Here is a 111,006-nt window from a genome sequence, read left to right on the forward strand (position 1 = left end):
GCCGGCGGGCTGCTCGAAGTGACGCTGCCCGATCCGGCCTCGGCCGTCGAGGTCGTCGCGGAACCCGTCGAAGGGATGAAGATCCTGCACGACGATGACGACATCGTGGTGATTTCGAAGCCGGTCGGCGTCGCCGTGCACCCGAGCCCCGGCTGGACCGGGCCGACCGTCGTCGGCGGGCTCGCCGCCGCCGGGTTGCGCGTCGCGACCTCGGGCGCCGCCGAACGTCAAGGCGTCGTGCACCGGCTGGACGCCGGCACCACCGGCGTGATGGTCGTGGCGAAGAGCGAGCACGCGTACACCGTGCTGAAGCGGGCGTTCAAGGAACGGACCGTCGACAAGGGCTACCACGCCATCGTGCAGGGCCACCCGGACCCGACGCGCGGCACCATCGACGCGCCGATCGACCGGCATCCCCGGCACGACTACAAGTTCGCCGTCGTCCAGGGCGGGCGGCCCAGTGTCACGCATTACGAGGTCGTCGAGGCCTTCCGCGCCGCGTCGCTGGCCCAGATCAAACTGGAGACCGGGCGCACACACCAGATCCGGGTGCACTTCTCGGCGCTCAAGCATCCCTGCGTCGGTGACTTGACCTACGGCGCCGACCCGGTGCTGGCGCGCAAGCTCGGGCTCTCCCGGCAGTGGCTGCACGCGAAGACGCTCGGCTTCGCCCATCCGTCCGACGGGCGCTGGGTCGAGTTCGAGGCGGAGTACCCGGACGACCTGGCCAACGCGCTGCGGATCTTGCAGGACGAGAACTAGGCGCGAGCTCGGCTGAGCGCGCTCAAGTACATGAAGGCCCCCATCCTTGCGCCTAGCTCCGTGAAGGGGGCCTTCACTACCTTGAGGGTCAAGTCGCACAACTGCTGGTCAGTGTCACTCTTGGTAATTCGAAGGTCGTGCGCGGCACTCTGATTCTGGACTGGCCGGCGGGAGCCGACCGTACTCTGAGTGTCCACAAGGGACACCACCCGGCCACAATGCCCGGTTTGTGCACTTTGCGTGGAGGTCGTGAGTGTTTTGTGTCGTTAGAACGACACAAAACACTCACGACCCCCACGCGGACCTGTGCATATCGCCACCAATCGGACACTCGGCCGCCTGGACGTGTTCCCTGTGGACACTCAGAGCCCGACCGGTACATGCCCACCTGCCGCAACCCCATACGAAGGGCGGCGAATCCCGGCTGGCGCCGCAATCGCCGCCTACATCCCGCCTGACCAGCAGTTATGTGTCTTTGCCGGTGCCCTGACCTTGAGGGTGGGGAAGGGGCCCTTCGCTACCGCGGCGCCGGTCGCGTCAGTCGTCGATCGACCAGGTCAGCGTGCGCTCGTCCGGCTCGGGCCGCGGCGACCAGCGCACGGCGACCACGCGGGTCGCGTCCGGTAGCACGTAGACGGTGTGCCCGCCCAGGGTCTCCCCGGGCCGGACGCCGATCTTGTGCGGCGGCCGCGAGGTCAGCGAGACCGGCGCCTTGGTGATCGGCTTGCCGTCCGCGGTGAGCAGTTCGAGGTAGTTGTCCGGGAGCGACACGAACGGGATGTTCCCGCGGTTGGTGATCTCGGTGTGCACCACGACCGACCGTTCCCCGGCTTCCAGTGAGTAGCCGGCGGCGCTGAACAGGTAGTCCGCCGGGTCCTGGACCTCCAGCAGCTGGACGGTGAGCTGCTCGCCCTCCAGGCCCTGGGTCTCCATCACGTCACCGGTCCGGCCCTTCTTGCCCTCCGGGGCGGCCTGCGGCGTGACCTGCTGTTCGTCGCCGCGCGCCCAGGACGCGGTCTGCGGGACGCCCCAGGTGCTCATCACCGGGTCGGCGGGCGCCATCGGGGGCGGCGCGAACTGCTGCTGCGGCGGGGCGGGCGGCCGCGGAGGCGGCGCCATCGGCTGACGCACCGGGGCCGACGGCGGGCCGGGGTAGCGGCCCGACGGCGTGCCGTGCACGTTGTACGCGCCCGACGGCGTGCCTTGGACGTTGTACGGCCCGGAGGGGGTGCCCTGGACGTTGTGCGGGCCCGAATGCCCCGGCGGACGCTGAGGCTGCGGAGGTTGCTGGGGCTGCTGGGCCCATGAAGGCGGCGCGCTCGCGATGGCGGCCCGTAGCCCGTTCGGGTCGCTCTCCACGCCCACGAGCAGCGGCAATCCGCTGCCGGAGAGGGCGACCAGACGGTACGCGACCTCGCGCGGGTCCATCCCGACCTTGGCCGCGAGTTCGTGTACGGCCGCCTTGCCCAGATCCGCGAGGGCGGCGAGCAGGCGGATGTCCACGGGATCGGTCACGGCCACGTCCGGGAACGCTACCGTCTCGCCCTCGGCGCCGCGGGGAGAGGCCGCCCGAGCGCGGCAAAACCCGGCTTCGGTAGTACGCGGTCTCCATTAGGGTCGGGTTACCGCCTCCATCGACCTCTGGGGATAGAAAACATGAGCGAAGTCTCCGCCCTCGCCGACGAGTTCGTCGAAGCCCTCTTCGACGCCGAGCCGGTCATGCCCGCTTTGCAGGGCTTCCGTCCGGAATCGACCGGGCTCAGCGATCTCAGCGAGGCCGCCGGGGACGCCTTCCGCGCGCGGCTGGCCGGGTTCGCCGAGCGGGCCGAGGCGCTCGCCACGGACGGTTTGAGCGCGGAGGAGAAGACCACTCGTGACGTCCTGATCGCGATGGCGCGGGCGCGGATCGCGCTGCTGGACTCGCGGTTCGTCGAGTTCACCGTCAGTGACCTGTTCATCTCGCCCGCCGCCGAGGTGCTCACCGTGCTGCCGATGATGTCGGTCGGGACGGGCGCGCAGGCTGAGGCGCACCTCGGGCGGATCGCCGCGATCCCGGAGTACCTGCGGCAGGCCGCGCAGCGGCACCGTGACGGCGTCGCTCGCGGCCTGGTCCCGGTCGCGTACCTCGTCGACGCCGCCGTCGCCTACCTCGACCGGCACCTCGCCGAGCCGTCGGCCGATCCGCTGCTGCGCCAGCCCGCGCCCGACGAGGACTTCGAGACCCGCCGCGCCGACCTGCTGCGTGACGTCGTCCGGCCCGCGATCGCGGAGTACCGCGAGGTGCTCGCGAAGGAGATCGCGCCGCACGGCCGTCCCGAGGACAAGCCCGGCGTCTGCTGGCTGCCCGACGGCGAGCGCATCTACGCCCTGCTCGCCGAGATGCACACGACGACCGACCGCACCCCGCGTGAGCTGCACCAGACCGGGCTCGACGTGATCGCGGGCCTCGCCGCCGGGTACCGCGAGTACGGCTCGCGGGTCTTCGGCACCAGCGACCTCCAGGAGATCTTCACCAAGCTCCGCTCCGACCCGGCCCTGCGCTGGTCCGGTGCCGACGAGATGCTCGACTCCGCCCGCGCGGCCATCACCAGGGCCGAGGCCGAGGCGCCGAAGTGGTTCGGCCGGATCCCGCCGCAGCCGTGGACGGTCGAGCCGGTTCCCGCCGAATCCGCGCCCGGCGCGCCCGCCGCGTACTACATGTGGCCCGCGGTCGACGGCTCCCGGCCCGGGATCTACTTCGCCAACACCCACAAGGCGGAGGAGCGGTTCCGGCACGCGGCCGAGGCGACGGCGTTCCACGAGGCCATCCCCGGCCACCACTTCCAGCTGAGCCTCGCGCAGGGGCTCACCGAACTCCCGCTGCTGCGCCGCATCGGCGACTTCACCGCGTACGCCGAGGGCTGGGGCCTGTACACCGAGCGCCTCGCCGACGAGATGGGCCTGTACTCCGACGACGTCGCGAAGCTCGGCATGCTGACCATGGATTCGATGCGTGCCGGACGGCTGGTGGTCGACACCGGGTTACACGCGCTGGGCTGGAGCCGCCGCCAGGCGATCGACTTCCTCGCCGAGAACACGCCGATGGCGCCGGTGGAGATCGAGTCCGAAGTGGACCGGTACATCGCGTTCCCCGGCCAGGCGCTGTCGTACATGGTGGGACGGCTGGAGATCCAGCGCATCCGCGCCGAGGCCGAACTGAAGCTGGGCAGCCGGTTCGACATCAAGGCCTTCCACGACGTCGTGCTCGGTGGCGGGTCGCTGCCGCTTTCGGTGCTGGACGGCGTGGTCCGCGACTGGGTCGCCGGCCATGGCGACACGCCGAACGGTCTCGCCGACGAGCTGATGGAGCTCAAGTTCGAAGAGTTCCCGTTGTGGCGCTCGCTGCTCGGGCTCCCCGGCGACGAAGGCGCGCTGCCCGATCCGAGCGCGGAGGCCGCGGCCGCGCAGCGCGCGACGGCGATCGCCATCGCCGAGCGCGCCGAAGCCCTCGACACCGAAGGGCTTTCCTCAGCCGAGGTGGTCACCCGCGAGGTCGTGATCCAGCAGGCGAAGGCGATGGTCGACGTCGTCGATTCGCGCGCCGCCGAGTTCTCGGTCAGCGACGGGCTGGCGTCGCCCGCGCTGTTCATGCTGAACGAACTCTCGGTGCTGTCGCTGAACGACGAGGAAAAGGTCCGCGGCTATCTGAAGCGGCTGGAAGGGATGGGCGCCTATCTGGACGCCCTGATCGTGCGCCAGCGCGCGGCGGCGGCCGACGGGCTGGTCCCGCCCGGCTTCCTCGTCGAAGGCGGGATCGCTTACGTGGAGCGCTATCTCGGGGACGAGGCGGGGGATCCGCTGGCGCTCACCGCGTCCGTTTCCGTGGAGGGCTACGAAACCGAACGCGACCGGCTGCTGGCCGAAGTCGTCCGGCCCGCCTACCGGCGGTACCGCGACTTCCTCGCCGACGAGCTGCGTCCCGTGGCGAAGCCCGAAACCGAGCCGGGTCTCTGCGCGCTCCCTGGCGGGCAGGAGAAGTACGCCGCGCTGATCCGGGCGCACACGTCCACGGAGCGCACCGCCCAGGACCTGCACGACACCGGCCTCGACATGATCGCGAAACTGGCCGACCAGTACCGCGAGCTGGGTGAGAAGATCTTCGGCACCAAGGATCTCGAGAAGATCTTCGAGCGGCTGCGCACCGACCCCGCCCTGCGCTGGCGGGACGGCGACGAACTGCTCGACGCCGCACGTGACGCCATCACCCGCGCCGAAGCCGTCGCCCCGCAGTGGTTCTCGACCGTGCCCGAGGAGCGGTGCCAGGTCGAGCCGGTCCCGCCCGCGGAGGCGCCCGGCGGCACGCTGGCGTACTACATCGAGGCGTCGCTCGACGGCTCGCGGCCGGGCACCTACTACGCGAACACCCACGAGGCCGAGCAGCGCCCGAAGCACACGAGCGAGGCGATCGCGTTCCACGAAGCCGTTCCGGGGCACCACTTCCAGATCTGCATCGCGCACAAGCTCAAGGGCCTGCCGCTGTTGCGCGGGCACGCCGACGTCAACGCCTACGTCGAAGGCTGGGGTCTCTACTCGGAGCGCCTCGCCGACGAGATGGGCCTGTATTCCAGCGATCTGACCAGGTTCGGCATGCTCACCCAGGATTCGATGCGCGCCGGGCGGCTCGTCGTCGACACCGGGATGCACGCGCTCGGCTGGAGCCGTCAGCAGGCAGTCGACTACCTGGCCGAGAACACCCCGATGGCCAGGGTCGAGATCGAGGCCGAGATCGACCGCTACGCCGCCGTTCCGGGGCAGGCGCTGTCGTACATGGTGGGACGGCTGGAGATCGAGCGGATCCGCGCGGAGGCCGAGGCCGCGCTCGGCGACCGGTTCGACATCAAGGGCTTCCACGAGGTCGTCCTGAGCAACGGGATCCTGCCGCTGCGCGTGCTGGACGACGTGGTGAAGGCGTGGGTGGCCGCGCAGTGAGCCGGAACACAGGCGAACCGCGCGGTCCCGGCGCATACTGTCGCTAAGCGAGCGCTCAGTAACTTCACGAGGAGATGCCGATGAGGATCGGGACCGCGATCAGCTACGCCGGTGGTTTCGCCGACAGCGTGGCGGACATCGTCGAGCTGGAGAAGGCCGGACTGGACATCGTCTTCGTCCCCGAGGCCTATTCGTTCGACGCGGTCAGCCAGCTCGGCTACGTCGCGGCGAAGACCGAACGGGTCCAGATCGCCTCGGGCATCTTCCAGATCTACACGCGGACGCCGACGCTGACCGCGATGACCGCCGCCGGGCTGGACTTCGTCTCCGACGGCCGGTTCACGCTCGGCATCGGCGCGTCGGGTCCGCAGGTCATCGAGGGTTTCCATGGCGTGAAGTACGACGCGCCGCTCGGCAGGACCCGCGAGATCATCGACATCTGCCGTCAGGTGTGGCGGCGGGAGAAGGTGGTGCACTCCGGCACGCACTACTCGATCCCGCTGCCCCCTGAGCAGGGCACGGGCCTCGGCAAACCGTTGAAGCTGATCAACCACCCGGTGCGCGAGCGGATCCCGATCCTGCTGGCCTCGATCGGCCCGAAGAACGTCGCGCTCACGGCCGAACTGGCGGAGGGCTGGGAGCCGATCTTCTTCCACCCCGAGAAGGCGGCCGAGGTCTGGGGCGCGTCGCTGGCCGAGGGCAAGGCGAAGCGCGACCCGTCGCTGGGCGAGCTGGACACCTTCGTCGGCACCGCGCTGGCGATCGGTGACGACGTCGAAGGGCTGCTGGACCACCTGCGCGGCATGCTGGCGCTCTACATCGGGGGTATGGGCGCACGCGGCAAGAACTTCTACAACAGTCTCGCTCAGCGGTACGGCTACGAGGCCGAAGCGAAGCTCATCCAGGACCTTTACCTGGACGGCAAGAAGGAAGAGGCCGCCGCGGCGGTGCCGAAGGAGCTGATCAGGGCGATCTCGCTGATCGGGTCCGAGGGCTACGTCAAGGAGCGTCTCGCCGCCTTCCGTGAGGCCGGGGCGACCACGCTGGTGGTCAACCCGCTGCTGCCCGGTCGTGAGGCCCGTGTCGCGCAGGTTTCGAAGCTTCGCGAACTCATCGACTAGCGCGGACCAGCCACGCGGCGGGGAGGCGAACCTCTCACCTGTATCGATCCGGTATACTTGACCTGCGCCGGTGTACCCCCTTCGTGGTCAAAAAACGACCTCCCGGTGGAAAGAGAACGTAAACCACGCCTGAACGGCCGGAAAATCCGCCATTATCAGGAGTGAAAGCGAGACCTCGGGGGAATACGTTCGCGACGAAGGTGAGGTGCCTCGCGTGCGCAAGCAGATCGGCGAGCCATCCGCCGCGGTCCTTGACGTCGGGTCGTTCAGCGCGCGGCTGGTGGTTCTGGCCAAGGGCGGTTCGCCGCTCGACCCCGCGCTGAGCCACCAGACGCGGCTGCGGCTGGACCGGGAACTCGACGATGACGGGAACTTGACCCGGCGTGGTATCGACGCGGTCTCTTCCGCGGTCGAAGCGGGGATGACGATGGCCGCCAAGCACGGCGTCGAAAACGTGTACCCGCTCGCCACGTCGTCGATCCGCGACGCGAGCAACGTCAAGCAGGTCGTCCGCGACGTCCAGAAGGCCACCGGGGTCAAACTGCGGTTCCTCACCGGACGCCGCGAGGCCGAACTGGCCTACGTCGGCGCGCGCCGGTGGTACGGCGCTTCCGCCGGCGGGCTGCTGGTGCTCGACATCGGCGGCGGGACCGTCGAGCTCGCCGCGGGGGACGCCGAGGAGGCCGGGTTCGCGCACTCCCTGCCGCTCGGCGCACGATCACTGACCCGGGACTGGTTCGCCACCGAATGCCCGTCGCCCAAGGTCGTGCGGGCGATGCGGGAACACGTGCTCGACGAGGTCCGTGACGCGATGCAGGACGTTCTGCCGCATATTCGCGACCATCGCGCCGTCGGCTGCTCCAAGGTGCTGCGGCAGCTCGCCCGGCTCGCCGGGGACCGGCCGTCCCGCGCCAGGGAACTGCACCTCGACGACCTCCGCGCGTGGATCCCGCGGCTGGCGAAGCTGCCCGCGAAACGCCGCGCCGAGCTGCCGGGTATCTCGCGGCAACGCTCCCACCAGGCGCTCGCGGGCGCGATCGTCGCCGAGGCGCTGCTGACGCTGGCCGGCGGCCAGGTCGCCATCTGCCCGTGGTCCACCAGGGACGGGCTGCTGCTCAGCATGCTCGACGGGCTGGTCACCCCGGAGGGCGAACCGGCGAAAGCCGCCTGAAGACTGGCGCATCCGGCCGCGAGCGGGTACCCCGGACACATGAGGGAAAGCAAGAAGAACTTCGGGCAGGACGACGAAGAAGATCTCGACGACCTTCGCGGGATCCAGCCGAAGACCGACGTGCCCAGCGCGCCCAACCGTGACGTCGGCCCGCACGGCACCAAGGAGGTCGACGACGTGCCGGGTGGCGGCGAAGCACCCATCGAACCTCCGGACTGAGCGATCAGCCGTCCTTCGGCTGCCTCCGTGCCGGAGCGCGGCCCGCGGGCTGCACCGGCGCGGGGCCGGGGTCGAGCGCGGGGATCGGCAGCCGTACCGGCTCGGCGCTCACCGTGAACGTCTCGCCGTGATGCATCAGTTCCAGCGGCTCCCCGGTGATCACGTGGTACGTCGCGCCCTCGCCGTCGATCTCGACCTGGAACCGGGTACCGCGGAAGGTCAGCCGGAACGCGATCCGCTGGAGTTGCGGCGGCAGCCTCGGCGCGAAGGTCAGCCGGCCGCCGTAGTCGCGCAGCCCGCCGAAACCGGCGACGGTGCCCTGCCACGCGCCCGCCAGCGAGGCCAGATGCAGACCGTTGCGGACGTTGTTGTGCACGTCGTGCAGGTCGGTGAGCGCCGCCTCGGCGAGGTAGTCGTAGGCCAGTTCGAGATGCCCGACCTCGGCCGCCACCACCGCCTGCGTCCCCGCCGACAGCGAGGAATCCCGCACGGTCCGCGCCTCGTAGTAGGCGAAGTCGCGCGCCTTTTCCTCGGGGGTGAAGGAATCCCCGCACAGATGCAGCGCGAGCACGAGGTCGGCCTGCTTGACCACCTGTTTGCGGTACAGGTCGAAGTACGGATAGTTCAGCAGCAGCGGGTAGAAATCCGGGTCCGTCGCCTCGAAATCCCACTCGTCGTGCTCCAGGAACCCTTCGGACTGCGGGTGCACGCCGAGATCCTCGTCGTAGGGCACCAGCATCGCCTCGGCGGCCTTGCGCCACGACGCGACCTCGTCCGCGCCGACCTCGAACCGCCGGGCCACGTCGTCGTGCTGGCCGACGATTTCGGCGGCGTAGAACAGGTTCCGGCGGGCCATCAGGTTCGTGTAGACGTTGTTGTCCGCCACCGCGGAGTACTCGTCCGGTCCGGTGACGCCGTCGATCCGGAAGCGGCCCCGCCGGTCGAAATGCCCGAGTGACAACCACAATCGCGCGGTTTCGAGGAGCAGTTCCGCGCCGCAGTTCCGCATGAACTCGTCGTCGCCGGTGGCGTTGAGATAGCGCACGACGGCGTCGGAGATGTCCGCGCTGACGTGGAACGCCGCCGTGCCCGCCGGCCAGTAGGCGGAACACTCCGCGCCGTTGATGGACCGCCAAGGGAACGCGGCGCCGCGTAACCCCAGCTGGGTCGCCCTTTCCCGCGCTTTGTCCAAAGTGGAGTGACGCCAGCGCAGTGCGTCGCGGGCGGCGTCCGGGATGCTGTAGGTGAGCACGGGCAGGACGAAGGTCTCGGTGTCCCAGAACGCGTGCCCGTCGTAGCCCGGGCCGGTCAATCCCTTGCCCGCCAGCGCCCTCGTCTCGCCGCGGGCCCCGGCCTGCAAGAGGTGGAAGAGCGCGAACCGCACGGCCTGCTGCAGTTCCGGGTCGCCCTCGATCTCGATGTCCGAGGTCTCCCAGAAGTCGTCGAGGAACGCCTTCTGCTCGGCGAGCAGCCCCTTCCAGCCGGTCTGGCGTGCCCCGGCCAGCGCGGCCTCGACCTGTGCGCGCACGGCGGGCACCGATCGCTGCGCGGACCAGCCGTAGGCGAGGAACTTGGTGATCCGCAGCCGCCCGCCCTTGGGCACGTCGACGGCGATGGTGAGCCGCGCGAGATCGTCCTCGGCCTCGATATGCGTGCGCACGCCGTCGGAGACGTCGATCTTGTGGTCCATCGCGGCGGCCATCCGCAACCCGGATCGGCGGGTCTGGTGCACCAGCACCGCGTGGTAGGCCTCCGCGTGGTGGTATTCCCCGACCAACGGCGACTCCAGTGCCGCCGCGACCCGCGGGTCACGCGTGTCGGACTCGATCGGTTCGTTCGCCAGGAGATCCGACTGCGCCACCAGCTGGAGTTCGTCGTCGAGCGGTTCGACCTCGTACCTGATCGCCGCGACGGCCCGCTGGGTGAAGGAGACCAGGCGTTCGGTCTTCACCCGGACCCGGCGGCCGGTCGGTGACGACCAGACGGTGTCGCGCGCGAGGGTGCCCTTCCGGAAGTCGAGCACGCGGTCGTGTTCGGTCGCCTGGCCGTAGCGCATGTCGAGCGGTTCGTCCTCGACCAGCAGCCGGATGATCTTGCCGTCGGTCACGTTGACGACCGTCTGCCCCTCTTCGGGATAGCCGTAACCCGTTTCCGCGTAAGGAAGATCGTGCTGCTCGTAGAAACCGTTCAGGTAGGTGCCGGGAAGACCGCGCGGCTCGGCCTCCTCCAGCGTGCCGCGCAGGCCGATGTGCCCGTTGGAGACCGCGAACGCCGATTCGGTGCGCTGCAACGCGTCGACGTCCATTCCGTGCCAGCGCAGCTCCCAGGGCGCGACCTCGTAGCCGCGGAGAAGCGATTCGGTCACTTGCGATCCTCCAGGAGTTCGGCGAGGTCGTCCACCACGACGTCGGCGCCGTGCGCGAGCAGTTCGCCCGCCTGATGCGCGCGGTTCACCCCGACCACGTAACCGAAACCGCCGTCCTTGCCCGCCTGCACGCCCGCGAGGGCGTCCTCGAAGACGGCCGCGTTCGCCGGTGCGACACCGAACGCCTCGGCGCCGGCGAGGAACGAATCGGGGGCGGGTTTGCCGCGCAGATTCCTCTCGGTGATCACGATCCCGTCGATCCGCGTTTCGACGAACTTGGTCAGGTCGGCGGCGTCGAGCACCTTCGCGCCGTTGGCCGACGAGGTGACGACGCCGATGCGCAGCCCCGCCGCCTTCGCCGCCTCCAGATACCGGACGGAACCCGGGTACGGAGTCACGCCCTCGTCCTCGATGATCTTCAGCACCAGTTGGTTCTTCCGGTTGCCGATCCCGTTGACGGTGGCGGCGTCGATCCCGTCGTCCGGGCTTCCCTCGGGCAGTTCGATCCCGCGCGAGGTGAGGAACGTGCGGACGCCGTCGGCCCTCGGCCTTCCGTCGACGTAAGCCGCGTAATCGTTGTCGGTGAACGGCGAGAACGCGTCACCGTCGCGGGCGCGCAGGAACTCGTCGAAGGTGCGCTTCCACGCCGCGCGATGCTGGGCCGCGGTTCCGGTCAGCACGCCGTCGAGGTCGAAGAGGCAGGCCGTGATGGTGTCGGGCAGACCGATCATGTCTGGCCACGCTACCCGCGCTCGCCCATGCTCGCTCGGCTTCGTCAGGAGGCGCGGATCACGAGCGCGACATGCCGCGCGGCCCGGTCCAGCGCGTCGGGCGACCGGTGGACCCGGCTGACCAGCAGGGCTCCTTCGAGGTTGTTCATGATGGCCGTGGCGACGTCTTCAGGGTCCTTGACATCACTGAGCAGTTCGACGAGCAGTGCGTGCCAGGCGGCGAACGCGTCCTGGCACGCCTTGGTGATCGCGGGCGAGGCGTGCGCCATCTCCAGCGTGATCGTGGCGAGGGGACAGCCGCCGCGGTAGTCGTCGGCCGCCAGCGCCTCGCCCGCCTTGCGATACCACCAGGAAACGGCGTCTTCGACGGTCTCGGTGCGCTCGAAGGCGCGACGGACCGTCTTCGCCACGACCGCGGTGCCGAGTTCGATGGCGGCGACCGCGAGTTGCTCCTTGCCGCCGGGGAAGTGGTGGTACGCCGATCCCCACGGCGTCCCGGCCTCTTCGACCAGCCGCCGCCACGAGGTCGCCTGGTAGCCCTCGCGGCGGAAGAGCGTCATCGCAGTCGAGATCATCCGCTCGCGAGTGGTGGTATCGGACACTCCTTCAGCATAGCCCTTGACTAAGACGATCGTCCTAGGAAAGCCTAGGACGATCGTCTTAGGAGGCGGCCATGACCACCGATGTCACCGGGCAGACCAGGCAGAAGACCGTGACTTGGCAGGATCCGCTGCCCACCGCCCGGCTCGGCCGGGAAATGTCCGGCCTCGAGTACCTGACCGGTATCGCCGAGGGCCGGATCCCGCCGGCGCCGATCTCGGCGCATTTCGGCATGCGCTGGGTGAGCGTGGCCGAAGGCGACGTCGTGATCGCCGCGACGCCGGACGAGTCGCTGTACAACCCCATCGGGACCGTGCACGGCGGCGTCGCGGCGACCCTGCTGGATTCGGCGGTGGCGTGCGCGGTGCACTCGACCCTGCCCGCCGGTGTCGGGTACACCTCGGTGGAACTGAAGGTGAACTACCTGCGCGCCATTTCCGGCTCGGTGGGGGAGATCCGCGCGCACGGCTGGGTCGTGAAGGCCGGTTCGCGCGTCGCGTTCGCCGAGGGCGACATCCGCGACGGGCAGGGCAAGGTGCTCGCGACGGCGTCGAGCACCTGCCTGATCATCAAGCCCTAGAACATTTCCGCGCCGGGCGGCACCGGCTGCTTGACGTCCCAGTGCTCCACGATGAGCCCGTCCGCCACGCGCACGATGTCGACGACGGCCGCGCCGGATTCCTCACCCGGCCGGACGACGTGCAGGTGCACGACGACGTGCTCGTCGTCGGCGATCACGCGTTTCACCGAGACGTCCGCGCCCACCATCGGTGAATTCCGCATCGCCTCCACGAAAGCGTCACGGCCGGAGGGGAATCCCGGGCTGTGGGTGACGAAATCCGGGTGCACGTTCGTGCCCGCGGCGGCGAAGTCCTTGTGCACGAACATGTTCTCGAAGCAGTCGAGGACGATCTTCTTGGCTGTGGTCATGGGAATATCGTCCCCCCGCTGTCGATTACCGCGGAGGTAATGCCTTACCGCGGCGGGCGGACCCGGCGGCCGCGGATCGCCTCCGGTTCGCCGTAACGGCCGAGGATCCCGGCCAGCAACGCTTTCGCGTCCGAGACCCGCTCTTCGCCGTATTCGGCGGTGAGTTCCTTTTCCAACGCGGCCCGGTGCTTCCGCCATGCTTCGACGGCGCTCTCGGCCTTTTCGGTGAGGTGCAGCAGCCTGGTTCGCGCGTCGGCCGGATCGGGTTCGCGGCGCAGCAGGCCCCGGCGTTCCAGATCGGCGGCGGCCTTCGACGCGGCCTGCTGGGTCACGCCCATCCGTTCGGCGAGCGCGGAGATCGACAGCGGTCCCGCGAGCACGTGCTGGAACACGACGCCGTCGTTGAACCGCAGTTCGCCGAGGCCGTCGGCGGTCAGCCGCCGCTGGATCTCACCGCTCATCGCCCAGCCCGCGAACAGCGAGACGAGTGACAGGTCGAGGTTCAACGGCGTAGGATCCACAACCATGGTTGTGGAATCTAGCACGCCGCCACCCGAACTGACGGCGGAGTTCGTCCGCGTCGCCCATCGCGTGGTCTGGTGCACGCTCGCGACCGTCGACCGGCGGGGCAGGCCGAGGTCCCGTGTCGTGCACCCGCTCTGGGAGGAGCGGGAGGAAGGGCTCGTCGGGCATCTGTTCACGCGTCCGACGCCATTGAAGAAGGCGCACCTGGCGCGCACGCCGTTCGTCTCGTGCTCGTACTGGGATCCGGCGCACGAGGTCGCCGTCGCCGAATGCGGCGCCGTTTACGCCGACGACGAGGCGACCCGGCGGCACCTGTGGCGCCTGGCGTCGGAAACGCCGGAGCCGCTGGGTTTCGACCCGAAGATCATGGGCGGTGACGACCCGCTGGATCCGGGCATCACCGTGCTGAGGCTGACGCCGTGGCGGATCAGCGCCGGCGGAAAGGCCTGGCGGGCCGCCTAGGCCGCGCCCACCTTGCGTTCGAAGACCAGGCCCTCGGCGGCGCGCAACCCGACGCTGATCGCGCCGGTCAGCACCCCGTCGTCGCCCAGTTCGCCCTGGACGACCGACGGCACCAGGGGAGTGAACGAGCGCAGGGCGCGGTCGATCGGGTCGAGCAGCAGATCGGCCGCGGTGCCGATCCCGCCGCCGAGCACGATCAGTTCGGGGTCGATCACCGCCGCCACCGACGCCACGGTGTACGCGAGCCTGTCGGCCTCCGCCTCGACGGCGCGCAGGGCGAGTTCGTCGCCGTCCCGGGCGAGCCGGAAGACCTCACGGGCTGATTTCGCCGTGCCGAGGCCGAGTTCGCGCGCGCCGCGGACGACGGACTGCGCCGCCGTCGCCTCTTCGAGGTGGCCGCGGACGGGCGGCGAGTCCTCGCCCTCGCCCGCCGCGTCCGACTGCCCGTACGGCAGGTAGCCGATCTCGCCCGCGGCGCCCGTGGCACCGCGGAAGACCTGGCCGTCGACCATCACGCCCATGCCGACGCCGGTGCCGATGGTGATGCAGCCGAACACCGACGCGCCGCGCGCGGCGCCGCGTTCCCATTCGCCGACGGCGGTGAGGTTCGCGTCGTTCTCGACCATGAGGTCCGGGCCGAGGACGGCTTCGAGTTCGTCGAGCAGGCCCGCCTTGCCCCAGCCGGGCAGGTTCGGCGCGTGCCGGAAGCAGCGTTTATCCGGGTCGGCGACGCCGGGGGAGCCGAGGACCCGCACGACGATGTCCGCCTGGGACAGTCCCGCTTCGCGCACGGTCGCCGCGGCGAGGGCGCCCACCGCATTGACGAGCGCCGTGCCCGAACGCGAGGTGTTCCGCTCGTCCCGGCGGGCGACCACGGTGTGGCCGAGGTCCGAGACGGCGACGCGGAGGTGCTCGCGTCCGATGTCGACACCGAGGACGTAACCCGCCGTGGGATCCGCTTCGTAGAGGACGGCGGACCGGCCGGTGCCGGTCGAGGTGTGCCCGGTCGCCCTGGCGAGCCCGGCCGCTTCGAGTGCCAGTAACGCTTGGCTCACCGTGGGTTTCGAAAGTCCGGTGTCCTTCGCGACCTGGGGCCGCGTCGCCGGGCCGCTGCGGCGCAGGAGGTCCAGCACGGCGCGCTGATTGATCTTCCGCATCCCGGCGGGGGTGCCGACGGGTGGGTTTTCTGCGCCAACCACGAGCTTCGCCTCCTGTCGAACCAAGGTGTTCCACCAAAGTTATCCGGGTCCGGCCCGAAATGGGCAAGAAGGTTTACATTCGGTGGTCCCAGGCGAACGATAAACGTGCCCGTGCCGCGAATCGCGCACGCCGCGCGCGAAAACCTGTGATTCACCCGGTATCCGTGCGCGTGCTCCCAGTGACCGGTAATGGTCTAGACCAGGTGGGTCAAGCCACGTGACGGCTCGCCGGACGCCGGAAACCCCGGTGCTGACGGGGGCGTTCGGGGGCTTCGCCGGTCTCGTGGTCGGTTTCGGCGCTGCGGGAATCCGGGTAGCCGGCCGTCGTCGCCGGGCTGGGGCGGTTGCGCAGCCGATGCTGCCGGTTCACCACGTACAGCAAGAGCAGTCCGGCGACGACCAACCCGTGGGTGAGCACGCGTCCCGCGGTGACCTGTCCGGTGGCGAGGTCGCCCGCCGACAGCGCCAGGAGGAGCGCGACGAAACCGGTCAGCGCGGGCAGCTGCCCGGACGCCGCCTTCGTGCGGACGGCCGCCCAGCCGAGTCCGACACCGACCGCGAGGTTCCACGCGCTGCTTTCGTGGGCAAGGTGCCCGATCAGGGATTCCGTACCGTGCCCGGCCGTGTGGTCTTCGACGCCCAGCAGCTGGGCGAAGGCGAGACCGAGCTGCGCGATCGCGACCAGCGCGAGCGCGATCCTGGCAGGCCAGCCCTCGCTCGGCGGGGCGGGGGTGCGGTCGAGGATGACGGCGGTGAGGTCCGGGACTCTGGGAGCGGGCCGCAGCAGCATCGCCCGGTGCATCCGCTCGGCACGCGAGAGCCACGATCGGCACGCGGGGCAGCCCGCCACGTGCCGGTCGACCACCTCGGGCGGGGCGGGTTCGGTTTCGCCGTCGAGCCGGGCCGACAGGGCCTCGCGGCAGGTCTCGCACTTCACGTCTCACTTGTCGGGCGCGGGCCTGCCCCGGTTCCCGGGACGCTGCTACGTTTCTCGTATGGCCGGGCCGCGCAACCACGACGACGAGCGGGTGACCGAGCTCGCGCTCGCCGCCGCCCGCGGCGACCGGCGGGCGCTCGAAGACTGGGTGCGGGCCACCCAGGCCGACGTCTGGCGTTTCGTCGCGCACCTCGCCGACGTCGGCGCCGCGGACGATCTCACCCAGGAGACGTACCTGCGCGCGTTCGGCAGCCTGCGGCGGTTCGCCGGCCGGTCCTCTTCGCGGACCTGGCTCCTGTCGATCGCGCGCCGCGTCGTCGTCGACCGCATCCGGGCGGCTTCGGCGCGCCCGAAACTCGCCGATGTCGACTGGGAGGCCACCGCCGAGCGGCGTGGCGCCCGTCAGGCGGAGGGTGTCGCCGGCTTCGAGGACCTGGTCGAGCTGCGGATGCTGCTCGACGGGCTCGACCCGGAGCGGCGCGAGGTCCTCGTCCTCACCCAGGTGCTCGGGCTTTCGTACGCCGAGGCCGCCGAGATCTGCGGCTGCCCGGTCGGCACCGTGCGCTCGCGCGTCGCGCGTGCCCGCGAGGACCTGCTCGAAGCAGGCCGGGAGCGCGACTCCATCTGACCGGCTGTGGCGCGCCACACATTCGGGGCCGTTCGCTGTCACCTCGTCACACAGATGGGCCGACCCGACTACTGCGCGTTGACTAGGCCGAATGCCGATGCCTAGCGTGTCGCCATCCGACCCCAGGCCGCGCGAGGGTTCCGCCTTCTCCGCGCGCTCTCGAAGGGATCTTCCCGATGGCCAGTCCCACCACTGGAACCCCAGGCGAGGCTCCGGACTCCGGCGGCCTCGGCCGTCGCCGGTTCCTGAGCTTCCTCGTCGCCGCGCCCACGCTCACGATCGCCACGAAGATCGGTATCGACACCGTCTCGCCCGAAGAGGCCGAAGCCGTCATCCCGACTCCGCCCGGGCCGGCCGAGATCCTCGACCTCGGCGACGTGCTGATCTTGTCGAACGCCCCCACCGCCGGTCTCCTCGTGCTCGAAGTCCGCGAAGACGGCCGCGTGCGGCTGGAGCTGCCGCGGACCGAGGTCGGCCAGGGCATCACCACGGCGAACGCGATGCTGGTGGCCGAGGAAATGGACCTGCCGCTCGACCGGGTCGACGTCGTTCTTTCCGACGCCCGCTCCGAACTGCTGTTCAACCAGCTGACCGGCGGTTCCAACACGATGCGCTCGCTCTACACCCCGGTGCGGACCGCGGCCGCCGCCGCGCGCGCCCGCCTGGTCGCGGCCGCGGCGCGGCAGTGGGGCGCCGATGCCGCCCGACTGTCCACAAGGGACGGTGCGGTGATCGCGCCCGACGGCCGCCGAGCGGGCTACGGCGCGCTGGCCAGGCCCGCCGCCCGCGCCGACCTCGGCAAGGTGACCGCGACCCCGAAGGCGGAGTCCGCGCACAGGCTGGTCGGCACGCCGCAATCGCGCAAGGACGCCCGCGCGATGGTCACCGGACAGCTGCAGTACACGCTGGACCTGGATATCCCCGGCGCGATGCCGGTCATGGTCCGCCGCCCGCCGACGATCAACGGCACGGTCAAGCAGGTCAACAACGAGGCCGCCGTCCGCGCGATGCCCGGCATCATCGACATCGCCGTGATCAAGACCGGGGTCGCGGTGATGGCCGAGACGTTCGGCCAGGCGCTGGACGGCAAGAACGCCCTCGACGTCACCTGGAACGGCGGCACCGTCGACGGCGAGAACAACGCGACGATCAAGAAGAAGCTGCGGGCCGCGGCTCTGCCGTTCGTCGTGCCGCCGTTGCTGACCCAGTACGTCGACGGCGAGTTCGACTTCGCCTTCGCCAGCCACGCCCCGCTGGAGACCAACTCGGCCGTCGCCGACGTCCGGGAGGACAGCGCGACCATCTGGTCCGGGATGAAGGTCCCGATCCTCGCGAAGCAGAACATCGCGCAGGAACTCGGGCTGCCGGAGAACAAGGTCACCGTGCACGTCCAGCAGGCGGGCGGTTCCTTCGGCCGTCGGCTGTTCTCCGACGGCGCCATCGAGGCTGCGCGTGCCTCGAAGGCGTTCAAACGGCCGGTGCGGCTGATGTGGAGCCGTATCGACGACATGCGCCACGGCCGCGCGCGGGCCGCGAGTCACCACAAGATCCGCGCCACCTTCCCGCTCGGCCAGGTGCTCACCTTCGAGCACCGCGTCGCCAGCGTGGAGACCGACTGGAGCCACGGGCTCGGCGAGGTCTTGACCGCTTTCGCCGCGGAACTGCCGGTCGGCGGCAACCTGAGCTTCGCGCAGACGGTGTTCCTGCTGACGGTGAAGTCGCCGTACAACTTCGGGGTCACCACGCAGCTGCTCAACGAGGTCCCGGTGGACTTCCACACCGGTGCCTGGCGGTCGGTGTACTCCGCGAGCACACGCGGCGCGGAAGAGATCATGGTCGACGAGATCGCCGCGAAACTCGGCAAGGACCCGGTCGAGTTCCGGCGCGAGTTCATCAAGGACGACCGGCAGCGCGCGGTGCTGGACAAGGTCGCCGAACTCGGCGAGTGGGGCAAGAAGATGCCCAAAGGCTTCGCCCAGGGTGTCGCCGTGCACGGCGAGTACAAGTCGTACACCGCCTGCCTCGTCGAAATGGACGCCCGTGACCCGAAGAAACCGCGTGTCACCAAGGCGACCATCGCGGTCGACGTCGGCAAGCCGATCAACCCGCGCGGGATCGAGGCGCAGATGCTCGGCGGCCTGACCGACGGCATCGCCACGACGCTGACCGCGGGTCTGCACATCGACAAGGGCTTGCCGCTGGAGGGCAGCTACTCGCAGTTCCACTACGCGCGGCAGAAGAACTCGCCGACGGACGTCAAGGTGTTCGTGATGCCGGAGACGGGCGAGATCGGCGGCGCCGGGGAACTCGGCGTACCCGCGCCGGTCGGCGCGATCGGGAACGCCTACGCGCGGGCCACCGGGATCAAACCGCGCAGCTTCCCGATCAACTTCCCGGTCGACTTCGAACCCTTCCCCCGCTGACCTCCAGGAGTTTTCGATGCCCAACTACACCTTCACGGTGAACGGGAAGACCGTCACCGTCGACGCCCCCGCGGATCTGCCCATGCTGTGGGCGCTGCGGGACAAGCTCGGCGTCCGCGGCCCGAAGTACGGCTGCGGGATCAACGTCTGCAAGGCCTGCACCAGTCACCTCGACGGCGAGGCGTTCAACCCGTGCGTGACGCCGGTGTCCGAGTGCTCGGGCAAGGAGGTCACCACGATCGAAGGCCTCGCCGACGGCGACGACCTGCACCCGGTGCAGGAAGCCTGGCTGGAGCAGGACGTCGCGCAGTGCGGCTACTGTCAGCCGGGACAGATCATGGCCGCGGTGGCGCTGCTGAAGAAGACGAAGAACCCGACCGACGCCGAGATCGACGCGATCCAGAACGTCTGCCGGTGCGGCACCTACTTCCGGATCCGCGAAGCCATCAAGAGCGCGGCCGCGAAGCTGTGAAATCCCGCCGGTGCGGTGGAAATCCCGATTTTCCGCCGTACCGGCGGAGCCCGCCCGCTTCGACAGGCCACCCGCGGGCAACTCGTGTTAGATGACGTCCCCAGGGGCTCGACGAGGAGTCCCTGCCCCGGAGGACGTCCATGCATTACCGAACTGTGCTCCGCGAAGGTTCGGCCGCGGTGGTCGCCGAACTGGCCGTGGAGGTCGAAAAGCACTTGCCGGCGCTCATCGACAGCACGGTCGGGCAGATCCGTGCCGAGATGCCGGTGTACCGCGACGCGCAGTTCGTCAGCCCCGCCGAACTGCGGACGTCGGTGCGGAACAACCTCGAATTCGTCATGCGGACCCTCCGCGGCACGGAGGAACCCGACCTCACCCAGGCGAGGGCCACCGGGCGTGCCCGCGCGTTGCAGGGCGCCCCGCTGCCGGAACTCCTGCGGGCCTATCGGATCGGCCTCACCGAGGTGTGGAACCGGTTCGTCGACCTGACCGCTTCGGGTGAGCACCAGGACCTCCGCGGCCTCGTCGCCGCGACGTCGACGATCTGGGCGCTGATCGACGACTACGCCGAGGCGCTGACGACGACGTACCGGGACACCACCGCCGAAGTCATGCTGGCGCACCAAAGCAGACGCTCCGCGTTGGTCGAGGCGTTGTTCGCCGGTGGCGCGGCCACCGAGGGCACGCTGTGGGACATCGCGCGCGTGCTGGAACTCTCGCTCGACGGGACGTATGTGGTCGTCGCCGCCGAGACCCCGCGCGTCGGACACGAACCGTTGCCCCAGATCGAAAACCGGCTCCGCGAACGGCATCACGCGTCCGCCTGGCGGCTCACTCCGGACCTGCAGGTCGGCGTGGTCTCGATGCGGGATCCGGCGGCGTCTCAGGTGATCATCGAGCTGTTACGGGAGAACCAGACCGGCCGGATCGGCGTCAGCCCGGTGTTCACCGGCCTCGGGAACACTTCCCGCGCGCTGCACCTCGCTCGTGTCGCGCTCTCCAGCCTGATGCCGGGGTCGACGGGAATGGTGCAGTTCAACGAATCCCCGCTGGCCGGGCTCGTCGCCAGCGCGCCGGAAGCGTCGGTCCAGCTCGCGCACCACGTGCTGCGGCCGATCCTGGACCTGCCCGGCGACGACCGGAACGTGCTCCTGCTGACGTTGCGGGCGTGGTTCGAATGCCAGGGCTCCACGAAACTGACGTCCGAGCGGATGTTCTGTCACCCCAACACGATCCGGCACCGGCTGAAGCGGATTTCCGAGGAACTGGGGCGTTCGCTGACCGACCCGGCCGACATCGCCGAACTCGGCGCGGCCCTGCGCGCGCTCCACATGTTCCCGGACACCTCGCATTTGCCCTCGCCGAGGGATCCGCTGCGCTAGGTTTCTCCCATGGAACAGTTCGCCATCGGCGGAGACCTGCCCGTACGCCGGATCGGTTTCGGTGCCATGCGCCTGCCGACCGAAGCCGGTCCCGCGCGTGAGGCGTCCATCGCCTTGGCGCGAAGGGCCGTTGAGCTCGGCATCACCCTGATCGACACCGCGCACCTGTACGGCGGCGGCGCCAACGAGGAACTGCTCGCCGAAGCGCTGTATCCGTACCCGGACGACCTGGTGGTCACCACCAAGGTCGGCGTCGTGCGGACCGGCGACGACTGGAAGTACGACGCACGCCCGGAATCGCTGCGGGTGCAGGTCGACGAGGGCCTGCGGCGGTTGCGCGTCGAGCGGATCGAGCTGCTGCAGTTGCACCGCCTCGACCCCGAAACCCCGCTGGCCGACCAGCTCGGCGCACTGCGGGACCTGCGCGACGAAGGCAAGATCGGCCGGATCGGGCTGTCCGAAGTCACTGTGGACGAACTCGCGCGGGCACGGGAGATCGTGGACATCGCGAGCGTGCAGAACCGCTACAGCCTCCTGGACCGCTCGTACGAAGCGGTGCTGGACGCGTGCGAGGCGGCCGGGATCGCTTTCCTGCCTTGGCGTCCGGTGCTCGGCGCCGCGTCCGAGGCCGGATCCGAGCTCGTCGCCGTCGCCGCCGAACTGGGAGTGACCACGGCGCAGGTCGGGCTCGCGTGGCTGCTCGTGCGGTCGCCGGTGATCCTGCCGATCCCCGGGACGGCGAACATCGCGCACCTTGAGGAGAACTTCGCCGCGGGGGACGTGAAGCTGACCGCCGAGCACCTGGAGCGTTTGTCCTCGTGAGGGGCTGAGGGGGAGGCAAACGTGGCGTTCGGGGCGCCGCGCTCACCGGTCCGTGAAGGCCTCCTTGCCTACCCTGAAGGTAGGGAAGGGCCCTTCACTACCAGCCGATGTGGGCCGTCCCTGTCGCGAAAGTGGCTTTCGCGACACGCCCGATTTGCCTTACCCCTCAAGAGAACCGGCTTAACGGCCCACGAGGTTGGACCGGCACGGTGCCTGAGGTACATGAAGGCCCCCTTCCTTGCGCCAGGCGCAAGGAAGGGGGCCTTCATGTACCTGGCGAGGTGTGACTGCGGACCAACCGGACTAGAGCTTGACGGCCTCCACGAGCACCCGCCGCGAGTGCGCGACGAACTTCCCGTCGGTCTCGATGATCCGATGCAGCTCCGCGAGCCTGTCACGGTAAGTCTCGACCTCGAACCCCGGCACGATCCAGATCACCTTCCGGAGGAAGTGGACGACGGCGGCGAGGTCGAAGAACTCCATCCGCAGCTTCGCCGGTTCGAGGCGCTCGACGCGCAGCCCGACGGCCTCCGCCTCGACGCGGAGGACGTCGGGCGTCCAGCCGCCGTAGTCCTGCGGGCCGAGGAAGAATTCCTTCAGCTCCCGCACGGTTCCGGCGCCGATCTGTTGCGACAGAAAGGTTCCGCCCGGGCGCAGCACGCGGGCGATCTCCCGCCACGGGTTCGCGATCGGATGGCGGCTGGTCACCAGATCGAAGGACTCGTCAGGGAACGGCAGAGGCGCGTCGTGCTCGGCCTCGACCACCTCACCGCCCAGCGGTGCGAGGTTCCTCCGGGCGACCTCGACGTTCGGCGGCCAGCCTTCGGTGGCGGCGAGGACCGGCGGCGGTTCCGGGACGCCCGCGAGCACCTCGCCGCCGCCGGTCTGCAGGTCCAGCCCGGCGGCGGCCTTCGCCATCCGCTCGCCGAGGAGCCGCGAGTAACCCCACGGCGGCCGCTCCTCGGTGGCCCGGCCCTCGAACCACGAGAAGTCCCAGCCTGCGACCGGGACGGCCTCTCCTTCGGCGAGCAGTTCTTCGAACGTCATATCCGCAGTCTCGGCGCCCCAGCCCGGCGGAGCAACGCGATTTCGGGTGTCATCCGGCGTCGGTCGAGCGCTTCCAGAGGTTGATGTCGGCCTCGGTGGCGTAGCGGTCGATCTCGGCCAGCTCTTCGTGGGTGAAGTGCAGGTTCTTCAGCGCGCCGACGTTGTCCTCCAGTTGGGCGACGCTGCTCGCGCCGATCAGCACCGACGTCATCCGCGGGTCGCGCAGTCCCCACGCGAGCGCGAGCTGCGCCAGCGTCTGCCCGCGCCGCTGGGCGATCTCGTTCAGCGCCCGGATCTTGCCGAGGGTGTTTTCGGTGATCGTGTCCGGGTTGAGCGACTTCCCTTGCGCCGCACGGGAATTCTCGGGAACCCCGTCGAGGTAGCGGCTGGTCAGCAGTCCCTGTGCCAGCGGCGAGAACGCGATGCAGCCCGCGCCTTCGGCTTCGAGCGTGTCGAGCAGTTTGTCGCCTTCGAGCCAGCGGTTGAACATCGAGTACGACGGCTGGTGGATGAGCAGCGGGGTGCCCAGTTCGCGCAGGAGCCGCGCGGCCTCCGCGGTCTTCTCCGACGAGTACGACGAGATGCCGACGTACAGCGCGCGTCCGGAGCGGACGGCGGTGTCGAGCGCGCCGACCGTCTCTTCGAGCGGAGTCTCGGGGTCGAAACGGTGCGAGTAGAAGATGTCGACGTAGTCCAGGCCCATCCTGCCGAGCGACTGGTCCAAAGAGGACAGCAGGTACTTGCGCGAGCCCCATTCGCCGTACGGGCCGGGCCACATGTCGTAGCCCGCCTTGGTCGAGATGACCAGTTCGTCACGGTAGGGCTTGAAATCCGAAGCCAGCAGCCTGCCGAAGTTCTCCTCGGCCGAACCGTAGGGCGGGCCGTAGTTGTTGGCGAGGTCGAAATGGGTGATGCCCAGGTCGAACGCGCGCCGCGCGATGTCCCGCTGGGTGCCCAGCGGCTTGTCGTTCCCGAAGTTGTGCCACAGGCCCAGCGAGATCGCGGGCAGCTTCAGGCCACTGCGCCCGGTGCGGCGGTAGGGGATGCTCTCGTATCGGCCCTCGGCCGCGACATAGGTGCTCACGGCCCGATGCTAGCCGCCGTGAAGAGTGCGGCGACGGACGCGAGGTGATCTTTGAACGCCGAAGGGCTCTCGACCTCGAAGGGCACGCCGATGGCGGCGAGGATCAGGACGGGCCAGTCGAAGGTGTCGACGTTCATCGTCAGACGGCAGGAAGTCTCGTCGATCGCTTCGAGCGCGCCACCGAGGTACCGCACCGCCGACTCGACCCGGTCTTTCGGCGCCTCGACCCGGACGACCAGCGTATGCGTGGTCGGCCTCGCCTTGATCTGGGCTTCGACGAATTTGACCGCGTCGCCGCCGGGGATCTCGCGCGGCCGATAGCGGGCGCCGGTGGTGCGAGGCTCGCTGAGCCTGTCGACGCGGAACGTGCGCCAATCCACCCGGTCGAGGTCCCACGCCACCAGGTACCAGCGCCGTCCCAGCGAGACGAGCCGGTGCGGCTCGACCAGCCGCGCGGACTCCTCGCCGCCGCGTGCCGCGTAATCGAACTTCAGCCGCTCGTCGTCCCGGCACGCCTGCGCGATCACCGTCAGGCTGGCCGCGTTGACCCGTGGACCCGTGACGGCCGCCGGCGTCGTGTACGCCTGGAGCGCGTCGACACGTCTGCGTAGCCGGGGCGGCATCACCTGGACGACCTTCGTCAGCGCCCGGACGGAGGTCTCCTCGATGCCCTCCACCGAACCGCTCGCCGCCGTCCGCAGGCCCACCGCGATCGCCACGGCCTCTTCGTCGTCCAGCAGCAGGGGAGGCATGACCGTACCCGATCGCAGCTGGTACCCGCCCGCCACGCCGCGGCTCGCGTTGACCGGATAACCCAGCTCGCGCAGCCGTTCGACGTCGCGCCGCAGCGTCCGCTCGCTCACCTCCAGCTTGTCGCTCAGTTCGATCCCCGACCAGAAGCGGTGTGTCTGCAGCAAGGACAGCAGCCGCAGCATCCGCGCACTCGTGTTCGCCATGAATCCAGGTTCGCTCGCATTCCGGTCAGAAAGTGGCCGGAATTGACTTTACCGTTGTTCCCATGACGATGACACTGGACACCCCGAGCGGTGTGACCACGGAAAACGTGGAGAAGTCCTACCGCTGGCGCTGGCCAGCGCTGTTCGTGATCCTGACCGGCTCGGTGATGGAACTGCTCGACATGACGGTCACGAGCATCGCCGGACCGGTCATGCGGTCCTCGCTCGGTGGCGGCACCGCGATGATCCAGTGGCTCGGCGTCGCCTACACCCTCGCGATGGTGTCCGGCCTGCTCACCGGCGGGCGGCTCGGCGACATCTTCGGCCGCAAGCGCATGTTCCTGATCGGCGCGATCGGCTTCGTCGGCGGCTCGCTGTTCTGCGCGGTCGCGGTGAACCCGGAAATGATCATCACCGCGCGGGTGGTGCAGGGCCTCTTCGGCGCCGCGATGGTCCCGCAGGGCCTCGGCATGATGAAGGAGATGTTCTCCGGCAAGGAACTTCAGTCCGCGTTCGGCATGTTCGGCCCGGTGATGGGGCTCGCCGCGGTCGGCGGTCCGATCCTCGCGGGCTGGCTGGTCGACGCCGACCTCTTCGGCACCGGCTGGCGGATGATCTTCCTGATCAACCTGCCGATCGGCGCGCTGGCGGTACTCGCCGCGATCAAGTTCCTTCCCGAGTCCCGGCCCGGCGGTTCGCTCACCCTCGACATCCCCGGCGCGCTGCTCGCCACGACCGGTGCGCTGCTGATCGTCTTCCCGCTGGTGCAGGGCCGCGAGTACGGCTGGCCGCTGTGGACGTTCGCGATGATGGCCGCCGCGGTCGTGGTGTTCGGCGTGTTCGCGTGGTTCGAGAAGCGCAAGAGCCGCCGCGGCGGTGACCCGCTGGTCGAGCCCAGCCTGTTCCGCAAGCGCAGCTTCCTCGCCGGGATGGCGACCGGGACGATCTACTTCGCCGCGTTCTCCGGCTTCGGTCTGGTCTTCACGCTGTACCTGCAGTTCGGGCTCGGTTTCTCGCCGCTCAAGGCCGGGCTGACCGGCGTGCCGATGTCGCTGGGGATGATCGTCGGGATGGGCCTGGTGCAGGCGGTGCGCAAACACGGCCGCAAGGTGCTGCACACCGGCGCGCTGATCATGACCGCCGGCGTGGTCGCGTTGCTGCTGCTCCTCGGCCCGGAGACCGGACCGTGGCAGATCGCGCCCGCGTTGCTGGTGATCGGGATCGGCTCGGGCCTGATCATGGGGCCGTACTTCGAGATCGCGCTGTCCGGAGTGGAACCGTCGGAGGCCGGATCGGCGTCGGGGGCGCTGACGTCGCTCCAGCAGGTCGGCGGCGCGCTGGGGCTGGCGCTGCTGGGCACGGTGTTCTTCGACGCCGGGCCCGCGGATCCGACCGGCGCGGCCCAGCGGACGTTCTGGGTGGTCGCGGTGATGGTGATGCTCACCTTCGCGGTCGGGTTCCTGCTGCCGAAGCGGATCCGCGACGTAGAGTCGGCCGGGTAGGCGATCGAGCTGGGAGGCCGCGTGGCTGGGACCGGGTACTTCACATCCGTCGAAGACGTGACGGCGAAGCTCGCCGACACCGGCTACCTGGCCTCCGCGGCCGTCGCCACCACGGTGTTCCTCGCGGACGCCCTCGGCAAGCCGCTGCTCATCGAGGGCCCCGCGGGGGTCGGCAAGACCGAGCTGGCGAAGGCGGTCGCGCAGGCCAGCGGCTCCCGGCTCGTGCGGCTGCAGTGCTACGAAGGCGTCGACGAGTCCCGCGCGCTGTACGAGTGGAACCACGCGAAGCAGCTTCTCCGGATCACCGCCGGCAAGGACGAGACCTGGGACGAAGCCCGCAACGACATCTTCGGTGAAGAGTTCCTGCTGGCCAGGCCGCTGCTGACGGCGATCAAGGGCGACGAGCCGACGGTCCTGCTCATCGACGAGACCGACAAGGCCGACGTCGAGATCGAGGGTCTGCTGCTGGAGGTGCTCGGCGACTTCCAGATCACCGTCCCGGAACTCGGCACGATCACCGCCGGGCGCAAACCGTTCGTGGTGCTGACCTCCAACGCGACCCGTGAGCTTTCCGAGGCGCTGCGACGGCGTTGCCTGTTCCTGCACATCGACTTCCCCGACGCCGCACTGGAACAGCGCATCGTGCGGCTCAAGGTGCCCGGCGTCGACGACGCGCTCGCCGCGTCCGTGGTCAAGGTGATCACCGCGCTGCGGGCGATGGAACTGCGGAAGGCGCCCTCGGTCGCCGAAACCCTCGACTGGGCCAGGACCCTGCTGGCGCTCGGCGCGGACAGCCTCGGTGAGGATGTCGTCCGCGCGAGCCTCGGCGTCATCCTCAAACACCAGGACGACGTCGTGAAGGCGGACGCGCGGCTGGAACTCGGCAAGGTCCTCGACTCGTGAGCGGCGTGCCGGGCAGGCTCGTCGAATTCGTGGAAGCGTTGCGGGAGCACGGGATCCCGGCAGGTCCCAGTGAGACGGTCGACGCCGCCGCGGCACTTGAAGTACTGGGCCTGGCCTCCCGCGAGCAGATGCGCGAAGGGCTCGCGGCGGCGCTGGTCCGGCGCGGCGGCCAGCGCGCGGTGTTCGACGCGACATTCGACATCTACTTCCCGCTCGGCGTCGGCGCGCCGTCCCTAGACCCTGTCGAAGACCTGGCGGCCTTGCGGGATCGGCTCGCGGCCGCGCTCGCCGCCGACGACCAGACGGAACTGACGCAACTCGCCGGGCTCGCCGTCGACATGCTGGGGGAGTACGGCGGCACGTCGGGAAGCGGTGGCTGGTCGGCGCACCAGACGCTGGAACGGCTTCAGCCGCAGACACTCGTGGTCCGCGTCCTCGAAGCGATTCGCGCGGGCGGCCAAGAGGATTTCACCGACCGGCTGGACCGCGACGACGTCCGGCGGCGGGTCGAAGGCTTCCGTGGGCTGGTGCGGACCGAAGCCCGCCGCAGGGTGGCGGAAGTCCGTGGCCGGGACCGGGTTTCGCGGCACGCCGTGCCGCCCGCGGCCGACCGCGTCGACTTCCTGCTCGCCAGCCGCGCGCAACTCGCCGAACTCCGCCGCGTCGTGCAGCCGTTGTCGCGCAAACTCGCCACCCGGCTGGCCGCCCGGCGACGGCGGCACGCGCGCGGGCAGATCGACCTGCGCCGGACGCTGCGGCGCTCGCTGTCCACCGGTGGCGTCCCGATGCGGCCGTCGTACCGCCGTCACCGGCCCGGAAGACCGGAAATCGTGCTGCTGTGCGACATGTCGGGCTCGGTGGCCGGGTTCGCGAACTTCACCATGCTGCTGGTGCAGGCCTTGCGCGACCAGTTCAGCAAGGTGCGGGTGTTCGCGTTCATCGACGCGTGCGACGAGATCACCCATCTCGTCGACACCGGCGCCGCCGATCCGGAGGACCTCGGCGCGCGCATCCTCGCCGACGCGGAACTGACCCGCTGGGACGGGCACAGCGACTACGGGCACGCGCTCGGCGAGTTCGCCGAGCGGTACTCGGACGCCGTGGGGCCCAAGACGTCCCTGCTCATCCTCGGGGACGCCAGGACCAACGGCGGCGACCCGAATCTGGAGGCGGTGCGCGGGATCGCCGCCGCGGCGAGGCACACGTACTGGCTCAATCCCGAGCGCACCGCGCTGTGGTCCACTGGGGACTCCGAGGCGCACGCCTACGCGGAGGTCGTCGAGATGCACGAATGCCGGAACGTGCACCAGCTGACGCGGCTGGTCACCCGGCTTCTGCCCGCCTAGGGCTTCAGTGCGACCTTGCCGTACGCGTCGGCGTTGCTGAACACTTCCTGCCCGTACGCGGTGGAGTTGTTGTAGGTCAGCACCGCGGTCCACCAGCCGGCGGGGTCTCCGAGGTCGCCGCCCCGGGCGCACATGTACCGCGCGGTCGTCATCGCCGCGTCGTCGATGTTCTGCGGGTCGGGCGCGGCACCGTCGCCGCTCGCGCGGACGCCGTACCGCTTCCAGGTGGCGGGCAGGAACTGCATCGGCCCGACCGCGCGATCCCACTTCGCGTCGCCGTCGAGGGCGCCCTTGTCGGTGTCGACGACAGCCAGCACACCGGGGGAGCCGTCGAGCGGGATGCCGATGATCGGCGGCGTCACCACGCCGTCCTCACCGGCGCGGGAGCCGTCGTGCCGGGCGTGCTGGGACTCGGTCCGGCCGATCCCGGCGATGGTCGCCCAGGTGATTTCGCAGCGCGGAGCCGTCTTCGCGGTCTTCTCGGCGGCGTTGACGTAGGCCCGCAGCGCGCGTGGGGGGATGTCCGTGTTCTCCGACACCTTCGCGATCCAGGCGGCCTTCGCGGGCTCCGCGGGCAGCGGTCCGGCGTCGCCGGGGATCGCCGAACGGGGGGCCGGCTTGAGCGAGGGGACCTCGAACGCCGGCTTGACCGGCACCGGCTCGCGGTCGTTGAGGCTGATCACGACCCAGACGGCACCGGCGACCAAGGCGCCCACGACCAGCAACGCGAGCATCACGCAGCCACGCGGGCCACGTTTCCTGGGCGGCTGTTCCCACTGGTCCATGAGGTCCAGTGTCGAAGGGGACGAAGCGGTCACCGGTTCCACGGTACGTGACGGATGTGGAGAAGTTGTGTGGCCCGCCGTGCGGGTGACCCTGGCCACGACCCGCGATTCGTCACCTACTGGCGGTCCTTAGCTTGCGTAACTACCGCGAGTAGGTGACGAATCGCGGGGTGCGATCGCCCCTTTTGCCCGGTTGACAGTACTTCGGCCGGGTGGTGAGACTAGTCCGCGTTAGGAAGGTTTCTTAACGAGGGCTCGCCGCGCCCCTGCTTCACGAACGCAACGACGCTTCTGAAGGAGGCACAAAGTGGTACGCCCAAGATGGCGGGCGGCGCTGGTCACGGTGCTCGCGGCCGCCTCGGTCCCGATCTCCGCCCAGGCCGCTTCCGCGGCTCCCATCCGCTACGAATCCGAGAACGCGACGATCTCGCGCGGCGTGGTCGAATCCAATCACACGGGCTTCACCGGATCCGGCTTCGTCAACTACGACAACGTCACCGGCAGCTACGTCGAGTACACCGTCAACGCGGCGCAGGCCGGACAGCACACGCTGACCTTCCGCTACGCCAACGGCACTACCGCCAACCGCCCGCTCGACATCACCGTCAACGGCTCCATCGCCGTCGACGACCTCGGGTTCGCCGGCACCGGCGCGTGGACGACCTGGCGCACCGTCACCACCACGGTGAACCTCGCCGCGGGCAGCAACAAGATCCGCACCACCGCCGTCACCTCGAACGGCGGCCCCAACGCGGACTCGCTGTCGGTCGAGGCCAGTGGCGGCTCCAACGACACCGAAGCGCCGTCGGCGCCGGGCTCGCCCACCACGTCCAACGTGTCCTGCGGCAGCGTGACCCTGACCTGGCAGGCGTCGTCCGACAACGTCGGCGTCACCGGGTACCGCGTCCTGCGGAACGGGCAAACCGTTGCCACGACGGTGAATCCGCCCGCGACGGTGACCGGTCTCGCCGCGTCGACGGCCTATTCGTTCACAGTGGTCGCCTACGACGCGGCGGGGAACACGTCCGCGCCGAGTGCCGTCGTCTCCGCCACCACACCGGCGTGCGGCACGGGGACACCGGTGTCCATCAACGGAAAGCTCCACGTCTGCGGCGTCAAACTGTGCAACCAGTACGGCAAGCCCATCCAGCTGCGGGGGATGAGCACGCACGGGATCCAGTGGTACAGCCAATGCGTGAAGACCGCTTCGCTCGACGCGCTGGCCAACGACTGGAAGGCCGACATCCTGCGCGTCGCGATGTACATCCAGGACGACGGCTACGAGAGCAACCCGCGCAAGTTCACCGACATGATGCACAACTACATCGAAGAAGCGACCAAGCGCGGGATGTACGTCCTCGTCGACTGGCACCAGCTCAAGCCCGGCGACCCGAACGCGAACACCCACCTCGCCAAGACGTTCTTCACCGAGATCGCCCAGCGGCACAAGGACAAGGTCAACATCATCTACGACGTCGCGAACGAACCGAACGGCGTCAGCTGGGCGGACGTGAAACGCTACGCCGAAGAGGTCATCCCGGTGATCCGCGCCCAGGACCCGGACAGCGTCGTCTTCCTCGGGACGCACGGCTGGTCGACCTTCGGCATTTCCGACGGCCGCGACGAGAACGACATCCTGAACAACCCGGTGCGGGCCACCAACATCATGTACACATTCCACTTCTACGCGGCGTCGCACCAGGACGAGCACTACGACGCCTTGGCGCGGACGGCCGACAAGCTCCCGGTGTTCGTCACGGAATTCGGCACCCAGACCTACACGGGTGACGGCGGGAACGACTTCACCTACTCGCAGAAGTACCTGGATCTGCTGGCCGCCAAGAAGATCGGCTGGGCGAACTGGAACTTCTCCGACGACTTCCGCTCCGGTGCCGTGTTCAAGACCGGAACCTGCGCCGGGAACTCCTTCACCGGCACTTCGATGCTGAAGCCCGCCGGTGTCTGGGTGCGGGACCGCATTCGCACGCCGGACGACTTCCCGACCGGCTGACCTCTCGCATTTCGTCCTCTGGATGCGGTACTTGCACGCGCAAGGACCGCATCCAGAGGACTAATCGCGGTCAGACAGCCAGGCGTCGATCTCTTGGTGGATCGAACGCTTGAGCTCGGCGGGCGCGAAGGACGCGTCGACGGACGCCCGGGCGAGGCCGGCGAGCGCGAGGTCGTCGTAGGCGAACGCCTCACGAGTGCGCAGGAACTCGTCGGTCAGCGTCGTCCCGGTCACCGAAGGAACGTCGGTGCTGAGCGTGACCACGAGCCCGGCGTCGATCAGCCGGGAGAGCGGGTGTTCCTCGAACGAGGGAACGAGCCCGAGCGTCACGTTCGACGACGGGCAGACCTCCAGCGCGATACCGCGTTCCCGCACCTCGGCGACCAGCGCGACGTCCTCCAGGATCCGGATGCCGTGGCCGATCCGTTCGCTGTGGCCGACCTCCAGCGCCTCGCGGATGCTGGCCGGGCCGGCGTCCTCGCCCGCGTGGTGGATCAGGTGGAGCCCCGCCTCCTCTGCCTCGTCACAGATCCCGGCGAACGGCGCGAGCGGGTACTTCTCCTCCCCGGCGAGCCCGATGGCGAACACCCCGTCCGGCGCGTACCGGCGGGCGAGGTCGAGGGTGAGCCGGGCACGTTCGACCGGACGGCGGCGCGAGTGATCCAGCAGAACCCGCCAGTGGAGCCCGGATTCGGCCGCTCCCGTCGAGAGTCCTTTGAGGACCGACGCCAGCGGCATGTCCGGTTCGCCCAGTCGTTCGCCGTGCGAAGCCGCCGTGAAGGTGACCTCGGCGTAGCGGACGCCGTCCGCGACCTGGTCTTCACAGAACTCCCGCGCCACCCGTTCGAAGTCCTCCGGCCTCCGCAGGCAGGACCGCAGCAGCCCGTTGTAGTCACCGAACGCGCGGAAGCCGTCGAACACGGGTTGTTCCGCTGGTACGGCGATGCCGTTCGCCTCGCCGATGTCACGGAGCGTGTCCGGCCGGATGGTGCTTTCGAGGTGGACGTGCAGATGGGCCTTGGGCAGCAGAGAAAGATCCCGCATGAGGTCGAATTTAGTGGTCCCGGCCCTCGTCGCGCGCCCCGTTTTCGGCGGCCGGGTATCCGAAATGAGTGATTCGGCTCGCCGCGGGGAACCCTGGGGACACCACCGGTCGTTAGCAGGACACCAGACGACCCCGAGGAAAGGGACCACAGTGCCTCTACTGCGGAAGTTGACCGCCCTGGCCGGCACCGCCGGGGCCGTGCGCGCCTACGTGCGGAAGAACCCCGAGAAGGTCTCCAAGGTCGTGAACAAGGCCGCGACCTTCGTCGACCACAAGACCAAGGGCAAGTACCACAGCCAGATCGACGGCGCGGTACGCAAGGTCGACGGGATGACCGGGCGGCCGCCGCGCCGGCCTTACGAGCACTAGGCGTCGGCTAGCGTCTCGAGGATCTGCTCGCCGTATTTCGCGAGCTTGTTCTCGCCGACGCCGCTGACGGTACCCAGCTCCTGCAGCGTGGTGGGCCGTTTGGTGGCGATCTGGCGCAGGGTCGCGTCGTGGAAGATCACGTACGCGGGCACACCCTGTTCCTTCGCCGCCGCGGCCCGCCACGAGCGCAGCAGTTCGAACACCGGCGCCGCCTCGGCGGGCATGTCGGCGGCCGCGGCCTTCTTCGCGCTGGAGCGGGCCGCGGCCTTCGCCGCCCGCTCCGGCTCGCGCCGCAGCTGGACCTTCCGCTCCCCGTTCAACACCTCGGCGCTGCCCTCGGTCAGCACCAGCGAGCCGTAGTCGCCCTCGACCGCGGCGAGCCCCTGCGCCAGCAGCTGCCGCACCACGGCCCGCCACTCTGGCTCCTTCAGCTCCGTGCCGATCCCGAAGACCTTCAGCGAATCGTGCCGGTGCTGGGTCACCTTCGGCGTCGACTTGCCGAGCAGGATGTCGATGATCTGCCCCGCGCCGAACTTCTGGCGCCGCTCGTTCTGCAGCCGGACGATGGTCGAGAGGATCTTCTGCGCCGGGATCGTGCCGTCCCAGGTCTCCGGCGGCGCCAGGCAGGTGTCGCAGTTGCCGCAAGGCTCGCTCCGCTGCCCGAAGTAGTTCAGCACCTGGACACGACGGCATTCGACCGTCTCGCACAGCGCCAGCATCGCGTTGAGGTGGGCGCTCAGCTGCCGCTTGTGCGCCTCGGACCCCTCCGACATGTCGATCATCTTGCGTTGCTGGACGACATCCTGAAGCCCGTACGCCAGCCACGCCGTCGACGGCAGCCCGTCACGGCCCGCGCGACCGGTCTCCTGGTAGTAGCCCTCGACGGACTTCGGCAGGTCCAGATGCGCGACGAACCGTACGTCGGGTTTGTCGATGCCCATGCCGAACGCGATCGTCGCGACGACAATCAGCCCGTCCTCGCGCAGGAACCGCGACTGGTGTTTCGAGCGGGTCCGCGCGTCCAGCCCGGCGTGATACGGCACCGCCGGGATCCCGTTCTCCACCAGGAAATCCGCGGTCTTCTCGACCGAATTCCGCGACAGGCAGTAGACGATGCCCGCGTCGCCCTTGTGCTCGGTGCGCAGCAGCTCCAGCAACTGCCGCTGCGGCGAGTTCTTGCCGACGATCCGGTACTGGATGTTCGGCCGGTCGAAGCTGGCGACGAAATGCCGCGCGTCCTCCAGGTTGAGCCGGGACGCGATCTCGGCGTGCGTCGCCTTGGTGGCGGTCGCGGTGAGCGCGATCCGCGGCACGTCCGGCCAGCGCTCGTGCACCGCGGACAGCATCAGGTAGTCGGGCCGGAAGTCGTGACCCCACTGGGAGACGCAGTGCGCCTCGTCGATCGCGAACAGCGAGATCTTGCCGCGGTCGAGCAGCCGCACCGTGGATTCGACCGAGAGCCGCTCGGGGGCCAGGTACAGCAGGTCCAGCTCGCCGGCGACGAACGCGGCCTCGACCCTGTTCCGCTCGGCGTAGTCCTGCGTCGAGTTCAGGAAACCCGCGCGGACGCCGAGGTTGCGCAGCGCGTCGACCTGGTCCTGCATCAACGCGATCAGCGGGGAGATCACCACGCCGACGCCCGGCCGCACCAGCGCCGGGATCTGGTAACACAGCGACTTGCCGCCGCCGGTGGGCATGAGGACGAGCGCGTCACCGCCTGCGATGACGTGTTCGACGATGGCGTGCTGGTCGCCGCGGAAGTCGTCGTAGCCGAAGACGCGGTTCAGCGTTTCAAGGGCTTCCGAGGTACCGATGTCGGGGGCTGCCACCCGGACGATTCTAGGGGCGGGGTCCGACAGTCGACGCGCCCGCGCACCTCAGCGCGGGAACTCCCAGTCCAGCGCCCGGTTTCCGGTGACGACCGGCCGGTAACCGCCGTCGACGGGCCCGCCGGTCTCGAGGGCGGTGGCGGTCTGCTCCAGCAGTTCGGTCAGGGTCGCGGGCCGGTGATCGAAGCTCACCGAACCCTCGTGGTTCCAGTCGCCGAGCCGCCCGGTCCCGGTGCGCTGGTCGAGGAACAGCCCGTCGCCACCGCCGTCGACGGCGACGGGCAGGAACCGCCCGTGCCACCAGTAGCCGACGTTGTCGTCCAGCCCGCTCGACGTCAGCACGTCGCACATGACCTTCGCTTGGCTCGCGATGGTTTCCGTGGAGGCGAGGTGGTGGAACGGGGGCAGGGCGAAGCTGTCGCCGAGGCCCGAAACACCGTCGTGCCTCAGCAGGAAGGCGACGAGTTCGGCGGGCAGGGGGACGCCGGTCTCCCGTTGCGCCTGGGCGATCCGCGCGAGCGTCGCGGGTGGGCGGAGGCTCGCCGCCGTCTTCGGCGCGTTGGCCTTGAGCCACCGCTCGACGCGGTCCCAGGCGGCGTTCACCCGGCGGGTGGTCGCCTCGGGTACCGGATCGAGCGTGGCAGGCCCCTGACCCAGGCGGCAGCCGCTGTCGACGGTGAGCGTCGGCCGGGTCGTGGGCGCGGGCGCGGCGGTCGAGTAGGACGGCGTGCGCGGTGTCGTCGGCGGGGCCGCGTACCACTGCGCTCCCTTGTCCCGCCCGCCACGCACCGTGACCGCGAAAACGAGCCCCAGCACGATGACGACACTCGCGACGGCGACCACCACTGCGCGTCCCCAGCCTTTGCGCATGGGGAGAGACTAGTCTTCGGCGGCCTTCCGGCGTTCGCGACGGCCGCGCGCGATCTCGGTGGCGAGCGCGTCGAGCGGACCGGTCCAGAACCGCCGGTACTGGTCCAGCCAGCCGTCGATCTCCTTGAGCGGGCCCGGATCGACCGAGTACAGCCGCCGCGCGCCCTCGGCACGGACGGTGGTGAAGCCGTTTTCGCGCAGGACGCGCAGATGCTGGGAGACCGCGGGCTGCGAGATCCCGAACTCGGCGCGGACCACCGCGGTCACGTCGCCGGAACTCTGTTCCCCGCCCGCCAGCAGTTCCAGGATCCGGCGGCGCACCGGATCCCCGAGGACGTCGAACGCGTGCATCCGGCCACTATCACGGCCTGGGCTTATATAAGTCAAGGTTGTAAGGCAGGGGTCACCTTGCGGTGGCATCGTGGGCGGTGAGGCAGGAAGGGGATTCGATGAAACTGGCCGAAGTGGGGGCCGACGGGTTCGGCCGCGTCCAAGAAGTCGTGCACGAAGCCGTCGAGGGGCTGAGCGCCGATCAGCTGACCGCGAGCCCGGCGCCGGGCGCGAACACGATCGCCTGGCTGGTCTGGCATCTGACCCGGGTGCAGGACGATCATGTCGCCGGCCTGATGGGCACCGAGCAGATCTGGACCGCGCAGGACTGGATGGGCCGCTTCTCGCTGCCCTTCCCGGCGTCGGACATCGGATACGGACATCGCCCCGAGGACGTCGAGGCGGTCCGTGTCGGCTCCACCGACCTGCTGACCGGCTACTACGACGCGGTGCACGAAGCGACGACGGGTTGGGTCGCCGGACTGGCCGAAGCCGACCTCGACCGTATCGTCGACGAGGCGTGGGATCCGCCCGTCACCCTCGGGGTTCGCCTGGTCAGCGTGCTCTCCGACGACCTCCAGCACGCCGGGCAGGCGGCGTACGTCCGGGGGCTCGTACTCCGCGCTACGTAGGCGAGGTGCCGCTCCACGACGGACGACGGGAACGCCGACCGCGGAAACACTGGTCGCATGAGTACTTCCACAGTGCGGCGACCGCCGATGACGCTCACCCCGCGGTGGCGGAAACTCGTCCTCGTCGTCCATGTCGTTTCCTCACTCGGCTGGCTCGGGATCACCATGGTGAACGCGGTCCTGACCTTCACCTCCGTGTTCACCGAAGACGCCCGCCGCCAGCACGCGGCCATCCTGATGATGGACCAGATCGGCGGCTATCTCCTGCTGCCGGTCAGCATGACCGCACTGGTCAGCGGGATCGTGCTCAGTCTCGGCACGAAATGGGGCCTGATCCGGTACAGGTGGGTGGCGATCAAACTGGTGCTGACCCTGATCGCCGCCGGGCTGACGCTGTTCTCCCTGCTGCCGGGCATCCGGGAACTGGCGGCCGCGGCCGAGTCCACTATGGACGGTGCGTTCGTGGAGGCTGGCCGGCGCGTGGACGGGTTCTACCCGATCATCGTGTCCACCACGATGTACGTGGCCATGACCGTGCTGTCGGTGTACAAGCCGGGCGGCAAGACCGCCTACGGACGCCGGGTGACCGCCACCCGGGCCCGTGACCGGCAGCCGGCTTAGAACTGTTCGAGCGCTTCGTCGATCCGCTGGGCTTCGGCGCGCAGATCGTCCAAGACGGTCTGCGCGGCCGCGGTCTCACCGTTCGCCGTTTCTTCCTCGAGTTCGGCGTCGGCGAGCCGGCGCCGAAGCTCGTTCGCCTTCTCCGTGGCCTTCTCCGCCCGGCGCTCGGCGCGGGACACGTCGATCTCGGCCTGTTTGCAGGCCTTCGCGAGCTCGGCGGCCTCGCGCCGGAGCCGGTTGAACTCCGCCACCCGCTTCTGCTCGCGTTCGGCCTCTTCGCGGGACTTGGCGATCCGCTCCTCTTCGGCCTTCTCGGCGGCTTTCTGCTTCGCCTTCCGCCGGTCGTCCAAATGCGACACAGTGGCGGGTTTTTCGCGCTCTGGTGCGGGTTTCCGCTTCGGTTGCGGGACGAAGCCGCTGGTCAGCCACTGGTCGCCGGTGCTGTCCGCCCGGCTGCTCAACCGCCCGGCCAGTGCGAGCGCCGCGACCTCGGGGTCGGCCACGACGGCTTCGAGGGTGGCTTCGACTTCGCGGGCGACCGGCTCGCTCATCGAAGGTTCGTCGCGCAGGATCCGGTTCACCAGTTCCTGCCGCCGGCGGGCGAGATTGCGCAGGTCGGCGCCGGCCAGCGCCGAATGCGCCTTGCGCAGATCGTCGCCGAGGTCTGCCAGCTCCGCCAGCTCGGGGGAGCCCGCCCGGCGGTTGAGGATCGAGGCCGCCAGCGTGGGCTTCCGCAGGGCGCGGATACGCTCGGCCAAGGCGGGATCCCCCGCGGCTTTGGCCTCTTTCGCCCGCTGGTTGCGCACCGAGACGAACTCGGCCGGATCGCCGCCGTAGAGCTCGTCCGCGACCTCGTCGAAGTCCATCGCCCTCCGCAGGGTCAGTGGCCGGTCAAGGCCGGATCGGGTGGCCATGCTGCCGTTGCCGTACGCGTCAGCCGATGATCCCACGAGATTCCGGAGCTTTCACCTTTTCGGGGTTATCCGGCCACCTAGCGGATCGGGTCCTCCGGCGACACCCGCCGGACCGGTGAATCCGGACTGCCCGGAGCCGGTCGGACCAACGACAGATGGGCACTTTGGAGGTGGCTTCCTCCCGGTGGCGGAACAACGATGGTGATCAGGGGGAAGCCATCAGCCGCTGGAGGCACCGAATGTCCGTGACCGAACGCGTACCCGTTTCACCGCAGGCGAGCTTTCTCGGTTCCGGACCGTATCCGGAACACCGATGGCGGGTGGTCCTCTGGTCCGTCCTCGCGGGATTCGCGCTGACCGTGCTCTGGTCGGCGCCCTTTGTGGACAGTGTGATCGGGGACAGCGTCGCCAACACGCTGCTGGGACACGACGCCAAGGCGACCCCGATCGGCGGAGTGCTGGCCGGAACGTTCTTCGCGTTCGTCTCGGGGCTGGCCGGAACGTTCACCGCCTGCAACATCGCCGCTTTCGGTGCCGTGGCCCCGCTTGTCGGCGGACGAGCCACCGGGCGGCCGAAGTTCACGGACACGCTGAAGCCACTGGGCTGGATCGCGGCGGGAATGCTGACGGTTTCCGTGGTGTACGGCGTCATCGTCGCTCTCGTCGGCACCCGGATGCCACAGTTCTCGACGGCCTCGTCGTCCGGAGGGCTCAGCCCGCGGAACATCCAGTCGATGATCGTCTACGGCGTGATCGGGATCGTGTTCATCGTGCTGGGCCTGGCTTCCGTCGGCATCGTCCGCAACCCGATCGCCGGCCTCACCCGCCGGTTCCCGCCCGCGCCGCTCGTGCTGATGGGCGCGCTCATCGGCGGTTTCCTGATCGGCAGGCCGTTCCCGCTGTTCCGGATGATGTTCCGCAGCGCGGCCGAGAGCCACAACGTGTTCTACGGCGCCGCCGCGTTCGCCCTGCAGTCGGTCGGCAACATCCTGGTGATGGCGCTGTTGTTCCTTCTGCTCACGCACGGCACGGGCGGACGGCTGCAGCGATGGATGCTCGCGAAACCCACCAGGATCGCCGTGGTGACCGGTGCCGCGTTACTGGTCGCCGGCACGTTCACGCTGCTGTACTGGGATCTGCGTGTGCTGGGCCGGACGGGCGTCATCTGGTACCCGACGATCAAGTGGTGAAGAGCCGGGCCAGTACCTGCTCCACCGCATCCTGAAGGCACCTCGCCGCGTCCTCCCGGCCGGCGAGGTGTTTCAGCAGGCCTTGCTGGAATAGGCCGTCGAAGAGCGCATACGTCGTCGACGGGGAGAACTCCGCCGGTTTGCCCAGGAGTTCCGCGTACCGGGAGACGACCCGCCAGATCATCAGTTCGAGTGTCTCGTCGATGGCGAGAACGTCGGTCTGGAACAGCTTCTCGAACAGGCTCTGGTTGCGCAGGTCGTACCAGAGCCGGTGCAGCCGCGCGTTTTCACACAGCGTGGCCGCCGTCGCTGCTCCGAAAGCCGTTCTCAGTTCTTCGGCCGTTTCCGCCGTTTCGACTATCCGGTCGTAGCGGGTGACGCATTCGGCCTTGTACTGCTTGACGCAGTAGGTGATCAGCTCGGCCTTGTCCCGGAAGTAGTAGTGCAGGACCCCGTGGGAGAACTCGGAGTTCTGCGCTATCTCCCGCAGGCTCGTGCGCGCGTAGCCCAGCTCGGACAACGTGACCAGCGCCGACCTCGCCAGCTGCGCGCGCCGTTGGCCGAATCTGTCCACCTGGCGGGTTTCGTCACCGCTGCGGTCCGCCACGTCGGTCACAGTTCCCGGTCCCCGTCGCCTCGGGTGCCCGCCGTTCACGGGCACGTCGCCGGATTCTAGCCCGGGAAAGGGTTTTCTTGCGCCCGACAGAATTACTCGAGCCATTCGGTGATGAAATGGTCGCTTTCGTGGATGTGGACGGCTTCGTAGACTTCCGGCCCGATCACGGCGAACTTGTGCGGGGTCTGCGCGGGCACGACGAGGACGTCGCCCGCGCCTCCTTCGCGTTCGGCGTCCCCGATGGTGAACCTGGCCCGGCCGCGGACGATGACGAACGTCTCGCGATACGGATGCTGGTGCAGCCTCGGTCCGGAACCGTCGACGTCGGTCCGCTCGCGGATGATCGAGACTCCGGAGCCGATGTCGCGCCCCTCGACGTTTCCCAGGGTTTCGGTGGTCATTCCGCCACTCTAGCCCTGGTCACGGACGCCGTGGGGCTACTCGCCGCGGTCGACCACGAACGCCGAAAGGCCGACGAGCAGCGCCCTGGCGGGCCGGTCCGGAAGGCTCAGCGCGAGGTCTCTCGCCTTGGCGGCGTATCCGTGGGCTTCCGCGAGTGCGCGCACGACACCGGCGGATTCCCGCAGGAGCCCGAGCGCCTCTTGGCGGATCATCGGATCGGAAACCGGTCCGTGGCCGATGATCTCGCGCAGGCGACCGGCGCCGGGCCCCTCGTCGTCGAGCGCGTGGAGCATCGGCAAGGTGACGATGCCTTCACGGAGATCCGTGCCCGCGGACTTGCCCAGGTCGGTGGTGGACGCGGAGATGTCGAGGACGTCGTCGGAGATCTGGAACGCCACTCCGATCAGTTCGCCGTACCGGCCCAACGTTTCGATGGTCCGCTCATCCGCACCCGACACCTGTGCGCCGAGCCTGCCCGCCAGCGCGATCAGCGACGCGGATTTGTCGGCCATCACCTGGATGTGGTGCTCGTACGGCGCGTGACGGCCGCAATCCTCGAACGGCCCGGTCGTCTCGAGGAACTGGCCGCGCACGAGCCTGCCGAACGTCTGAGCCTGAGACCGCAACGCGTAGTCGCCGAGCCCGGCACCGACGCGTGCCGCGCAGGCGAGCACGTAATCTCCGATCAGGACCGCTTTCCTGTTGCCCCACAAGGAGTTCGCACTGGTGACCCCGTGCCGCATCGGTGCCTCGTCCATGACGTCGTCGTGATAGAGCGTCGCGACGTGGATCAACTCGACGAGCGCGGCCGCCGAGATCGGATCGCCTCGTCCGTCGCCGAAAGCCGCTCCCGCCAGCGCCATCACCGGGCGGAGCCTCTTCCCGCCCGCGCGGACGAGATGGGTGGCGGCTTCGGTGAGTTCCGGATGACCGGGGCTGCGCAACACCTCCTGAAGTTTCTCTTCGACCCGGGCGAGCCCGGTGCGGAGTTCGGCGGCGAACTCCGCGTGCCGATCGACGGCCGGGTCCAGGCCGAGTTCCGTGACGATCGTGGTCGTGTTCACGACCTCCAGCATCCGAGCCGGAGGTTCGCGACCGCATGGCGCCCGGGAGGGAGATCGCTCCCTCTCGAGAGGGAAACCGCCCGGTCAGAAGGGCGGCTCCGGGTTTCCGGCGGACACCGGCGTTCGCTCCCAGGCCCCGTCCGACGGCGCGCCGCCCGAACTCCGGCCCGCTTTGTTCACCTTCGCCGTGGCATACCGCAGCGACGGGCCGATCTCGTCGACGTCGAGCTCCACCACCGTGCGTTTCTCGCCTTCCTTGGTTTCGAACGATCGCTGTTTCAGCCTGCCCTGCACGATGACCCTCGTCCCTCTGGTGAGGGATTCGGCCAGGTTCTCCGCGGCCTGCTTCCACAGCGCGCAGCGCAGGAACAGCGGGTCTCCGTCGCGCCATTCCCCGCTCGCGCGGTCCAGGACGCGTGGTGTCGACGCGACCGTGAAGTTCGCGACCGCCGCTCCGGACGGGGTGAACTTCAGCTCCGGATCGGTCGTCAGATTGCCGATCACCGTGAGCACCGTTTCTCCGGCCATGGGGCTTTCCTCCTCTGGTCCGCGCGCGGACCCGGCCGGGCCCGCTGTCGCCTGTGAAGAGGAGACCACCGGGGTACGACAGTTTCCGGCGTCCCGAGGCGGCCGGATGTCACGAAAGGGGTGTTCTGGCCGAGAAGTGTCCTGAACGGTCCTTTCATGACCGCCGAGCGGCCGAGAAACATTCCCCGAGCCGCGCGAGCCCTTCGTCGACGCGGTCGGAACCGACCAATCCGTAGCCGATCACCAGCCCGCCGCGCGTGCCCCCATAGGTGGACAGGCTTTCGACGGCCACGCCCGCACTGGCTGCTTCCGCGACGACACCGTCCACAGTGTCCGTCGCGTGTGGACCGGCCAAGGCGCACAGGTGCAGCCCGGCGCTCGACGGGACGACTTCCAGCAGATCGCGCAGTTCGTCGCGGGCGAACGCCAGGATCCGCTCCCGCCGCACCGAATACTCCCGCGTCGCCTTGCGCACGTGACGGGCGAGAAGACCCTCGTCGATGAAGCTCGCCAACGCCGATTGCGTGACGAGATCGCCGTGCCAGTCCATGAGCTGCTTCGCTTGCCGCAACGCCGGGCGCAGCGAAGCGGGCGCCACCAGGAAACCGAGACGCAGCAAAGGAAGCAGAGTCTTCGAGAACGATCCGACGTACAGCACCCTGCCGTCACGGTCCAGGCTTTGGAGCGGTTCGAGCGGCCGGTCCGAGAACCGGAATTCACTGTCGTAGTCGTCCTCGACGATCACCGCGTCGTTCCGCTCCGCCCACGCCAGCAGCGCCGTCCTCCTGGCGAGTGACATCGGCGTGCCGAGCGGGAATTGGTGCGACGGCGTCGTATAGACCAGTCTGGTGCCCTTGGCGAGCGCGGCGACGTCGAGACCTTCGGCGTCCACCGGCACCTTCGTGACCCGGGCACCGTGGGCGGCGAAGAGCCGTTCGGCCGGGGGATAGCCGGGGTCTTCGACGGCGACCCGCGTGCCGGGTTCGATCAGGACCCGGCCGATGAGGTCGAGTGCCTGTTGCGCTCCCTGAGTGACCACCAGATCCTCGCCACCGGCCCGCACCGATCGGGCGGCGCCGATGTGCCGGGCGATCGCCACCCGCAGTGCTTCGAGCCCGGCCGGGTCGGCATACCCCGACGGCGTCAGCAGAGAGGGGCGCAAGGCCTGGCTGACCAGCCGTCGCCAGGTCCGCAGCGGGAACAGGGCCGGATCCGGGACGCCGACGCGGAAGTCGAACGCGGGGACCGGCCGGTCCCCGCCCAGCGGCGCCGGAAGGGAACGCCAGCGGGCGGCAGGCCGTACTCCACCCGCGGGCGCGGCACGCTGCGTTCGCGCCACGGGATCCGTGCTCACGAACGTCCCGCGTCCGACGTGGCCGCTGAGGAACCCTTCCGCGGTGAGCCGTTCGTAGGCGACCGCGACGGTGTTGCGTGAGACGTCGAGTTCACGGGCCAGTTCCCTGGTCGGCGGCAGGCGCTCCCCGGCGCGCAGGCGCCCGTCGAGGATGCCGTCGCGAAGCTGTCGGTAGATCCGCGCGGCCAGGTCGGTATGCCCGTCGAGGCTGATGTGGAACGGCACGGTCCGAGCCTATATTGGCCCAACAAGGATGACGGATATTGGAACTGGGAAGTGGCCAATCCGGCCCTTAGCTTGAGTCCATGAAGCGACTGATCTCGGCCCAGCTGATCAGCTCCGTCGGCGACGGCGCCTACTACGTGAGCTCGGCCCTTTACTTCACGCTCGTCGTCGGGCTTTCACCCGCGCAGGTGGGCCTCGGCCTCACCGCGGGCTGGGCGGTCGGCTCAGTGGCCGGGGTCGCGCTGGGGAAGGTGGCGGACCGTCGCGGGCCCAAGGGCACGGCCGTCCTCCTGGCGCTGGGCACGGCCGCGTCGGTGACGGCGTTCCTCTTCGTCGGCTCCGTGTTCACGTTCGTGATCGCGGCCTGCGTCTACGCCTGCTTTCAATGCGGTCTCGGCGCGGCGAGGCAGGCGTTGCTCGCCGGCTTGATCGACCCCGCCGAGCGCACGACGTTCCGCGCCCGGTTGCAGGCGCTTTCCAACGCGGGGATCGCGATCGGCGCGGCGCTCGGAGGCATCGCCCTGGCGCTGGGGACGCGAGAGGCCTTCCTGACCGTTTTCGTCCTCGACGCACTGGCTTTCGTCACCGCGGCGCTTGTGCTGCGCAAGGTGCCTGCGGTGGCTCCGCTACCGGCGCGGGAAGGAGAACCGTCCGTGGCCGTTCTCCGTGATCGCCCCTACGCGTTGCTGGCGCTGCTCAACATGGTCATGGTGCTCTACATGCCGCTGTTCAGCCTGGTCCTGCCGCTGTGGATCTCGACCAGGACCGCGGCCCCGAGCTGGCTGGTCTCGGTGATGCTCGTGCTCAACACAGCGAGCGTGGTGGTCTTCCAGGTCCGCGTGGCGCGCGGCGTGACCGGTCTGCGCAGCGCCTCCCGCTACGCCCGGTACGCGGGACTGCTGCTCTTCTTCTCTTGCCTGGTGTTCTCGTTCTCCGCCATGGGCGAATCCGCGTGGGCGGCGGCGCTGGTCCTGCTTCTGGGGGCCGCGCTGCAGGTGGTGGGGGAGATGGCGCAGGCGGCGGGCTCGTGGGAAATCGCCTTCGGGCTCGCTCCCGAAGGCAAACAGGGTCAGTACCAAGGGCTTTTCGGTGCCGGGACGGCCATCGCCCGCATGCTCGGCCCGGTGCTGCTGACCGGGCTGATCCTCGTCGGCGGCACGGCGGGCTGGGTGGTACTGGGTGGGTTGTTCCTGGTGGCGGGCATGCTCACCGGTCCGGCCGTCCGCTGGGCGGAGCGGAAGTCGCGGCCCGGTGTCGAAGTCAGTCCTCCAGTGCTCGCCGGAAGTGCTCGGCGAGGTTGAGTTCCACGGCTTCTTCCCTGGTGTGCCAGGTGAAAGCGTCGTGCTCCTCGGGATCGAGCACGACTTCGCCCGTGGTCTCTTCGGAGAGCGCGTACACCGCGGCGTGAATCCGCATGGGCCTGCCCGCGACGTCGTCCCAGCTGTGGGTGCCGCGTTCACCGGTCACGCGGACGGTCAGCCCGGTCTCCTCGGCGAACTCGCGGACCACGGTCTCGGCGGGCCGCTCGCCCGGCTCGACGGTCCCGCCCGGCAACTCCCAGCGGCCGCCGAGGAAGGATCCCGGCCGCCGCCGGATGAACAGGATCTTCCCGTCGCGGATGAGCCTGCCGTAGGCCAAGTACTTGTCCGTCACGAGCGCATCTTCCCGTATCCGAAAGGCCCGCTTGATCGAGGACCGAACCTGTCCGCAATACCTCGTAACGTGGGCTTCATGGAAAACACCGAGATCCGCCCCTTCCGCCTCGACATCCCGCAGGAGCAGCTGGACGAACTGCACGCGAAGCTCGACAGCACACGCTGGCCCGCCCCGCTCCCCGGGGACGGCTGGGACACCGGAGTGCCGGTGGCCTGGCTGCGCGGACTCGCCGAATACTGGCGCGACGGCTACGACTGGCGCGCCGCCGAACGCGAGATCAACCGCCACCCGCAGTTCACCACGGTCATCGACGGCCAGCGGATCCACTTCCTGCACGTCCGCTCGCCCGAAGCCGGCGCGACGCCCCTGATCCTCACGCACGGCTGGCCGGGATCGGTGGTGGAGTTCCTCGACGTCATCGGCCCGCTCACGGATCCGAAGGCGTACGGCGGCGACCCGGCGGACGCGTTCCACCTCGTGATCCCTTCGCTGCCCGGCTTCGGTTTTTCGGGCCCTGTCTCGGATTCCGGCTGGACCATGCCGCGGGTCGGCCGGGCATGGGCGGAACTGATGCGCCGCCTCGGCTACGAGCGCTACGGCGTGCAGGGCGGCGACCTCGGCGCTTCCGTGTCGCCGGAGGTGGCCAGGTCCGCGCCGGACAAGGTGATCGGCGTGCACGTCAACGGCGGACTGACCCCGATGCCGCCGATGTCGTTGTCGGAGGAGGAACTCGCTTCGCTCACCGACGTCGAACGCGATCGCGTGAAGCGGATCGGGGCGTTCATGCAGGAGGAGTTCGGCTACATCGCGATCCAGTCGACGCGGCCGCAGACCGTCGGTTACGGACTCGTGGACTCCCCGGTCGCGCAGCTGGCCTGGATCATGGACAAGTTCCGTGAGTGGACGCATCCCCGCCCGACCTTGCCGGAAGAGATCATCGACAAGGACCGGCTGCTGACCAACGTGATGTTCACCTGGCTCACCGGCACGGCGGCTTCGTCCGCGTACGTCGGCTACGCGCAGGCGGAAACCTGGGGAGCCGTCGAGAAGAACTCCGGCGTGCCGACGGCGGCGCTGGTCTTCGCGCACGACGTCGGGATCCGGCGGTACTCGGAAGACGCCCACACGATCGTGCGGTGGACCGATGTCGATCGCGGGGGGCATTTCGCGGCGCTGGAAGAACCCGAGATCCTGGTCACGGACGTGCGGGAGTTCTTCCGCTCCCTCAACTGACGAGGACGGCCGTTTCCCCGAGAAAGCGGCCGTAATCGTCCACTTCGGACTCCAGTCCGGCGATGGCGGACCGCGGAAGCGTGGCGAAGGGCTCCACGACGACCTTCGTCAGCTTCGCGGTCCGCTTGGTGTGCCACGTTCCGGCGATCCGGCCGTCGATCAGCACGGTCGGCGCGATCATCCCGCCGCCGGAGTTGACGCGTTTCGCCTCGGCCGGGTCGAGGAGCAGCCCGCGGTCACGGTAGCCCAGCAGGTACGTGTCGAAGGCGCCGAGCAGGCGCGGGGGACACGGCGGAGCGGAGAGATCGGTCTCCGAGAGGGCGAAGCCATCGCCGACGGGAACGGGGTCCAATGCCGCGAAAGCCTTGCGGCAGAGGCTGATCGGAAGCCCGGACCAGGCGCTGAAGTCCTCGGAGGTCGCGACGCCATAGGCGGTCAGGTACCGGTGCGCGAGCTCCGTATGCGGTTCGTCCGGCGTGCGGCTCCCGGTGACCCATTCGTCGAGGAGCACGTACGTCGGCTCCGTCCCGGTGTCCTGGCCTCGGCACACCAGTCCGCGGTTGGCCGCGTACGCCAGGAGATGGGCGGGTGCCTGAGACTTCGCGTCGAGCGTGATGCCTTCGGCGGCCAGGCCGTCCAGGATCTCCTGCCGAGTGAGTGCCTTGCCCGGCAAGAGGTCCTGGATCTTCCCGAGCGCGAGTTCGCAGAGTTCGTCGGTGAGGCCCAGCTGTCTGCGTCGTCCTTGCCCCGCGTGGGCGTTACGCGGGCCGAACAGCCGGTTCAGCCAGCGGAGATCCGCCGTCGGCACGAGATGGAGCGTTTTGCGCATCAGCCAGGTGCGTGTGACGGCGTGGGACGCGTCGACGTCCGAAGCGGTCAGCCCCCGGCCACGGGCCCGGATCGCGAGGCGGGCGGCGGGCGTCGACTGAGCCTGGACCGCGGCGACGGAACCGACCACGGCGAGCACGTCCGTGGCAGGCACGGTCAGCAGCTGTGCGTGGGCGCGGACGGCGCGGAGGTCGTTGTCGGACAGTGTCACCCACTGACGATCTCATGGGCGTGCGCCGGTTCGGTGTGCGCGACCCCGGCCGCCGTGGGGAAACCCCACCGTCCGGCGCCGCGCTGAATCCGGCTACGGTGGAGCCGTGACCCAGTCCTCGTACCCGGCCGCACTGCGGTGGCTGTTGTTGTGCGTGGTGGCGCTGGGTCTGGTGGGTATGCACCACGTCGTCGCCGAATCCGGCCACGACGCGGGGCACTCCGCCGTCGCGATGGCGGATCCGTGTTGCGCGGACGCGCCTTCGCACGACGACGGTGGACACAATGGACTGCATCTGTGTCTCGCGGTGCTCGCCGCGGCCGTGCTGCTGATCGTCTCCTGGCTGCTCGTCCGGACCGGACGGACGGTGGCGACCTGGAAGTCGAGGCGCGTCGGCGGTTCGGCGTCGGGCCGTGATCCGCCGCGCTGGAGACCGATGCCCGAACGATTGTCGCTCCTTTGCGTGTTGCGGGTGTGACAGGCGGGTTCGTCCCGCCCTGCCCGAAACCGATTCGAGGAAGAACCATGAACAACAAGAAACTGGCCGGGGCCGCGCTCGCCGCCCTGGCCTCCTTCGCCGTGCTCACCGGTTGTGCCAGCTCCGACACCGCTTCCACCGGACCCGCCACGTCCACGGTGAAGGCGCCGGATCCCCAGCAGGCCGGCCACAACCAGGCCGACGTCACGTTCGCGCAAGGGATGATCCCGCACCACGAACAAGCGCTCGCGATGGCGAAACTCGTCGACGGCCGCACTCGCAACGCGAAGGTCGTCGACCTGGCCACGAGGATCCAGAAGGCGCAGGATCCGGAGATCCAGCAGCTGAACGGATTGCTGAAAGGCTGGGGAGTGGCGCCGTCAGGTGAGCACTCCGGACACGGCTCCGCGTCCGGCATGATGACCGAGGGCGATCTGGAGAAACTCGGCAAAGCCAAGGACGCCGCGTTCGACAAGCAGTGGCTCGAGATGATGGTCGAACATCACGAAGGCGCGCTCGAGATGGCGAAGACCGCCTTGCAGCAGGGCAGGAACGCCGAGGTGAAGGCGTTGGCACAGAAGGTGATCGACGGTCAGCAGGCCGAGATCACCGAGATGCGCGCCCTGCTCGGCTGAGCCGGGACGGTGGCGCGGGCCGAGGTCATCCGGCGCGCGCCACCGCCTCCCGGAAATGCGCGCACCGGGTCAAGTCGTCGTGCTCGCACCCGAGCGCGCAGTCGACGATCGTGAGCGAGGACTGTGCGGCCGCGATACGTTGCTCGAGTTCTTTCTTGTAGCACGCGGAACATCTCACGGATGCCTTCGAGGCTCAGGCCCGCTTCCTTCGAGCGCAGGATGATCGCGATGCGGTAGAGGTCGTTGTCGTCGTATCGGCGCCGGTCGCCCGCCCGCGCCGGCTTGAGGAGGCCGACGGATTCCCAATGGCGCAAGACGTGCGTCGCCAGGCCGAAGCGCGCCGCGACCTCGCTGACGCTCAAGGTGCTCGACTTCATGTCGTCATCAAGTCGGACGATCCCCGGTATGTCCATGGTGCAGCGGCTCGACGCCGCTGATGCCCTGCCGGGAGCCGTCGAACTGCGAGCCCGGACCTACGAACTGCTCCGGCTCGAACCCGGCTGCGCCGTAATCGACGTCGGCTGTGGTGCCGGGCTCGCCGTAGCCGAGTTGTCGTCGCTGGGTTTCCCCGCCGTCGGTGTCGACCTTTCGGCCGAGATGGTGGAAGAGGCCCGGCGGCGCTCACCCGATCGGGATTTCCTGATCGGGAGCGCCTACGCGTTGCCGGTCGACGGTGGATTCGCGGGTCATCGGGCGGGCAAGGTGTTCCATGAACTCGCGGACCCCGAGGCCGCCCTCGCCGAGGCGCGGCGGGTCCTGGTCCCCGGCGGACGGATCGTGGTGTCCGGGCCCGGCTGGGAGGCACTGGTGATCGATTCCTCCTACCCGGCGCTGACCCGGGAGATCGCGCGCGGTTTCCGGCGGCTGCTCACCGGAAACGGTTTCGTGAGGTGTCGGTCGAGGGCGTGATCGGGTTCCTCGGTGGGGAGTCGTTCCTGCACGGGCTGGTGGACGTGGCTGTCCGGGTCGGCGCGGTTTCCGTGGCGGAAGGGGAAATCCGGCTGGCGGATCGGATCGGTGAGGTGGCGGTGCCGCAGTTCCTGGTCTCCGGGGGTGGTGTGAGGTGATCGGCGACTGGGTCACTGTTGCTTCGCTTCGGTCTGCGGAAGTCGGGCGGTGGCTGAAGATTCTGTTGCCATATAACGGAAACTGTCGCCGGTCCGGAATTGTCGGTGGTCGGTTGTAGCTTCTGTGTGTGGACACACGCAACGCCACTGTGGCGCTACTCAAGGAAATCACTGCTTCTGATGTGTTGCAGGAGGTCAATGCTTCGCTGGATTCGTTGGAGGACAACGATGCTGTCGACGCTGCCGTGGCCGCGTCGGAAGGGATCGCGCGGTTGGAGGCGGTCCGGTTCCGCGCTTTGGCGCAGCTGAACCGCCACCGTGACGGCGCTTCTAGTGTGGTGCAGGAGATCGCGTTCGCCTTGTCCGTTGTGGACGGTCACGCGGCGGGTCTGGTGTCGACGGCAGTGGCGCTGACCACCCGCCTGCCCCGCACACTGGGGTTGCTGGACCGCGGGGAGGTGGGTGGCTATGGGGCGATGAAGGTCGCCACCGCGACCGCGTGGCTGTCGGACGAGGACGCCCGCGCGGTGGACGAGGTGTTGGAGGATCGTCTGCCGGGCCGGAATTCGGAGCAGATCCGGAAGGCGGCCAATCACGCGGCGGTGATGGCCGACCGTGAGGGTGCCGCCCGGCGCGCGGAGCGGCATCGTGCCGGGCGCCGGTTGTCGATCCGCCACGGCGAGACCGGAGTCGCCTCGATCGAGGTCGAAGACGGCCCCGTGGAAAAGGTCGCCGCCGCCTACACGCGGATCGACCGTGAGGCACGCGCCCTCAAAACCGGGAACGAGACCCGCACCCTGGATCAGCTGCGCGCCGACATCGCCCTCGACCTGATGTTGGGCGGACAAGGCGGCAAAAGTGAACGGTCCGAAGTGTTCCTCTACATGGATTTGAACACCTACCTGGGCGTGAACGAGGATCCGGCAGAATTGGTCGGGCATGGGCATATTCCGGCGTCGCTGGCTCGGCGGATCGCGTCCGGGCCGGAGACGGTGTTGCGGCGGATCGTCACCGACCCTTTGTCGGGGCAGGTTCTGGATTTGGGTCGGAATCGGTATCGGCCGACGGCGGGGTTGGGCGAGTTCGTGCGGGTACGGGACCGGGAATGCCGAAGACCCGGCTGCCACCGCATCGCCCAAGCCTGCGACCTCGACCATTCGGTGCCGTGGCAGCACGGCGGCCATACCGCCGATACCGAACTCGTCGACCTGTGCCGCCGCGACCACCGCTTGAAAGACGAACCCGGCTGGATCTACCACCTCGCCGAGGACGGCACCCTCACCATCACCACACCCACCGGACACAGCTACAACAGCACACCACCACCACTGCACGAACCCCGCACCCAAGAGCCACCATCCTGAACCGGCCGCCGAAAAACGGCCACGCCGCCTCGGCGCGATGGGGTGATCGACGCATTGGGTCTCAGCTTCGTTGCCGGAATACGGCTATGGCAGGAACGGGTTCCGAGGTTTCGGCTCACCACGCGGCCGCGCTGCCAGGTGTGGTCGCCGAAATACGGTCATGGCTAGTGCCTCATCAAGGAATGTTGACGCGGTGACCCGTTGGAGCCCGACGAAGCGCGGCGGCTGGTCAAGATCACGAGAACGGCCTGGGATCGGGTGCGGCTGCGGCGGTCGGGATCGTGCCGGCCTCGTCGCAAGGGCCGGTCCGCGGGCGAGATCGCGGTGATTTCCGCTGCGACCGAGGGGTAGGTAACGAGGTCGAGGCAACCGCCCTCGCCACAGCCCGGCACCAGCACGGCCATGGTCCGGACGCCGTTCGTTCCCACCCGGTGAACGACGAATCATTCGGACGCTGCTGCTCGTGCCCGGCATCCTTCGTCCTGGCCTGTCGACGTCACCCGAGGTCAACGCTGCCCGGCCGCAGGATCGGACCACAACAACGCGGGAGCAGGCCGTGGTCCGTGACGCAGGCAGGCGCACGGCCGCGAACCGGCGGCCTGCTGACTGCGCGAAGGCAGCGCGGGCAGTGGGTTCAAAGCCACGTTGCCTTGGCTTTCATGCCATGAAAGCGGAATGAAAGCGCTCCCAGGATCGTAGGTGCCTCGCCCGAGGTGGGCGGGGAAGCAGATGACGCGAGTCCGTATCAGCCCCGATAGGTGCCTGGTCCGGGCGCTGTCGGCAGATCACGAGGGGATTGTCATGAGAGTTCGTTCGAGGGTCGTCGCATGTCTTGTGTCGGTGTTCATGATGCTCGCGCTGGCGTTCGCCGGCGCGGGATCCGCGGCGGCGGACCAGTCGAAATCCATCTCCGGGGCGTCGCCGGACGGCGGCGCGAGCGTCAGCGGGACGCTGACGTGGACCGGCCGGGGCAGTTTCAAGGCCGACATCACGTTGAAGGACGCAAAGTGCGACGGGAACCCCGTCTACTTCTACTTCATCATCAACAAGGGGTGGACGAGCGAGTGGCAGGGCAAGCGGCGCGACAACAACGAGGGCTGCGGCAAGACCATTACCTGGAAGGGCATCGGGGGATCTGACAGCAACGGCATCTACGGTCCCACGCTGCGGGTGTGCACGGACATCCGGCCGGGGGCGGACTCTTGCAAGGAGTACGGCTACGACAACCCGTACTACCCGTAACCGGCCTCACCCGCCGATCGGCTCGGGTTCCCGGGCCGATCGGCTCGGCGCGGGCGCATCACGTGGTGAGCTCGGCTTTGCCGTGAGGTCTGTAGTTGTCGCAGATCGAATACAGCTTCCCGGCCGGGGGGCCGCTGCTGCAGCCAGGCACCATCGCCGAAAAACGGCAAAGCCCTTCAGGTACTCACAAACGAGTGCCCACCACCGACATGCCCAGCACCAGTTCGCTGGCCGGGTCGCAGCCGAGAAGATCTTCGACCAGTTCGTCGCGAAGCGCCGCGGTGAACGTGACGTTCAGTCCCAGCGCGGCGGCCATCAGGTACACGGTCTGGCTGAGGTGGCCGACGTCCATCAGCAGTACCCGATAGGTGCGGCTCATCGGGTACTTCCATTGGTTCCGCTCGATGACGCTGGTGTAGATCAGCAGCGCGCCGGCGTTCCGGGTCCACTGCTGGTCGCCGGCGAGGGCGATCAGTTCGTCGTCGTCGATCTTGCCGTCCAGCGGCGTGAGGCGGTGCCGGAAACCGTCGTAGTGATAGGCACCCTGATCCAGGCCCTCGACGTTCCGCGCGTAGACGTACACCTCCGTCGGATGCCTGGCACCGCCCGACGGGCTCGTCTTGAAGACATTCCCGGTGGCGGGGATGTCGGAATGCGTTTCGGGTCTCGTCGGCCGGGCCGATGTGAGGAGTGCGCTCAAATCGCGTAGCCGCAAGGGTTCTTCGCCGAACTCGCGGACGCTTCTGCGTTGGTTCAGCGCGTCGCCCAAGGCGATCGCGTTCAGAGGTTCCGGCGACGGTTCGGGCAGCGCTATCGCGTCGTGCTCACCGGACGGCCTCACCGGAGAAGGCGGAGGGCTGGCCTTCGCCTTCTCCAGTAAGGTTTTCGCCGTCATTTCGCTGGTCGTGAACTCGGTTTCCCGCAAGGAGCGGGTGCCGAAGTGAAACGCCCGCGCGGACGCTCCCCAAGGGCCCCAATCCCTAAGGATCTCCTCTTCCCGTTGTTGCCGGGAAGAACCTTTGACCACCAGCACGTCATACCGGATCATCGCTCGCGCGATACGGACGAGCCTTTCCCCGATCTCGGGATTCTCGTCCGCGGCGCGGACCGATTCCGGTTCTCGCCAAGAACTGAACCAACGCAGGACGCGTTCGGTTCCTTCGGCGAGTTTCAGCTGGCGATGGCCGAGGTGATCGTCCCAGACGACGTCACCATCGGACCAATAAAGCGTTCCACACGAGGAAACCCTGACCAGCATCGAATGTCTTGTGCCCCAGTCCCCAGTAATACTTTCCGAATACGTCTGGTCATTCAGCGTTGCGAGCGGAAAGGAGGCCCGCCGTGCGGAGGCGGTTCGAATCCGCCCCAGGTGCTCTGTGCCTTGTACTCGGCTTCGAGCTCGTACAAGAACTCGTCGTCGTCTTCGTCGTGCATGCCGCCGATCCTCTCCGTGAGCGGTTACTCCGGTCAAGCGAATATACCTACGCCAACAGAGTACCGGAGCAGAACCGACAATTACGCCGAGTAATCGTTCAGGCGCTGTTTGAGTTCGCGAACCTCGGGCGACTCGGAAATGCCGAGATCGGTGTAGAGGCGCAATGCGAACCGGCGATGACGGTCCGCATTCAGTCGCTCACCGAGAATGTCGAACGCGAACGCCATCTCCTTGTGGGCGATGGGCAGCATGCTGCGATTCCCGGTCGATTCGAGTACTTCCACCGCGGTCGTCAACTGACTGACCGCGAGCGCGCCGTCACCGAGTCCGCGCGAATTGATACCGAGGGCGAGAAAACATTCCGCCTCGAGATCGGGTGATTCGTTCTCCTGGGCCAGCCTCAGCGCCTGGTCGAGTTCCTCGGCGGCTTCGGGATGACGCCTGTTCTCGGTGTGGATCAGCCCGATCCGGTGCCTGGCGCGAGCTTCGATGAGCACGCTGCCATGGGCATGGGCGGTCTCACGGACCCAGCCGAGGTGTTCGATCGCCTGGTCCGACTCGCCCTTGAGCCAATGGGTGACCCCGGAGTTGCCTCTTGCCCGGCACTGCATCCGGATGTCGCCGGTGGTCGCGGCCAGTTCGAACACCTCGTTGAACAGCCGGTTCGCTTCGGTGAACTCGTTGAGCCGCCACAGGGTCAGCGCGTACATGTGCAGGGCCTGGTACTCGAGGACTACGTTCCCGGTGACCCGCGCCGCGGACAGGGCGAGGGTCTCCAGCTCCCTGGCCTGCCGGTAGTAGCCGCGGTTGTCGAAGTAACGCCACACCGCCGAACAGAAGGGCACGAGGTCGGAGTACTGCTGGTGGTTGTTCATCGCGACGGCCACCGGCAGCACGTTCTGCCATTGCTTGTCCATCCACCGCGCGGCCTGGTCGTAGTCGGCGAAGGACTGTCCGAACTCGCTCTTCGGGACCTCGAGGCCGCCCGGCTCGTCTTCGGAGTCCGGGTCGATGAACTCCATCGCGGCCGCGACGGTGCTGCGGTAGTAGTCGAACAGCCGCCGCATCATCGCCTCGCGCTGGTGCTCGGGCTCTTCGGCGAGGAGGAGCTCACGGCCGTAGCTGCGGAGCAGGTCGTGCATCTCGTACCGGTCCATCGACGGCTGGCGCAGGAGGTTCACGTCGACGAGGCGTTCGGCGAGGCGGCGGGCCTCGCCGAGGTTCACTTCCGCCAGGGCCGCCGTCGAGTGGAGATCGAAAGCGGCGCCGGGATGGTGGCTCAGCCGGCGGAACACCCGGCGTTCGGTCTCGGTCAAGTTCAGATAGGACACCCGGAACGCGCCCGCGACGTCGCGTTCGCCGGCGGTGAGCTCGCCGAACCGGTTCCGTTCGTCGCGCAGCTGCCTGGCGACGAAGTCGAGCGTCCACGACGACCGCGCGCGCAGCCTGCTCGCCGTGACGGCCAGCGCGAGCGGGAGATCACCGCACAGGCTCGCCACCTGGTCGGCCGCGTCCGGGGATTCCCGCCGCAACCGCGAGGGCCCGACGATCCGGCCGAGCAGTTCCACCGCGTCGGCCCGGCTGAACGGTTCCAGCGAGAGCAGCTCTGCGCCGTCGAGGTCCACGAGCCGGGTGCGGCTGGTGATCAGCACGCAGCAACTCGCCGAACCGGGCAGCAGCGGGTTCACCTGCGCCGCCCCGATGGCGTTGTCCAGCACCAAAAGCACGCGTTTGCCGGCGAGACAGCTTCGGAAGAGCGCCGCGCGCTGGTCGGTCCCGGCCGGGATGTCCGAACCCTGGATGCCGAGCGACCGCAGCAGTGCCTCGAGCGTGACTCCCGGATCGATCGGGTCGCCCGCGGGCGAGAACCCTTCGAGGTTCACGAAGAGCTGCCCATCGGGGAACAGCGGCGCGAGCCGGTGCGCGGCGTGGACGGCCAGCGCGGTCTTGCCGACACCGGGCATCCCGTCGATCGCGATCAGCCTCGGCCCCGCCGAGGAGCCTGCCTGGCCGATCTCGAGGACGGTCCGCAGTTCCGCGGCACGGCCGCCGAACGCGGGGAGGTCCGCGGGAAGCTGTGCGGGGCGGGGGAAAAGCGCCTTCTGCGCGTCCGCGTCCTCACGCCGTCCACTGGTGTCCATTCCGGCCCGGAGCCCGCCGACGCCGTACCGGACGAGGGCGCTGTCCGTCATCAGCTCGGCGTCGGTGCGCAGGATCTGCTGGTGGAGCGCGCTCAGTTCGGTGCTCGGGTCGACGCCGAGCTCCTCGGCGAGCGCGACCCTGGTCCGGTCGAACGTCCGGAGCGCGTCGGCGCCGCGGCCCGCCCGGTAGAGCGCCAGCATGGTGAGGCACTGCAGGGTCTCGCGCGTGGGATGCCAGGCGGCGAGGTCGAAGGCCTCGCGAGCCGCCGCTTCGGTTTCACCGAGCCGGAGCCTGGCGCCGATCAGGAGCTCGGAGGCGGCCAGGCGTTCTTCGTCGAGCCGTCGCGCCGTCTGCTCGATGGCGTCGCCTTCGAGACCGTCGAACGCCGGGCCGCGCCAGAGCGAGAGCGCGTCCGCCAGCTTGGCGGCGGCCTGGGAGATCAGCCCGGCCGACAGGAGTTCGGCGCCCTGGTTGTAGTCCGCTTCGAAACGGGCCGAGTCGAGTGAGGCGCTGCTGATGACGACGCGGTACGCCGAGCCGGTGGTGACCACGGCGGACCTGGCCACACCGAGATCGTGCCGCAGCCGCGCGATCGCGTTGCTGACCTGGCGGACCGCGGTCTTCGGCGGATTCTCCGGCCACATCGTGCCGATCAGGTACGACACCGGGACCAGCCTGCCCGCGTTGATCAGCAGGGCGGCGAGGAGGCGCTGTTCACGGCGTCCGCCCAACCGGACGGGGACGCCGTCTACCTCGGCTTCGAGCGGGCCGAGAACGGAGAAGCCGAGCTGGGATTGGGATGTGCTGCCGGTGGGCGATCCCGCCGAATCGGGTAAACGATCAGCGGTCATATGCGACTATGTCGTCCGAGACCGTGAGCGTGCTCACGCACTACCTCCAGTCCGTTCGGCGGCTGACCGGCACCCTAGCCCACCGCATCGGCCTCCAGCCAGATCGGCGCGGGGCGCGCCTTACTGCATTCGGCCTAACAGGCGGGCTCGGGGCTGCCCTGAAACAGGTCCGATTCTACGCCGGGCCACTCCTGAACTGCGCGGATGCCCTGCGGTGGAGAGCCGATGTAATTCCGATGCAGGGCCTTGGAAAGCTGAAGACATCAGCTGGCGGGTCGGCGCGACGGGGCAGCGCGCCGAACCGTGTGTAGGGGCTCCGCGGCGGTTGGCCTTCGTACTGGGGGTGGCCAACCGCCCTGGTAGCCCTTTCCTTCTGTCACAGGCTGCTCCCAGCAAAGCGCGGCACACTGGACCAAAGAGGAGTGTGCCGTCATGAGTGCTCTAGGTGATCTGCTGGGCTACCTGCTCACCCTGTTCCTGATCGTGCTCATCGCCCGGATGGTGCTCGACTGGGTCGTCACTCTCTCCACCCGGCCGCCCGGCTGGGCCTTTCGGGTCCGCGGGATCGCCCATCGGCTGACCGAGCCCGTGCTGGCGCCGGTCCGCCGCGTGGTGCGCCCGGTGCGGGCGGGCGGGGTCGCGTTCGACCTCGCCTTCACCCTCGTGTTCCTCGCGGTCGTCCTCCTGCAGTCCCTCGCGTTCAGCCTCTGACCAGGTGTGATCCGCCGCGATTCCGGGTACCAGCCCGCTGGAGGAGAGGAGTGCCCATGCGTCCGGTCTGGAGCGGTTCGCTTTCGCTCGGTCTGGTGACGGTGCCGGTCCGGCTGTACAGCGCGGTCGAAGACCATACGGTGCACTTCCGCCAGTTCCAGCGGGGAACCGAGGACCGCATCCGGTACCGGCGGGTGAACGAGCGCACCGGCAAGGAAGTCGGCTACGAGGACATCGTCAAGGGGTACGAGCTCGGCAACGGTGAATACGTGGTCGTCGAACCCGAGGAACTCGACGAGATCGCGCCCGGCCGGTCGAAGTCGCTCGACATCGAGAGCTTCGTCGAGCTGGACGCCATCGACCCGATGTTCTTCGACAAGACGTATTGGCTCGCGCCCGCGAAAGACGAGTTCGAACGTCCGTACGCGTTGCTGCTCGAGGCGATGGACTCGTCGGGCAAGGCCGGGATCGCCAAGTTCGTCATGCGCGGACGCGAGTACCTGGCGCTCGTCCGCTCGGGGGACGGCGTGATGGTGCTCAATACCCTGCATTTCGCCGCCGACCTGCGGGATCCCGCCGAGCAGCTGCCGGACCTGCCGGGCAAGGCGAAGGCGCGCGGCAAGGAACTCGACATGGCCGTCAACCTGATCGACGCGATGAGCGACGACTGGCGGCCTGAGGACTACCGCGACACCTACACCGACCGCGTGCGGGACCTGATCAAGGCCAAGAAGAAGGGCGACACCATCACGCCCGCGACCGAACCCGGTGAGCCGACGAAGGTCGTCGACCTGTTCGAGGCGCTTTCGAAGAGCGTGGAGAGCGGGAAGGCCAAGAAGAAGTCCGGGGCGAAGAAGCCGCCAGCGAAGAAGGCCGCAGCGAAGAAGGACCTGTCCTCGCTGTCGAAGGCGGATCTGGACAAGCTGGCACGGGAGCGCAACATCAAGGGGCGGTCGAAGATGACCCGCGCCGGCCTGGAAAAGGCGCTCAAGGCATCGTGACGACTCCCGCCGTCGCCAGTTCGCTCGCGATGGCCTCGGTCAGCAGCCGGACGTCCTCGGCCGCCGTCGCGTGCAGCCCCTCGGAAACGATCAGCACGTCGGACGTCGTGGCGGAGACCGCGGAATGCCCGCTCTGCCGGTTCGTCCATCGGCGCGCGTGGGCTTGACCGTCCTCGTCGGCGAAGATCACCTCGCCGGGATTCGGCTGCTCGACCGTGCCGGCGAAGGTCACGTACTTCTCGTCGCCCCGCGCCTGGCGGACTTCCAGCGAGCCGCTGATCTTCGCGACGTCGAGAACCGCGACCGGGATGGCGTAGGCGACCGAAACCGCGTTGCAGAGATCGATCACCGGATGGATCCGCGGGAGCGTGCCTTCTTTCCGCAGCCTGCGCAGCAACGACTCCGACGCGCAGCGATACTGCGTCGGCTTCAGGCCCATCTTGGCGAACGCCCGCCGCCAGGCCTGGATCTCGGGGAGTTCCGATTCGGGCCCGTCCGCGAGCCGTCGCGTCGCCCGCGCGAGGAACTTCTCGAGGTCGACCGGCATGTCCGGGGTGATACCGGTGGCCCGCAGCGTGCCGACGGCGAGGCCGGGGTGGGCGGCGCGGATCTCGGGGTGGTGCTGGAGTCGCATGCTGAACCTGTCTACTGGGTGGTGAACGCGAGTTTGACGCCGAGCGCGGCGAAGGAACCGGCGAAGATCCGCCGGAGCCAGTCGAGCACGCGCGGCCGGGAAAGGACGTGGTGCCGCACGCCGGCCGCGAGGACGCCGTACACGCTGAACACCACGAAGGTCGCCAGCATGAACACCCCGCTCAGCAGCAGCATCCGTGGGATCGAACCGGGCTCGCCCGCCGGGACGAACTGCGGCAGGAACGCGAAGAAGAACAAGGTCAGCTTCGGATTCAAGACGTTGATCAGCACGCCTGAGGTGATCGTCCGCAGGGTCGACGCGGGTTCGGGATCGCCGTCCACGACGATCGCTTCGCGGTCCTTCAGCGTCGCCCACGCCATATAGAGCAGGTAGGCGACGCCGAGATACTTGATGATCTCGAACGCCACCGCGCTCGCGTGCAGGAGCGCCGCGAGGCCGGTGATCGCGGCGACCATGTGCGGGACGATACCGAGGGTGCACGCCAGCGCGGCGATGACGCTCGCGCGTCTGCCCCGGGCCAGTCCGGCGGAAAGGGTGTAGACCACGCCGGTACCGGGCGTGGCGACCACGACCAGCGTGGTGATCAGGAAGGCGATGCTCACGAGATCACTGTGCGCGCTTTTTGGTCCGGCGAACAGAGCCAAAGACGAGTGACTCCACAGGGCCAAAGGCTTGCGTGAGGCGGCGTGAAGGGTTCACCGGATGGAGTGGCATGATGCACGCTCGCACGTCGACGAGGAAGGCCTTGGTTTGAGCGCGCGCACTTCCCAGGTGGACGACCTCCGGCTGGTGGCACAACCGAATGCCGTGTTGTGCTCCGAGCTCTTCGTCCGTCTCATCTTGTCGGATTGGTCCTTGCGGCCGTTGCTCGATCAGGCGAAGACCGCCGCCGCCGGATTGGTGGGCACGCTGGTCGACGCGGCCGATCCGAAGGAGCCGCCCTTCCTGACACTGCGCTTGCGCCTGCGGTCGGACGTGCTGGTCATCGAGGTCGACCACGAGCTGGACGGGCTTCCCGTGCCGACACCCGCACCGGGTGAGCGGACCGGGGTGGCGCCGAGCGAGACCGGTGGCGTGACCTTCTGGTGCGAGCTGCCGCTGCCCGGTGGCCTGTCGGCCGGACAGGTCCAGCTGCCGAGGCGGGGCGACCGTCGCACCCTGGTGGACGAACCCGTCTCCGGCGAGCCCGTCGGCGCCGATCCCGAAGTCCTGGAACGGCTTTTGAGCCGGTTGAGCGGCTGGTCCGGCTGATGGCGGCGAGCCGGGTCACCACGCCGGTCCTGGAGATCGAGTACGAACACGCCGGTGAAGCGGGCGGGCCGCCGGTGGTCCTGCTCCACGGCTTTCCGTACGACGTGCGGGCCTACGACGAGGTCGCCGCGCTCCTCGCGGCGGGCGGAGCCTCCGTGTACGTCCCCTATCTCCGCGGGTTCGGTGGCACGCATTTCCTCGACAAGGCGACACTTCGCTCCGGACAGCAGGCCGCCCTCGCGCAGGACCTGCTCGAGTTCATGGACGCGCTGGGGCTGGAGAAGGCCGTCGTCGCGGGATACGACTGGGGCGGCCGCGCGGCCTGCATCACGGCCGCGCTCCGGCCCGAGCGCGTGCGCGGGCTGGTCTCGGTGGACGGCTACAACGTCCAGAACCTCGCCTACGCCGGCGAACCCGCGCCGCCGGAGTGGGAACGCACTTACTGGTATCAGTTCTATTTCCACTCCGAGCGGGGCAGGCGCGGGCTGGCGGAGAACCGCGACGAGCTGTGCGCCTTGTTGTGGCGCACCTGGTCGCCGACCTGGACCGGCGCCGACGCGGCGTTCCCGGCCAGCGCTCCCAGCCTCCACAACCCGGACTTCGTCGACGTCGTCATCCACTCCTACCGGCACCGCTTCGGCTTGGCGGAAGGCGATCCGCGGTATCAGGCGCTCGAAGACCTGATCGCGGAGGAGCCGGTCATCACGGTGCCGACGGTGGTGCTGGAGAGCGGGGACGACGGCATCGGCGGCCCGAGCGCGGAGGGCGACCGCGAGTACTTCACCGGCCCGTACGAGCATCGGGTTCTGCCAGGGGTGGGCCACAACGTTCCCCAGGAGGCTCCTGAAGCGTTCGCGGCCGCTGTGGCGTCTCTGCTCGAGTGAGCGCCCTCCGACGAAAGGCACGCCCGTGACCGACTCCCAGCCAGCGCCTCCGGTTCCGCCGGGGAAGTTCCTGCTCGAACTCGTCCCGGTGCCGGTCAGCGACATCGACCGGGCGAAGGATTTCTACACGGAGAAGCTCGGTTTCCATGTCGACGTCGACGTGCGGCCCGCCGACGGGGTCCGGATCGTCCAGCTCACTCCGCCGGGTTCGGCCTGCTCGATCACCTTGGCCACCGGGATCCCGTCGCTGGACATGCCTGCCGGGTCCCTGCGCGGGCTCCATCTCGTGGTCGCCGACATCGAGGAGGCCCGCGCCGCCCTCGTCGCCAAGGGTGCCGACGTCGGTCCGGTCGAAGACATCGGCGGCGTCTTCTACGCGGCGTTCAGCGACCCGGACGGCAACACCTGGACGCTCCAGTACATGCCCTGGCGCGTCGGGTGAGGACGATCACCCGTCCGTGCGCGTGACGAATCCTGATCTTCGTTCGTCCTTCGGACGTAAGGCGCACGATCCGGGCGCCGCGGACGGAGGAGGACCCGATGTCGTTGGGCGACAAGATCAGCAACAAGGCCGAGGAGTTCGGCGGTAAGGCCAAGGAGGCCGCCGGCGACGCCACCGGCAACGACGAATTGCGCGCGGAAGGTCAGGCGGACCAGGCGAAGGCCGGTCTCAAGGGCGCGGTCGAGAATGTGAAGGACGCCGTCGGTGACGCGGCGGACAAGCTCCGCGACACCTTCAAGAAGTAGTGTTTTCCGGGCCGGGGCGGCGGATTTCCGCGCCCCGGCCCGCTTTTATTCGTGCAGGACCACCGGCAGGCTCGTGAGCCGCGTTCCCTGGATGCCGCCGAGGAACGTCTGCCGGAGTTCGGAGTAGGGCACGGCGAGCCGGGCTTCGGGGAAGTCCGTGCGTAGAACCGACGCCACCGCCCGCAGTTCGAGCTGCGCGAGCTGGGCGCCGACGCAGAAATGCGGGCCCGCGCCGAAGGTCAGGTCCGGGCCCGGTTCCCTGGCCGGGTCGGTGTTGATGCCCTGGATGTCGACGAGCACCGGAGCCCCGGCGGGGAGCCGCATTCCGGCGAGGACGACCTCCGTGGTCGTGAACCGCCAGAGCGTGAACGGTGCGGGCGGGTGGACCCGAAGCGTTTCCCGGACCAGGTGGCCTTCGGGGGTGGTGTCCCCGTTCAAGAGCCGCGAGACGAGGAAGCCGATCGAGGCGTCGGTGGTCAGCTGCCCGGCGAAGATCAACGCGAACAGGTGATACCGCAGGTCCTCTTCGGACGTCTCCGGCGGAAGGTTGTCGCGTAGTTCCGTCGCGAGCCCCGTCCGGTTCGGGGTCAGCCCCGCGGCGGCGAGGTCCGCGATCGCGGCGATGGCCTTGCCTTGGGCGCCCGGTTCGGGGTCGGACATGCGACGGCACGCGTCGACGGCGACGTCGAGCAGGTGAAGCGGGATACCGAGCAGGTCGAGCAGCACGGTGAGCGGGAAACGGGTGGAGAACCCGTCCATGAGGTCGACCGTACCGTCGCCGAGGTCCGTCAGCAGTGTCCGGGCGATCCGGTGGATCCGGTCGGATTGCGCCTGGATTCGTTTGGCGCTCAGCAAAGGGGCGTGCGCACGCCGCAAGAGCGCGTGGTCGGGGCCGTCCAGTGTGGTGAGGGACGGCTGTTCGGCGGCGGTTTGTTCGAACCTGGTCCAGCCCTCGGGGGCGAACGCGGGATCCTTCGCGAAGCGAGGGTCCGCCAGGACCTCGCGGGCCAACTTCTCCTCGGTGACTATCCACGCGCTTCCGCCGTCGGGGGCGGCCACTTCGACGAGCGGGCCCGCGGCCCGCAGCGCGGGGCGGACAGGGTCGGGTTCGGTGATGCCGCGGGTCGTCGCGGCGAACGGATCGGGGAGCACAAATACTCCTTCATGGGAAAGTAGCTTCATCATGAAGGTATCTTCGGAGCCGGTAGGTTGTCAAAGCGCACGGATCCGAGGAGGGCTGATGGAGGACGACGTCGCGGCGCGGAGTGCGTCGCTGCTGGACGGCCTCCGGAGCTTCGGGGCGAACTACACCGAGTTCACCCGCCGTTTCGCGGACTGGCTCGGCCTGCACGCCACCGACGCCGCCGCGCTGGTGGAGATCCTCTACGCCGAAGACACCGGGTCGCCGTTGTCCCCGGCCCGGCTCGGCGACCGCATCGCGCTGACCTCCGGCGCGACCACGAACTTGCTGAACCGGCTGGAAAGCCTCGGTTACGTGGTGCGGACCAGGGAGAACAGCGACCGGCGAAGGGTGACCCTGCGCAGCGGCCCGGACATCCAGGGGCCCGCACGCGAGTTCTTCGGTCCGTTCAGCGCCGGGCTCGCGGCGCTGGTGGCGGAGTACCCCGCGGAGGAGATCGAACGGTTCGAGGCCTTCCTGCGGCATCTGAAGTCCACTATGGACAGCGTGCTCGAAGAACAGGGTTAGACCCGGACCAGTCCGATCCGCTCTCGGCACCGAATCCCTCCCGGACGCCACGGAACCGCGTAGCCGGGCGTCGGGTGAGGTGGAGGCGGCTTGATGGTCGAGGGAGTGCGGACGAGTCCGCGCGGAAGCGGCGGCACCGGAGCGGAGCCGGCCGAGGCGAGTTTGATGCAACGGGTCGCGGCAGGTGACGAACAGGCGTTCGCCGACCTGTACGACGTCGTGGCGGGACCGGTGTGGGGCGTGGTGAACAGGGTCGTCCGCAACGGCACGCTCGCCGAGGAGGTCACCCAAGAGGTCCTGGTGGAGGTGTGGCGGACGGCCGCCCGGTTCAAACCGGGCAAGGGGAGCACGCTGGCCTGGGTGCTCACGATCGCGCACCGGCGGGCGGTGGACCGGGTGCGTTCGCATCAGGCCGCGCTCGACCGGGACGATCGCGCGGGAAGACTCGACTTCCGCCGCCCGTTCGACGAGGTCGCCGAGTCGACGATCAGCAATCTGGAACAGCAACGGGTGCGCCAGTGCCTGTCCGCGTTGACCGACTTGCAACGGGAATCGGTGGTGCTGGCCTACTACAACGGCTACACGTACCCGGAAGTCGCGGAAGTGCTCAAGACCGCGCCCGGAACGGTGAAGACCCGCATCCGCGACGGCCTGATCCGGCTGCGCGACTGCTTGGGGGTCGGGCAATGACGGCGGAACTGCACACACTGACCGGGGCCTACGCCGTGGACGCCGTCCCGGAGGAAGAAGCCGCGGCCTTCAAGCGGCATCTGCGGGGTTGCCCCGCGTGCGGCCAAGAGGTGCGGGAGCTCCGGGAGGCCGCCGCGCGGCTGGGGGCGGCGCTCGCCACCCCGCCACCGCCGAGGCTGCGGGAAGCGACGCTCACGGAGGTCGCCCACACCCGTCAATGGCCTCCGCTGGTCGCCGTCGCGCGTCGGGATGGGCCGGTGAAGACGCGGATCGCCCTCTGGGGTGCCGCGGCGGCCGCCGTCGGAGCGCTGGTGTTCGGCTTGGTCACCACGACCACCGATCCGGGAACCGACCCTGCTCAGCGCCAGCTGGCCTCGGTGAACGCGGTGCTCACCGCGCCCGACGCCTCGACGGCCAAAAGCGCCGAACGCGGGAACACCACGGTCGTGACCTCACACGGCAAGGGCAAGATCGTCGTGCTGGCCGGTGACCTTCCACCGTTGGCGCCCGGCAAGGCGTATCAGGTCTGGCTCATCGGAAAGAGCGGGGTGCATTCGGCGGGCCTGCTGGCGCCGGACGGTCCACATCGGACCCGGCCGGTGCTCGCGGATCTGCCGGGCGGGATCGACCGGGTCGGCATCACCGCGGAACCCGCCGGGGGCTCGCCTGCCCCGACCGTTCCGGCGGTGGTCATGGTGGATCTGGTCTAAGAGCCGGTGAGCCGCTCGCAGGCTTGCCAGAGTTCCTGGCGCTGCGCGGCGGTTTCCCGGGTCTTGCCGAGGTAGTGCGTCGGCCGCTGGACACGGTCGTGCCAGAACATCCCGTTGTACCGGGCCGGTTCCTCGGCGGCGGCGAGCCAGACGAAGGTGTCGGCGCCCTGCTCGGGAGTCCGCAGGATGCGTCGCGTCAGCTTCTGGAACGTCGGCAGGGAGGTCGCGACTCCTGGCGTGTCGGCCCAGCCGGGATGAGCGCAGTGCACGGTGATCCCGGAGCCGTCCAGGCGGTCCGCCCAGAGTTCGGCGAGCACCACCTGCATCCGTTTCGTGCGTGCGTATCCGGCCGCCGGCTTGTACTCGTCGCGGCGGTACTGGAGGTCGTCGGCGCGCAGCGGCCGGCCGTACATGCCACCGGAGCTGACCCAGATCACCCTCGCGCCGTCGGCGAGCTTCGGCCGGAGCGACGCGGTGAGCAGATGCGGGCCGAGCACGTGCGTGGCCAGCATGAGTTCGTTGCCCTCGGCCGTCTCCGTGCGTTCCGCCGGCATCACTCCGGCGTTGTGCACGAGAACGTCGACCTCACCGTCGAGGTCTTTGGCGTAGTCGCGCACGGACGAGATCAGGCTGACATCGCACTGGTCGACGACGATCCGCGAGCCGGGCGCGGCCCGCTCGATCTCGGCGCGGGCGGCGTCGCCGTCGCCGCGGATCGCGATACGGACGGTCGCGCCCAGCTTCGCCAGCCCGATGGCCGTCGCCTTCCCCAAACCCGCTTTGGCGCCGGTCACCACGGCGACCTTGCCCGCGAGCGCGTCCGGCGCGGGATCCCCGGGCCACCAGTGCCGGCGCAGGGAGTACCCGATGTTGCCGTACCCGAGCAAGGTCCGGTCGAGCACGGTGTCGGCGGCTCGGGTGACGACGGACATGCGGGTACTCCTCAGCGGTCGGAAGGTGGTTGCGCGGCGTACCCGTGTTCCCGGTCCGCCCTGCTCGGAAACCACTCACTGAACCCGGGATCCGGCCTTCGCCCAGAAGCGGAACTCGATGGTCATCGGAAGCTCGCCGAGATCCAACGCCTGGCGCAGCCTCGGCAGGCCCTCTGCGGTGATCCGCTCGCGGATGGTGGCCAGATCGCCGTCCTGTTCGGCGCTCAGCACCACGGCCAGCACCGGCGCGTCCTGGGACCCGCCTAGCGTGGCGTGCGCGGCGTGGACGCCGGGGTAGGTCGCGACCTCCGCGGCGAACGGTTCCACCGCGGTGCTCGCGGCCAGCGTGGTCTCGCCGGTCTCCTGGCCGAAGTGCCAGGTGTGGGACTTCGGTTTGCGGACGGGCTGCGCGATCAGCCAGCGCAGCGCCAGCAGACCGGCCACCACCGCGACCCCGGCGACGACGTACCAGACCCATCCGGGTGGCATGGCGGTGCCGGGGACGAGCGGGGTGCCCGGATCGAGCAGCGGGATCCGGCCGAAATGGGTGCCGACGGCGAATCCGCCGGCGGCGAGCAACACGATTCCGGTCAGCACCAGCAGGGTGCGGTTCAGCCGGGCGGGGCGGTTGAGGTCGGTCATGACGCGCTCCTGGTGGCCTTGACCCGGACCCGCACGGCCGGGACGGTGGCGGGGCCGATCTGCGAGAGGCGGTGCTCGATGGCCGCGCGGACGGCGTCGGCGAGTCCGGCGGTGTTCGTCCGCCCGGTGGTGACCACCGAGACGATCTTGCTCCGCTTGACCTTCAGTTTCGCCGCCGAGACACCATCCACAGTGGACGCCGCGGTACGCAGCGTCGACCGGTAACTGCGCCGGGAGGCCCCGGAGTCCGTGCCGCCTTCGAGCGGCAGCACGGTGGGCCGCCCTGGGACGATCGCGGCCACGAGGAGCAGCAGACCGAGCAGCGCGACCACGCCGCCCGCGATCGGCGGAAGCGGATCGCTCCATCGGGTGTCGTGCAGGGCGGACGCGACGGCGTCGTAGCTGAGCCACGGTTTTTCGCCGATGATCGTCTGGACCGCGACGATGGCGGCCAGCACGCATCCGGCGAGCACCACGAGGGCGACCAGCACGGCCGGGACACTGCGGCGCGGGCGCCGTTTCATCGGACCCTCCTCGTTTCGGTCTCCGTGGAATGCAGGGCCGTGACGGTGATGTCGACCCGCGTGATGGCCAGGCCCGAGAGTTCGCCCACGCGGCGGATCAGATGCTCTCGCGCGCTTTCGGTGGTGGCGCGCACGGAGAGCGGGTACTTCACCGAGAGCCGGACGTCCAAAGTGGCCGTCGAGCCGGTGACGTGCGCGCTCACCTTGGCGCCCTGGTCGAGGTCTTCACCGCCGACCGCGATCCCGAGCACGCGGGAGGCCGCGCCGCCGACGCCGTCGAGCTCGGTGATCGCCCGGGCGGCGATCCGCTCGACGGCGCCGTCGGCCACGGTCAGGGCGCCGCGCCCGTCCGTTCCGGGCGCGGCGGCGGTCATGGTCGTCATGGCGATCAGCCCCTGTCGCGGCCCGCCAGGGCCGAAAGGTCGAGCTTGCCGTCGAGGAACCGGCCGACCAGCAGGCCGAGGACGGCGAGCACGAGCACGACGAGGAAGGCGCCGAAGCCGCCGAACGCGCCGGCCACGCCGAGCACGAGACCGGTCAGCAGGCCGAGGTGGGTGGCGTTCATGAACGTTCTCCTTGCTGTCGGGCGCGAACCGGCGCCGATGGTCACTGGACGCGGGTGGATTCGGTGCTTTCGTCGTTGTCGTCGTCGCCCGGGATGTACACGTCGGACACGTTGATGTTGACCTCGACGACCTCGAGCCCGGTCATCTGCTCGACCGCGCCGATCACGTTGCGGCGCACCGATTTGGCGAGATCCGCGATCGCGACGCCGTACTCGACGACGATCTGCAGGTCGACCGCGGCCTGGCGCTCGCCGACCTCGACGGAGACGCCCTGCCCGGCGGACGCGGTGGCGCCGGGGATGCGCTCACGCAGCGCGTTGAACGCCCGCACGGCGCCGCCGCCCAGCGCGTGGACGCCGGTGATCTCGCGGGTCGCGAGGCCCGCGACCTTCTGCACGACGGTGTCGGCGATCGTGGTCACGCCCTGCGTGGTGACGAGCGCGCTGTTCTCGGCCGGGGCGGCGGAGTTCGAGTTCGGCTTGGCGGTGGTGGCGGTGTTCGTCATCGCGATCTCCTCGGTTCGGATTCCGTTGCCTGCGGTGGAAGTTCTTTGCTTCCACACTCCATAGACCCAGCCGCACCGCGATCGTCACGACCCGATCGTGTGGTCTGGATCTCACCGATCGTGGGTATGTCTTTTGGCCTGGTTCCGCGGCGGACTACGGTGCCGTCCTTTCCGCCTGTCGAAGGTCGGGGCCGGGGTGACCAAAGTGGACGAACCGGACCAGGAGGACGCTGAAGTCGTTCCATCGGCAGCCGCCCCTGGACGGCGCGGTGAAGATCCACGCCCACGACCCGGCCTCCTGTGTGGCTGAGCGCCTCTGGCCTTCGCGCGGCTTCTCTGTTAGGAAAGGTTCCTAACTAAAGGAGGCGATGTGCGCGGACGTGGTCTGGCGGCGGCGACGGTTCTGGTGGTCCTGTGCGGTGGTTCGGCCGCCGTCGCGGACACCACGACGGCGCGCTCGGCACGCAACATCATCTACATCCAGGGGGACGGCCTCGGCCTCGGCCAGCGTGACCTGCTTCGGCTGGCGCTCAAGGGCAAGAACGGCAGACTGGCGATGGACGGGCTCGCGGTCACCGGCCTCGTACGGACGTCCTCGGCCGACCCCGAAGATATCGTCACCGACTCGGCCGCCGCGGCCACCGCATTCGCGACCGGGCACAAGACGCGCAACGGCGCCGTCGGCGTGGATTCCAGCGGGCGCCCGCTGGAGACGATCCTCGAACGGGCGAAGCGGGCGGGGAAGTCGACCGGCCTGGTGACGACCGCGCAGGTGACCGGCGCGTCGCCCGCGGCCTTCGCGGCGCACGTCCCCAGCCGGGACTCGCAGAGCGACATCGCGAAGCAGTACATCGAGAACAGCCGCCCGGACGTCCTGCTCGGCGGCGGTGAGGACTGGTGGTATCCGAAGGGGAACCCCGGGCTGTGGCCGGACAAACCGGGGGAGGAGAGCCGCAGCCCGTACGGCAACCTGGTCGAACGCGCGCAGCGAACGGGCTACACCTACGTGCGTGACGGCGACGAACTGCGGACCACGCGGGCCAACCGGATCCTCGGCCTGTTCGCGAACGAGGACATGGTCGACTACGGCCCGGACGGCGTCGGGAAGTACGCGCCGCGGGTGCCGCTCCAGCAGATGGCGCGCAAGGCACTGGACACCCTCTCCAAGAACCCGCGCGGCTTCTTTCTCTTCCTGGAGGAAGAAGGAACCGACGGGATGTCACACGAGAACAACGCGCACGGCGTGATCGACGCGGGCCGCGCGCTCGACGACACCGTCGCCGAGGTCATGCGGTTCGCCCGCGCGCATCCCGACACACTGGTGATCATCGGCGGCGACCACGAGACCGGAGGGCTGGCCATCGAGAACTACGACGCCTCCGACACCGACCCTGACCAGGACGGGCCGTTCGACGTCCCGGGTTCGAAGCTCCGCTTCACCGTGGACTGGACGACCCACGACCACACCGGGTCCGACACCCCGGTCACCGCCGAAGGCCCCGGCTCCACCCGTTTGGGTGGCACGATCGAGAACACCGACGTCCACTGGGTGATGCGGGCGGCAAGCGGACTCTGAACCGGAAAAGGCCACCTCCGGCGACGGAGGTGGCCTTCACGGGCGTTGGGGTCAGCCGATGCTTTCGACGACTGCCTCGGCGACCGCCTTCATCGTGGTCCGGCGGTCCATCGCGGTGCGCTGTATCCAGCGGAACGCGTCCGGCTCGGTGAGCCCCTGACGGCTCATCAGCAGCCCCTTGGCGCGGTCGATCACCTTGCGCGTTTCGAGCCGGTCCGTGAGGCCCGCGACCTCGGACTCGAGCGCCTGAAGCTCGGCGAACCGGCTCACGGCCAGCTCGATGGCCGGCACCAGGTCACGCTTGGCGAACGGCTTGACCAGGTACGCCATCGTGCCCGCGTCCCTGGCCCGCTCGACGAGGTCGCGCTGGCTGAACGCGGTCAGGATGACGACCGGCGCGATCCGGTCGCCGGTGATCTTGGAGGCGGCCTCGATACCGTCGAGCTTGGGCATCTTGACGTCGAGGATCACCAGGTCGGGCTTCAACTCGGTGGCCAGGTTGATGGCCTGCTCGCCATCCCCGGCCTCACCGACCACCTCATAACCCTCTTCACGGAGCATCTCGACGAGATCCAGCCGGATGAGGGCCTCGTCTTCGGCCACGAGCACCCGCCGCTGGGGTGCGGCGACAGCACCATTGGCCTCGGCAGCCTGCTCGGTCACCGGGGTCCTCCTGAAGGTCGTCGGGCAGTTCGGCTCGCGGTCTGTCCGCGAACCTGAAGCCTACCGGGAACGATCCAGACGGCTAGATGGCGTTCACCACGTCAGACGGTCGTCACACTCCGGGCCCGGCGAAAGGCGCGCTCCCGTGATCCCGTAAAGTTCACCAGGCATCGCCCCCGTAGCCCAACTGGCAGAGGCAACGGATTCAAAACCCGTCCAGTGTGAGTTCGAATCTCACCGGGGGCACTCGCAGGATGCACATTCGCTTCCACCTGCGCAGTTTTGCCGTGAAGCGGTGTCGCCGATGGACGTGATCGAGGCTGGATCGGCGGGCAGGGTGGCTGTGATCGTCGCTCGGTCGTTCTTGTAGTCGACCTTGATCGTGAGCTGGGTCAGATCGAGCAGGCGGTGCAGTAGGTCTGCCGGGGCGTGGCGCAGGTTGGCCTTCAGAAACGGCAAGGCGTCGAGGAGTGTTTTGCGCTCGTTGAAGACCTCGTTGTAGTGCTGCCTGAGGCCTTGGGTGAAGGGATCGTCGGGGGCCGCGTTCTCTGCTTGGCGTAGCAGGTTGTCTTGCTTGCGGGCAGCGTCCGCGATCTTCTTTTGCAGTGCTTGCCGCCGACGTTCGGTGTCGCGCCGCTTATTGGCGTAGCCGTCGTCTTGATCAGCGAGTAGCAGCGTGTGGCGTTGCGGTCCGAACAGGCGCTCGTTGAAGAACGCCTCGACCTGGTCGAGGATGAGGTCTTCGCGGATGTAGACGGTAGGCGGGTGGCCCTCGTGTTTGTCCGGACGCCCGCGGTTGTTGCCTGCCGGATGGCAGCGGTAGTAGACGCCGGATTTGCGCACCATGCCCATCATGCGGCGGCCGCAATCACACGTGACGCGGCTGCGCAGCAGGTAGGTTCGCTGCGCACGGGGATCCTGCTTCAGATCAGCGCCGTCACGTGACCCTTGCCGTTGGGTTCTGGTGGCGGTCATCTCGTCGAACATCCACTTCGGGATGAGCGGTTCGTGCGCGGGTTCGGGGGACCATACCCACATCTCCGGAGGGTTCTGCCGGTTTCGTGCGCCGCGGCTGCGGCGTGCTCGCCGGTTGTAGACCTGGTACCCGGTGTACTTCGGGTTCTTCAGGATATCGGCGACGCTGGACTTCGACCACGCGCCGCGTGCCCGGATTCCGCCGGGCGGTCGTGGGGGCGGGTGCTCGTCGGTGTTCTTGTTCAGTCGTTCGGCGATGGTGTCGAATCCAATGCTTCGTGGTATCGCCACTTGGCGATTAAGGCCACGGTTTCCGCTTGTTCTCCGTCTGGTTCCAAACGTGTCTTCGTGAGCCCTTTCTCGGCCTTGGCGGGATTGGGATGGCGCAGGGTCTTCGCTCGATACCCGTAGGGTGGTTTGCCGATGTTGGGGCCTTCCCGGACGTGGGTACAGGTGCCACCCCGCGACAGCTCCAGCATGTTCAGGACCTCGTACTCGGCAACCGACTGGTTGATCCGGCGTTGCAGGATTTGCTGCGCTCGGCCGCCGGAGAGCAGGATCGGCTCGTTGGATGCGAAGACGGGAACCTCGGCGCGTTCGAGTTCTCGCTCGACGGACAGCGTCTCATACATCTTCCGCGCGATCCGGGACACGGACTCGCAGATCACCACATCGAACCGGCGGTCCGGTTGTTTCGCCTCAGACAGCAGATCCGCTATACCACCGTCGCGGGCGATAGGGATGTCGAAACGTTCATAGCCCGTACGCTGGCCGCGCCGCTCGAGCTCCATGCGCCCGGACTCCACGTCGTGGAAGTGCCATACCACGACCCAAGACTCGGGCAGAGCGGACTTCGAGCGGTCGAGTTGTCGCAAGAGCGATTGGCGGGGATCCTGGTGCTCTTCGGTGGATGATGTGGTTAAAGTGATTGCCGGGACTGTTGGTTCGGAGCTAAGAAGGGAAACACCAAGTCATAGGGGAACGGGCGCGGATCACCTTGGCGTCCCTGAACACGGGGGTGCTGGACTGGCAAAGGCTATGACGCTTTGCGTCGCAGAATCGCTCGAGTATCTCCACGCCGACATGGTGACCCGGCCCGAACCGGTCACCGACACGGTGCAACAGCTCATCGGGACTCCGGCGCGCACCTTCGGCGAATGGGCGGCCGACCACGCTGCCGACTTCACGCCGTGATGGAGCACCCATGTCCGGCGAGCGGCATGGACCCCGGTCTGCGGTGATGGCGCGGGTCGGGCTTGGTGACGTAGCCGCTGACGGTGCGGGTCTTCCGGGTGTCGGGCCACAGGGCCAGGTTCGTTCGATGTGGTCTATGCCGTTGGAGCGTCGCCCGGTCTCGGGTCGAGGACGATTCGGGTGTTTGTCGCGAGGACCGTGCTCGCAGTCAGTCCGAACATGTCGTGGAAGGCGTCGCTGAAGTGGCTGGGGGAGGCGAATCCGGCTTCCGCCGACGCCCTGGTGAGGTCCGCGCCTTCCACCGCGGCAGCCGCGACGCGCAGCATCCGCGCCCACAGCCGGTAGCGGCGGAAGCTCGTGCCGGTCTGCGCCGAGAACAGGTGCAGGAACCGCGACGTCGACAGGCTGATCTCGGCGGCGACCTGCGGCGCGCTCAGGCACGGGTGTGCGCGGAGCAGGCCCAGCGCGGTTCGGATCCGCTCGTCGGCGAGGTCCGGCTCCAGGTAGAGGTACAGCATCCGGCCATGGGAGACGACTTGGTGCCGCGTCCTGGCCGGGATCATCGCGCTGCGGACTTTCTGCTCGTTGTCACCGATGCGCAGCAAGAACGGGGCGTCGACGCCGACCGCGAAGCAGTGCACGGAGCCGAAGTGGGGGTGGAGGTCGAGCGATGGGCCGAGGTAGGCGGCGTGGCCGGGCCAGATCCAGATCGTGGCCCGGTCCTGCGGGCAGCACGTTTCTGGAAGCGCGGCGTAGTCCATGCACCCGATCATTCCACGCATGCAGAGCAGACGAAAAAGACTGGGGCAGGCGTTGCTCGTGGCGGTGGGGCTGATCAACGTCGTGCCTGGGGCGGGAGCGGTGTCGCCGGGGGCGATGCGATCGGCCTACGGCGTCGAGGTCGGGAGTGCGGACCTGGAGGTGCTGCTGCGGCACCGGGCGGTTCTGCTCGCCCTGGCAGGAGCGTTCGTGATCGTGTCGGCGTTCCGCCCGGCACTGCGCCGTGCCGCGATCGCCGGCGGCGCCGTCAGCATGGGTTCGTTCCTGCTCTTGGCGCTGACCACGACGCCGGTGAACGAGCAGGTGCTCCGGGTGGCGCAGGTTGACGCCGCGGCGCTGCTGCTCCTGGCCGTGGGAGCGGCGCTGGTGCGGACGTCCGGGGAGGGCGCATGACGACAGCCATTATCGTCCTCACCGCGGTGTTCTTCCTCGGCATGGGCCTCTGCGCGCTCGCCGTGCCAGCAGCGATCGGCAAGCCGTTCCGCATCGTCGTCGAGGCGCCGGAGAGCCGTTCGGAGATCCGGGCCGTCTACGGTGGTTTCGGGCTGGCGATGGCCGCCGTGCTCATCACAGCGCTGTTCCTCGACGGCCTGCGTACCGGCGTGGTCGTCACGGTCGCGGCCGCCCTTGCCGGGATGGCCCTGGGCCGGGTCATATCCCGGCTCGTCGACGCCCCCACGCGGTTCTACCCGGTCTGGTTCTACTTCGGAGTGGAGGCGGTCGCGGCCGCATTGCTTTTCGCCGTGGCGTGAGGTGCAACCGCTCGGTCGCAGGAGCTATGTGCGTGCCGCCCTCGTGGTCGAGTGCGTTCAGCGTTCGAGTTCGCCGGAATCATCCTGCCGGGCGCCCTCTGAGAGGTATTTGGCGCTGAGCCTGCACCGGCGCCGGATGCCGGACGAGGGCTGCGCAGAGATGCCCGGTGACGATCAGGCACCGTGGCGAGTTCGCTCGGGTAGCACCGAGTCGAGGTGCGCGGCCAGCTCCGCGGGAGACGGGACATCGACGACGCCATCGACCACGGAACCTTCAAGCCCGAGCAGGGGCCCGCGACATGCGTCCTTTACCCACGCGGCCCGCGTGCCGTCCGATGAATCAGGGGGCGGGGCTGCCGGTGCCTCTGTCGCGGTGCCGCCGGTGTTGCCGCGGCCTTGAGGGCGACGATGGACTCGGCGGAGATCTCGTCATCGATGACGACGGCACCGGATTCGTCGACCGTGTCCGGCACCTCAGCTGTCATGACCCGCTCGTACCTCGCTGTTCCCTGCGCCCTGATGTCCTCCACTGTCACCGGCTCTCGGCCCCGGTCGCCACGACATCGCGCACCTGGTTTCGCCGGAAGCGGTGCACAGTGCATCTGCTTCGACAAAGCGATGTTCGTAACAGTCGGCGGGTTGATCTGGGAGTTTCGGAACGAGGCGTGCGCTCGTCTCGCAAACACTCTTGCGTGAACTCACAGACTCAGGTTCGGCGCAGGAGCCTTTCGAGTGCTCCGGCTGTCGCTTCGATGTCGGAGGTGGTGTGGGCTGTGCTGAGGAAGACTTTGCCGGAAGGCATGAACAGGAAGCCGTGGTGCAGCATTCCTTCGAGGATGGTGGTCCAGAGTCCGCCGGTGCCGTGGAGTCCGGTGTTCGCGCCCGGTGGGACGTACTGGAGGAGTGAGCCGACGCGGTTGAAGCTGCCGCCGTCGGGGACCGAACCGAGGATGCCGCCGACGACGGTGTCGAACTCGGAGGAGATTTCTTCGAGTGTCTGGTAGACCACTGGGTCGGCGAGGGCGCGCATTGTCGCTTCGACGGCTGCGAGCGCGACGGGGTTGGCGTTGAAGGTGCCGGCGTGGACGACGCCGGCTGTCACCTGATCGATCAGTTCCGCTCGTCCGACGACGGCGCTCTGGGTGAATCCTCCGGTCATGGCTTTGCCGAAGACGGACAGGTCGGGGAGGACGCCGTACTTTTCGGCCGCGCCGCCGCGCGCGATGCGGAATCCGGCGATCACCTCGTCGAAGATGAGGACGACGCCGTGCCGGTCGCACAGGGTTCTCAGTGTGGAGAGGAATTCCGGGGAGGGTGTTTCGACGCCGGCGTTGCTCATCACCGGATCGATGAGCACAGCGGCGATGTCGCGTTCGACGGCTTCGATCAGGATCTGCCGGGCCAATCGTACGTCGTTGAAGCGTGCGATGACCAGATCGTCCAGCACGCTGGACGATTGTCCTCTGCCGCCTGGTGCCGCGGGCTGATCGCCGTCGGTTTCGGCCATTCCGGCGTGGACGGTGTCGTGCCAGCCGTGGTAGCTCTTGGCGAATTTGAGGACGCGCCGCCGCCCTGTCGCGGCTCGGGCGAGGCGTAGCGCCACTTGTACCGCTTCGGTTCCGGTGTTGCTCCACAGCAGCCGTTCGCCGTGGGGCACGGCTTCGAGGACCGCCTCGGCCGCGAGGTATTCGAGGGCGTGACCGGTGCCGACCACCTGCATCTTGGTCGCGGTCGCGGAGACCGCCGACAGAACGCGCGGGTCGCTGTGGCCGAGGACAAGCGGTCCCCAGGCCATCACGTAGTCGACGTACCGGTCGCCGTCGAGGTCCCACACATGTGCGCCTCGTGCCTCTCGGACGAAGAGCGGGTGGGGGCGCATCGCGGCGCGCAGGCCCGACCCGACGCCGCCTCCGACGCTACGTCGGGTTCGTTCGAACGCGACACGCGACGATTTCAGAGCCATGCGACGTTCAGCGCCTTTCAGTACTTGATCACCGAGCGGATGCCGATGCCGCGTTTCATGTCGTCGAACGCTTCGTTGATGTCGGTCAGGTCGATCACGCGTGTTACGAGCGAGTCGAGATCGATGCGGTCGTGCATGTAGTGATCGACCAGCAGCGGGAAGTCGACGTCGGGCTTGCTCGATCCGTAGTTGGAACCGATGAGGGACAGTTCCTGATCGGACATGACGAACGGGTCGATCGATATCCGCACGCCGTCGGCGACCTGCCCGGCGACGACGGCCGTTCCGCCCCGTGCCAGCACCTCGTAGGCGGACTCGATGGTGCGAGGCAGCCCGATGGCTTCGACGGCGACCTCCACCCCGCGTCCGCCGGTGAGCTGGTGCACCCGGTCCGCGAGGTTCTCCCGTCCGCTGTTGACCAGGTCCGTCGCACCGAAAACGCGAGCCTGGTCGAGTTTCTGGTCGGAGATGTCCGCGGCGATGATCTGTCGCGCGCCGACCAGACGAGCGCCCTGGATCGCGTTCAGCCCGACGCCGCCGCAACCCAGAACGAGAACCGTGTCGCTCGGCCGCACCTTCGCGGTGTTGACCACCGCCCCGACCCCGGTGGTGACGGCGCAACCGATCAGGGCCGACTGTTCGAACGGGGCGTCGTCGCGGATCGCGATGGCGGCCGATTCGGGCACCAGTGTGTACTGGCCGAACGTTCCGAGGCCCGCGAAGCTGTAGACGTCCTGTTCGCCCGCTGAGGTGACGCGAGTCCGGCCGTCGAAGGCCAGGTGGTTGGCCGAGTGTCGGCTCACCATGTCACACAGGACGGGCCTGCCGCCGACGCAGTAGCGGCACCGGCGGCAGGACGGTGTCCACGACAGGACGACGTGATCGCCCTCGACCAGAGTCGTGACACCGTCGCCCACGCTCTCGACGATTCCAGCGCCTTCGTGGCCGAGAATCATCGGTGCCGGCACCTCCCATTCACCGATGAGCGCGTGAAAGTCGCTGTGGCACACGCCGCTTGCTTTGAGCCGTACCAGTACCTCACCGGGCGGCGGCGTATCGGGCAACGAAACTCGTTCGATGGTCAGCGGTGCTTCCGGTGTCGTGAAGACGGCTGCGTCGAATTCGACAGGCATGGCAGATTCCCTCTGGCTAAGGTGATTCAGGTCCGGCCGTGCGGATGAGCTTCTTGTTGGCGAACTCGTCGATTCCCGCCCTGCCGAGTTCACGGCCGAAGCCGGACCGCTTGATTCCGCCGAACGGCAGTTCCGGTCCTTCGAGGCCGACGCCGTTGATGAAGACCATGCCTGCCTCGATCCGGTCGGCGACCCGCATCGCTTGTTCGGGGTCCGTGGTGAAGATGTAGGAGCCCAGTCCGTACGGGGTGCTGTTGGCCAGTTCGACGGCCTCGGCTTCGGATCCCGCTCGGTAGACGGTCGCGACGGGGCCGAACAGTTCTTCGGCGGCCGACGGCGAAGCCGGTGACAGTCCACTCAGGACGGCAGGCGGGAAGAACGCGCCGTCGCGTCGCCCTTCGCAGATCAGGGTCGCGCCGTCGTCGACGGCCCGCTGGACCTGCTTTTCGAGGCGCTCGGCGGCCGCCACCGAGGACAGCGGAGCCAGACCGCCGGCCGTGGCGAGCACTTTCTTCGTGAACGTGTCGAGGAATTCGTCGTGGAGGTCCGCCGCGACGATGATCCGTTTGCCCGCGTTGCATGCCTGCCCGGTGTTCTCGAATCGTGTGTCCACCGCGGCTTGGGCCGTGGCGTCCAGGTCGTCGGATGACAGCACGATGAACGGGTCCGAGCCGCCCAGTTCGAGCACCACCTTCTTGAGGTGGCGTCCTGCCTGTTCCGCGACTTGCGCGCCGGCGCGCTCGGACCCGGTGAAGGACACGCCTTGTAGGCGGGGGTCGGCGATGGCGTCGGCGGCCTGGTCGTTGGTCGCGTAGACGTTGACGTAGCAGCCCTCGGGAAAGCCCGCTTCGGTGAATATCCGTTGCAAGGCCGCGGACGACTCCGGGCATTGTGATGCGGGCTTGAGCATGATGGTGTTGCCCAGGACGAGGTTGGGCGCGGCGAATCGAGCGACCTGGTAGTACGGGTAGTTCCAGGGCATGATGCCCAGCAGGACGCCGACCGGCTGGCGGCGGACGAACGCCGTGCCCGCCCCCTCGATCAGCTCGATGGGCTCGTCGGCGAGGAACGTGTGCGCGTTCGCCGCGTAGAACGAATAGATCGACGCGCTGAATTCGACCTCGGCGACGGCTTCGTCCAGCGGCTTACCCATCTCCCGCTGGGCGATACGGGCGAGTTCGCCGCTGCGCGCGGTGTGGAGGGCGGCGACGGTGTCCAGCAGACCGGCGCGCTGAGCCACGGTGGTCTGTTTCGACCATTCCCGGTAGGCATGCGCGGCCGCGTCGAGCGCCTGGTTCATGGCCGCGTCGGTCGCGGACGGGTACTCCCGTACCAGCTCGCCGGTGGCGGGATCGACCACGGCGTACCGCTGCGTGTTGGCCTTCATGAAGACGCACCCGCTTCCTGTGTCGTCTTCGCGCCCGAGGCCAGGTTGTGGTTGTGCAGTGCCCGGTAGGCGAAGAAGTAGACGAATCCCTGGGTTCCCCAGGTCGCCAGCGCGGCGGTGTAGAAGATCGTGCGGTTCGCGTCGTCGAACGGGAAGGGGAAGAAGTCGTAGGTGATCGCGATGGTGGTGGCGGCCGCGGTCACCAGCCCGGTCCAGAACGCCGGCCATTTCGCGCCGATGTCCCAGAGCCGCTTGGCGAAGTACGCCAGGAAGACCGCCGTGACGAGGTTGACCACGACGTAGAACGTGGCGACGGCGAACGCGAGGTGGTCGACGCGCGGGTCTTCACCGTGGAACTGGCGGAGGAACAGCCCGGCCGCGGTGGCGAAGGCGAACACGACGATGTCGACGGTGCGAGACGGCTTGTAGCGATGGGTGACCTTCATCAGGCCCAGGACGAGGATGAGCGTGATGCCGACCGACCGGGAGAAGGCGTCGAAAAAGTACGCCACGTCGTACAGGACACTGTCCGGGCTGCCTCCGAGCAACGACCAGAGCAGGAAGTTGCTGCCCGAGGTCGCGACGACCATCCATTCGAGGCCCAGCAGGAAATTGCCGTAGCGGCGGATGAATTTCCAGCCGAAGAAGTAGCAGACGAAGATCATCCACACATCGGCGAGGAGGAAGAGCACGTCCTTCATCACACAGCCACCTCTCGGGACTCGCGCGCCACCGCGGCCGCGACGCGCTCGGCGGCGCGCTGGCCGGTCAAGACGGCGCCGTTCATGGTGCCCGCCCACTCGCCCGCGGTTTCGGTGCCCGCCCAGTGGACGCGCCCGTGCGGCTCGGTGAGAGCGGGGCCGTAGCTCGTGGTCGCGTAAGGGGCGACGGCCGGATTCGGCCCTCCCGGGGCGAAAGGTTCCTCGCCCCAGCAATGGTCCAGGTAGTCGATGGGCACGCTCGCTCGTGTGCCGTAGAGCTGGACGAGCTGCTGGATGACCCTGCTGCGTCGATGCTCGAGGTCGAAGCCGTCGAACACGCGAGGGTCGCAGAACGCCATCAGGACGCCCGGCCCGGTGGCATCAGGTGACACGTCGAAGGTGATGAACACGGCCCCGGTGTCGGTCAGCGCCTCACCCGAGAGTCCGTCTGCTCGCCAGAAGGGCTTGTCGTAGGCGACGAACGCCTTGCTCAGCACGCCCATGCGCCAGGTTTTCGCGAGCCCTTCGGCCTGTTCGGGCAGGGCCGGGTCGAAGTCGATTTCGGCGCGGTGCGCCGTCGCGACTGTGACGATCGCGTATTTCGCCTTGATTTCCGCCGAATCGGTGCGGATCGTGACACCGGTGCCGTTTTGGGAGATCCGGCGGACCGGCGTCCCGAGGACGACGCGGTCGCCGAGTCGCTCGGCGACCCGTTTCGCGATCTCTTGGGTGGTTTCGGCGTACCGTTCCTGTTGCTGGCCGCCCTCCACGTCGAGCATGTGGTCGACTCCGCCCGCCGCGCGGATGTAGCGCAACGCGTGCAGTAGCGAGACGTCGCCCGGGCTGCATCCCCACTGCACCTTGCTGACGATGGTCATCAAGGTGCGGGTGGCAGGCAGCGCGTTCTTCCGGTCGAGCCATTCGCCGAACGAGATCGCGTCGAACCGACCGGCCTCGGGGGAGTTCCAGGCCGCGTCGACGTCGATGCTCGCGACCAGTTTGTTCAGCGCCAGCTGCACGCGGGCCATGTCGACCAGCGCCGCCGGCGAGACCGTGGGAATCGTGCCCCGGTAGGTGCGGCGCCGCCCGGCCGCCCACAGGACGTTGCGTCCTTGGCTGAACTGGCCGATCGTGGTGCACCCCGCTCGGTTCGCGAGGTCGCGGATCGCCGTGTGCCGCCGGGAAACCCAGGTCGCGCCGAGATCGACGCGTACCCCGGCGACCTCGCCGGAGAGCGATCGGCCGCCGACCCGGTCGCGGCCTTCCAGGACGAGGACGGACCGGCCCATGCTCACGAGCCGCTCCGCGGCGCTCAGGCCGGCGAACCCGGCGCCGACGATCACGACATCGACCGAGCCCGTTTTGGAGCGGGGAGCTCGCGGATTCGACATGCTTTTCCTCCTTTGCCCACGCGGGCCGCGCGGGTGGTTAGCGGGCGGAACACGCCGCCTCGGTTCAGCGCGGCCGGGCGGCGGCGCGAAGGGCGCGGCGCCGGCTTCCGTTGATCAGATCGGTGAAGCGGTCGAGTGCCCACACCATGCGCAGGCCGCGCGGGCCGACCATCGTGAAGGGAGGGAATTTCGGCTTCTCCGCCCAAATGCCGTCGAGGTCTTCGTGGCGCGACCCGTCCACGATCAGGTCGGCGATGAGCGACCCGACGTACGGCGCCTGGGCCAGTCCGTGCCCGTTGCACGCGATCGAGTAGTGGATGTCGTCCTCGATCCGGCCGGCGATCGACAGCCACGACGAGGTGATCGCGATCCAGCCGCCCCACGCGCGTTCCACGGCGACGTCGGCGAGGGCTGGGAAGCGGGTCGCGAACGCTCCGGCGAGCTCTTCGACCAGCTTCCGGTCCGGCGCCTTCGCCGGCAGGGGGTAGGTCTTGCCGCGCTCGACGCGCCGGACGCCGAACACGATGGTGCCCCGCGCGGTGAGGCGGTAGTGCTCCATGACCTGGTGCTGGGTGATCACTCCCGACCGGCTGCTCCAGTCCAATGCGGCGAGGCGCTCGGGAGCGATCGGCTCGGTCTCCATCTCGATGAGCCACATCGGCACCGAGAGACGTTTGGGGGTGATGTCCCACTCTCCCGAGTAGGCGTTCGTCGCGAGCACCACCTTGTTCGCGCGAACGGTGCCGCCAGGGGTCGAGAGCACGACCTTGCCGCCGTGCCTCCGCACGTCGGTGACCTTTGTCCGTTCGAAGACCTGGGCCGGCGACGAGATCAGGGCGCGGCGTACTCCGCGGCTCAGCTTGCCCGGGTTCAACATTCCGCCCACGGCTTCGCGCATGCCGCCGACGAAGGTGCGGGGAATGCCGAGTTCCTCGCTCGTGCCGACGTGACCGCGTCCGCCGTCGCGCCGGAGAATCGCCGCCAAGGTCCGCGTTCGCAGCATCTGCCCGTGTCCCACGGCGGCGAACGCCAGGCCGTTGGGCTCGTAGTCGCAGTCGATGTCGCGGGTCTTGATGAGGTCTTCCACGAAGCCGGCGGAATTCTCGGCCAGCCGGACCATGCCGGGCACTTTCCTGGGGTAGAAGAGGCTCAGCAGACGGAGGTCCCCGCCCGGGACGCTCGCGATCTGGCCGCCGTTGCGCGAACTGGAACCGTAGCCGCAGAACTCGGCCTCCAGTAGCACCACGTCCTGGCCGCGTTCGGCGAGCCGCAGCGCGGTCGCCATGCCGCCCATGCCTCCGCCGATGACCGCGACCTCGCACGTGAGGTCGCCGTCGAGGCTGGGGAGGACGTCCGCGGGCGGGTCGATCCAGCCGCTGAAGGTGCTGTACTCGACGTTGTCGATCTTCATGAGGCTGCGCTCGCTTTCCGCTCAGGGGATCCGGACATGGTTTCCCCCTTCGGTCACACGCTTGGCGTGTTCGGAGATGTATTGGGTGATGGGCTTGACCAGGGCCTCGGGAATGTGGTGCCCCATGCCGGGGATGACGACGTGCTGTGCGGAGCGGATCGCCTTCACCGTCGCGGCGCCGCCGCTGGGAGCGACCAGCAAATCCCGGTCGCCGTTGAGCACCAGGGTGGGGGCGGTGATCCGGCTCAGCTGGGCGGTCCGGTCCCCGGATGCCTGGATCGCCTGGATCTGCCGGGCCGTGCCGGCGGCGAGGTCACCGGCGGCGCGGTCCCAGCCGCCTGCCGCGAAGGCGGCTTCGGCCGCGTCGTCGATGGGGTAGCCCGTTCCGGCGATGTGGCCGGTGATCCGCAGGTGGGCGCGTACCGCCGCGGTTCTGGTCCGCGACGGCGGCCCGGCGAGAATCCGCAGCGTCGACCACGCCGGTCGGCCGACCTTCTTCGCGCCCGTGGTCGAGAAGATGGAGGTCAGGGACAGGACGCGGGCGGGTTCGGCCGCGGCGACCGTCTGCGCGATCATCCCGCCCATGGACCGGCCGGTGAGGTGAACCCGCTCGATCCCGAGGTGGTCGAGGACGCCGACGGCGTCGGAGGCCATGTCCGCCAGCGAGTAGGCGTCACTCCGGGGGCGTGCGAGCAGCTGGCGCCACAGCGCGGGCGGCGGGGTGGCCGCGAACGTGGACTGGCCGACGTCGCGGTTGTCCATCGTGACGACCCGGAAACCCCGGTCCACCAGCGCACCGACGAACGAGCCGGGCCAGAAGGTGAGGTCCTCGCCCAGCCCCGCGACGAGCAGGATCGCGGGGTCGGCCTGGTCACCGTGGTCGCGGAAGCAGATCGTCGTGCCGGACGGGAGCGCGGCGTACTGGTCGGCGTTCGCTTCAGACATGAGCCGACTGCCTCTCCCCAGGCGACACCGCCGAACGGGCGGTGCCGAACTCGAGGTGCTCGTCGGCGACCGGGCCGCGCAGCGCCTTGGCGTCCTCGGGGAAGGACATCGCCATCCGCCACGGGGCGGCCTGCCCCTGTTTGGGCAGTCGCTTCTCGGCGCGTTTGGCGTAGCCGGCCTGCAGGTCCATGACCGGCCTGCGCGGCATCCCGGGCGACGCGACCGCGACCACCCGGTCGTAGCCGTGCGCGTCCATGTGCCGGACCAGGTCGATGAAATAGCGGCACATCAGGCTGACCTTGAGCGTCCAGGACGAGGTCGTGTAGCCGATCGCCATCGCCCAGTTGGGAATCCCGCTCAGCAGCATCCCGCGGTAGGCCACCGAGTCCGCGATGTCGGCCTCGCGCCCGTCGACCACGATCGGCATTCCGTCGAAGAGCCGCATGTTCAGCCCGGTCGCGGTGACGATGATGTCGGCTTCCAGCTCCTCGCCCGATTCCAGGACGATGCCGCGTTCGCTGAACCTGGTGATGGCGTCGGTGACGACGGAGGCGGTGCCCGCCGAGATCGCGTCGAAGAAGTCGCCGTCCGGGGCCAGGCACAGTCGTTGGTCCCACGGGTCGTACGGCGGGTTGAAATGCTTGTCGACGTCGAATCCCTTGGGCAGCCGCTTGACGTTCTCCCGCCGGATCAGCGCTCGCCCGATCTTCGGGAACGCCCGCAGGCCCTTGACGATCCCGTGTTCGATCCAGATGTTCTTGAACCTCGTCGCGGCGTACCCACGCTTCTCTCCCAGCAGCTTCGTCAGGGTCGTGGCGACCCGGTCGACACGGGGCAGCCCCATGATGTAGCTGGGGGTGCGCTGCAGCATCGTGACGTGCTCAGCGGCGTCCGGCCCGGTGGACATGGCGGGCACCAGCGTGATCGCGGTCGCGCCGCTGCCGATGACCACGACCTTCTTGCCGCGGTAGTCGAGGTCCTCGGGCCAGTGCTGCGGATGGACGATCGTCCCCCCGAAGTCGTCGCGCCCGGGGAACTCCGGCGTGAAACCCTTGTCGTACCGGTAGTAGCCGGTGGCGGCGAACACCCACCCCGCCCGGATCGTCTTCGACGTGACCGAGCCTGTGGCGGGATCCGACGCCTCGACGCGCAGCGTCCATCGCGAGTCCGTTGTGGACCATTCCGCCCGGACGACCCGGTGGCGCAGCCTGATCAGCCGCCCCAGATCGTTCTCCTCCACTGTTTCCTGGAGGTACTCCCGGATGAGCGGAGCGTCCGCGATCGCGGCCTCGTGGCGCCACGGCTTGAACTCGTATCCGAAGGTGTGCAGGTCCGAGTCCGACCGGATGCCCGGGTAGCGGAACAGATCCCAGGTGCCGCCGATGTCGTCGCGGCCCTCCAGCACGACGAGCGACTTGCCGGGCAGCTCCCGGCTGAAATACGTCGCCGCGCCGATTCCGGAGATTCCCGCGCCGACGACGACGACGTCGAACTCCTCGACCGAGCCTGACCTCTCAGCTGTCATGTCTGCGTCTCCTCGCTGAGTCGGCTGCTGATGTGGCGTCCACTGTCGCCAGCTGCGACCCCGGTCACAACGACACCGTGCACAGGCTTCGCCCGGAGCCGGTGCACGATGCACTCCTCCCGGCATGTGGTGCCGACTTCTCGTCGGGAAGGCACACTTCGGGGATGGAAGAGCTGTGGCCCCCGCCGGCCCCCGAAGCCGCCGAGGCGATCCGGGCTGTGTGCCAGCGACTCCTGCCGGACGCGGAAGCGCTGGCCGACGCCCTCTCTGCGTCCGCCCGCCGGGTGCAGTACGACCCGGCCGTGCTCTCGGACGCGTCCCTGGGCGAGGAGGACCGCGACCTCAACCACTCGGATCTCGTCCAATGGCTGACCTCGAACATCCAGCACCCCGGGCGGCGGGTGGAGCCCTACATCGGCCCGCGGATCACCGCCTACATCGGCGATCTCGTGGCCCGCGGCATCGCACCCGACTTCGCCGAGGGATGGCGGGCCGCGCTGGGGATCGGCTGGCGCCGATGGCTGGAGGAATGCTCGGCGCACTGCGCGGACCGGGACCTTCTCGTGGACGTCCTGGACGTGTCGGCGAAGGCGCTGATGCAGTACGCCCTCGACTCGGTCGCGACCCTGCGCGAGGTCAGCCTCGTCGCCGCGATGGGCAACGCGGACGCCGAGGCGATCGCCCTGATCCAGATGATCGCCAGCGGGGCGCCGATGGCGGAGGACTTCGCCGAGGAACGCCTGCGCTACCGCATGGCGCGATGGCACGTCGGTCTTGTGCTCTGGGTCGATGATCCCGACCGGCAGGGCGCGCTGGACGAAGCGATCGTGGCCCTGCGCTCGACTGAGGCGGGCCGAAGCACGCTGGTCGCCCGTGCCAGTACCACATCGCGCTGGGTCTGGCTGTCGGGAGCCGACACCCCGGACCTCCACCCGGCTGAGAAGATCGTGACGACGGCGGACGAGGTCCGCGTAGCGGTGGGCAGGCCTGGACGCGGACTCGACGGGTTCAGGTCCAGCCACCAAGACGCCCTCTCGGCCCAGGCCCTGATCGTCCGCCTCGGATCCGACCGGAGATTCACGGCCTACGCCGACGTCGAGCTGATCGACGCCCTCACGAAAGACCGTGCCAGCGCACGCAGGTTCGTCCTCAAGACCCTCGGCCCGCTCGCCGAAGCCGACTCGGCGCTACGGCAGGCACTCCTCACCTACGTGCAATGCGGCTTCAACACCACCCGCGCAGCCGCCAACCTCTACGCCCACCGCAACACCATCGAGCGGCGAGTCTCGCGCGCCAACGAACTCTCGGTCGTCAAAGTCGAGAACAACCCCACCCATGTCGCCGCCGCACTGCTGGTACTGGAGCTCGCCCCCGAAATCATGACCATCTGCCCCAGCTGAGCCACAATACTCCAGATCGCGGAACGTGCTGGGTCTGTGTTCAGATGGAAGCTCGACCTGCACGATCGAGTTTCCACGCTGCACTCTGTGTACCTCCCTCGACTCTCACAGCGGCTGGTCGGCGAGCTTGTGATCTGCGCAAACGCTGTCTAAGTGCTCTTCTGTGACAGGTGCAAATTCGCTTATTGTCGACCTGTCCGACGTCCTGCACGTGCGAATGGTGCGGGGTCAGGGTCTGTCAAACGAGCTCGTTTGACAGACCCGAGCGGAGCTCGTGATCAGCGCCGAGTCCGCGAACGCCGTGAAATCAAGAAAGGCCGCTGGACGCTCTTGTGCGGGAACTCGCGCACGATTCGGCTCGGGGGTATTCGTTGCTGTCGCGTTCCCTGGCGGGGCGGCACGGACGGCGAGTCAGTCAGCGCCCGTCGTCGTGCTGGAGATGTGCCGGCCACGGGCGTTCTCGTACTGGGTGTACGCACGGGCGAACATTCCCCCTCCGGTCTCGCGGAGTTGGGCAGGGGTGCCTTGTTCGACCACTTTGCCCGCGTCGAGGGTGACCACCGCGTCGGCCGTGGCGAGGGTGGCAGGGCGGTGGGCGATGACCGCTGCCGAACAACCGTGCTCCTGCGTGCTCGCGCCAGGGATCGTGACGTGTCGACAGGGACGCGACGCCGTCGACGGCCTGGTTTCCTAGCTGAGGTACGTCGGTTTTCATCGACGTGCTTTGGCGGTGCTGTCTGTTTCCTTGCTGACGAAGTCCTTCCATAGCCACGCATAGATCCGGTACGCGTCATCAGGATCGGTCAGTTCGCTGAGTCGGAGGGTCTGACCCGAAGCGCGATCCCGGAGCGGGGTGACGACCACCAGGTGGATTTCGCCCGGGGATCTGCCCCAGAGCCGGAGAGGGGATACCCAGCGCCATCGAGCGACCGTCGGCCAGGTCTCGCGGACCACGGCCGGTATCGGCGCGATACGCCAGGAGGGTCGGTGATCCTTCATCCGACCTGTCGTGCTTTGGTGTTGCGTTCGACTGCGGACCAGGAGTCCTTGTCGCGGCAGAGGCCGCAGGATGATCGTGGCCCGAAGAACAGGGTGCCCGCGCGCTGGTCGTCGGCGAGCCAGTAACGGAACCATGCGGCGAGTACGCCTTTGAGGTGCTTTCCGCCTCCGTTGGAGAAATAGTGGTCGGAGTTGCGCAGTTCGGCGAAGACGGCCGCGACCTGATCGGCGTTGTGATAGCGGGCCCGGACGTAGAGGGGCGGGACGGTGGTGTCCTTCTCCCCGGCAACGAAGAGGCTCGGCCCGCGCAGCGCCCGGACGTCGCCTCCTGGTCCGGGCTGGACCGGAGCGGTGACGGTCACGACCGGGTCGGCACCTGCCCTGATCGTGCCGCCGCCACCTTGTGAATGACCGCTGGCCCCGACCTTGGCCGGGTCGATGGCGTCGTGGAACCGGCTGGCCGGGCGCGTGTTCTCCTCGATGAGGAATTGTCCGCCCGCAAGCATTTCCGAGCCTGAGCCGGATTGCGTGGTGTTCGCGGCGGCGACCACGATGCCCCAGGAGGCGAGGTGCCGCAGTAGGGTGTCGTAAGAGTCCGGAGTCGCGCCGGTTCCGTTGCCCCAGAGTAAGATCGGATAGCGGGTACCGGCCGCGAGGTCGGCAGGGTAGTAGAAAGTATGATCGGGCCCGCCGCGCAGTTTCACTGTGGTGTGAGGCCCCGGCACCGAGTAGAAGTCGGTGTCGACACTCGCGGCCGCGGCCGACGCGGGAGCGGCCGACGCGATCAGGGCGAACGCGGTGACGAGGACCGACAGGGATCGCTTGCGCATGCGGGATGCCTTCTCGTGTCGATGAACCAGGACTGGGGCATGGGCCAGCGCGTGGCGGATGTCGTACCTCGCTGTGGGCTTACCTGTGGCCCGGGATCCTGCGCCGATGCTCATCGCCGAAGGATGCCCGCCGGGAAGATGGGCCACATCGTCGAAACTACGTATGCTGCTGCGCACCTGCCTGAATGTGATGCTGACTACCAGTCCCTCGGCGCGGCGCCTGGCAGGGGAGCATGTTCGGCCGCTCGCAACGCTGACGGTGCCGCCGAGAGATCAAGACGTCCGCGGACGCACCGACCTTCGACGCGGTGAGAATTTTCGCCGAGCGTGCCGCCAGTGTCGTTCCAGTGTTCCGGAAAGGCCGGAGATTTTGTCGATCGGGGATGTCGATTACCCGACGTAGCACCGGTATAGGGACACCAGAAAGTAGTGTTCTTGAAACCGGGCCGGCTGGAAGGAACTCATAAGCCGCATCTATCGCAGGGTTCGGCAGCGGCACACTCTCACGAGCGTGACAAAACGATCCATTGGCAGGTCGTTTTCCGCTTACCGGATTGACAAGGCGGCCAGGACGCAGAATCCTCCGGTTCTGTGTCGAGTTTTCCCGAAGCGAAGGGACGATGATGCATTTTTCTGTTCGCCGCAGGGTGGCATCCGCACTGGCCGTCGTGATGCTGGCGGCCGGCGCGGCTGTCACGTCGAGTAGCGCCGTTCTCGCCAGTCCGACGGGAGATCGTCCGTATCCCGGATCCGAATGGGAACGCGGCGACCCCGTTGCGGCCGGGTTCGATCCGACGAAACTCGCTCAGCTCGCTGAGGAGTTGAAAGCCGACAAGTCGAACTGTCTTGTGGTCATACGGCACGGGCGGCTGGTCGCCGAATGGAACTGGAACGGCGCGAACTCTCAGTCGAGCCAGGAAGTCTGGTCGGTGACCAAATCGGTGTCGAGCACGCTCGTCGGGATCGCCGATGCCGAGCACAAGCTCGACATCGACGACAAAGTGTCGAAATACGTTCCTGCCTGGGCGGGCACGCCGTCCGACGGGGTTACGATCAAGGACCTGCTGAGCAACGACTCCGGCAGGCATTGGGTGAGCGCACTCGACGACGCTGGGAGGGTCTTCGGTGCACAAGACCGCACCGCTTTCGCGATCTCTCAAACCCAGGACGTACGTCCAGGCCAGGTCTGGGCCTACAACAACACCGCTATCCAGGTGCTCGACGCAGTACTACGTAAGGCCACCGGGGAAAAGCCGATCGATTACGCTCGGACAAAGCTTCTCGAACCACTGGGCATGAAGTACTCGAAGATGACTGTGGACCAGGCTGGCAACACCAACACGTTCATGGGCCTGCAGTCCACCTGCCAGGACCTGGCCAGGTTCGGCTACCTTTTCCTGCGCAACGGGCGCTGGAAAGACAGCCGGCCCGTGCCTGGACCGTGGGTGGCTGCCGCCACGAAGAGGCCGTCACAAGACATCAGCGCCGCGTACGGGTACCTCTGGTGGCTTAACCGGCACGGTCCTGTCGCCACTCCGTCGCAGGCCATGACCCGCGAGGAAAGCGAGCAGGCTCCCCGCACCCAACTCGTCCCATCAGCCCCGGAGAAGATGTACTGGGCGCTCGGCCTCGGCGGCCAGATCGTCCAGGTCGACCCCGGCTCCGACACCGTAGTCGTGCGGCTCGGTCCCGCAAGCCTGACCAGTCCGTCCGTCAGCCCGGCGAAAACCGCCAAGATCGTCACTGAAGCACTCGTCCGGCCATGAGCATTTTCGTCCGCAGTGTGCGTGCGGTTTCGAGTTTCTGGTTGGCCACAGTGGCGTCGGCTGTGCTGTCTTGACCGCGTTGCGTAGCTGGGCAAGGTCTTCTCCTTGGCGTAGAAGATCACGATGACCTTGCAGTGGCGAGGTGCTGAGTAGGACGCGCGGGATTCAGCGGACGTGGGCCCCGACTAGAACTACCCGGTCGGGTGACACAGCTGGAGCAGGCAGTGCGACCCCATTTGACGGAGTGAGACGTCGTGCTCCAGATTTGCTCCAGTCACTGAACAGTATTGAATTCGCTATGCCAATTCTCAAAGTGCGGTATAGCGAAAAAACCGCCCTACCTCGGCGAACCTGCCAGGGGGGGGCGGTTTTTCATCACTGTGGAGCTAAGGGGAATAGAACCCCTGACCCCTCACTGTCAGGGTTCGCTCGAGGCGCTGACCTGCGGTTAACGAGAACCCGCTGGTCGGCTGGCGCAGTTGCGCTGTGTTTGATGCGGTTCGGTGTCGTTGGGCGCTGTTGTAACCGACGGCGTGCTCCAGGACTGCTCCAGGAAAATTGGTGTGAGAGTCGGACTGCCAGTGACAGTCGTGGGTCGGTGCGGCCGTGGTCTCGGCGGGGCGATGCCGCCGTCAGAAAGGGCAGCTCTTCCGGTGTTGATTCGGTCCGGCCGGCGTTGGCAACAACCACGGCGAAGTCATGGTGCGGAAGATTCGGCCGCGTCAGGCGGTCTTTTTCCGGCTGCCTTGAGCGGTTGCTCGTTCGAAGGCGGCCCGTCGTCACTCCTTCTCGGGTGGGCACCGTACTCGAACAAGAACGGGCCGAACTTGACCTTGAAGTATCCGTCCGTGGGACCAGTGGCCAGATGGAGGCTGAGCGCGGTCAGGCAGAACAGGGAAAGGACCGCCACTAAAGTAATCACAGCTGTAGAAATGCTTGACGCTCCTGTCCTGCCTGGTTGCCGAGTTGAAACGCCCCCTGTACTCGTTGATTTGGGGACGCCGACGCCAGGTTGGCCAATCGCGGCGCCGCAGCAGCCTGCGTTGCTGTGGGTTCACTGCCTGACGGTGGAATTCCATGCTAGGCAGTCGCTCGTACCGGTGGTATCGCTTGCGGACGCCTGACCATGGGCCGACAACTAACAGTCGACCAGCGGTACGAGCGGGCTGACGAGCGGTCGCTGCACGGGGTCGGTTTCTGGCGGGGCCGACAGAAGATCAGTACTCGGGGTCTTCCTTGTTCGCCGCTCGGAACAGACGTTCACGTACCGCTCGAGCATGTCGCCTGCTGATCGGCACGTCGCCGAGCTCTGTGTGTGCCACCAGGCTTCCAGTGGGGTCGCTGCGCAGTTCGGTGATTGAGCCGAGGGCGGCGAGGAAGCTGCGGTGGGTGCGTACGAAGCCGGTGTCCTCCCAGGCCTCGGCTAGCTGAGAGATGGACATCCGCGCCGGGTGGATGCCGGAGAAGGTGTGGAGCTTGACGGTGTCCCGGCAGGCTTCGACGAAGACGATCTCGCGGCGCTTGATGTATCTGGTGCGGCCTCGTGTCTCCACCGGTATCGCGGTCAAGGAGTCCGGGACGGGTGAACGTGCCGGTTCGGTGGATGGCAGCGTCCTGATCACTCGTCGCAGTGCGGCGGCGACCCGGTCGGGGCTGGCTGGTTTGCGGAGATAGTCGACTGCCCCGAGGTCGTAGGCGTCGGCGGCGTGTTCGTCCACTATCCGGTGCGGGACGGGACCGGCTGAGGCAGGACGGTACGCTCCGGGACGCGTTCGGCCGGCCGTTTGCGGCCAGGTCCGGCTATCGGTGGAACGCCATTCGCGGTCGGCGGTTCGTTGAGCGTCAAAGGGGGGCCAATGTTTTGGCCGGATGTCACGGTGGTCGATGCGTGCGTGCGGCGCGACGGCCGGGGTGGCAGCCCCACGTCCGTCACCGACGACGACCCGGCGGCGACGGACGGGGACCGGCGTGCGGTCGCTGCTGTGGCCGGCACCTCGCACGCGGCGTTCCTCGGCCCGTGGCGGGCGCCGGACGGTGGCTGGCCGGTCCGGTTCTTCACCGCCACCGCCGAACTGGCCGGCTGCGGCCACGGCACCGTTGCCGCGCAGGCCGTCCGGTTGTCCCGCACCGCGCTGAGTGAGCTGAACGACCGCCAACGCACCGGCGGGCGCACGTTCGACACCGTCGCGATCCGCCGCCCCGCCGGCATCGAGGTGTGGTTCGACCAGGGTCTTGTCACGCTGCGTCACCCGGCACCGGAGGAGCGCGCCGCGGTCGTCGCCGCGCTCGGGCTCACCGCGGACGACCGGCATCCGACCGACGCGCCACGGATCGCCGCGCCCGGCGCACCACGCATGCTGGTACCGGTCCGCGACCGGTCGGCGCTGCTCCGAGTCCACCCACACCTAGGCAGGCTGACAGCGGCGTGCCAGCGGTACGGGCTCCTCGGCTGTTTCGTGTACGCACCGCCGGTGGGCGATCGACCGGGTGCGGCGCGGATGTTCGCGCCGGCGATCGGTGTCGACGAGGACGTCGCCAACGCCAACAGCACCGGCTGTCTGGCCGCCCACCTGCTCGACACGACAGGGGCACAGACGGTCGCGATCGAGGTGGAGCAGGGTGACAGCCTCGGTCGACCGGCCAGCGTGCTCGCTTCGGCCCGACGCGGGCCGGCGGGCATCACGACCCGGGTCGGCGGGTTAGCGGTGGTCCGCGACGGACACCGAGGCGACAACTAGGCCGTCCTCTTCTGCGATCCGCGCATGGGGTGGGGCTGTTCACTGCGGTCAAAGTGTTGGCACCCGGAGGCGGCCGTCAGCGGAACGCGATGTCGAGGGCGAGGCTGAGTGTCCACCGGGAGACGCGCGGCTTGGCGGCGACGGCGGTTCGGGTTTGCCCAGGCGCGAGGACGGCCGCCGACGCGGCCCTCGGGGCGGGCGGGCGGGCGTCGGCGGCCTTCGCGGCGCGTGAGACCTGAGTGACTCGGCCTCAGTCCGTCTTGAAGGCGTCCTCCCGCGGGTGTGCGGTGAGGAATTCAGCGATCGTGGGGTCCGGCAACCCGCCGTCGCTGCGGAAGTCTTCCTCGCCGAGGTGACAGTAAGGAGCGGCAGGTCGAGATCGGTATGGGTGCGAGCTGGGCCAGGTGACGTCGGCTGTGAGCGCGACGGCGGCGCGCAGCGCGGATTCGGCCCACCGCAACGAGTCTGGGGCCGACGGGGGCCTGCCCGCCAGCGGCCACGGGTGCCGCGTTCAACTTCTCCGGCATCGCGAGTCCGGCCCCCTACGCCCCCTGATGACTCACATCGGTTGCTGGAACCTCGTCGAACGCTCCTCCGCCGGCATCGAGGCCGATGTCCGTGCGGCCGGGAACCGTCGCCGGACTGGACATCACCACCAATGCCACTGGTCTGGCACTGTTCGCGACGGTTCGGCGCGCCGACGAGCGGGGGACCGGCGGTCAGCTTGGTGTTCGTCGCGGACGCATTCCCGGTCGTCAGCCGAGGCCTTCGATGATGCGAAAGTCGCGCTTGAAGCCGTTGGGGAGTGTGGCCAGCGCCTCCTTGTAGGCCGTACTCTCGTATGCGGCGACCGCCTGTTCGAAGCTGTCGAATTCGATCAGGACGACGCGCTCGGCGATTCCGGCTTCGTGTGCGACGACCCTGCTGCCGACGGAGGCGAGCACCCGCCCGCCCGCGGCCTTGACGGCCGTACCGGCTAGTTCGTTGTAGACATCAAGCCTCTCAGGGGTCGCGATGGTGGGGTAGACGCTGACCCAGTAGCCCTTGGCCACGATTCCTCCTGTGTTCGGAATTGATGATCAGAACATACTCAGGTCCGTGGACGGCACACTGTGAGGCAGCCGACGGAGACGGCGTCGAATTCGGACGGCTTCGATCGACCGGCTGGGGGTGTGATCGGATTGGTCTCGGGTGAGCGTCGAAGGGCGAGGCTGGTCGTGATCGCCATCGCGGCGACGCCGCCCAGCACCGCGGTGGTGTAGGCGCTGTCGTCCGGGGAGAGGCGGCCGGTGCCGGTGCCGGCGGCTAGGGCCAAGCCGCTGATCGCGCTGCCCAGGGAGTACCCGACGCTGCGGACCACTTAGTTGAAGCTCACGGCGCTCGACGTCTCGTTCTCGGCGGTGACGGTCAGGATGACGCCGGGCATGGCGCCGAGAAGCTGCCGACGCCGAAGCCCAGCACGCCCATGGCCGCGAGCAGGTCGGCCAGCTTGGTCCCGGGCGTGGCAACCGTAGGACCTCCTTGTCGGCTTGCTCGGTGCCGCCTCGAGAACCCGGTTTCGCGCGTCATGGCGTGCCTGGCGTGCAGGTGCCCACTTGCTGTGCACGCAAGGAGTAGCACATGTCACGGCACCGCTTTCCCCGCTCTGCCAACGGGAACCCAGTCCGCACCGCGTCCACCGCCCCACTACGGGTGCGGCGGAGCCGTACCACCACAAAGGCGAGCAGCCCGAGGGCGGCAAGCGCGAAGACGGTATTGCCGATGAGGTCCAGAGTCGCCGGCGCTGGGAAACTCGGCGGCTGAGGGAAGCTGTGCCAGGCGTAGGTGCGTGATGCTGCAACGCCTTACTGATCGCCAGGGCAAGCGCGGCGAGCACCGCGGCCGGAAGCCCTGGCCACAGGAAGGGATTTGTCACGGCAGCGACTCTCTCCGCCTGCGGTGGGCAGGCCACAGATCGTTCGGCGGCGCCCTCCACACCACCGTGTGTGGCCGCTGCTACGGGAAGCTCGACGAAGCGAGCGGGATTGCGGTCGATCGAACCACACCGCACTGCCGCGTTGAGCGCCGATCGACCTCGGCCAGCTCGACCTCGCCGACCCCAAGGTCTACGACATGCTGTGCGCGGCGGACGCGATCGGCGTGTTCCAAGTGGAGTCCCGTGCGCAGCTGGCGACGCTGCCGCGGTTACGGCCGCGGAAGTTCTATGACCTCGTCGTCGAGGTCGCGTTGATCCGGCCCGGCCCGATCCAGGGCGGCTCCGTTCACCCCTACATCGCGCGCCGCCGCGGCGAAGAAACCTGGAAACACGAACATCCCCTGCTGGCCCGGAGTCTCGATAGGACACTCGGGGTGCCGTTGTTTCAGGACCAGGTCATTGACCGGACTTACGATCAGGAGCGCTTAAGACCGCTGGGGCGGGTGGCATTGCCTCCGTTGTTCTCGGACCACCAGGGGTGGTAACCGCAGAATAGAGAAATACCACCGTCGCTGGTCCCGTCATGTGTCCGAACTTGGTTATCCCCACGGCCGCTTGACCGACGCCTTTCTTCCTCAGGGCAGCAGCAGCGCCGTGAGGCAGGCCGATGAAGTCGTGGTCAGGGTCCGGACGCGCGTTGCCATCGTGAATGACCAGCCGAACCGTCATGGAATCTCCTGCGAAGATCTTGAGGCCACCACTCACATGGACGCGTGGACTGAGACGGTGACGTGGGCTCCGGTCGCGTCCCGGACGTCGGCGGCGGTGACCCCCGGTGCGGTTTCGACCAGCCGGAGGCCGTCGGGGGTGATGTCGAGGACGGCGAGATCGGTGATGACGCGGTCGACACACCGGCGGCCGGTGAGCGGCAGGGTGCAGTCGCCGACGATCTTGGGGCTTCCGTCGCGGGCGGTGTGTTCGGTGAGGGCGAGGACGCGGCGAGCGCCGTGGACGAGGTCCATCGCCCCGCCCATGCCTTTGATCATCTTGCCGGGGATCGTCCAGTTGGCGATGTCGCCGCGGGCGGAAACCTGCATGGCGCCGAGGATCGCGATGTCGATGTGGCCGCCGCGGATCATGCCGAACGACTGGGCGGAGTCGAAGAAACTCGCCCCGGCGAGGATGGTGACCGTTTCCTTGCCGGCGTTGATCAAGTCTGGATCCACCTGGTCTTCGGTGGGGTAGGGGCCCGTGCCGAGGATGCCGTTCTCGGAGTGCAACACGACGTGGACGCCGTCGGGGAGGTGGTTGGGCACGAGGGTCGGCAGGCCGATGCCGAGGTTGACGTAGCTGCCGTCGGTGAGTTCGGCGGCGGCGCGGGCGGCCATCTGGTCGCGGGTCCACGGCATCAGCGCGTCGTCCTTTCGAGGATGGTGCGGCGTTCGATGGGTTTGTCGGCGGCTTGGTCGGCGGTGAGTTCGACGACGCGCTGGACGTAGACACCCGGCACGTGGATCCGGTCGGGATCCAGTTCACCGGGTTCGACGAGCTGTTCGACCTCGGCGACGGTGACGCGTCCGGCGGTCGCGGCCAGTGCGTTGAAGTTGGCGGCGGAGCGGCGGAGGACAAGGTTTCCGTGCCGGTCGCCGAATGCGGCGTGTACCAGGGCGAAGTCGCAGGTGATGGCCTGTTCCAGGACGTAGTCACGGCCTTGGAACTCGCGGGTCTCGCGGGCCGGTGACGCCACGGCGACGGATCCGTCGGCGCGGTAGCGCCACGGCAGGCCGCCGTCGGCGATCTGGGTGCCTACACCGGCGGGGGTGTAGAAGGCGGGGATGCCCGCTCCGCCGGCGCGCAGCCGTTCGGCGAGAGTGCCCTGCGGGATGAGCTCGACTTCGAGTTCACCGGCGAGGTACTGGCGGGCGAACTCCTTGTTCTCCCCCACGTAGGAGGCGACGACGCGCGCGACGCGGCCCGCTTCGAGCAGGATTCCCAGGCCGCGGCCGTCGGTGCCGCAGTTGTTCGACACGAGCCTCAGCCCGGACACACCGGTGTCGTGGACGGCGCGGATCAAGGTCTGGGGAACGCCGCAGAGCCCGAAGCCGCCGACGGCGATCGAGGCTCCGTCGGGAAGGTCGGCTACGGCCTGGGCGGCGGTGGCGACGAGCTTGTTCATGGAGAAACCGCTCCTGATGAGGTCATGGTGCTTCCCGGCCGGGGCGGGCGGACACTGTCGGGCCCCGGCCGGGACGGGTGGTCGGTGAGGTGGCTACGGGCAGGTGCGGTCGATGACGTAGTGGTTCGTGCCGGTTTGCCGCAGTTTCGTCGAGACGTAAAGGGAGTTGAGGCCGAGATTCTGGTTGGAGCCGTTGGCCAGTGCGTAGCCGTAGCTGTTGTGCGCCCGGCCGGCGACCACGTGGCCGTGATTCGAGGACGAGAAGCACTGACCGGACGGCGTGCTGGTGGGCGGCGCCGTGGTGCTGGTCGGTGTCCCGGTGGTGGGGGTGGGCGTGCCGGTCGGCGGGTTCTCGTGCGCGAGGATGAACGCGCGCATCGCGGCGAGCGCGGTGGCGTCCTTGATGATGGTGAAATGCGTCGGTGCCATGGGCCCGGAGAGCAGGTAGTTGTCGTCGGCGCCCGCGAGTTTGGCCGTGTCGTAAGGAGCCGCGTTGATGTCGTTGACCGACCGGACGGTCATGTAGGCGACCTGAGGGTGGCCGGGCACTTCGGTGCCGGAATTGAGTTCACGCAGGAACGGGGAATTCGCGGAGCCGAACTGCTGACAGGACACATAGAACTGGCAGCCGTTGTTCGTGGTGCCGTGCTGCGGACCGGCGTAACCGATGTACTGCGACACCTTGTCCGCGCCGCCGAGGTTCTTGATGTAGTAGCGGGCCGCCAAGGTCGAGGCCGACCAGGTCGCGAGCACGACCTTCGACGCCCCGGTCTGCGCGCGCACCTGATCGACCTTCGTGCCCAGTTCCTGGGCGGCCTTGGCAAGGTCCTGGGTCATGTTGCTGCTGTCGGTCCAGGTGAACAGCCGGTTCGCCGCCCACCCGTTGGACTGCAGATTCGCTTTCATCGGGTCCATATTGGACGGTGTGCCGGTCATGCCGGGCACCATGATCACCGGGTCGTGCGCGGCCGCGGTCGTGGCGGCCGTGGCCGCCCCCGAGGTCAGGGCCACTGCGGCGGCGGCCACCGCGGCCACCGCCGCGGAAGCGGCCGCCAGCAGCCGAGTCCGCCGACCGTGCCGGGGGCCTGAGGTGGGGGACGGCTGGGAATTCGCAGGCATCGTTGCCTCCATGGGTTACCACACTTCGCGAAACCGAATAAGACTCGCGCCCTCGGTGCGCGAGGGTGATGTATTCCGAGGTGGCAACACCGTAGGTACGCGGCTTCCGGAAGCGGTATGTGCACGCGTCACACTCTTACGCGGCCACGGATGTGTTACCCGGCGCCTCGCCTAGCCGGGGCTGACGACCAGCCGTACTGGAAGGAGTCTTGGCAGTCGCGTGCTTAGGCTGGACGGCTCGATGTGGCTCGAGTGGGCGTGGTCTCTCCGCGAGGGACCGAAGCAACGGGACCTCCTTGAGAACTAGCAGCCCACCGAGGAGTGACAAAAGCACACTGTCAGCGGCTCAGAAGTGTGCTGTTTGCCCATTTGGGTGGTGGGTTGGACCAAATACCGTGTAGCGAACCGCAGGGTTCACTCATGGTCGAGGCATTGCGGCCAAGTTCCGGGCCACGCAGGGTGACCTCTTTGTTTCGTGACGCTCCTTTGCCAGGGCTACCCGCACCTTGTAGCCAGTCAGCTATGCCCCATTCTGAAAGAAGTTGTTCGGTGACCTGTTTCGGCATTATCGGCGGCGGTCTCATGGGCCACGGCATCGCCGTCGCACTGGCTCAGGCCGGCCACCAGGTCGGTGTCTTCGACATTGACCCTGCCGTCCTGACGAGTCTCAGTGACCGCGTAGGCCAAGCGCTGACGCGTATCGGGGTTCCTCCTGAGCATGCCTGCGAGGTGCGTGATCTCATCGTTCCGATCGGTTCGCTGCCGGACCTCGCGCGGCGGTCGGAGATCGTCGTGGAGGCGGTGTCGGAGCGCTTGGCGGTGAAGCACGACGTGCTGGCCGCCCTCGAGTCCGACATCGCACCGGATACGCCGATCTGGACGAACACGTCGGTGCTCTCGATCAGCAAGGTCGCCCACGCCATGGCGCACCCGCAGCGCCTGGTGGGAGTGCACTGGTGGAACCCGCCCTACCTGATTCCCCTGGTGGAGATCGCGCCAGGCGCGGCCTCCGACGCGAATGTCGTCAAGCACGCCTACGACCTCATCACGTCGCTGGGCAAGACCACGGTCCTGCTTCACCGTGACGTACCGGGGTTCATCGGGAACCGCCTGCAGTTCGCACTGGTGAGAGAGGCCCTCTACCTGCTCGACGAGGGTGTCTGCGAGCCGGAGACGATCGACACGGTGGTTCGCGCCAGTCTCGGGCTGCGCTGGGCGACCGTGGGCCCGATGGAGAACGCCGACTACATCGGACTGGACCTCACCCGCGCGATCCTGTCCAACCTGGCGCACGACCTGTCCACCCAGACGAATTCGTTCCCCACCCTCGACCAGCTCCTGGAGCAGGCCCGCACCGGCCGGCCCACGGGGAGCGGGTTGCTCGCGTGGCCGGATGGACGCGGCGACGAGGTGGCCGCGCGGCTGGAAGCCGGGATCCGCCGAGGCCTGTCCGCGAACTGACTCGCCACCTCGAACACCAAAGGTCACACTGTTTACAAGGCGTGCCGTTGCTCATCAGGAGGGTCGATGCGGGCGGAAGGTGAATCCCTGCTCCAGCTGTTGCAGCAGGACGCGGACATCAGTGCCTTCGACACCGCCGTGACGCGGGCGCGGGCGGCGAACATGCCTCCCGGCGAACTCGCCGAGGTCGAGCGGGAACGCGCGATCGCGTTGCAGCTGCGCGAGACCCTCATCCGGCACCGCCGCAACGAAGCCGAACTGCAATTGCTCAACGACACGGCCAACGATCTCGCGTCGATCCGCGATCTCGATTCGATCCTGCAGGCCATCGCCGACCGGGCCCGAAGGCTGCTGGAATGCGATCTGGCCTACATCAGCCTCAGTGACAGCGATCGCGGCGACTGTTTCATCAAGGCCGCGTCCGGGAACGTCTCCGGGTTGCTGGTCGGGTTGCGCCTGGCGCCCGGCTGCGGACTCGGCGGCATGGTCGCCCGCACGGGCGAGCCCTACAGTGTGGCGTCCTACCGGCAGGACAGCGCGCTCACGCATACCGAGCCCGTCGACCGGACGGTCGCCGCCGAGGGAATCGAATCACTTCTCGGTGTCCCGGTGAAGCTCAAGCAAGAAGTGATCGGTGTCCTGCTGGCGGCGCACCGTGCGGTACGGACGTTCAGCAGCCGCGACATCAACGCGCTCAGCATGCTCGCCAACCACGCCGCCGTCGCGATCCAGAACTCCCGGCTGCTGACCGCCGCCCAATCCGCGGTCGAGGATCTGCGTGTCGCCAATTCGACCATCGGTTCCCACGTCGACGACCTGGAACGCACCGCCGAGGTGCACGAGCGCCTCACCAAACTGGTCATCCAGGGCAAGGGTGTCGACGAGGTCGTCCAAGCGACGGCCGCCGCGGTTCCCGGTGAGGTCGTGGTCGTGGACGAACACGGTGTCGCGATCGCCACCTCGGGCGAAGGCGGTGACGCGCCGCTGATGGAGCTGGCCGAAATCGGCGTCGAGGCCCGCAGGTCTGGTCATACCCTCGTGCGGGACCACCTGTGCATCGTGCCGATGATCACCGAGTCCGAGCCCTTGGGCACCATCGTCCACATCGGACCGTCGACGATCAGCGACACCGACCGGCGCATCCTGGAGCGGGCCGCGCTGGTCGCCGCCCTGGTCCTGGTCACCCGGCGGCGGATGACCGAAGCCGAGGCGCGGGTGCGCGGCGAACTGCTCGGGGAGCTACTCACCCAGCAGACCCAGGACTACGATCTGCTGCGGCGCCGTGCGGCGATCCTCGGTGTCGATCTCGACACCTGTCACGTCATCGTCGTCGCTCACCTGGAGGGCGCCGCGCGCGAGCGGATCTATCCCGCCATCGCCGCGCTGGCCCGCCGCTTCCGGGGCTTGGCCACCCACCATCAGGACGCGGTCGTGCTGCTGGCGCCTGGCGATGAACCGCATGCGGTCGCCGGCGCCGCTTCCCGCGAGCTGGCGCGCGCCTCCCGCCACCGGGTCACCGCGGGCGTGGCCCGTGTGCCGCACCCCACCTCGATCATCGCCGCCCATGACGAAGCCACCCGATGTATGCGTGCCCTGCTGACCCTCGGCCGCCACGGTGACACAGCCGCTGCCGCCGACCTCGGTTTCGTCGGCACCCTGTTCAACGGCCGCCCCGACTTGGATGGCTTCATCAACGCCACGATAGGTCCGATCCTGGACTACGACCGGGCCAACCGGACCGAACTCCTGCACACCCTCGAAGTCTTCTGCGCCACCAACCACAACGCCCGCACCACCGCGCAGACACTCCATCTGCACCACAACACGGTGTCCCAGCGCCTCAGCCGGATCAGCCACCTTCTCGGCGAGACCTGGCGCCACGCCGATCAACTCCTTGAGATCCAAGTCGCCTTGCGCCTGCTCAAAGTCACCGACGCCGCGAACACCACGACCACCCCACCAACACGCACCGGATCGGTGGACGAGGCATGATGTAGAACCCCTTTCGCGAACTCCCACGTCGCGAAAGGGGCTTCATTTCACCTGCAGTTCCCGGTTTGACTTCCCCTGTCGCTCCGCACTCACGATGGCGGCAATGGGCACTCAGGTGTGGCAGTCGGTCAGTAACACACCACGGGTGTCACACCCGAACAGGCGATGACCGGATCCAGTGTGCCGTCCGCACATCGCGGTGAGCAGAGGTTGCTGCCTAACCTGATGCCCGCGCCGAGGTACGAATGATGGAGGTCATCATGAAGGTCTTTCGAACAGCCGCGGTGGTGACCCCGTTGCTCGCCACACTCGCCATGCCACTCACCGCGGACGCTCATCAGTCAGCGTCCGGGTACTGCTCCGGCCTCAACGGCACGAGCATCCCCGCGGCCGCTATCAGCCTGCCCACTTCCGGCGCTGAAGTCACCGCAACCCGGCTGATCGCCGCCACCACCACGTTGGGGGAATACTGCTTGGTGGATGCCGCGATTGCGCCCGTGGACCCGGCCGCCCCCCAGATCAAGACGCGGCTGGCCTTGCCGACCTTGTGGAACCGTAACGTGTTGATGTTCGGGGGCGGTGGCTACAACGGCACCATCCCCAACGTCGCCGGCAACGTTCCGTTCGGCCCCGCCGATCAACCCGTGCCTCTCGCCCGTGGTTACGCCGTCTTCGCCAGTGACTCCGGACATCAGGCAACACCCGGCTTCCCGCCGAGCACGACTCTCGACGGGTCATTCGGCCTCAATGACGAAGCGGTGCGGAACTTCGCCGGGGACGCGTTGAAGAAGACCAGAGACACAGCCGTCCATCTCATCGGCAAGCGCTACGCGGGCACGCCGCCGGAACACAGCTATTTCGCCGGAGGCTCCACCGGCGGCCGCGAGGCCCTGGCTATGGCGCAGCGCTGGCCCACCGCGTTCGACGGGGTCATCGCTGTCTATCCCGCGTGGAACGCCGCCAGCCTCGACCTGTTCTTCGGCTATGAGACACAGATCTTGTCCCAGCCAGGTGCCTTTCTCAACCCGGCCGAACAAGCCCTGCTCCACCGCGACGTCCTCGCCGCCTGCGACCACCGTGACGGGCTCACCGACGGCGTCGTGTCCAATCCGGACGGCTGCCACTACATCCCCTGGGCCTTGCGCTGTCCCGGCGGGAAGGACACCGCGGACACCTGCCTGTCCGATACCCAGATCAACGCCGTCGTGCGAATCTCCTCGCCGCTGCGCTGGAACTACCCCCTCGGCAGCGGGGAACGCGGCTACCCGGGATTCCCGTTCCTGTCCGGAGCCAAGATGAGCACGCCACTGCTCGGCATGGGAACTCAGGCACCGGCCCACCCGATGCCGACAACAGCCGGATACGGATCGCAGTTCTGGGACCAGTGGGCACGGTACTTCGTCACCCGCGACCCCTCCTTCAACTCCCTCGCCCTCGACCCGCGGGTACCCGGCAAGTGGAAACAGCGGATCAGCGACCTGTCGAAACTGCAGGACGTCAACAACCCCGATCTCCGTCCCTTCGCGCGCGCAGGTGGCAAGCTGCTGATGCTGCACGGCGCCGCCGACGAACTGGTCAGCTCGCGGTCCACCGCCGAATACTTCGAACGCGTACAGCAGACCGTCGGACGTGCGGCCACCGACCGGTTCGCCAGGTTCTACGTCGTGCCCGGCGCCAATCACGTCAACGTCGGCGCGGCCTTCGCCGCCGGCTGGGACTCGCTCACCGCCCTGGAAACCTGGACAGGACAAGCGAAAGCACCCGTCCATCCGGTCGTCACCGACGTCAACCCCACGGCAGGACAACGCACCCGCCCCCTCTGCCAATACCCGGCCTGGCCCCGCTACACCGGCGGCGACCCGGACAACGCCCGCAGTTTCGCCTGCCAGAAATAGCGGTTCTTTCTCCTGCCAGCAGTAAACACAATCTTTCCGACCCCCTCAGGTCTCAGTGCCATGAGGGCGACCCGTGGAGCCTCAATGACGAGAACCAACGAATCCACCACGCCTCGGACCAGCATGGGCCGGGTCGTGGCCGCCAGCCTGATCGGTACCGCCGTCGAGTGGTACGACTTCTTCCTCTACGGCTCCGCCGCGGCGCTGGTGTTCAACAAGTTGTTCTTCCCCAACAGCGATCCGCTCGTCGGCGTGATGCTGGCGTTCCTGACCTACGCGCTCGGCTTCGTGGCCCGCCCCATCGGAGGCCTGGTGTTCGGGCACTTCGGTGACCGCATCGGCCGCAAGAAGCTCCTCATGGTGAGTCTCATCCTCATGGGCGCGTCCACCGCCGCCATCGGCCTGCTTCCCACCTACGGATCGATCGGCATCTGGGCCGCCGTGCTGCTGACCACCTTGCGGCTGGTGCAAGGCTTCGCCGTCGGCGGCGAATGGGGCGGCGCCGTGCTGCTGGTCAGCGAACACGGCTCCGACGCGCGCAGAGGATTCTGGGCGAGCTGGCCACAGGCCGGCGTCCCGATCGGCAACCTGCTGGCCACCGCCGTCCTGGCGATCCTCGCCGGAACGATGGACGAAGCGGCCTTCCTCAGCTGGGGCTGGCGAATCCCCTTCCTGCTCTCCGCCGCACTCGTCGTCCTCGGCTTCTGGATCCGCACGGCGGTCGAAGACGCCCCGTCGTTCATCAAAGCGAAAGCGCTGGCGGATGCCGGCAACACCCCACGCCGGGCACCCGCCATGGAAGCACTGCGCCGCCACCCCAAGGAAATCGCGATCTGCATGGCCGCCCGGGTCGGGGAAAACGTCTCCTACTACATCATCACCGCGTTCGTGCTCACCTACGTCACGACCCACCTCGAACTCTCCAGCGGCGTCGTCCTCACCGCCCTGCTGGTCGCCAACGCCGTCCACCTGGTGGCGATCCCGCTGTTCGGCGCGCTGTCCGATCGGGTCGGCAGGCGGCCGGTGTACCTGGCCGGCGCCATCGGGACAGCCGTCTGGGCGCCGGTGTTCTTCCACCTGCTCGACACTCGCCGGCCCGCACTCATCATCCTGGCGGTGACCGGTGGCCTTTTCATGCACGCCGCCATGTACGGCCCGCAGGCGGCGTTCTTCGCCGAGCAATTCGACATCGAGGTCCGCTACAGCGCCACCTCCATCGGCTACCAGGTCACCTCGATCGTCGCTGGATCCCTCGCGCCGATCATCGCCGTGGCGCTGCTGCGGAACTACGGCAGCGGCACCCCCATCGCCATCTACATCGCCATCGCCGCCGCCATCTCGGTCCTCGGAATCCTGGCAGCCAAAGAAACCCGGCGTCGTGACATTTCGAAACTCGCGGCCCGTTGATTCGCGGCCCACTTTCTACGCCCCGAACCGAGTACACGCCCGTGCGATTCGTGCCGTTATCTCGCCGGCCATGAGCCTCTGCGGCAGCGCACGGTCAAGTTTCGATCGCGCGCAGGCACCGTTCTGCCTGCTGCCGGAGTGCGCCTTCGAGTTCCGGTGGTCCGCTGACCAGGGTGAAATCGGTCTGTACTGAGGTGATCATCCACACCAGGTCGGACGTCGATGGGGCGCCGAGGTGCAGGAGGCAGCGGTACTCGTCGAGGGCCTCGACGGCGCCCATTCCCGGCCACACCCGGTCGGCCACCGCGTCGGCCGATTCGTGCAGCTCGACGGTCGCCTGGCACGGCCAGGCGCGCGCGGAGAGCTGCTGCGCCAGATAGGCCGCGACGTCGTCGAACGGCGGCTCGCGGGGCGTGAACCGGGCGCCGGCGGGCGGTCGCGGGGTGAGGCGATCGACGCGGAAGGTGCGCCAGTCGTCGCGGTCGACGTCGAAGGCGACGAGGTACCAGTGCCTGCCGAAGTGGACCAGGCGGTAGGGCTCGGCGTGCCGCCGGGAGGCACCGCCGCGCGGGCTGACGTAGTCGAAGCGCAGGCGTTCGTGGTGGCGGCACGCGTTCGCGATGGTCATCAGCGTGTCCGCCGAGATCTTCGGGCCGGGCGCCACCCCAGCGCGCACGGTCGCGGTCTGGAGTGTGTTCACCCGATGCCGGAGCCGCGACGGCAGGACCTGCTCCAGCTTGGTGAGCGCGCGTAACGCCGTCTCCTCGATACCGGTGACCGAACTGCTCGTGGCGGTGCGCAGTCCGACGGCCACCGCGACGGCTTCGTCGTCGTCGAGCAGCAGCGGTGGCAGGGACGCGCCCGCGCCGAGCCGATAGCCGGGTGTGCCTTGGAGCGCGTGCACCGGGTAACCGAGTTCCCGCAGGCGCTCGACGTCCCGTCGCACGGTCCGTGTGGTGACGCCGAGGCGTTCGGCCAGGTCGGTACCCGGCCAGTCGCGGTGGGTCTGCAGCAGCGACAGGAGCTTCAGCAGTCGTGCGGAGGTTTCCAGCATGATTTCATTCTGCCGTCCGGTTAGGACCGAAGTTGTCCTAACCGGGTTCTAGCGTGGTCCTCATGACACAGGACATCCACCCTTTCTCGATCGACATCCCGCAGGCGGACCTCGACGATCTCGCCACGCGCCTGGCCGCCACCCGCTGGCCGAGCGAGCTGCCGGACGTCGGCTGGAGCCGGGGTGTGCCCGCCGGTTACCTCGCCGGACTCGCCGAATACTGGCGCACCGGTTTCGACTGGCGGGCGCAGGAGGCCGCGCTCAACGCCCACCCGCAGTTCGTCACCACCATCGACGGCCAGCGCCTGCACTTCCTCCACGTGCGCTCGCCGGAACAGGACGCCACACCGCTGGTCCTGCTGCACGGGTGGCCGGGCGGGGTGACCGACTTCCTCGACGTGATCGGGCCGCTTTCGGACCCGCGGGCGCACGGGGGAGATCCGGCTGACGCCTTCCACCTGGTGATCCCGTCCTTGCCTGGGTTCGGGTTCTCCACGCCGCTGGCCGGCCCGGGGATGAGCGCCGCGAAGATGGCAGGCCTGTTCGCCCGGCTGATGGCCGCGCTCGGCTACGAGCGGTACGGCGTGCACGGCTACGACACGGGTTCTTGGGTCGCGCCGGAGATCGGCAAGCAGGATCCGGCGCACGTGCTCGGCGTGCACCTCACCGCGATGATCACGTTCCCGATCGGCGCCGAGGGCGAACTGGACGACCTCCCCGAGGCCGACCAGCGCCGCTGGGAGTCGATGCAGAACTTCAACGACGGCTACCTGCAATGCAACTCCAAGCGTCCGCAGACGGTGGCCTACGGCCTGCACGACTCGCCCGCCGGTCAGCTCGCGTGGATCGTGGAGAAGTTCAAGGAACTGACCATGCCCGAAGAAGCGCTGCCCGAGGAATGCGTGGATCGCGACCGTATGATCGCCACGATCTCGCTGTACTGGTTCACCGGCACAGCCGGTTCGGCCGCCCAGATCTACTACGAGGAGATTTCGGCGAACGACTGGAGCGGCGGCGAATCCGGGGACTGGGGCACCGCGGTCGCGCCGACCGTGCCCACCGGTGTGCTTGTGTCCGCGCACGACGTGACCGTCCGCCGGTGGGCCGAGCGCGACCACCACGTCGTGCACTGGACCGAACTCGGCCACGGCGGGCACTTCCTCGCCATGGAGGCGCCCGCCGCGCTGGTCGACGACATCCGCGTGTTCTTCCGGAAGGTGCGCTGAGATGGGCGCCCGCGGGACCGCGGTGCTGAGCCCGCGGGCGCTCAACCGCGCCCTTCTCGACAGGCAACTTCTCCTCGGCCGCGTCGACCTCGGGGTGGCCGAGGCGACCGAGCACCTCTTCGGACTCAATGCGCAGGACCCGGATCTCGCGTATTTCGCCCTCTGGAACCGGCTCGAACGATTCGCCGTCCAGGACCTCACCGTCGCCATCGAGCGTGGTGTCCTTGTGCGGTCCACGATGATGCGGGCCACCCAGCACCTGATGTCGGCGGACGACTTCCGGCTGGTCCGGCCGGTGCTGGCGCCACTGTTGCGGCGGGTGCAGCGCAACGCCTTCGGCGGCCGCACCGCCGGTGTCGACCTCGGAGAGCTGGTCGCCGACGCGGCCAGGCTTCTCGACGGCAGCGGCGTCCTCACCCGACCGGAGCTGGGACGGGCGCTCGCGCGGACCCGCCCGGGTGCCGACGCGCAGGCGCTCGGCTGGACCGTGCAGTACCTGCTCGCGCTGGTGCACCCCGCCCCGAGCGGAACGTGGGGCAAACGCGGCGCGACCCCGTTCGCCGTCTTCCCCGGTGTACCGGAAGCCGCCACCGCCGACGACGTGCGCGAGCTGATCCGGCGTTACCTCGCCGCGTTCGGGCCGGCCACCGTGGCCGACGCCCGGACCTGGTCCGGGGTGAGCGGACTGCGTGAGGTCTTCGAGCAACTGCGGCCGGAACTGCGGACATACACCGACGAAGCGGGGCGCGAGCTGTTCGACCTGCCGGACCACGAGATCCCTTCGCCGGATCTGCCCGCGCCCGTCCGGCTCCTCGCGGAGTTCGACGCGACCCTGCTCGCCCACGCCGACCGCACGCGCGTGATGACCGAGCCGATCCGGCGTCAGGTCTGCCAGGGCGCGGCGGTCGCGGCCACCGTGCTCGTCGACGGCGCGGTGGCCGCGACTTGGACGAAGGACCGCACGGGTGTGCTCACCGTCGTGCCGCTGCGCTCGATCTCCGCGGCCGACCGGGAGGCCATCGAAGCCGAAGCGCTGCGGTTACTGGAGTTCGCTGCTCCCGGTGCCGTTCACGACGTCCGGTTCAGCGAATAGCCCACAGATGGGGAAATGCCGAGGCTCCGTTCGGGCACCGTCTCCAGAGTTCGGTCAGGAAGAAAGCTTGGCGTAGTAGGAGGTCGGCGAAGGGATTATGCAGGAGAGGAGTATCGAGCTTCACCGCTTTCGCGCGTCATTTGCAGAATTCTAGGATGGGCGAACCGCTACACCACTGGCGACGGCTTACTTTCTTTGCCGCACAAGCGGTTTAGCAGCAGATCGGGATCAACCCCGCCTGCGCGGGGACAACAACGCCCCGTACACCGTCACCCTCGGCGGCGAGGAGTTGCCGTCGCCGTTCGCCGCCAGCAACGACCGCAGCCGTCGCCGCTGATCCTCGGTCACCGGCCGCCCCTCTCGCGATCACTTCCTGAAGCGCCTCGACCACTTGATGACCCGAGCTTGTAAACACTACCCCCACCATGCACGACCGGCTTTGACAATATGAGAAGTCGAGACGTTCGGGCAGGTCTGGACACCGTGACTATTCGCCCTGAGGCGGCGTGTCGGCGGAGTGGTCGGTCGCCGCCAGAGGCGGGGTGGTGAGACGTCGCCCTCCTGAGCTGAAACGGCGACGAGTGGCACGGCGGGCAGGCGCCGACGATGCCGGCGGTCACCAGTCCGGTCGCGAGGGCGAGGACGACGGCCAGTGGGTGCAGGCGGACGGCCCGGCCGAGCAACAGGGGTTGCAGGACGTGGCTTTCGACCTGCATGACACCGGCCACCACCGCGAGCACGATGATGGCCGCCAGCGTGCCTTTGGTGACCAGCGTGACGAGGACGACGGCCGCGCCGGCGATCACCGAACCGATGACCGGTACGAGCGCGCCGAGGAGGACGAGTGTGCTCAACGGGGCAGCCAAGGGGACGCCGGTGATGAGCAGCACCAGGCCGATGCCCGCGGCGTCGACGAAGGCCCAGCGTGGTCGGCATCGTTCCGGTGAAGTCATCGGTTTCCGTGGAACTCCAGCATGTCCGTGTCGGTTATCTAATCCCCTCGCTGAGGTTCTATCTCGCCCTGGAATGCGAAGCCCGCCAGTCGGGGGACGGCTGGGTGCGACTGCGCAACGCCGGCACCGTGTTCGTTCTCGAACAGGGTGTTCCCGGCAGCCGCCCTGGCGCTGTCGTCCCGGAACTGAGCGTCGGTGATCTCCTGCGGCTGTGCTGCCGGCTGTGGTCGGCTGGGATCCACACGAGCCCCATCAGCTAACCGGACGGCGTGCCCGGTGGGCGCATCAGCACCCATGATCCCGACCTGCATCCAGTAACCGTAAGCCAAGCCAGTCGTCGTCCACGGGCGGAGGCTCTCGTCGTCAGGCGGACCGGGATACCGCGTGGTGACCACGCCGGGACGTGATCCGCCACAACGATTCCCGGCGGTGGATTGATGGTGGTACAGCACCGAAAGCCGCGGTGAGCGTTACCGAGGACATGTCGGTCACCGTGCGACAGAGACCCCAGCGGGGTCGCCCGCTGGGGCCTCTGTCGCACAACGGCCGTCGGGTCAGCCGGTGCAGTTGGGGACCGCCGGGGCGCTCCCGGCGCAGTTGCCGGGCGTGTTGGCGGTGATGGGCGCGTTGTTGGTGGTCATGGTGCCGTTGCTCCGGTAGACGCCGCCCGCGGTGAGCAGCGCGTGGTTCACGGTCACGGCGGTCTGGGTGATGGTCGTCGCGGTCGAATCGACCGCTGCGATACCACCGCCTTGGGCACCGCTGTTGCCGCTGACGAGCATCGGCGTGCCGGAGACCCCCGTGGTGGTCAACGTGCCGCGGAGGCCGTTGTAGATGCCGCCGCCCTGGAACAGCGCGGTGTTCCCGAGAACGCTGCTTTTGGTGAACGACGCGGCGGGTGCCGTGCCGGACGGGGTGTCGGCGTTGGCGAGGCCGCCGCCGGCGAGGGTGGCGTGGTTGCCGCTCAGGCTGCTGGTGGTGAGAGTCACGGCGCCGTGGTTGAGGATGGCGCCCCCGTTGCCGACGACGCTGCCGTTGGTGAAGGAGACCGAGGTGGTCAGGGTGAGGTTGCCGGTCGGACCGACCTCGGCGATCCGGAAGGGCAGCAGCGCGGTGCGCGTGATGGTCGCCGGGCCGAGCAGTTCGATCGGTGTGGTGATGACCGGCAACCCATTGGCGGGCCCGCCGTGCGGGGAGGTCAGTGTGTAGGTGCAGCCGCCTGCCAGTGCCAGAGTGTCACTGTCCACTGTGGAGTTGGCGAGGTTGATGGCGGCGACGAGGGCGTTCTCGCCGCACGCCACGGGAATGGTGGTCGCCTGTGCCATGGGGGCGAGAACGATCAGGCCCCCGGTGAGCACGGCCGCGCCGACGACGGCCCGCGGAATACTGTGGCTTCTTCGCATTTCTTCTTCTTTCCTGGAAACAAATCAAGGGGGTGCGGCCATGAAGAAAGGAACTATCCGATGCATCCGGGGACAGGGGAGGGGCTGCCGGTGCAGTTGGTCGCGGTGTTGGCGGTCACCGTGGAGGTGTTCAGCGTCGCCGAACCCGCCACGTAATAGATCCCGCCGGGATTCAGCGTCGCCGCGTTGGTGTCGACCACGCTGCTGGTGAGCGTGAGTGTCCCGTTAAGACTGGCGATTCCGGCGCCTTGGCCCGCGGTGTTGCCGTTGACCGTGCTGTTGGTGAAGGTCGCCGCGGCCGGGGTTCCCGTGCTGTACAAGGCGCCGCCTCGGCCGTTGGCGGCGTTACCGGACAACGCGCTGCCGGTGAGGGTGACCGCGCCGAAGCTGAGGATGCCACCACCGTCGTCGTTGCCCACGGCGGCCGCGTGACCATTGCTGATGGTGACCGCTTTGAGCGTGATGCCGCCGGTGGGAGCCACCTGGCCGATGCGGAAGGAGGCCGCTGCCGGTGCGCGGGTGATGGTGTTCGCGTTGCCCTCGAAGATGATGGGCGAGGTGATGATGGGAAGGCCGGCCGGCCCGTGTACACCGTCGTCACCGTGGCCGCTGCTGAGGGTGTAGGTGCAGCCCGGGGTCAAGGTCACGGTGCCGCCTCCCGCCGCGTTGGCCGCGTCGACCGCGGAGACCAGCGCCGCCTCGTTGCACGGGACTGATTCGAGACCGGCTTGCGCCGATGCGGGCAGCAGAACTGCCGATCCGGTCATCAGGGCAATGGTGCAGGCAAAAGTGGGTAACGTGCGATCGTGTCGCATTTTGACTTTCCTGAATCCGAGACCGATGGTGGAGGAGCAAGAAGCTCAAACGTCCCGCTGGAAAGCGGTCACCGGCGGTCAATGAACAACCACCTCTGACCCTACACCCGTTGGCCGGAAATAGAAAGGGAAGCAGTCTTGGTGTCGCGTGTCGACTTTCGGCAATTGGAATTCGCAAGGTTTCGCAGCGAATATCGCGGGTAAGGGATTGACAGCGCACCGCGGAAAGCGTGTGTTTCCGCAGTGGATACTTCGAAATCGGCCGGTCGCAAGGACGGCCGGGAAGGCTTGACTACCCGGGGTGAACAGCCGCGGCGATGTCCAGCGGTCGCACCACGTGTGCCCGACGGCGTTGCCCCC

At 68.4% G+C, this 111,006-nt stretch carries 111 protein-coding genes, 1 tRNA gene and 1 pseudogene (1 of these 113 only partly in view); 53 read left to right on the forward strand and 60 right to left on the reverse strand.

Going from position 1 to position 111,006, the window contains the following annotated elements; all coding sequences use genetic code 11:
- Positions 1–762 carry the 3' portion of an RluA family pseudouridine synthase gene (locus BLW75_RS38470; RefSeq protein WP_034319162.1) on the forward strand. Its footprint begins 165 nt before the window's first position, so 762 of the gene's 927 nt are visible here — the last part of the coding sequence; its start codon lies off the left edge, out of view; the stop codon is at positions 760–762.
- 537 nt (positions 763–1,299) lie between these two features.
- Here the strand turns inward: BLW75_RS38470 and BLW75_RS38480 are convergent.
- The gene (locus BLW75_RS38480; RefSeq protein ID WP_034319156.1) at positions 1,300–2,283 is read right to left on the reverse strand and encodes an AsnC family protein; all 984 of its coding nucleotides are present in this window, start codon (positions 2,281–2,283) and stop codon (positions 1,300–1,302) included.
- 135 nt (positions 2,284–2,418) lie between these two features.
- On the opposite strand from BLW75_RS38480, the gene BLW75_RS38485 reads away from it, so the two are divergent.
- The 4 genes from BLW75_RS38485 to BLW75_RS38500 all read left to right on the forward strand — a co-directional run bounded on the left by BLW75_RS38485 (position 2,419) and on the right by BLW75_RS38500 (position 8,241).
- On the forward strand, positions 2,419–5,730 hold the full coding sequence (locus BLW75_RS38485) for a DUF885 domain-containing protein (protein ID WP_034319154.1): 3,312 nt from the start codon (positions 2,419–2,421) through the stop codon (positions 5,728–5,730).
- An 80-nt stretch (positions 5,731–5,810) separates the two neighbouring features.
- Positions 5,811–6,851 carry an LLM class F420-dependent oxidoreductase gene (locus BLW75_RS38490; RefSeq protein WP_034319151.1) on the forward strand — a complete coding sequence of 347 codons (1,041 nt, stop codon included), beginning with the start codon at positions 5,811–5,813 and terminating at the stop codon, positions 6,849–6,851.
- Between the two features lie 214 nt (positions 6,852–7,065).
- The gene (locus BLW75_RS38495) at positions 7,066–8,022 is read left to right on the forward strand and encodes a Ppx/GppA phosphatase family protein (RefSeq protein ID WP_034319147.1); all 957 of its coding nucleotides are present in this window, start codon (positions 7,066–7,068) and stop codon (positions 8,020–8,022) included.
- Positions 8,023–8,061: 39 nt separating this feature from the next.
- Positions 8,062–8,241, forward strand: a complete 180-nt coding sequence (locus BLW75_RS38500; RefSeq protein ID WP_034319145.1) for a hypothetical protein — start codon at positions 8,062–8,064, stop codon at positions 8,239–8,241.
- 4 nt (positions 8,242–8,245) lie between these two features.
- Here BLW75_RS38500 and BLW75_RS38505 read toward each other — a convergent pair whose 3' ends face one another.
- From BLW75_RS38505 to BLW75_RS38515, 3 genes are read right to left on the reverse strand one after another with little or no spacing between them, the layout of a single operon-like run.
- On the reverse strand, positions 8,246–10,606 hold the full coding sequence (locus tag BLW75_RS38505; RefSeq protein ID WP_034319140.1) for a glycoside hydrolase family 65 protein: 2,361 nt from the start codon (positions 10,604–10,606) through the stop codon (positions 8,246–8,248).
- Complete coding sequence (locus BLW75_RS38510) at positions 10,603–11,337, reverse strand: HAD family hydrolase (RefSeq protein ID WP_034319137.1); 735 nt, start codon at positions 11,335–11,337, stop codon at positions 10,603–10,605. The genes BLW75_RS38505 and BLW75_RS38510 overlap by 4 nt, the downstream gene beginning before the upstream one ends.
- A gap of 44 nt (positions 11,338–11,381) precedes the next feature.
- Positions 11,382–11,939, reverse strand: coding sequence for a TetR/AcrR family transcriptional regulator (locus tag BLW75_RS38515; protein WP_034319134.1), 558 nt, complete (start codon positions 11,937–11,939; stop codon positions 11,382–11,384).
- Between the two features lie 71 nt (positions 11,940–12,010).
- On the opposite strand from BLW75_RS38515, the gene BLW75_RS38520 reads away from it, so the two are divergent.
- A complete protein-coding gene (locus BLW75_RS38520; protein WP_034319130.1) occupies positions 12,011–12,517 on the forward strand; it encodes a PaaI family thioesterase in 507 nt (168 codons plus the stop codon).
- Here BLW75_RS38520 and BLW75_RS38525 read toward each other — a convergent pair.
- Both BLW75_RS38525 and BLW75_RS38530 read right to left on the reverse strand, forming a co-directional pair.
- Positions 12,514–12,867 carry a nuclear transport factor 2 family protein gene (locus tag BLW75_RS38525; RefSeq protein WP_034319127.1) on the reverse strand — a complete coding sequence of 118 codons (354 nt, stop codon included), beginning with the start codon at positions 12,865–12,867 and terminating at the stop codon, positions 12,514–12,516. The two genes, BLW75_RS38520 and BLW75_RS38525, sit on opposite strands and share 4 nt — an antisense overlap.
- Positions 12,868–12,911: 44 nt before the next feature.
- The gene (locus BLW75_RS38530; RefSeq protein WP_034319123.1) at positions 12,912–13,394 is read right to left on the reverse strand and encodes a MarR family winged helix-turn-helix transcriptional regulator; all 483 of its coding nucleotides are present in this window, start codon (positions 13,392–13,394) and stop codon (positions 12,912–12,914) included.
- On the opposite strand from BLW75_RS38530, the gene BLW75_RS38535 reads away from it, so the two are divergent.
- Entirely contained in the window at positions 13,393–13,854 is a 462-nt protein-coding gene (locus BLW75_RS38535; protein WP_034319120.1) for a pyridoxamine 5'-phosphate oxidase family protein, read from the forward strand. The genes BLW75_RS38530 and BLW75_RS38535 overlap by 2 nt on opposite strands.
- Here BLW75_RS38535 and BLW75_RS38540 read toward each other — a convergent pair.
- Together BLW75_RS38540 and BLW75_RS38545 are read right to left on the reverse strand one after the other, a co-directional pair.
- Positions 13,851–15,053, reverse strand: coding sequence for an ROK family transcriptional regulator (locus BLW75_RS38540; RefSeq protein WP_034319118.1), 1,203 nt, complete (start codon positions 15,051–15,053; stop codon positions 13,851–13,853). The genes BLW75_RS38535 and BLW75_RS38540 overlap by 4 nt on opposite strands.
- Before the next feature lie 208 nt (positions 15,054–15,261).
- Complete coding sequence (locus tag BLW75_RS38545; protein ID WP_034319115.1) at positions 15,262–15,990, reverse strand: zf-HC2 domain-containing protein; 729 nt, start codon at positions 15,988–15,990, stop codon at positions 15,262–15,264.
- A 58-nt stretch (positions 15,991–16,048) separates the two neighbouring features.
- On the opposite strand from BLW75_RS38545, the gene sigC reads away from it, so the two are divergent.
- The 5 genes from sigC to BLW75_RS38570 all read left to right on the forward strand — a co-directional run bounded on the left by sigC (position 16,049) and on the right by BLW75_RS38570 (position 21,717).
- Entirely contained in the window at positions 16,049–16,618 is a 570-nt protein-coding gene (sigC, locus tag BLW75_RS38550) for an RNA polymerase sigma factor SigC (RefSeq protein WP_034324554.1), read from the forward strand.
- Positions 16,619–16,794: 176 nt separating this feature from the next.
- Positions 16,795–19,041, forward strand: coding sequence for a xanthine dehydrogenase family protein molybdopterin-binding subunit (locus BLW75_RS38555; RefSeq protein WP_034324552.1), 2,247 nt, complete (start codon positions 16,795–16,797; stop codon positions 19,039–19,041).
- Positions 19,042–19,057: 16 nt separating this feature from the next.
- Complete coding sequence (locus BLW75_RS38560; protein ID WP_034324549.1) at positions 19,058–19,513, forward strand: (2Fe-2S)-binding protein; 456 nt, start codon at positions 19,058–19,060, stop codon at positions 19,511–19,513.
- Between the two features lie 140 nt (positions 19,514–19,653).
- Entirely contained in the window at positions 19,654–20,895 is a 1,242-nt protein-coding gene (locus tag BLW75_RS38565; RefSeq protein WP_034324547.1) for a PucR family transcriptional regulator, read from the forward strand.
- A 9-nt stretch (positions 20,896–20,904) separates the two neighbouring features.
- The gene (locus tag BLW75_RS38570) at positions 20,905–21,717 is read left to right on the forward strand and encodes an aldo/keto reductase (protein ID WP_034324545.1); all 813 of its coding nucleotides are present in this window, start codon (positions 20,905–20,907) and stop codon (positions 21,715–21,717) included.
- A gap of 303 nt (positions 21,718–22,020) precedes the next feature.
- Here the strand turns inward: BLW75_RS38570 and BLW75_RS38575 are convergent, their stop codons facing one another.
- Genes BLW75_RS38575 through BLW75_RS38585 form a run of 3 tightly spaced genes read right to left on the reverse strand, consistent with a single transcriptional unit; the run spans position 22,021 to position 24,804 of the window.
- Positions 22,021–22,764 (reverse strand): class I SAM-dependent methyltransferase, encoded by a 744-nt coding sequence (locus BLW75_RS38575; protein WP_034324542.1) that lies wholly within the window; start codon positions 22,762–22,764, stop codon positions 22,021–22,023.
- 49 nt (positions 22,765–22,813) lie between these two features.
- Positions 22,814–23,848, reverse strand: coding sequence for an L-glyceraldehyde 3-phosphate reductase (mgrA, locus tag BLW75_RS38580; RefSeq protein WP_034324539.1), 1,035 nt, complete (start codon positions 23,846–23,848; stop codon positions 22,814–22,816).
- Complete coding sequence (locus tag BLW75_RS38585; protein WP_241784206.1) at positions 23,845–24,804, reverse strand: helix-turn-helix transcriptional regulator; 960 nt, start codon at positions 24,802–24,804, stop codon at positions 23,845–23,847. The genes mgrA and BLW75_RS38585 overlap by 4 nt, the downstream gene beginning before the upstream one ends.
- Positions 24,805–24,866: 62 nt before the next feature.
- Here BLW75_RS38585 and BLW75_RS38590 point away from each other — a divergent pair, with 62 nt between their 5' ends.
- The 3 genes from BLW75_RS38590 to BLW75_RS38600 are packed head-to-tail and all read left to right on the forward strand — an operon-like array spanning position 24,867 to position 28,555.
- Positions 24,867–26,306, forward strand: a complete 1,440-nt coding sequence (locus BLW75_RS38590; RefSeq protein WP_091599263.1) for an MFS transporter — start codon at positions 24,867–24,869, stop codon at positions 26,304–26,306.
- A 21-nt stretch (positions 26,307–26,327) separates the two neighbouring features.
- Complete coding sequence (locus BLW75_RS38595) at positions 26,328–27,209, forward strand: AAA family ATPase (protein WP_034324536.1); 882 nt, start codon at positions 26,328–26,330, stop codon at positions 27,207–27,209.
- Positions 27,206–28,555, forward strand: a complete 1,350-nt coding sequence (locus BLW75_RS38600) for a vWA domain-containing protein (RefSeq protein WP_034324534.1) — start codon at positions 27,206–27,208, stop codon at positions 28,553–28,555. The genes BLW75_RS38595 and BLW75_RS38600 overlap by 4 nt, the downstream gene beginning before the upstream one ends.
- On the opposite strand, the gene BLW75_RS38605 is transcribed toward BLW75_RS38600, so the two are convergent.
- Positions 28,552–29,373, reverse strand: coding sequence for a lytic transglycosylase domain-containing protein (locus tag BLW75_RS38605; protein WP_241784204.1), 822 nt, complete (start codon positions 29,371–29,373; stop codon positions 28,552–28,554). The two genes, BLW75_RS38600 and BLW75_RS38605, sit on opposite strands and share 4 nt — an antisense overlap.
- A 274-nt stretch (positions 29,374–29,647) precedes the next feature.
- Between BLW75_RS38605 and BLW75_RS38610 the strand changes: the two genes are divergently transcribed.
- Entirely contained in the window at positions 29,648–31,351 is a 1,704-nt protein-coding gene (locus tag BLW75_RS38610) for a cellulase family glycosylhydrolase (RefSeq protein WP_241784202.1), read from the forward strand.
- Between the two features lie 60 nt (positions 31,352–31,411).
- On the opposite strand, the gene add is transcribed toward BLW75_RS38610, so the two are convergent.
- Positions 31,412–32,395: an adenosine deaminase gene (add, locus tag BLW75_RS38615; RefSeq protein WP_091599272.1), complete on the reverse strand. Its 984-nt coding sequence runs from the start codon at positions 32,393–32,395 to the stop codon at positions 31,412–31,414.
- Between the two features lie 151 nt (positions 32,396–32,546).
- On the opposite strand from add, the gene BLW75_RS38620 reads away from it, so the two are divergent.
- Complete coding sequence (locus BLW75_RS38620; protein ID WP_016335889.1) at positions 32,547–32,765, forward strand: antitoxin; 219 nt, start codon at positions 32,547–32,549, stop codon at positions 32,763–32,765.
- Here BLW75_RS38620 and recQ read toward each other — a convergent pair.
- Genes recQ through BLW75_RS38635 form a run of 3 tightly spaced genes read right to left on the reverse strand, consistent with a single transcriptional unit; the run spans position 32,762 to position 35,815 of the window.
- Positions 32,762–34,594 carry a DNA helicase RecQ gene (gene recQ, locus BLW75_RS38625; RefSeq protein ID WP_034324414.1) on the reverse strand — a complete coding sequence of 611 codons (1,833 nt, stop codon included), beginning with the start codon at positions 34,592–34,594 and terminating at the stop codon, positions 32,762–32,764. The genes BLW75_RS38620 and recQ overlap by 4 nt on opposite strands.
- A gap of 48 nt (positions 34,595–34,642) precedes the next feature.
- Positions 34,643–35,464 (reverse strand): SMI1/KNR4 family protein, encoded by an 822-nt coding sequence (locus BLW75_RS38630; protein ID WP_034324418.1) that lies wholly within the window; start codon positions 35,462–35,464, stop codon positions 34,643–34,645.
- Between the two features lie 9 nt (positions 35,465–35,473).
- The gene (locus tag BLW75_RS38635; RefSeq protein ID WP_034324421.1) at positions 35,474–35,815 is read right to left on the reverse strand and encodes an ArsR/SmtB family transcription factor; all 342 of its coding nucleotides are present in this window, start codon (positions 35,813–35,815) and stop codon (positions 35,474–35,476) included.
- A 98-nt stretch (positions 35,816–35,913) separates the two neighbouring features.
- Here BLW75_RS38635 and BLW75_RS38640 point away from each other — a divergent pair, with 98 nt between their 5' ends.
- Positions 35,914–36,426 carry a mycothiol transferase gene (locus tag BLW75_RS38640; RefSeq protein WP_034324423.1) on the forward strand — a complete coding sequence of 171 codons (513 nt, stop codon included), beginning with the start codon at positions 35,914–35,916 and terminating at the stop codon, positions 36,424–36,426.
- A 57-nt stretch (positions 36,427–36,483) separates the two neighbouring features.
- Positions 36,484–37,047 carry a hypothetical protein gene (locus tag BLW75_RS38645; protein ID WP_241784185.1) on the forward strand — a complete coding sequence of 188 codons (564 nt, stop codon included), beginning with the start codon at positions 36,484–36,486 and terminating at the stop codon, positions 37,045–37,047.
- Here the strand turns inward: BLW75_RS38645 and BLW75_RS38650 are convergent.
- Entirely contained in the window at positions 37,044–37,913 is an 870-nt protein-coding gene (locus BLW75_RS38650) for a hypothetical protein (RefSeq protein ID WP_034324429.1), read from the reverse strand. The genes BLW75_RS38645 and BLW75_RS38650 overlap by 4 nt on opposite strands.
- Before the next feature lie 287 nt (positions 37,914–38,200).
- On the opposite strand from BLW75_RS38650, the gene BLW75_RS38655 reads away from it, so the two are divergent.
- Complete coding sequence (locus BLW75_RS38655) at positions 38,201–39,151, forward strand: hypothetical protein (protein WP_034324431.1); 951 nt, start codon at positions 38,201–38,203, stop codon at positions 39,149–39,151.
- On the opposite strand, the gene BLW75_RS38660 is transcribed toward BLW75_RS38655, so the two are convergent.
- The 5 genes from BLW75_RS38660 to pdxR all read right to left on the reverse strand — a co-directional run bounded on the left by BLW75_RS38660 (position 39,141) and on the right by pdxR (position 43,340).
- Positions 39,141–39,767 (reverse strand): TetR/AcrR family transcriptional regulator, encoded by a 627-nt coding sequence (locus BLW75_RS38660; protein ID WP_034324434.1) that lies wholly within the window; start codon positions 39,765–39,767, stop codon positions 39,141–39,143. The genes BLW75_RS38655 and BLW75_RS38660 overlap by 11 nt on opposite strands.
- Positions 39,768–39,859: 92 nt before the next feature.
- Positions 39,860–40,168, reverse strand: coding sequence for a cupin domain-containing protein (locus tag BLW75_RS38665; protein WP_034324436.1), 309 nt, complete (start codon positions 40,166–40,168; stop codon positions 39,860–39,862).
- Positions 40,169–40,204: 36 nt separating this feature from the next.
- Positions 40,205–41,233 (reverse strand): polyprenyl synthetase family protein, encoded by a 1,029-nt coding sequence (locus BLW75_RS38670; RefSeq protein WP_241784188.1) that lies wholly within the window; start codon positions 41,231–41,233, stop codon positions 40,205–40,207.
- A gap of 84 nt (positions 41,234–41,317) precedes the next feature.
- Entirely contained in the window at positions 41,318–41,761 is a 444-nt protein-coding gene (locus tag BLW75_RS38675) for a single-stranded DNA-binding protein (RefSeq protein ID WP_034324439.1), read from the reverse strand.
- 154 nt (positions 41,762–41,915) lie between these two features.
- A complete protein-coding gene (gene pdxR / locus BLW75_RS38680) occupies positions 41,916–43,340 on the reverse strand; it encodes a MocR-like pyridoxine biosynthesis transcription factor PdxR (RefSeq protein ID WP_034324441.1) in 1,425 nt (474 codons plus the stop codon).
- A gap of 80 nt (positions 43,341–43,420) precedes the next feature.
- Here pdxR and BLW75_RS38685 point away from each other — a divergent pair, with 80 nt between their 5' ends.
- A complete protein-coding gene (locus BLW75_RS38685) occupies positions 43,421–44,641 on the forward strand; it encodes an MFS transporter (protein ID WP_034324444.1) in 1,221 nt (406 codons plus the stop codon).
- On the opposite strand, the gene BLW75_RS38690 is transcribed toward BLW75_RS38685, so the two are convergent.
- Positions 44,601–44,993, reverse strand: coding sequence for an NUDIX hydrolase (locus BLW75_RS38690; RefSeq protein ID WP_034324447.1), 393 nt, complete (start codon positions 44,991–44,993; stop codon positions 44,601–44,603). The genes BLW75_RS38685 and BLW75_RS38690 overlap by 41 nt on opposite strands.
- A 78-nt stretch (positions 44,994–45,071) precedes the next feature.
- Here BLW75_RS38690 and BLW75_RS38695 point away from each other — a divergent pair, with 78 nt between their 5' ends.
- Positions 45,072–46,229: an epoxide hydrolase family protein gene (locus BLW75_RS38695; protein ID WP_034324458.1), complete on the forward strand. Its 1,158-nt coding sequence runs from the start codon at positions 45,072–45,074 to the stop codon at positions 46,227–46,229.
- Here BLW75_RS38695 and BLW75_RS38700 read toward each other — a convergent pair.
- Positions 46,222–47,268, reverse strand: a complete 1,047-nt coding sequence (locus BLW75_RS38700; protein ID WP_034324449.1) for a winged helix DNA-binding domain-containing protein — start codon at positions 47,266–47,268, stop codon at positions 46,222–46,224. The two genes, BLW75_RS38695 and BLW75_RS38700, sit on opposite strands and share 8 nt — an antisense overlap.
- Before the next feature lie 106 nt (positions 47,269–47,374).
- Here BLW75_RS38700 and BLW75_RS38705 point away from each other — a divergent pair, with 106 nt between their 5' ends.
- Positions 47,375–47,746 carry a DUF6153 family protein gene (locus BLW75_RS38705; RefSeq protein WP_034324451.1) on the forward strand — a complete coding sequence of 124 codons (372 nt, stop codon included), beginning with the start codon at positions 47,375–47,377 and terminating at the stop codon, positions 47,744–47,746.
- 47 nt (positions 47,747–47,793) lie between these two features.
- Positions 47,794–48,381, forward strand: a complete 588-nt coding sequence (locus tag BLW75_RS38710; RefSeq protein WP_034324454.1) for a DUF305 domain-containing protein — start codon at positions 47,794–47,796, stop codon at positions 48,379–48,381.
- Here BLW75_RS38710 and BLW75_RS38715 read toward each other — a convergent pair.
- Positions 48,339–48,794: a helix-turn-helix domain-containing protein gene (locus BLW75_RS38715; RefSeq protein WP_241784190.1), complete on the reverse strand. Its 456-nt coding sequence runs from the start codon at positions 48,792–48,794 to the stop codon at positions 48,339–48,341. The two genes, BLW75_RS38710 and BLW75_RS38715, sit on opposite strands and share 43 nt — an antisense overlap.
- Between BLW75_RS38715 and BLW75_RS38720 the strand changes: the two genes are divergently transcribed.
- The 4 genes from BLW75_RS38720 (at position 48,787) to BLW75_RS38730 (ending at position 52,054) form a co-directional block, all read left to right on the forward strand.
- Positions 48,787–49,290, forward strand: a complete 504-nt coding sequence (locus tag BLW75_RS38720; protein WP_241784192.1) for a methyltransferase domain-containing protein — start codon at positions 48,787–48,789, stop codon at positions 49,288–49,290. The two genes, BLW75_RS38715 and BLW75_RS38720, sit on opposite strands and share 8 nt — an antisense overlap.
- Complete coding sequence (locus BLW75_RS43820; protein WP_241784194.1) at positions 49,272–49,448, forward strand: hypothetical protein; 177 nt, start codon at positions 49,272–49,274, stop codon at positions 49,446–49,448. The genes BLW75_RS38720 and BLW75_RS43820 overlap by 19 nt, the downstream gene beginning before the upstream one ends.
- A gap of 128 nt (positions 49,449–49,576) precedes the next feature.
- Entirely contained in the window at positions 49,577–50,812 is a 1,236-nt protein-coding gene (locus BLW75_RS38725; RefSeq protein WP_244175794.1) for an HNH endonuclease signature motif containing protein, read from the forward strand.
- Positions 50,813–51,613: 801 nt separating this feature from the next.
- Positions 51,614–52,054 carry a hypothetical protein gene (locus tag BLW75_RS38730; RefSeq protein WP_241783997.1) on the forward strand — a complete coding sequence of 147 codons (441 nt, stop codon included), beginning with the start codon at positions 51,614–51,616 and terminating at the stop codon, positions 52,052–52,054.
- A 184-nt stretch (positions 52,055–52,238) separates the two neighbouring features.
- On the opposite strand, the gene BLW75_RS38735 is transcribed toward BLW75_RS38730, so the two are convergent.
- The 3 genes from BLW75_RS38735 to BLW75_RS38740 all read right to left on the reverse strand — a co-directional run bounded on the left by BLW75_RS38735 (position 52,239) and on the right by BLW75_RS38740 (position 56,482).
- Positions 52,239–53,312 (reverse strand): SagB/ThcOx family dehydrogenase, encoded by a 1,074-nt coding sequence (locus BLW75_RS38735; protein ID WP_034320781.1) that lies wholly within the window; start codon positions 53,310–53,312, stop codon positions 52,239–52,241.
- A gap of 53 nt (positions 53,313–53,365) precedes the next feature.
- Positions 53,366–53,488, reverse strand: a complete 123-nt coding sequence (locus BLW75_RS44045; RefSeq protein WP_255632439.1) for a hypothetical protein — start codon at positions 53,486–53,488, stop codon at positions 53,366–53,368.
- 81 nt (positions 53,489–53,569) lie between these two features.
- On the reverse strand, positions 53,570–56,482 hold the full coding sequence (locus BLW75_RS38740; protein WP_034320784.1) for an AfsR/SARP family transcriptional regulator: 2,913 nt from the start codon (positions 56,480–56,482) through the stop codon (positions 53,570–53,572).
- A 432-nt stretch (positions 56,483–56,914) separates the two neighbouring features.
- Here BLW75_RS38740 and BLW75_RS38745 point away from each other — a divergent pair, with 432 nt between their 5' ends.
- On the forward strand, positions 56,915–57,193 hold the full coding sequence (locus BLW75_RS38745) for a YggT family protein (protein WP_034320785.1): 279 nt from the start codon (positions 56,915–56,917) through the stop codon (positions 57,191–57,193).
- Positions 57,194–57,249: 56 nt separating this feature from the next.
- Complete coding sequence (ku, locus tag BLW75_RS38750; RefSeq protein WP_034320787.1) at positions 57,250–58,194, forward strand: non-homologous end joining protein Ku; 945 nt, start codon at positions 57,250–57,252, stop codon at positions 58,192–58,194.
- Here ku and BLW75_RS38755 read toward each other — a convergent pair.
- Both BLW75_RS38755 and BLW75_RS38760 read right to left on the reverse strand, forming a co-directional pair.
- Positions 58,181–58,828: a B3/B4 domain-containing protein gene (locus BLW75_RS38755; RefSeq protein ID WP_034320790.1), complete on the reverse strand. Its 648-nt coding sequence runs from the start codon at positions 58,826–58,828 to the stop codon at positions 58,181–58,183. The two genes, ku and BLW75_RS38755, sit on opposite strands and share 14 nt — an antisense overlap.
- Before the next feature lie 11 nt (positions 58,829–58,839).
- A complete protein-coding gene (locus BLW75_RS38760) occupies positions 58,840–59,451 on the reverse strand; it encodes a LysE family translocator (protein ID WP_034320968.1) in 612 nt (203 codons plus the stop codon).
- Positions 59,452–59,599: 148 nt separating this feature from the next.
- Between BLW75_RS38760 and BLW75_RS38765 the strand changes: the two genes are divergently transcribed.
- From BLW75_RS38765 to BLW75_RS38780, 4 genes are all read left to right on the forward strand, one after another.
- Entirely contained in the window at positions 59,600–60,100 is a 501-nt protein-coding gene (locus tag BLW75_RS38765) for a hypothetical protein (protein ID WP_034320793.1), read from the forward strand.
- Entirely contained in the window at positions 60,100–60,984 is an 885-nt protein-coding gene (locus BLW75_RS38770; RefSeq protein ID WP_034320796.1) for an alpha/beta fold hydrolase, read from the forward strand. Before BLW75_RS38765 ends, BLW75_RS38770 begins: the two co-directional genes overlap by 1 nt.
- A 25-nt stretch (positions 60,985–61,009) precedes the next feature.
- Positions 61,010–61,426 (forward strand): VOC family protein, encoded by a 417-nt coding sequence (locus tag BLW75_RS38775; protein ID WP_091599278.1) that lies wholly within the window; start codon positions 61,010–61,012, stop codon positions 61,424–61,426.
- A 98-nt stretch (positions 61,427–61,524) separates the two neighbouring features.
- Positions 61,525–61,731 carry a CsbD family protein gene (locus tag BLW75_RS38780; protein ID WP_034320799.1) on the forward strand — a complete coding sequence of 69 codons (207 nt, stop codon included), beginning with the start codon at positions 61,525–61,527 and terminating at the stop codon, positions 61,729–61,731.
- Positions 61,732–61,776: 45 nt separating this feature from the next.
- On the opposite strand, the gene BLW75_RS38785 is transcribed toward BLW75_RS38780, so the two are convergent.
- Positions 61,777–62,883, reverse strand: coding sequence for a cytochrome P450 (locus BLW75_RS38785; protein ID WP_034320803.1), 1,107 nt, complete (start codon positions 62,881–62,883; stop codon positions 61,777–61,779).
- Positions 62,884–62,971: 88 nt separating this feature from the next.
- Here BLW75_RS38785 and BLW75_RS38790 point away from each other — a divergent pair, with 88 nt between their 5' ends.
- From BLW75_RS38790 to BLW75_RS38800, 3 genes are all read left to right on the forward strand, one after another.
- Positions 62,972–63,439, forward strand: a complete 468-nt coding sequence (locus BLW75_RS38790) for a MarR family winged helix-turn-helix transcriptional regulator (protein ID WP_034320806.1) — start codon at positions 62,972–62,974, stop codon at positions 63,437–63,439.
- Positions 63,440–63,532: 93 nt separating this feature from the next.
- The gene (sigK, locus tag BLW75_RS38795) at positions 63,533–64,129 is read left to right on the forward strand and encodes an ECF RNA polymerase sigma factor SigK (protein ID WP_034320809.1); all 597 of its coding nucleotides are present in this window, start codon (positions 63,533–63,535) and stop codon (positions 64,127–64,129) included.
- Positions 64,126–64,839, forward strand: a complete 714-nt coding sequence (locus tag BLW75_RS38800; protein ID WP_034320812.1) for an anti-sigma factor — start codon at positions 64,126–64,128, stop codon at positions 64,837–64,839. Before sigK ends, BLW75_RS38800 begins: the two co-directional genes overlap by 4 nt.
- Here BLW75_RS38800 and BLW75_RS38805 read toward each other — a convergent pair.
- From BLW75_RS38805 to BLW75_RS38830, 6 genes are all read right to left on the reverse strand, one after another.
- Complete coding sequence (locus BLW75_RS38805; RefSeq protein WP_034320816.1) at positions 64,836–65,771, reverse strand: SDR family NAD(P)-dependent oxidoreductase; 936 nt, start codon at positions 65,769–65,771, stop codon at positions 64,836–64,838. The genes BLW75_RS38800 and BLW75_RS38805 overlap by 4 nt on opposite strands.
- Before the next feature lie 75 nt (positions 65,772–65,846).
- Positions 65,847–66,413: an Asp23/Gls24 family envelope stress response protein gene (locus tag BLW75_RS38810; protein ID WP_034320820.1), complete on the reverse strand. Its 567-nt coding sequence runs from the start codon at positions 66,411–66,413 to the stop codon at positions 65,847–65,849.
- Complete coding sequence (locus BLW75_RS38815; protein WP_034320822.1) at positions 66,410–66,937, reverse strand: DUF6286 domain-containing protein; 528 nt, start codon at positions 66,935–66,937, stop codon at positions 66,410–66,412. Before BLW75_RS38815 ends, BLW75_RS38810 begins: the two co-directional genes overlap by 4 nt.
- Positions 66,934–67,320 (reverse strand): Asp23/Gls24 family envelope stress response protein, encoded by a 387-nt coding sequence (locus BLW75_RS38820; protein WP_034320825.1) that lies wholly within the window; start codon positions 67,318–67,320, stop codon positions 66,934–66,936. The genes BLW75_RS38815 and BLW75_RS38820 overlap by 4 nt, the downstream gene beginning before the upstream one ends.
- 5 nt (positions 67,321–67,325) lie before the next feature.
- Positions 67,326–67,502, reverse strand: a complete 177-nt coding sequence (locus BLW75_RS43065; RefSeq protein WP_005154991.1) for a hypothetical protein — start codon at positions 67,500–67,502, stop codon at positions 67,326–67,328.
- Positions 67,503–67,543: 41 nt separating this feature from the next.
- A complete protein-coding gene (locus tag BLW75_RS38830) occupies positions 67,544–68,008 on the reverse strand; it encodes an Asp23/Gls24 family envelope stress response protein (protein ID WP_034320828.1) in 465 nt (154 codons plus the stop codon).
- Between the two features lie 370 nt (positions 68,009–68,378).
- Here BLW75_RS38830 and BLW75_RS38835 point away from each other — a divergent pair, with 370 nt between their 5' ends.
- Entirely contained in the window at positions 68,379–69,584 is a 1,206-nt protein-coding gene (locus BLW75_RS38835) for an alkaline phosphatase (RefSeq protein WP_034320833.1), read from the forward strand.
- Positions 69,585–69,635: 51 nt separating this feature from the next.
- Here the strand turns inward: BLW75_RS38835 and BLW75_RS38840 are convergent, their stop codons facing one another.
- Positions 69,636–70,247 carry an ANTAR domain-containing response regulator gene (locus BLW75_RS38840; RefSeq protein WP_005157321.1) on the reverse strand — a complete coding sequence of 204 codons (612 nt, stop codon included), beginning with the start codon at positions 70,245–70,247 and terminating at the stop codon, positions 69,636–69,638.
- 172 nt (positions 70,248–70,419) lie between these two features.
- On the opposite strand from BLW75_RS38840, the gene BLW75_RS38845 reads away from it, so the two are divergent.
- Positions 70,420–70,493: transfer RNA gene (locus BLW75_RS38845), tRNA-Leu, on the forward strand.
- Here BLW75_RS38845 and BLW75_RS43260 read toward each other — a convergent pair.
- On the reverse strand, positions 70,482–71,513 hold the full coding sequence (locus BLW75_RS43260; protein WP_198935823.1) for a recombinase family protein: 1,032 nt from the start codon (positions 71,511–71,513) through the stop codon (positions 70,482–70,484). The two genes, BLW75_RS38845 and BLW75_RS43260, sit on opposite strands and share 12 nt — an antisense overlap.
- The gene (locus BLW75_RS43265) at positions 71,465–72,013 is read right to left on the reverse strand and encodes a recombinase family protein (RefSeq protein WP_198935824.1); all 549 of its coding nucleotides are present in this window, start codon (positions 72,011–72,013) and stop codon (positions 71,465–71,467) included. The genes BLW75_RS43260 and BLW75_RS43265 overlap by 49 nt, the downstream gene beginning before the upstream one ends.
- A 247-nt stretch (positions 72,014–72,260) precedes the next feature.
- Here BLW75_RS43265 and BLW75_RS43070 point away from each other — a divergent pair, with 247 nt between their 5' ends.
- A complete protein-coding gene (locus BLW75_RS43070; protein ID WP_158005422.1) occupies positions 72,261–72,416 on the forward strand; it encodes a hypothetical protein in 156 nt (51 codons plus the stop codon).
- Positions 72,417–72,550: 134 nt separating this feature from the next.
- Here the strand turns inward: BLW75_RS43070 and BLW75_RS38855 are convergent, their stop codons facing one another.
- Positions 72,551–73,177: a helix-turn-helix domain-containing protein gene (locus BLW75_RS38855; RefSeq protein WP_034320837.1), complete on the reverse strand. Its 627-nt coding sequence runs from the start codon at positions 73,175–73,177 to the stop codon at positions 72,551–72,553.
- 19 nt (positions 73,178–73,196) lie between these two features.
- Here BLW75_RS38855 and BLW75_RS38860 point away from each other — a divergent pair, with 19 nt between their 5' ends.
- Both BLW75_RS38860 and BLW75_RS38865 read left to right on the forward strand, forming a co-directional pair.
- Positions 73,197–73,589 (forward strand): hypothetical protein, encoded by a 393-nt coding sequence (locus BLW75_RS38860; protein WP_034320975.1) that lies wholly within the window; start codon positions 73,197–73,199, stop codon positions 73,587–73,589.
- Positions 73,586–73,948 carry a DUF4345 family protein gene (locus BLW75_RS38865; protein ID WP_034320840.1) on the forward strand — a complete coding sequence of 121 codons (363 nt, stop codon included), beginning with the start codon at positions 73,586–73,588 and terminating at the stop codon, positions 73,946–73,948. The genes BLW75_RS38860 and BLW75_RS38865 overlap by 4 nt, the downstream gene beginning before the upstream one ends.
- A gap of 706 nt (positions 73,949–74,654) precedes the next feature.
- Here BLW75_RS38865 and BLW75_RS38875 read toward each other — a convergent pair.
- The 8 genes from BLW75_RS38875 to BLW75_RS38910 all read right to left on the reverse strand — a co-directional run bounded on the left by BLW75_RS38875 (position 74,655) and on the right by BLW75_RS38910 (position 84,404).
- Positions 74,655–75,911, reverse strand: a complete 1,257-nt coding sequence (locus tag BLW75_RS38875; RefSeq protein WP_034320845.1) for an aspartate aminotransferase family protein — start codon at positions 75,909–75,911, stop codon at positions 74,655–74,657.
- A 17-nt stretch (positions 75,912–75,928) separates the two neighbouring features.
- Positions 75,929–77,044: a Zn-dependent alcohol dehydrogenase gene (locus BLW75_RS38880; RefSeq protein ID WP_034320847.1), complete on the reverse strand. Its 1,116-nt coding sequence runs from the start codon at positions 77,042–77,044 to the stop codon at positions 75,929–75,931.
- A gap of 16 nt (positions 77,045–77,060) precedes the next feature.
- Positions 77,061–78,431 (reverse strand): NAD-dependent succinate-semialdehyde dehydrogenase, encoded by a 1,371-nt coding sequence (locus tag BLW75_RS38885; RefSeq protein WP_034320850.1) that lies wholly within the window; start codon positions 78,429–78,431, stop codon positions 77,061–77,063.
- Positions 78,428–79,132, reverse strand: a complete 705-nt coding sequence (locus tag BLW75_RS38890) for a hypothetical protein (RefSeq protein WP_034320853.1) — start codon at positions 79,130–79,132, stop codon at positions 78,428–78,430. Before BLW75_RS38890 ends, BLW75_RS38885 begins: the two co-directional genes overlap by 4 nt.
- Positions 79,132–80,523 carry a flavin monoamine oxidase family protein gene (locus BLW75_RS38895; protein WP_034320856.1) on the reverse strand — a complete coding sequence of 464 codons (1,392 nt, stop codon included), beginning with the start codon at positions 80,521–80,523 and terminating at the stop codon, positions 79,132–79,134. Before BLW75_RS38895 ends, BLW75_RS38890 begins: the two co-directional genes overlap by 1 nt.
- Positions 80,524–80,587: 64 nt before the next feature.
- Positions 80,588–81,934, reverse strand: coding sequence for an NAD(P)/FAD-dependent oxidoreductase (locus BLW75_RS38900; RefSeq protein ID WP_034320860.1), 1,347 nt, complete (start codon positions 81,932–81,934; stop codon positions 80,588–80,590).
- Positions 81,935–81,955: 21 nt separating this feature from the next.
- Complete coding sequence (locus tag BLW75_RS38905) at positions 81,956–82,879, reverse strand: alpha/beta fold hydrolase (RefSeq protein ID WP_034320863.1); 924 nt, start codon at positions 82,877–82,879, stop codon at positions 81,956–81,958.
- Positions 82,872–84,404, reverse strand: a complete 1,533-nt coding sequence (locus BLW75_RS38910; protein ID WP_034320866.1) for a flavin-containing monooxygenase — start codon at positions 84,402–84,404, stop codon at positions 82,872–82,874. Before BLW75_RS38910 ends, BLW75_RS38905 begins: the two co-directional genes overlap by 8 nt.
- Positions 84,405–84,568: 164 nt before the next feature.
- Between BLW75_RS38910 and BLW75_RS38915 the strand changes: the two genes are divergently transcribed.
- Complete coding sequence (locus tag BLW75_RS38915; RefSeq protein ID WP_034320869.1) at positions 84,569–85,804, forward strand: PucR family transcriptional regulator; 1,236 nt, start codon at positions 84,569–84,571, stop codon at positions 85,802–85,804.
- A gap of 995 nt (positions 85,805–86,799) precedes the next feature.
- On the opposite strand, the gene BLW75_RS38925 is transcribed toward BLW75_RS38915, so the two are convergent.
- Positions 86,800–87,633, reverse strand: coding sequence for a poly(ethylene terephthalate) hydrolase family protein (locus BLW75_RS38925; RefSeq protein ID WP_034320871.1), 834 nt, complete (start codon positions 87,631–87,633; stop codon positions 86,800–86,802).
- Positions 87,634–88,253: 620 nt separating this feature from the next.
- Between BLW75_RS38925 and BLW75_RS38930 the strand changes: the two genes are divergently transcribed.
- Positions 88,254–89,399 carry a serine hydrolase domain-containing protein gene (locus BLW75_RS38930; RefSeq protein WP_241784002.1) on the forward strand — a complete coding sequence of 382 codons (1,146 nt, stop codon included), beginning with the start codon at positions 88,254–88,256 and terminating at the stop codon, positions 89,397–89,399.
- A 1,217-nt stretch (positions 89,400–90,616) separates the two neighbouring features.
- On the opposite strand, the gene BLW75_RS43075 is transcribed toward BLW75_RS38930, so the two are convergent.
- On the reverse strand, positions 90,617–91,117 hold the full coding sequence (locus BLW75_RS43075) for a LytR/AlgR family response regulator transcription factor (RefSeq protein WP_158005423.1): 501 nt from the start codon (positions 91,115–91,117) through the stop codon (positions 90,617–90,619).
- Positions 91,118–91,255: 138 nt separating this feature from the next.
- Between BLW75_RS43075 and BLW75_RS38945 the strand changes: the two genes are divergently transcribed.
- Positions 91,256–92,137 carry a PhzF family phenazine biosynthesis protein gene (locus BLW75_RS38945; protein WP_034320876.1) on the forward strand — a complete coding sequence of 294 codons (882 nt, stop codon included), beginning with the start codon at positions 91,256–91,258 and terminating at the stop codon, positions 92,135–92,137.
- A gap of 755 nt (positions 92,138–92,892) precedes the next feature.
- On the opposite strand, the gene BLW75_RS38950 is transcribed toward BLW75_RS38945, so the two are convergent.
- Both BLW75_RS38950 and BLW75_RS43825 read right to left on the reverse strand, forming a co-directional pair.
- On the reverse strand, positions 92,893–93,189 hold the full coding sequence (locus BLW75_RS38950; protein ID WP_034320878.1) for a DUF1330 domain-containing protein: 297 nt from the start codon (positions 93,187–93,189) through the stop codon (positions 92,893–92,895).
- 38 nt (positions 93,190–93,227) lie between these two features.
- Entirely contained in the window at positions 93,228–93,497 is a 270-nt protein-coding gene (locus tag BLW75_RS43825) for a hypothetical protein (protein ID WP_034320882.1), read from the reverse strand.
- A 707-nt stretch (positions 93,498–94,204) separates the two neighbouring features.
- Here BLW75_RS43825 and BLW75_RS38960 point away from each other — a divergent pair.
- A pseudogene (locus tag BLW75_RS38960) lies at positions 94,205–94,528 on the forward strand (hypothetical protein); the annotation flags it as partial.
- A gap of 285 nt (positions 94,529–94,813) precedes the next feature.
- Here the strand turns inward: BLW75_RS38960 and BLW75_RS38965 are convergent.
- From BLW75_RS38965 to BLW75_RS38975, 3 genes are all read right to left on the reverse strand, one after another.
- On the reverse strand, positions 94,814–95,461 hold the full coding sequence (locus BLW75_RS38965) for a CoA transferase subunit B (protein WP_034320888.1): 648 nt from the start codon (positions 95,459–95,461) through the stop codon (positions 94,814–94,816).
- Positions 95,461–96,228, reverse strand: a complete 768-nt coding sequence (locus tag BLW75_RS38970) for a CoA transferase subunit A (protein ID WP_034320891.1) — start codon at positions 96,226–96,228, stop codon at positions 95,461–95,463. The genes BLW75_RS38965 and BLW75_RS38970 overlap by 1 nt, the downstream gene beginning before the upstream one ends.
- A gap of 93 nt (positions 96,229–96,321) precedes the next feature.
- Positions 96,322–97,347, reverse strand: a complete 1,026-nt coding sequence (locus BLW75_RS38975; protein WP_158005424.1) for an esterase/lipase family protein — start codon at positions 97,345–97,347, stop codon at positions 96,322–96,324.
- A gap of 522 nt (positions 97,348–97,869) precedes the next feature.
- Here BLW75_RS38975 and BLW75_RS38980 point away from each other — a divergent pair.
- The 4 genes from BLW75_RS38980 (at position 97,870) to BLW75_RS38995 (ending at position 104,102) form a co-directional block, all read left to right on the forward strand.
- Positions 97,870–98,808, forward strand: coding sequence for a 3-hydroxyacyl-CoA dehydrogenase family protein (locus tag BLW75_RS38980; protein WP_158005425.1), 939 nt, complete (start codon positions 97,870–97,872; stop codon positions 98,806–98,808).
- A 66-nt stretch (positions 98,809–98,874) separates the two neighbouring features.
- The gene (locus tag BLW75_RS38985) at positions 98,875–100,800 is read left to right on the forward strand and encodes a helix-turn-helix domain-containing protein (protein WP_091599291.1); all 1,926 of its coding nucleotides are present in this window, start codon (positions 98,875–98,877) and stop codon (positions 100,798–100,800) included.
- A 260-nt stretch (positions 100,801–101,060) separates the two neighbouring features.
- The gene (locus BLW75_RS38990) at positions 101,061–102,695 is read left to right on the forward strand and encodes a tannase/feruloyl esterase family alpha/beta hydrolase (RefSeq protein ID WP_198935825.1); all 1,635 of its coding nucleotides are present in this window, start codon (positions 101,061–101,063) and stop codon (positions 102,693–102,695) included.
- Between the two features lie 84 nt (positions 102,696–102,779).
- Positions 102,780–104,102 carry an MFS transporter gene (locus tag BLW75_RS38995; protein ID WP_034320897.1) on the forward strand — a complete coding sequence of 441 codons (1,323 nt, stop codon included), beginning with the start codon at positions 102,780–102,782 and terminating at the stop codon, positions 104,100–104,102.
- A gap of 94 nt (positions 104,103–104,196) precedes the next feature.
- On the opposite strand, the gene BLW75_RS39000 is transcribed toward BLW75_RS38995, so the two are convergent.
- Entirely contained in the window at positions 104,197–105,156 is a 960-nt protein-coding gene (locus BLW75_RS39000; protein WP_034320901.1) for a helix-turn-helix transcriptional regulator, read from the reverse strand.
- 62 nt (positions 105,157–105,218) lie between these two features.
- Between BLW75_RS39000 and BLW75_RS39005 the strand changes: the two genes are divergently transcribed.
- On the forward strand, positions 105,219–106,382 hold the full coding sequence (locus BLW75_RS39005; RefSeq protein ID WP_034320904.1) for an epoxide hydrolase family protein: 1,164 nt from the start codon (positions 105,219–105,221) through the stop codon (positions 106,380–106,382).
- 1 nt (position 106,383) lies between these two features.
- The gene (locus BLW75_RS39010; RefSeq protein ID WP_034320907.1) at positions 106,384–107,475 is read left to right on the forward strand and encodes a winged helix DNA-binding domain-containing protein; all 1,092 of its coding nucleotides are present in this window, start codon (positions 106,384–106,386) and stop codon (positions 107,473–107,475) included.
- A gap of 344 nt (positions 107,476–107,819) precedes the next feature.
- Here BLW75_RS39010 and BLW75_RS39015 read toward each other — a convergent pair whose 3' ends face one another.
- Complete coding sequence (locus BLW75_RS39015; RefSeq protein ID WP_395766746.1) at positions 107,820–108,428, reverse strand: AI-2E family transporter; 609 nt, start codon at positions 108,426–108,428, stop codon at positions 107,820–107,822.
- Here BLW75_RS39015 and BLW75_RS39020 point away from each other — a divergent pair.
- Positions 108,419–108,688, forward strand: a complete 270-nt coding sequence (locus BLW75_RS39020) for a hypothetical protein (RefSeq protein WP_091599295.1) — start codon at positions 108,419–108,421, stop codon at positions 108,686–108,688. The two genes, BLW75_RS39015 and BLW75_RS39020, sit on opposite strands and share 10 nt — an antisense overlap.
- 294 nt (positions 108,689–108,982) lie before the next feature.
- Here BLW75_RS39020 and BLW75_RS39025 read toward each other — a convergent pair whose 3' ends face one another.
- Positions 108,983–109,831 (reverse strand): hypothetical protein, encoded by an 849-nt coding sequence (locus BLW75_RS39025; RefSeq protein WP_034320914.1) that lies wholly within the window; start codon positions 109,829–109,831, stop codon positions 108,983–108,985.
- 53 nt (positions 109,832–109,884) lie between these two features.
- Positions 109,885–110,598, reverse strand: coding sequence for a hypothetical protein (locus BLW75_RS39030; RefSeq protein WP_034320917.1), 714 nt, complete (start codon positions 110,596–110,598; stop codon positions 109,885–109,887).
- Between the last annotated feature and the right edge of the window lie 408 nt (positions 110,599–111,006).

The organism is Amycolatopsis lurida, from assembly GCF_900105055.1.
GTDB lineage: Bacteria > Actinomycetota > Actinomycetes > Mycobacteriales > Pseudonocardiaceae > Amycolatopsis > Amycolatopsis lurida.

Excerpts from the sequence above, each read along its gene's own strand:
- BLW75_RS38655 (WP_034324431.1), top strand. The coding sequence starts at position 38,201 with ATGTCCGTGACCGAACGCGTACCCGTTTCACCGCAGGCGAGCTTTCTC.
- BLW75_RS38740 (WP_034320784.1), bottom strand. The coding sequence starts at position 56,482 with ATGACCGCTGATCGTTTACCCGATTCGGCGGGATCGCCCACCGGCAGC.
- sigC (WP_034324554.1), top strand. The coding sequence starts at position 16,049 with ATGGCCGGGCCGCGCAACCACGACGACGAGCGGGTGACCGAGCTCGCG.
- BLW75_RS43065 (WP_005154991.1), bottom strand. The coding sequence starts at position 67,502 with ATGAACGCCACCCACCTCGGCCTGCTGACCGGTCTCGTGCTCGGCGTG.
- BLW75_RS38650 (WP_034324429.1), bottom strand. The coding sequence starts at position 37,913 with ATGGACTTCGACGAGGTCGCGGACGAGCTCTACGGCGGCGATCCGGCC.
- BLW75_RS38910 (WP_034320866.1), bottom strand. The coding sequence starts at position 84,404 with ATGACAGCTGAGAGGTCAGGCTCGGTCGAGGAGTTCGACGTCGTCGTC.
- BLW75_RS38575 (WP_034324542.1), bottom strand. The coding sequence starts at position 22,764 with ATGACGTTCGAAGAACTGCTCGCCGAAGGAGAGGCCGTCCCGGTCGCA.
- BLW75_RS38890 (WP_034320853.1), bottom strand. The coding sequence starts at position 79,132 with ATGAAGGACGTGCTCTTCCTCCTCGCCGATGTGTGGATGATCTTCGTC.
- BLW75_RS38510 (WP_034319137.1), bottom strand. The coding sequence starts at position 11,337 with ATGATCGGTCTGCCCGACACCATCACGGCCTGCCTCTTCGACCTCGAC.
- BLW75_RS38555 (WP_034324552.1), top strand. The coding sequence starts at position 16,795 with ATGGCCAGTCCCACCACTGGAACCCCAGGCGAGGCTCCGGACTCCGGC.
- BLW75_RS38770 (WP_034320796.1), top strand. The coding sequence starts at position 60,100 with ATGGCGGCGAGCCGGGTCACCACGCCGGTCCTGGAGATCGAGTACGAA.
- BLW75_RS38720 (WP_241784192.1), top strand. The coding sequence starts at position 48,787 with ATGTCCATGGTGCAGCGGCTCGACGCCGCTGATGCCCTGCCGGGAGCC.
- BLW75_RS38590 (WP_091599263.1), top strand. The coding sequence starts at position 24,867 with ATGACGATGACACTGGACACCCCGAGCGGTGTGACCACGGAAAACGTG.
- BLW75_RS38485 (WP_034319154.1), top strand. The coding sequence starts at position 2,419 with ATGAGCGAAGTCTCCGCCCTCGCCGACGAGTTCGTCGAAGCCCTCTTC.
- BLW75_RS38900 (WP_034320860.1), bottom strand. The coding sequence starts at position 81,934 with ATGAAGATCGACAACGTCGAGTACAGCACCTTCAGCGGCTGGATCGAC.
- BLW75_RS38880 (WP_034320847.1), bottom strand. The coding sequence starts at position 77,044 with ATGCCTGTCGAATTCGACGCAGCCGTCTTCACGACACCGGAAGCACCG.
- BLW75_RS38925 (WP_034320871.1), bottom strand. The coding sequence starts at position 87,633 with ATGCGCAAGCGATCCCTGTCGGTCCTCGTCACCGCGTTCGCCCTGATC.
- BLW75_RS38665 (WP_034324436.1), bottom strand. The coding sequence starts at position 40,168 with ATGACCACCGAAACCCTGGGAAACGTCGAGGGGCGCGACATCGGCTCC.
- BLW75_RS38875 (WP_034320845.1), bottom strand. The coding sequence starts at position 75,911 with ATGGCTCTGAAATCGTCGCGTGTCGCGTTCGAACGAACCCGACGTAGC.
- BLW75_RS38695 (WP_034324458.1), top strand. The coding sequence starts at position 45,072 with ATGGAAAACACCGAGATCCGCCCCTTCCGCCTCGACATCCCGCAGGAG.
- BLW75_RS38755 (WP_034320790.1), bottom strand. The coding sequence starts at position 58,828 with ATGCGACTCCAGCACCACCCCGAGATCCGCGCCGCCCACCCCGGCCTC.
- BLW75_RS38535 (WP_034319120.1), top strand. The coding sequence starts at position 13,393 with ATGGTTGTGGAATCTAGCACGCCGCCACCCGAACTGACGGCGGAGTTC.
- BLW75_RS38780 (WP_034320799.1), top strand. The coding sequence starts at position 61,525 with ATGTCGTTGGGCGACAAGATCAGCAACAAGGCCGAGGAGTTCGGCGGT.
- BLW75_RS39005 (WP_034320904.1), top strand. The coding sequence starts at position 105,219 with ATGACACAGGACATCCACCCTTTCTCGATCGACATCCCGCAGGCGGAC.
- sigK (WP_034320809.1), top strand. The coding sequence starts at position 63,533 with ATGGTCGAGGGAGTGCGGACGAGTCCGCGCGGAAGCGGCGGCACCGGA.
- BLW75_RS38530 (WP_034319123.1), bottom strand. The coding sequence starts at position 13,394 with ATGGTTGTGGATCCTACGCCGTTGAACCTCGACCTGTCACTCGTCTCG.
- BLW75_RS38860 (WP_034320975.1), top strand. The coding sequence starts at position 73,197 with ATGCAGAGCAGACGAAAAAGACTGGGGCAGGCGTTGCTCGTGGCGGTG.
- BLW75_RS38640 (WP_034324423.1), top strand. The coding sequence starts at position 35,914 with ATGAAACTGGCCGAAGTGGGGGCCGACGGGTTCGGCCGCGTCCAAGAA.
- BLW75_RS38800 (WP_034320812.1), top strand. The coding sequence starts at position 64,126 with ATGACGGCGGAACTGCACACACTGACCGGGGCCTACGCCGTGGACGCC.
- BLW75_RS38570 (WP_034324545.1), top strand. The coding sequence starts at position 20,905 with ATGGAACAGTTCGCCATCGGCGGAGACCTGCCCGTACGCCGGATCGGT.
- BLW75_RS38945 (WP_034320876.1), top strand. The coding sequence starts at position 91,256 with ATGTTTTGGCCGGATGTCACGGTGGTCGATGCGTGCGTGCGGCGCGAC.
- ku (WP_034320787.1), top strand. The coding sequence starts at position 57,250 with ATGCGTCCGGTCTGGAGCGGTTCGCTTTCGCTCGGTCTGGTGACGGTG.
- BLW75_RS38985 (WP_091599291.1), top strand. The coding sequence starts at position 98,875 with ATGCGGGCGGAAGGTGAATCCCTGCTCCAGCTGTTGCAGCAGGACGCG.
- BLW75_RS38805 (WP_034320816.1), bottom strand. The coding sequence starts at position 65,771 with ATGTCCGTCGTCACCCGAGCCGCCGACACCGTGCTCGACCGGACCTTG.
- BLW75_RS38715 (WP_241784190.1), bottom strand. The coding sequence starts at position 48,794 with ATGGACATACCGGGGATCGTCCGACTTGATGACGACATGAAGTCGAGC.
- BLW75_RS39010 (WP_034320907.1), top strand. The coding sequence starts at position 106,384 with ATGGGCGCCCGCGGGACCGCGGTGCTGAGCCCGCGGGCGCTCAACCGC.
- BLW75_RS44045 (WP_255632439.1), bottom strand. The coding sequence starts at position 53,488 with ATGCACGACGAAGACGACGACGAGTTCTTGTACGAGCTCGAAGCCGAG.
- BLW75_RS38525 (WP_034319127.1), bottom strand. The coding sequence starts at position 12,867 with ATGACCACAGCCAAGAAGATCGTCCTCGACTGCTTCGAGAACATGTTC.
- BLW75_RS38830 (WP_034320828.1), bottom strand. The coding sequence starts at position 68,008 with ATGACGAACACCGCCACCACCGCCAAGCCGAACTCGAACTCCGCCGCC.
- BLW75_RS38865 (WP_034320840.1), top strand. The coding sequence starts at position 73,586 with ATGACGACAGCCATTATCGTCCTCACCGCGGTGTTCTTCCTCGGCATG.
- BLW75_RS38520 (WP_034319130.1), top strand. The coding sequence starts at position 12,011 with ATGACCACCGATGTCACCGGGCAGACCAGGCAGAAGACCGTGACTTGG.
- BLW75_RS38885 (WP_034320850.1), bottom strand. The coding sequence starts at position 78,431 with ATGAAGGCCAACACGCAGCGGTACGCCGTGGTCGATCCCGCCACCGGC.
- BLW75_RS38965 (WP_034320888.1), bottom strand. The coding sequence starts at position 95,461 with ATGCCGTGGACCCGCGACCAGATGGCCGCCCGCGCCGCCGCCGAACTC.
- BLW75_RS38855 (WP_034320837.1), bottom strand. The coding sequence starts at position 73,177 with ATGGACTACGCCGCGCTTCCAGAAACGTGCTGCCCGCAGGACCGGGCC.
- BLW75_RS43265 (WP_198935824.1), bottom strand. The coding sequence starts at position 72,013 with ATGGAGCTCGAGCGGCGCGGCCAGCGTACGGGCTATGAACGTTTCGAC.
- BLW75_RS38930 (WP_241784002.1), top strand. The coding sequence starts at position 88,254 with ATGATGCATTTTTCTGTTCGCCGCAGGGTGGCATCCGCACTGGCCGTC.
- BLW75_RS38915 (WP_034320869.1), top strand. The coding sequence starts at position 84,569 with ATGGAAGAGCTGTGGCCCCCGCCGGCCCCCGAAGCCGCCGAGGCGATC.
- BLW75_RS38490 (WP_034319151.1), top strand. The coding sequence starts at position 5,811 with ATGAGGATCGGGACCGCGATCAGCTACGCCGGTGGTTTCGCCGACAGC.
- BLW75_RS38790 (WP_034320806.1), top strand. The coding sequence starts at position 62,972 with ATGGAGGACGACGTCGCGGCGCGGAGTGCGTCGCTGCTGGACGGCCTC.
- BLW75_RS38560 (WP_034324549.1), top strand. The coding sequence starts at position 19,058 with ATGCCCAACTACACCTTCACGGTGAACGGGAAGACCGTCACCGTCGAC.
- BLW75_RS38710 (WP_034324454.1), top strand. The coding sequence starts at position 47,794 with ATGAACAACAAGAAACTGGCCGGGGCCGCGCTCGCCGCCCTGGCCTCC.
- BLW75_RS38990 (WP_198935825.1), top strand. The coding sequence starts at position 101,061 with ATGAAGGTCTTTCGAACAGCCGCGGTGGTGACCCCGTTGCTCGCCACA.
- BLW75_RS38685 (WP_034324444.1), top strand. The coding sequence starts at position 43,421 with ATGAAGCGACTGATCTCGGCCCAGCTGATCAGCTCCGTCGGCGACGGC.
- BLW75_RS38975 (WP_158005424.1), bottom strand. The coding sequence starts at position 97,347 with ATGCCTGCGAATTCCCAGCCGTCCCCCACCTCAGGCCCCCGGCACGGT.
- BLW75_RS38995 (WP_034320897.1), top strand. The coding sequence starts at position 102,780 with ATGACGAGAACCAACGAATCCACCACGCCTCGGACCAGCATGGGCCGG.
- BLW75_RS38970 (WP_034320891.1), bottom strand. The coding sequence starts at position 96,228 with ATGAACAAGCTCGTCGCCACCGCCGCCCAGGCCGTAGCCGACCTTCCC.
- BLW75_RS38820 (WP_034320825.1), bottom strand. The coding sequence starts at position 67,320 with ATGACGACCATGACCGCCGCCGCGCCCGGAACGGACGGGCGCGGCGCC.
- BLW75_RS38745 (WP_034320785.1), top strand. The coding sequence starts at position 56,915 with ATGAGTGCTCTAGGTGATCTGCTGGGCTACCTGCTCACCCTGTTCCTG.
- BLW75_RS38730 (WP_241783997.1), top strand. The coding sequence starts at position 51,614 with ATGAGAGTTCGTTCGAGGGTCGTCGCATGTCTTGTGTCGGTGTTCATG.
- BLW75_RS39015 (WP_395766746.1), bottom strand. The coding sequence starts at position 108,428 with ATGACTTCACCGGAACGATGCCGACCACGCTGGGCCTTCGTCGACGCC.
- BLW75_RS38675 (WP_034324439.1), bottom strand. The coding sequence starts at position 41,761 with ATGGCCGGAGAAACGGTGCTCACGGTGATCGGCAATCTGACGACCGAT.
- BLW75_RS38635 (WP_034324421.1), bottom strand. The coding sequence starts at position 35,815 with ATGCACGCGTTCGACGTCCTCGGGGATCCGGTGCGCCGCCGGATCCTG.
- BLW75_RS38585 (WP_241784206.1), bottom strand. The coding sequence starts at position 24,804 with ATGGCGAACACGAGTGCGCGGATGCTGCGGCTGCTGTCCTTGCTGCAG.
- BLW75_RS43070 (WP_158005422.1), top strand. The coding sequence starts at position 72,261 with ATGACGCTTTGCGTCGCAGAATCGCTCGAGTATCTCCACGCCGACATG.
- BLW75_RS38815 (WP_034320822.1), bottom strand. The coding sequence starts at position 66,937 with ATGAAACGGCGCCCGCGCCGCAGTGTCCCGGCCGTGCTGGTCGCCCTC.
- BLW75_RS38810 (WP_034320820.1), bottom strand. The coding sequence starts at position 66,413 with ATGACCGACCTCAACCGCCCCGCCCGGCTGAACCGCACCCTGCTGGTG.
- BLW75_RS38905 (WP_034320863.1), bottom strand. The coding sequence starts at position 82,879 with ATGTCTGAAGCGAACGCCGACCAGTACGCCGCGCTCCCGTCCGGCACG.
- BLW75_RS38645 (WP_241784185.1), top strand. The coding sequence starts at position 36,484 with ATGAGTACTTCCACAGTGCGGCGACCGCCGATGACGCTCACCCCGCGG.
- BLW75_RS38735 (WP_034320781.1), bottom strand. The coding sequence starts at position 53,312 with ATGCTGGTCAGGGTTTCCTCGTGTGGAACGCTTTATTGGTCCGATGGT.
- BLW75_RS38565 (WP_034324547.1), top strand. The coding sequence starts at position 19,654 with ATGCATTACCGAACTGTGCTCCGCGAAGGTTCGGCCGCGGTGGTCGCC.
- BLW75_RS39025 (WP_034320914.1), bottom strand. The coding sequence starts at position 109,831 with ATGCGAAGAAGCCACAGTATTCCGCGGGCCGTCGTCGGCGCGGCCGTG.
- BLW75_RS38630 (WP_034324418.1), bottom strand. The coding sequence starts at position 35,464 with ATGCGCAAAGGCTGGGGACGCGCAGTGGTGGTCGCCGTCGCGAGTGTC.
- BLW75_RS38500 (WP_034319145.1), top strand. The coding sequence starts at position 8,062 with ATGAGGGAAAGCAAGAAGAACTTCGGGCAGGACGACGAAGAAGATCTC.
- BLW75_RS38980 (WP_158005425.1), top strand. The coding sequence starts at position 97,870 with ATGCCCCATTCTGAAAGAAGTTGTTCGGTGACCTGTTTCGGCATTATC.
- BLW75_RS39000 (WP_034320901.1), bottom strand. The coding sequence starts at position 105,156 with ATGCTGGAAACCTCCGCACGACTGCTGAAGCTCCTGTCGCTGCTGCAG.
- BLW75_RS38895 (WP_034320856.1), bottom strand. The coding sequence starts at position 80,523 with ATGTCGAATCCGCGAGCTCCCCGCTCCAAAACGGGCTCGGTCGATGTC.
- BLW75_RS39030 (WP_034320917.1), bottom strand. The coding sequence starts at position 110,598 with ATGACCGGATCGGCAGTTCTGCTGCCCGCATCGGCGCAAGCCGGTCTC.
- add (WP_091599272.1), bottom strand. The coding sequence starts at position 32,395 with ATGCGGGATCTTTCTCTGCTGCCCAAGGCCCATCTGCACGTCCACCTC.